The 115,343-nt window shown below is 62.0% G+C and carries 103 protein-coding genes and 4 tRNA genes (2 of these 107 cut by a window edge); 37 read left to right on the top strand and 70 right to left on the bottom strand.

Going from position 1 to position 115,343, the window contains the following annotated elements:
• The 3 genes from U0029_RS04600 to U0029_RS04590 form a co-directional block, all read left to right on the top strand.
• Positions 1–529: the 3' portion of an RNA methyltransferase gene (locus tag U0029_RS04600; protein ID WP_114852324.1), read on the top strand. The gene continues 275 nt to the left of window position 1, outside the view; only the last 529 of its 804 coding nucleotides appear in the window; the start codon falls outside the window, past its left edge; the stop codon is at positions 527–529.
• Between the two features lie 88 nt (positions 530–617).
• On the top strand, positions 618–1,028 hold the full coding sequence (locus U0029_RS04595; RefSeq protein ID WP_114852323.1) for a DUF1330 domain-containing protein: 411 nt from the start codon (positions 618–620) through the stop codon (positions 1,026–1,028).
• 4 nt (positions 1,029–1,032) lie between these two features.
• A complete protein-coding gene (locus U0029_RS04590; protein WP_114852322.1) occupies positions 1,033–1,878 on the top strand; it encodes an alpha/beta fold hydrolase in 846 nt (281 codons plus the stop codon).
• Here the strand turns inward: U0029_RS04590 and U0029_RS04585 are convergent.
• Positions 1,875–2,867, bottom strand: coding sequence for a Bug family tripartite tricarboxylate transporter substrate binding protein (locus U0029_RS04585; RefSeq protein ID WP_114852321.1), 993 nt, complete (start codon positions 2,865–2,867; stop codon positions 1,875–1,877). The two genes, U0029_RS04590 and U0029_RS04585, sit on opposite strands and share 4 nt — an antisense overlap.
• Positions 2,868–3,042: 175 nt before the next feature.
• Between U0029_RS04585 and U0029_RS04580 the strand changes: the two genes are divergently transcribed.
• Positions 3,043–3,798, top strand: coding sequence for an IclR family transcriptional regulator (locus U0029_RS04580; RefSeq protein WP_012418224.1), 756 nt, complete (start codon positions 3,043–3,045; stop codon positions 3,796–3,798).
• Positions 3,799–3,808: 10 nt separating this feature from the next.
• Here U0029_RS04580 and U0029_RS04575 read toward each other — a convergent pair whose 3' ends face one another.
• From U0029_RS04575 to U0029_RS04555, 5 genes are read right to left on the bottom strand one after another with little or no spacing between them, the layout of a single operon-like run.
• Positions 3,809–4,642 carry a mechanosensitive ion channel family protein gene (locus tag U0029_RS04575; RefSeq protein WP_012418225.1) on the bottom strand — a complete coding sequence of 278 codons (834 nt, stop codon included), beginning with the start codon at positions 4,640–4,642 and terminating at the stop codon, positions 3,809–3,811.
• A 55-nt stretch (positions 4,643–4,697) separates the two neighbouring features.
• Positions 4,698–5,789, bottom strand: coding sequence for a DUF1513 domain-containing protein (locus U0029_RS04570; RefSeq protein WP_114852363.1), 1,092 nt, complete (start codon positions 5,787–5,789; stop codon positions 4,698–4,700).
• The gene (locus U0029_RS04565; RefSeq protein ID WP_114852320.1) at positions 5,779–6,837 is read right to left on the bottom strand and encodes an imelysin family protein; all 1,059 of its coding nucleotides are present in this window, start codon (positions 6,835–6,837) and stop codon (positions 5,779–5,781) included. The genes U0029_RS04570 and U0029_RS04565 overlap by 11 nt, the downstream gene beginning before the upstream one ends.
• The gene (locus U0029_RS04560) at positions 6,834–8,327 is read right to left on the bottom strand and encodes a di-heme oxidoreductase family protein (protein WP_114852319.1); all 1,494 of its coding nucleotides are present in this window, start codon (positions 8,325–8,327) and stop codon (positions 6,834–6,836) included. Before U0029_RS04560 ends, U0029_RS04565 begins: the two co-directional genes overlap by 4 nt.
• A complete protein-coding gene (locus U0029_RS04555) occupies positions 8,324–9,616 on the bottom strand; it encodes an imelysin family protein (protein ID WP_114852318.1) in 1,293 nt (430 codons plus the stop codon). Before U0029_RS04555 ends, U0029_RS04560 begins: the two co-directional genes overlap by 4 nt.
• Before the next feature lie 314 nt (positions 9,617–9,930).
• Between U0029_RS04555 and U0029_RS04550 the strand changes: the two genes are divergently transcribed.
• The 6 genes from U0029_RS04550 to U0029_RS04525 are packed head-to-tail and all read left to right on the top strand — an operon-like array spanning position 9,931 to position 14,795.
• Positions 9,931–10,932, top strand: a complete 1,002-nt coding sequence (locus U0029_RS04550) for an ABC transporter substrate-binding protein (protein WP_012418229.1) — start codon at positions 9,931–9,933, stop codon at positions 10,930–10,932.
• Positions 10,933–10,935: 3 nt separating this feature from the next.
• Positions 10,936–11,712, top strand: a complete 777-nt coding sequence (locus U0029_RS04545) for an ABC transporter permease (RefSeq protein WP_114852316.1) — start codon at positions 10,936–10,938, stop codon at positions 11,710–11,712.
• A complete protein-coding gene (locus U0029_RS04540) occupies positions 11,709–12,530 on the top strand; it encodes an ABC transporter ATP-binding protein (protein ID WP_012418231.1) in 822 nt (273 codons plus the stop codon). The genes U0029_RS04545 and U0029_RS04540 overlap by 4 nt, the downstream gene beginning before the upstream one ends.
• 2 nt (positions 12,531–12,532) lie before the next feature.
• A complete protein-coding gene (locus U0029_RS04535) occupies positions 12,533–12,703 on the top strand; it encodes a DUF4089 domain-containing protein (RefSeq protein WP_231838513.1) in 171 nt (56 codons plus the stop codon).
• Complete coding sequence (locus tag U0029_RS04530) at positions 12,700–14,079, top strand: AtzE family amidohydrolase (protein ID WP_114852315.1); 1,380 nt, start codon at positions 12,700–12,702, stop codon at positions 14,077–14,079. Before U0029_RS04535 ends, U0029_RS04530 begins: the two co-directional genes overlap by 4 nt.
• Positions 14,076–14,795: a GntR family transcriptional regulator gene (locus tag U0029_RS04525; RefSeq protein WP_049794164.1), complete on the top strand. Its 720-nt coding sequence runs from the start codon at positions 14,076–14,078 to the stop codon at positions 14,793–14,795. Before U0029_RS04530 ends, U0029_RS04525 begins: the two co-directional genes overlap by 4 nt.
• Positions 14,796–14,846: 51 nt before the next feature.
• Here U0029_RS04525 and U0029_RS04520 read toward each other — a convergent pair whose 3' ends face one another.
• Positions 14,847–15,413 (bottom strand): antibiotic biosynthesis monooxygenase, encoded by a 567-nt coding sequence (locus U0029_RS04520; RefSeq protein ID WP_114852362.1) that lies wholly within the window; start codon positions 15,411–15,413, stop codon positions 14,847–14,849.
• A 202-nt stretch (positions 15,414–15,615) separates the two neighbouring features.
• Between U0029_RS04520 and hpxZ the strand changes: the two genes are divergently transcribed.
• The 5 genes from hpxZ to U0029_RS04495 all read left to right on the top strand — a co-directional run bounded on the left by hpxZ (position 15,616) and on the right by U0029_RS04495 (position 22,182).
• Positions 15,616–15,996 (top strand): oxalurate catabolism protein HpxZ, encoded by a 381-nt coding sequence (gene hpxZ / locus U0029_RS04515; RefSeq protein WP_114852314.1) that lies wholly within the window; start codon positions 15,616–15,618, stop codon positions 15,994–15,996.
• Positions 15,997–16,064: 68 nt separating this feature from the next.
• Entirely contained in the window at positions 16,065–16,616 is a 552-nt protein-coding gene (locus U0029_RS04510; protein WP_012418237.1) for an NADPH-dependent FMN reductase, read from the top strand.
• Between the two features lie 1,353 nt (positions 16,617–17,969).
• Complete coding sequence (mutS, locus tag U0029_RS04505; RefSeq protein ID WP_407655195.1) at positions 17,970–20,597, top strand: DNA mismatch repair protein MutS; 2,628 nt, start codon at positions 17,970–17,972, stop codon at positions 20,595–20,597.
• Positions 20,594–21,781, top strand: coding sequence for a cupin domain-containing protein (locus U0029_RS04500; RefSeq protein ID WP_114852312.1), 1,188 nt, complete (start codon positions 20,594–20,596; stop codon positions 21,779–21,781). Before mutS ends, U0029_RS04500 begins: the two co-directional genes overlap by 4 nt.
• 176 nt (positions 21,782–21,957) lie before the next feature.
• The gene (locus U0029_RS04495) at positions 21,958–22,182 is read left to right on the top strand and encodes an endopeptidase (protein WP_162790366.1); all 225 of its coding nucleotides are present in this window, start codon (positions 21,958–21,960) and stop codon (positions 22,180–22,182) included.
• Positions 22,183–22,268: 86 nt separating this feature from the next.
• Here U0029_RS04495 and bamC read toward each other — a convergent pair whose 3' ends face one another.
• The 4 genes from bamC to U0029_RS04475 all read right to left on the bottom strand — a co-directional run bounded on the left by bamC (position 22,269) and on the right by U0029_RS04475 (position 25,746).
• Positions 22,269–23,387 carry an outer membrane protein assembly factor BamC gene (gene bamC, locus U0029_RS04490; RefSeq protein WP_012418242.1) on the bottom strand — a complete coding sequence of 373 codons (1,119 nt, stop codon included), beginning with the start codon at positions 23,385–23,387 and terminating at the stop codon, positions 22,269–22,271.
• Between the two features lie 16 nt (positions 23,388–23,403).
• Entirely contained in the window at positions 23,404–24,309 is a 906-nt protein-coding gene (dapA, locus tag U0029_RS04485; protein WP_012418243.1) for a 4-hydroxy-tetrahydrodipicolinate synthase, read from the bottom strand.
• 79 nt (positions 24,310–24,388) lie between these two features.
• Positions 24,389–25,036, bottom strand: coding sequence for a site-2 protease family protein (locus U0029_RS04480; RefSeq protein WP_114852361.1), 648 nt, complete (start codon positions 25,034–25,036; stop codon positions 24,389–24,391).
• Positions 25,037–25,119: 83 nt separating this feature from the next.
• Complete coding sequence (locus tag U0029_RS04475; protein WP_114852311.1) at positions 25,120–25,746, bottom strand: L-threonylcarbamoyladenylate synthase; 627 nt, start codon at positions 25,744–25,746, stop codon at positions 25,120–25,122.
• Between the two features lie 51 nt (positions 25,747–25,797).
• Between U0029_RS04475 and ypfJ the strand changes: the two genes are divergently transcribed.
• The 3 genes from ypfJ (at position 25,798) to U0029_RS04460 (ending at position 28,218) form a co-directional block, all read left to right on the top strand.
• Positions 25,798–26,625, top strand: coding sequence for a KPN_02809 family neutral zinc metallopeptidase (gene ypfJ / locus U0029_RS04470; protein ID WP_162790365.1), 828 nt, complete (start codon positions 25,798–25,800; stop codon positions 26,623–26,625).
• A 274-nt stretch (positions 26,626–26,899) separates the two neighbouring features.
• Positions 26,900–27,457: a hypothetical protein gene (locus tag U0029_RS04465; protein ID WP_039051709.1), complete on the top strand. Its 558-nt coding sequence runs from the start codon at positions 26,900–26,902 to the stop codon at positions 27,455–27,457.
• Positions 27,454–28,218, top strand: a complete 765-nt coding sequence (locus U0029_RS04460; RefSeq protein ID WP_012418247.1) for a DUF1828 domain-containing protein — start codon at positions 27,454–27,456, stop codon at positions 28,216–28,218. Before U0029_RS04465 ends, U0029_RS04460 begins: the two co-directional genes overlap by 4 nt.
• 10 nt (positions 28,219–28,228) lie before the next feature.
• On the opposite strand, the gene U0029_RS04455 is transcribed toward U0029_RS04460, so the two are convergent.
• The 3 genes from U0029_RS04455 to U0029_RS04445 form a co-directional block, all read right to left on the bottom strand.
• On the bottom strand, positions 28,229–28,522 hold the full coding sequence (locus tag U0029_RS04455) for a hypothetical protein (protein WP_012418248.1): 294 nt from the start codon (positions 28,520–28,522) through the stop codon (positions 28,229–28,231).
• Positions 28,523–28,598: 76 nt separating this feature from the next.
• Positions 28,599–29,099 (bottom strand): carbonic anhydrase, encoded by a 501-nt coding sequence (locus U0029_RS04450; RefSeq protein ID WP_162790364.1) that lies wholly within the window; start codon positions 29,097–29,099, stop codon positions 28,599–28,601.
• Positions 29,100–29,543: 444 nt separating this feature from the next.
• Positions 29,544–29,873, bottom strand: coding sequence for a carboxymuconolactone decarboxylase family protein (locus tag U0029_RS04445; protein ID WP_012418249.1), 330 nt, complete (start codon positions 29,871–29,873; stop codon positions 29,544–29,546).
• Positions 29,874–30,017: 144 nt separating this feature from the next.
• Here U0029_RS04445 and U0029_RS04440 point away from each other — a divergent pair, with 144 nt between their 5' ends.
• Complete coding sequence (locus U0029_RS04440; RefSeq protein ID WP_114852309.1) at positions 30,018–30,983, top strand: cupin domain-containing protein; 966 nt, start codon at positions 30,018–30,020, stop codon at positions 30,981–30,983.
• 84 nt (positions 30,984–31,067) lie between these two features.
• Here U0029_RS04440 and U0029_RS04435 read toward each other — a convergent pair.
• Positions 31,068–31,143: transfer RNA gene (locus U0029_RS04435), tRNA-His, on the bottom strand.
• Between the two features lie 138 nt (positions 31,144–31,281).
• Here U0029_RS04435 and U0029_RS04430 point away from each other — a divergent pair.
• Positions 31,282–32,742 (top strand): phospholipase D-like domain-containing protein, encoded by a 1,461-nt coding sequence (locus U0029_RS04430; protein WP_114852308.1) that lies wholly within the window; start codon positions 31,282–31,284, stop codon positions 32,740–32,742.
• A gap of 257 nt (positions 32,743–32,999) precedes the next feature.
• Here U0029_RS04430 and U0029_RS04425 read toward each other — a convergent pair whose 3' ends face one another.
• Positions 33,000–34,139: a S8 family peptidase gene (locus U0029_RS04425; protein ID WP_114852307.1), complete on the bottom strand. Its 1,140-nt coding sequence runs from the start codon at positions 34,137–34,139 to the stop codon at positions 33,000–33,002.
• Positions 34,140–34,566: 427 nt separating this feature from the next.
• Positions 34,567–34,643: transfer RNA gene (locus U0029_RS04420), tRNA-Arg, on the bottom strand.
• Positions 34,644–34,750: 107 nt separating this feature from the next.
• Between U0029_RS04420 and U0029_RS04415 the strand changes: the two genes are divergently transcribed.
• Positions 34,751–36,037: a phospholipase A gene (locus U0029_RS04415; RefSeq protein ID WP_114852306.1), complete on the top strand. Its 1,287-nt coding sequence runs from the start codon at positions 34,751–34,753 to the stop codon at positions 36,035–36,037.
• An 85-nt stretch (positions 36,038–36,122) separates the two neighbouring features.
• A complete protein-coding gene (locus tag U0029_RS04410) occupies positions 36,123–36,686 on the top strand; it encodes a DcrB/PsbP domain-containing protein (RefSeq protein ID WP_114852305.1) in 564 nt (187 codons plus the stop codon).
• Positions 36,687–36,881: 195 nt separating this feature from the next.
• Here the strand turns inward: U0029_RS04410 and U0029_RS04405 are convergent, their stop codons facing one another.
• From U0029_RS04405 to U0029_RS04365, 9 genes are all read right to left on the bottom strand, one after another.
• Complete coding sequence (locus U0029_RS04405; RefSeq protein ID WP_114852304.1) at positions 36,882–38,432, bottom strand: ABC transporter substrate-binding protein; 1,551 nt, start codon at positions 38,430–38,432, stop codon at positions 36,882–36,884.
• Between the two features lie 114 nt (positions 38,433–38,546).
• Entirely contained in the window at positions 38,547–39,167 is a 621-nt protein-coding gene (locus U0029_RS04400; RefSeq protein WP_039051708.1) for a GntR family transcriptional regulator, read from the bottom strand.
• Between the two features lie 76 nt (positions 39,168–39,243).
• Positions 39,244–40,899 carry an ABC transporter ATP-binding protein gene (locus tag U0029_RS04395; protein WP_114852303.1) on the bottom strand — a complete coding sequence of 552 codons (1,656 nt, stop codon included), beginning with the start codon at positions 40,897–40,899 and terminating at the stop codon, positions 39,244–39,246.
• Positions 40,896–41,717 carry an ABC transporter permease gene (locus U0029_RS04390; protein ID WP_012418259.1) on the bottom strand — a complete coding sequence of 274 codons (822 nt, stop codon included), beginning with the start codon at positions 41,715–41,717 and terminating at the stop codon, positions 40,896–40,898. The genes U0029_RS04395 and U0029_RS04390 overlap by 4 nt, the downstream gene beginning before the upstream one ends.
• Positions 41,714–42,658 carry an ABC transporter permease gene (locus U0029_RS04385; protein ID WP_012418260.1) on the bottom strand — a complete coding sequence of 315 codons (945 nt, stop codon included), beginning with the start codon at positions 42,656–42,658 and terminating at the stop codon, positions 41,714–41,716. The genes U0029_RS04390 and U0029_RS04385 overlap by 4 nt, the downstream gene beginning before the upstream one ends.
• Positions 42,659–42,692: 34 nt before the next feature.
• A complete protein-coding gene (locus U0029_RS04380) occupies positions 42,693–43,559 on the bottom strand; it encodes a hydrolase (protein ID WP_012418261.1) in 867 nt (288 codons plus the stop codon).
• A 171-nt stretch (positions 43,560–43,730) separates the two neighbouring features.
• Positions 43,731–44,153, bottom strand: coding sequence for an Lrp/AsnC family transcriptional regulator (locus U0029_RS04375; RefSeq protein ID WP_114852302.1), 423 nt, complete (start codon positions 44,151–44,153; stop codon positions 43,731–43,733).
• A gap of 107 nt (positions 44,154–44,260) precedes the next feature.
• Positions 44,261–45,628: a hypothetical protein gene (locus tag U0029_RS04370; RefSeq protein WP_119653235.1), complete on the bottom strand. Its 1,368-nt coding sequence runs from the start codon at positions 45,626–45,628 to the stop codon at positions 44,261–44,263.
• 150 nt (positions 45,629–45,778) lie between these two features.
• The gene (locus U0029_RS04365) at positions 45,779–46,540 is read right to left on the bottom strand and encodes an amino acid permease (protein WP_206611634.1); all 762 of its coding nucleotides are present in this window, start codon (positions 46,538–46,540) and stop codon (positions 45,779–45,781) included.
• 498 nt (positions 46,541–47,038) lie between these two features.
• On the opposite strand from U0029_RS04365, the gene hdeA reads away from it, so the two are divergent.
• Both hdeA and U0029_RS04355 read left to right on the top strand, forming a co-directional pair.
• The gene (gene hdeA / locus U0029_RS04360; protein WP_114852300.1) at positions 47,039–47,335 is read left to right on the top strand and encodes an acid-activated periplasmic chaperone HdeA; all 297 of its coding nucleotides are present in this window, start codon (positions 47,039–47,041) and stop codon (positions 47,333–47,335) included.
• Positions 47,336–47,402: 67 nt separating this feature from the next.
• Complete coding sequence (locus tag U0029_RS04355; RefSeq protein WP_114852299.1) at positions 47,403–48,803, top strand: glutamate decarboxylase; 1,401 nt, start codon at positions 47,403–47,405, stop codon at positions 48,801–48,803.
• A 59-nt stretch (positions 48,804–48,862) separates the two neighbouring features.
• On the opposite strand, the gene U0029_RS04350 is transcribed toward U0029_RS04355, so the two are convergent.
• The 14 genes from U0029_RS04350 to bcsD form a co-directional block, all read right to left on the bottom strand.
• On the bottom strand, positions 48,863–50,032 hold the full coding sequence (locus U0029_RS04350; RefSeq protein WP_012418265.1) for an alginate O-acetyltransferase AlgX-related protein: 1,170 nt from the start codon (positions 50,030–50,032) through the stop codon (positions 48,863–48,865).
• Between the two features lie 11 nt (positions 50,033–50,043).
• Positions 50,044–51,453, bottom strand: a complete 1,410-nt coding sequence (locus U0029_RS04345; protein ID WP_012418266.1) for an MBOAT family O-acyltransferase — start codon at positions 51,451–51,453, stop codon at positions 50,044–50,046.
• A gap of 75 nt (positions 51,454–51,528) precedes the next feature.
• The gene (locus U0029_RS04340; protein WP_012418267.1) at positions 51,529–52,197 is read right to left on the bottom strand and encodes an alginate O-acetyltransferase AlgF; all 669 of its coding nucleotides are present in this window, start codon (positions 52,195–52,197) and stop codon (positions 51,529–51,531) included.
• Between the two features lie 15 nt (positions 52,198–52,212).
• Entirely contained in the window at positions 52,213–52,878 is a 666-nt protein-coding gene (locus U0029_RS04335) for an SGNH/GDSL hydrolase family protein (RefSeq protein ID WP_012418268.1), read from the bottom strand.
• Between the two features lie 30 nt (positions 52,879–52,908).
• Positions 52,909–54,771, bottom strand: coding sequence for a cellulose synthase subunit BcsC-related outer membrane protein (locus tag U0029_RS04330; protein WP_249037543.1), 1,863 nt, complete (start codon positions 54,769–54,771; stop codon positions 52,909–52,911).
• Positions 54,772–55,004: 233 nt separating this feature from the next.
• A complete protein-coding gene (locus U0029_RS04325) occupies positions 55,005–56,069 on the bottom strand; it encodes a tetratricopeptide repeat protein (protein ID WP_119677054.1) in 1,065 nt (354 codons plus the stop codon).
• Positions 56,070–56,088: 19 nt separating this feature from the next.
• Positions 56,089–56,928 (bottom strand): tetratricopeptide repeat protein, encoded by an 840-nt coding sequence (locus tag U0029_RS04320; protein ID WP_114852296.1) that lies wholly within the window; start codon positions 56,926–56,928, stop codon positions 56,089–56,091.
• Complete coding sequence (gene bcsZ / locus U0029_RS04315; protein WP_114852295.1) at positions 56,919–58,097, bottom strand: cellulose synthase complex periplasmic endoglucanase BcsZ; 1,179 nt, start codon at positions 58,095–58,097, stop codon at positions 56,919–56,921. The genes U0029_RS04320 and bcsZ overlap by 10 nt, the downstream gene beginning before the upstream one ends.
• Positions 58,097–60,391, bottom strand: coding sequence for a cellulose biosynthesis cyclic di-GMP-binding regulatory protein BcsB (gene bcsB, locus U0029_RS04310; RefSeq protein ID WP_114852294.1), 2,295 nt, complete (start codon positions 60,389–60,391; stop codon positions 58,097–58,099). Before bcsB (U0029_RS04310) ends, bcsZ begins: the two co-directional genes overlap by 1 nt.
• Positions 60,392–60,393: 2 nt before the next feature.
• Entirely contained in the window at positions 60,394–62,637 is a 2,244-nt protein-coding gene (bcsB, locus tag U0029_RS04305; RefSeq protein ID WP_236824167.1) for a cellulose biosynthesis cyclic di-GMP-binding regulatory protein BcsB, read from the bottom strand.
• Positions 62,638–62,651: 14 nt separating this feature from the next.
• Positions 62,652–64,853 carry a UDP-forming cellulose synthase catalytic subunit gene (bcsA, locus tag U0029_RS04300; protein ID WP_114852292.1) on the bottom strand — a complete coding sequence of 734 codons (2,202 nt, stop codon included), beginning with the start codon at positions 64,851–64,853 and terminating at the stop codon, positions 62,652–62,654.
• A complete protein-coding gene (gene bcsQ / locus U0029_RS04295; RefSeq protein ID WP_114852291.1) occupies positions 64,850–65,617 on the bottom strand; it encodes a cellulose biosynthesis protein BcsQ in 768 nt (255 codons plus the stop codon). Before bcsQ ends, bcsA begins: the two co-directional genes overlap by 4 nt.
• Complete coding sequence (bcsP, locus tag U0029_RS04290) at positions 65,614–66,330, bottom strand: cellulose biosynthesis protein BcsP (RefSeq protein WP_114852290.1); 717 nt, start codon at positions 66,328–66,330, stop codon at positions 65,614–65,616. Before bcsP ends, bcsQ begins: the two co-directional genes overlap by 4 nt.
• 39 nt (positions 66,331–66,369) lie before the next feature.
• Positions 66,370–66,831: a cellulose biosynthesis protein BcsD gene (gene bcsD / locus U0029_RS04285; RefSeq protein ID WP_236824168.1), complete on the bottom strand. Its 462-nt coding sequence runs from the start codon at positions 66,829–66,831 to the stop codon at positions 66,370–66,372.
• A gap of 595 nt (positions 66,832–67,426) precedes the next feature.
• On the opposite strand from bcsD, the gene U0029_RS04280 reads away from it, so the two are divergent.
• Both U0029_RS04280 and U0029_RS04275 read left to right on the top strand, forming a co-directional pair.
• Complete coding sequence (locus tag U0029_RS04280) at positions 67,427–68,845, top strand: mannose-1-phosphate guanylyltransferase/mannose-6-phosphate isomerase (RefSeq protein ID WP_114852289.1); 1,419 nt, start codon at positions 67,427–67,429, stop codon at positions 68,843–68,845.
• Between the two features lie 7 nt (positions 68,846–68,852).
• On the top strand, positions 68,853–70,268 hold the full coding sequence (locus tag U0029_RS04275) for an undecaprenyl-phosphate glucose phosphotransferase (protein ID WP_012418278.1): 1,416 nt from the start codon (positions 68,853–68,855) through the stop codon (positions 70,266–70,268).
• A 10-nt stretch (positions 70,269–70,278) separates the two neighbouring features.
• On the opposite strand, the gene U0029_RS04270 is transcribed toward U0029_RS04275, so the two are convergent.
• Both U0029_RS04270 and U0029_RS04265 read right to left on the bottom strand, forming a co-directional pair.
• The gene (locus U0029_RS04270) at positions 70,279–71,550 is read right to left on the bottom strand and encodes a hypothetical protein (protein ID WP_147294790.1); all 1,272 of its coding nucleotides are present in this window, start codon (positions 71,548–71,550) and stop codon (positions 70,279–70,281) included.
• A 5-nt stretch (positions 71,551–71,555) separates the two neighbouring features.
• Positions 71,556–72,371, bottom strand: coding sequence for a WecB/TagA/CpsF family glycosyltransferase (locus tag U0029_RS04265; RefSeq protein ID WP_114852287.1), 816 nt, complete (start codon positions 72,369–72,371; stop codon positions 71,556–71,558).
• A 187-nt stretch (positions 72,372–72,558) separates the two neighbouring features.
• Between U0029_RS04265 and U0029_RS04260 the strand changes: the two genes are divergently transcribed.
• From U0029_RS04260 to U0029_RS04240, 5 genes are read left to right on the top strand one after another with little or no spacing between them, the layout of a single operon-like run.
• Positions 72,559–73,653: an SLBB domain-containing protein gene (locus U0029_RS04260; RefSeq protein WP_162790363.1), complete on the top strand. Its 1,095-nt coding sequence runs from the start codon at positions 72,559–72,561 to the stop codon at positions 73,651–73,653.
• A gap of 41 nt (positions 73,654–73,694) precedes the next feature.
• Positions 73,695–74,456 (top strand): SGNH/GDSL hydrolase family protein, encoded by a 762-nt coding sequence (locus U0029_RS04255; RefSeq protein WP_114852285.1) that lies wholly within the window; start codon positions 73,695–73,697, stop codon positions 74,454–74,456.
• 15 nt (positions 74,457–74,471) lie between these two features.
• Entirely contained in the window at positions 74,472–76,145 is a 1,674-nt protein-coding gene (locus U0029_RS04250) for an FAD-dependent oxidoreductase (RefSeq protein ID WP_114852284.1), read from the top strand.
• A complete protein-coding gene (locus tag U0029_RS04245; RefSeq protein WP_012418284.1) occupies positions 76,142–77,080 on the top strand; it encodes an NAD-dependent epimerase/dehydratase family protein in 939 nt (312 codons plus the stop codon). The genes U0029_RS04250 and U0029_RS04245 overlap by 4 nt, the downstream gene beginning before the upstream one ends.
• A 17-nt stretch (positions 77,081–77,097) precedes the next feature.
• Positions 77,098–78,114, top strand: a complete 1,017-nt coding sequence (locus U0029_RS04240; protein WP_039051699.1) for a hypothetical protein — start codon at positions 77,098–77,100, stop codon at positions 78,112–78,114.
• Here U0029_RS04240 and U0029_RS04235 read toward each other — a convergent pair.
• The 17 genes from U0029_RS04235 to U0029_RS04155 all read right to left on the bottom strand — a co-directional run bounded on the left by U0029_RS04235 (position 78,086) and on the right by U0029_RS04155 (position 97,317).
• Positions 78,086–79,150 carry an acyltransferase family protein gene (locus tag U0029_RS04235; RefSeq protein ID WP_114852283.1) on the bottom strand — a complete coding sequence of 355 codons (1,065 nt, stop codon included), beginning with the start codon at positions 79,148–79,150 and terminating at the stop codon, positions 78,086–78,088. The two genes, U0029_RS04240 and U0029_RS04235, sit on opposite strands and share 29 nt — an antisense overlap.
• Before the next feature lie 21 nt (positions 79,151–79,171).
• On the bottom strand, positions 79,172–80,428 hold the full coding sequence (locus tag U0029_RS04230) for a lipopolysaccharide biosynthesis protein (RefSeq protein WP_114852282.1): 1,257 nt from the start codon (positions 80,426–80,428) through the stop codon (positions 79,172–79,174).
• Positions 80,425–81,618 (bottom strand): glycosyltransferase family 2 protein, encoded by a 1,194-nt coding sequence (locus U0029_RS04225; protein WP_114852281.1) that lies wholly within the window; start codon positions 81,616–81,618, stop codon positions 80,425–80,427. The genes U0029_RS04230 and U0029_RS04225 overlap by 4 nt, the downstream gene beginning before the upstream one ends.
• 7 nt (positions 81,619–81,625) lie before the next feature.
• Positions 81,626–82,558 (bottom strand): glycosyltransferase family 2 protein, encoded by a 933-nt coding sequence (locus U0029_RS04220; RefSeq protein ID WP_114852280.1) that lies wholly within the window; start codon positions 82,556–82,558, stop codon positions 81,626–81,628.
• Entirely contained in the window at positions 82,555–84,828 is a 2,274-nt protein-coding gene (locus tag U0029_RS04215; RefSeq protein ID WP_114852279.1) for a capsular biosynthesis protein, read from the bottom strand. Before U0029_RS04215 ends, U0029_RS04220 begins: the two co-directional genes overlap by 4 nt.
• Entirely contained in the window at positions 84,825–86,123 is a 1,299-nt protein-coding gene (locus tag U0029_RS04210; RefSeq protein ID WP_119651386.1) for an O-antigen ligase family protein, read from the bottom strand. The genes U0029_RS04215 and U0029_RS04210 overlap by 4 nt, the downstream gene beginning before the upstream one ends.
• Positions 86,120–87,196 carry a polysaccharide biosynthesis tyrosine autokinase gene (locus tag U0029_RS04205; protein WP_114852278.1) on the bottom strand — a complete coding sequence of 359 codons (1,077 nt, stop codon included), beginning with the start codon at positions 87,194–87,196 and terminating at the stop codon, positions 86,120–86,122. The genes U0029_RS04210 and U0029_RS04205 overlap by 4 nt, the downstream gene beginning before the upstream one ends.
• Positions 87,193–88,578, bottom strand: a complete 1,386-nt coding sequence (locus U0029_RS04200) for a GumC family protein (RefSeq protein WP_119536879.1) — start codon at positions 88,576–88,578, stop codon at positions 87,193–87,195. The genes U0029_RS04205 and U0029_RS04200 overlap by 4 nt, the downstream gene beginning before the upstream one ends.
• Before the next feature lie 335 nt (positions 88,579–88,913).
• Positions 88,914–89,984: an acyltransferase family protein gene (locus U0029_RS04195; protein ID WP_169507440.1), complete on the bottom strand. Its 1,071-nt coding sequence runs from the start codon at positions 89,982–89,984 to the stop codon at positions 88,914–88,916.
• A 940-nt stretch (positions 89,985–90,924) separates the two neighbouring features.
• A tRNA-Leu gene (locus U0029_RS04190) sits at positions 90,925–91,009 on the bottom strand.
• 139 nt (positions 91,010–91,148) lie between these two features.
• Positions 91,149–91,907, bottom strand: a complete 759-nt coding sequence (locus tag U0029_RS04185) for an iron ABC transporter ATP-binding protein (protein ID WP_012418296.1) — start codon at positions 91,905–91,907, stop codon at positions 91,149–91,151.
• Entirely contained in the window at positions 91,904–92,788 is an 885-nt protein-coding gene (locus U0029_RS04180; RefSeq protein WP_049794171.1) for an iron chelate uptake ABC transporter family permease subunit, read from the bottom strand. The genes U0029_RS04185 and U0029_RS04180 overlap by 4 nt, the downstream gene beginning before the upstream one ends.
• A gap of 64 nt (positions 92,789–92,852) precedes the next feature.
• Positions 92,853–93,848 carry an ABC transporter permease gene (locus tag U0029_RS04175; RefSeq protein ID WP_049794172.1) on the bottom strand — a complete coding sequence of 332 codons (996 nt, stop codon included), beginning with the start codon at positions 93,846–93,848 and terminating at the stop codon, positions 92,853–92,855.
• Positions 93,849–93,851: 3 nt separating this feature from the next.
• Positions 93,852–94,769, bottom strand: coding sequence for a siderophore ABC transporter substrate-binding protein (locus tag U0029_RS04170; RefSeq protein ID WP_012418299.1), 918 nt, complete (start codon positions 94,767–94,769; stop codon positions 93,852–93,854).
• Positions 94,770–95,009: 240 nt separating this feature from the next.
• Positions 95,010–95,438, bottom strand: coding sequence for a preprotein translocase subunit SecG (gene secG / locus U0029_RS04165; protein ID WP_012418300.1), 429 nt, complete (start codon positions 95,436–95,438; stop codon positions 95,010–95,012).
• A 21-nt stretch (positions 95,439–95,459) separates the two neighbouring features.
• Positions 95,460–96,209, bottom strand: a complete 750-nt coding sequence (tpiA, locus tag U0029_RS04160; RefSeq protein ID WP_012418301.1) for a triose-phosphate isomerase — start codon at positions 96,207–96,209, stop codon at positions 95,460–95,462.
• Between the two features lie 133 nt (positions 96,210–96,342).
• Positions 96,343–97,317 carry an NAD(P)H-quinone oxidoreductase gene (locus U0029_RS04155; RefSeq protein WP_114852274.1) on the bottom strand — a complete coding sequence of 325 codons (975 nt, stop codon included), beginning with the start codon at positions 97,315–97,317 and terminating at the stop codon, positions 96,343–96,345.
• Between the two features lie 120 nt (positions 97,318–97,437).
• Here U0029_RS04155 and U0029_RS04150 point away from each other — a divergent pair.
• Positions 97,438–97,527 (top strand) — tRNA-Ser (locus U0029_RS04150).
• A gap of 606 nt (positions 97,528–98,133) precedes the next feature.
• Complete coding sequence (locus tag U0029_RS04145; protein ID WP_119529812.1) at positions 98,134–98,823, top strand: fimbrial protein; 690 nt, start codon at positions 98,134–98,136, stop codon at positions 98,821–98,823.
• A 243-nt stretch (positions 98,824–99,066) separates the two neighbouring features.
• Here the strand turns inward: U0029_RS04145 and U0029_RS04140 are convergent, their stop codons facing one another.
• Positions 99,067–99,396, bottom strand: coding sequence for a hypothetical protein (locus U0029_RS04140; RefSeq protein WP_127812557.1), 330 nt, complete (start codon positions 99,394–99,396; stop codon positions 99,067–99,069).
• Positions 99,397–99,617: 221 nt separating this feature from the next.
• Between U0029_RS04140 and U0029_RS04135 the strand changes: the two genes are divergently transcribed.
• The gene (locus U0029_RS04135) at positions 99,618–100,157 is read left to right on the top strand and encodes a PIN domain-containing protein (protein ID WP_236824169.1); all 540 of its coding nucleotides are present in this window, start codon (positions 99,618–99,620) and stop codon (positions 100,155–100,157) included.
• Here U0029_RS04135 and U0029_RS04130 read toward each other — a convergent pair.
• A complete protein-coding gene (locus U0029_RS04130) occupies positions 100,151–101,368 on the bottom strand; it encodes a threonine ammonia-lyase (protein WP_012418307.1) in 1,218 nt (405 codons plus the stop codon). The two genes, U0029_RS04135 and U0029_RS04130, sit on opposite strands and share 7 nt — an antisense overlap.
• Positions 101,369–101,379: 11 nt before the next feature.
• Positions 101,380–102,093 (bottom strand): hypothetical protein, encoded by a 714-nt coding sequence (locus U0029_RS04125; RefSeq protein ID WP_114852270.1) that lies wholly within the window; start codon positions 102,091–102,093, stop codon positions 101,380–101,382.
• 420 nt (positions 102,094–102,513) lie between these two features.
• Here U0029_RS04125 and U0029_RS04120 point away from each other — a divergent pair, with 420 nt between their 5' ends.
• Complete coding sequence (locus U0029_RS04120; protein ID WP_114852269.1) at positions 102,514–103,842, top strand: amidase; 1,329 nt, start codon at positions 102,514–102,516, stop codon at positions 103,840–103,842.
• 139 nt (positions 103,843–103,981) lie between these two features.
• Here U0029_RS04120 and pnp read toward each other — a convergent pair whose 3' ends face one another.
• Positions 103,982–106,138: a polyribonucleotide nucleotidyltransferase gene (gene pnp / locus U0029_RS04115; protein WP_114852268.1), complete on the bottom strand. Its 2,157-nt coding sequence runs from the start codon at positions 106,136–106,138 to the stop codon at positions 103,982–103,984.
• Between the two features lie 89 nt (positions 106,139–106,227).
• Positions 106,228–106,497 (bottom strand): 30S ribosomal protein S15, encoded by a 270-nt coding sequence (gene rpsO, locus U0029_RS04110; RefSeq protein ID WP_012418311.1) that lies wholly within the window; start codon positions 106,495–106,497, stop codon positions 106,228–106,230.
• A gap of 245 nt (positions 106,498–106,742) precedes the next feature.
• Here rpsO and U0029_RS04105 point away from each other — a divergent pair, with 245 nt between their 5' ends.
• Entirely contained in the window at positions 106,743–107,261 is a 519-nt protein-coding gene (locus tag U0029_RS04105) for a hypothetical protein (protein ID WP_114852267.1), read from the top strand.
• 48 nt (positions 107,262–107,309) lie between these two features.
• Here the strand turns inward: U0029_RS04105 and pssA are convergent, their stop codons facing one another.
• The 4 genes from pssA to U0029_RS04085 all read right to left on the bottom strand — a co-directional run bounded on the left by pssA (position 107,310) and on the right by U0029_RS04085 (position 111,545).
• Positions 107,310–108,077, bottom strand: a complete 768-nt coding sequence (gene pssA, locus U0029_RS04100) for a CDP-diacylglycerol--serine O-phosphatidyltransferase (RefSeq protein WP_012418313.1) — start codon at positions 108,075–108,077, stop codon at positions 107,310–107,312.
• A gap of 169 nt (positions 108,078–108,246) precedes the next feature.
• Positions 108,247–109,263 (bottom strand): ketol-acid reductoisomerase, encoded by a 1,017-nt coding sequence (gene ilvC, locus U0029_RS04095; RefSeq protein ID WP_012418314.1) that lies wholly within the window; start codon positions 109,261–109,263, stop codon positions 108,247–108,249.
• 64 nt (positions 109,264–109,327) lie between these two features.
• Positions 109,328–109,819 carry an acetolactate synthase small subunit gene (ilvN, locus tag U0029_RS04090; RefSeq protein ID WP_012418315.1) on the bottom strand — a complete coding sequence of 164 codons (492 nt, stop codon included), beginning with the start codon at positions 109,817–109,819 and terminating at the stop codon, positions 109,328–109,330.
• 10 nt (positions 109,820–109,829) lie between these two features.
• On the bottom strand, positions 109,830–111,545 hold the full coding sequence (locus U0029_RS04085) for an acetolactate synthase 3 catalytic subunit (RefSeq protein WP_012418316.1): 1,716 nt from the start codon (positions 111,543–111,545) through the stop codon (positions 109,830–109,832).
• Positions 111,546–112,038: 493 nt separating this feature from the next.
• Here U0029_RS04085 and U0029_RS04080 point away from each other — a divergent pair, with 493 nt between their 5' ends.
• A complete protein-coding gene (locus U0029_RS04080; protein ID WP_114852266.1) occupies positions 112,039–114,246 on the top strand; it encodes an FUSC family protein in 2,208 nt (735 codons plus the stop codon).
• Positions 114,247–114,439: 193 nt separating this feature from the next.
• Here U0029_RS04080 and yaaA read toward each other — a convergent pair whose 3' ends face one another.
• A complete protein-coding gene (yaaA, locus tag U0029_RS04075; protein WP_114852265.1) occupies positions 114,440–115,213 on the bottom strand; it encodes a peroxide stress protein YaaA in 774 nt (257 codons plus the stop codon).
• Between the two features lie 19 nt (positions 115,214–115,232).
• Positions 115,233–115,343: the 3' portion of a 3-hydroxybutyrate dehydrogenase gene (locus U0029_RS04070; protein WP_114852264.1), read on the bottom strand. 672 nt of this gene lie beyond the right edge of the window; the window shows 111 of its 783 coding nt (coding positions 673–783); the start codon falls outside the window, past its right edge; it ends in the stop codon at positions 115,233–115,235.

Here is a 115,343-nt window from a genome sequence, read left to right as displayed (position 1 = left end):
GGGCCCCCCGCCTTGCGATATCCGCCAAGCCGCCACCCTGAGCCGCGAGCATCTGGACCAGAAGCCGGACGGATGCGTCGCCATCGTGCTGGGGACGGAGCGCTCTGGGCTGACCAATGAGCAGATCGGGCTGTGCCAGCGTATCTGCCATATCCCGGCCAATCCCGAATACAGCTCGCTCAATGTGGCGCAGGCGCTGCAACTGGCGGCCTGGGAATTGCGCTACGCCCTGCTTGAAGCCGCTGGCGCGACGCTGCTGCCGCCCTCCAAGGCGCATCAGCCTGATCCGGGAGCCCAGCCCGCCAGCAGCGAGGCCGTGCAGGCCATGCTTGCACACTGGGAGCAGGCTTTGGTGGCCGTGGAGTTTCTCAACCCGGCCCACCCCAAAAAGCTTATGCCTCGCATGCGGCATCTGTTCACCCGCGCCGAACTGAGCCGCGACGAAATCGACATGATGCGTGGCGTCTGTACCGCCATGCTGGATATCGCTGGCCGCGCCGGCCCCCGTCAGCGCAAAAACAACAACTAGCCGATTGCTTAAAAATATATCCGGGTAAAATTGATAAATTAATTTTACCCGGGTATATTGCTGCTTTCCGTCCTGACGGAGGCACCCCATGCCCGCCTACCTCGAACCGACCCAGGCCGCCGGCCGCGATTTCATTGCGCGCGCAAGCAAGGGCCCGTTGATGATGCTCAACCTGCTGCGCTTGCGGGAAGTGGCCGATTATTCGGCCCATCCCGAGCTGGCGCCGCCCCATGCAATCAGCGGCGCCCAGGCGCTGGACCGCTATATCGCCCATACCCTGCCGCGCGCCAGCGGCGGCGATCTGTCGTTTCATGGCAGCGCCAGCGCCTGGCTGATCGGTCCCGATGAGGAACGCTGGGACCGCGTCATGCTGGTGCGGCAACACAGTACAGCCGTCTTTCTGGACTTTGCCAGCAATCCGGCCTATCTGGCAGGCCTAGGCCACCGACTGGCCGCCATCGAAGACTCCCGCCTGCTAGCCATCACGATGAAGGCCTGAAGCCATGCCACTTGTTCATACCGGAAACATCGATTTGGAATACGACGAGTTCGGTCAGGGCGAAGCCATCCTGCTGATTGCTGGCCTGGACGCACAACGCACTCGCTGGTCGGACGCCTGGTGCCACATGCTGGCCGATCAGGGCTACCGCGTGATCCGCTACGACAACCGAGATGCAGGCGGCTCCAGCCATCTGACTCATTTGCCCACACCGGATTTCGCGACGCTGGCGCTAGGCGCCCCCCCTGCTTACACCCTGCAAGACATGGCCCTGGACGCGATCGGTCTGCTTGACGCCCTTGGCATCGAGCGCGCACACCTCGTCGGCCGCTCAATGGGCGGCATGATGGCCCAATGGCTAGCCGCCAACGAAGCGGCCCGCGTGACCACGCTGGTGTCCATCATGTCGAGCACAGGCAATCCTGCCCTGCCGGGCGCTGCGCCGGAGGTGATGGCCATGCTGACCCACCCCGTCCAGGACCTGGCCTTCCGCCTGGCCTTCGCGCGCCGCTTGGCAGGCAGCGGATTTCCCTTCGACGAGGCCCGGGAGCGCCGCTTTATCGAGCAAGAAAAGCCGGCATCCCCTGGCGGCTTCATGCGGCAGCTGGCAGCCTTGGTCAGCGCAGGTGACCTGCGCCCCCAATTGGCCCGCATCAGCGCACCTACGCTCGTGATTCACGGCAGCGAGGACCCGCTCATCCTGCCAGCCTGCGGCCAAGACACTGCGGCGTCCATTCCCGGCGCGCAGTGGCCCGATATGCCGGGCATGGGACACGATATCCCCGCAGCGGCCTATGCAAGGCTGGGCCGCGCGATCACGGCCCATGCCCGTCGGCACAGCGTGGCTTAATCGACCCGGGCGCCCGAGGTCTTGACCACCGGCGCCCAACCTTCGACTTCTGACTTGATAAAGGCGCCAAACTCTTGCGGCGTGGTCTTCTCGCCCACCGCGCCCAGGTTCTCGAAGGCGTTTTGCACCCCAGGTTTGTCGAGCGCCTGATTCATGGCCTTGTTCAAGGTCTCGACCACGTCGGGTGGCGTGCCGGCCGGCGCAATCAAACCAAACCATGACGTGACATCGAAGTTGTCAAAGCCTGCTTCCTTCATGGTGGGCAGATCGGGGGCGCTTTGGGAGCGTTCGCCGCTGGTCACGGCCAGGGCGCGCAGCTTGCCCGCTTGCACATGCGGCCACGACGACGGCATGTTGTCGAACATGAACTGCACCTGTCCGCCGATCAGATCGCTCACGGCCGGGGCGCTGCCCTTGTAAGGCACATGCAGCACATCAATACCGCTGCGCTGCTTGAATAGTTCGCCCGCCATATGAATCGATGTGCCACTGCCCGAGGACGAAAACGCCAGCTTGCCGGGATGGGCCTTGGCGTAATCGACCAGTTCCTGCACCGACTTCACAGGAACCTGCGGATTGACCACCAGAATATTGGGGACTTTTGCGCCCAGCGCGACCGGCGCGAAATCTTTCACCAGATCGAATTTGGCGTTGCTGTACAGCGTTTGATTGATGGCGCTGGTGACGGCCACGAAGAGCAGGGTGTAGCCATCCGGCGTGGCGCGAGCGACATAGTCGGTGGCGATATTGCTGCCGCCGCCGGGTTTGTTTTCGATCAGAAACGTCTGACCGAGCGACTCGGTCAGCTCTTTGGCCATAATGCGGGCGATCACGTCAGTCGTGCCGCCTGCCGAGAAACCCACCACAATGCGCACCGGTTTATCCGGGTAAGGCGCGGCCTGAGCGGAGGCAAGGACCAGGGCGCCGAGGGTGGCGGCGATCGTGCCGCCCAGGGAGCGCACTAGGCGGGTTTTTTTGGCCAGGGTCATACTCTGTCTCCAAACTGATGTGTCCATTGTGTGGACGTATAAGAATTTTAGGTGGGCCGATATTGCGCTATACAGCGTCGATCAGGCAAGGTAGAGTCCACCCTACGGACGCTGGTTTACCCGTGGCACGGGCCCCTGACGAGCCGAATATTTACCTTAATAATCAGAGACATACATGCAAGAAAGCGAGACCACGGCCGCCGGACCGCGCACCTTGAGGCGGGGCCTGGCGGTATTGGCGACCTTGCGCGATCAGGGGCCCCACGGTCTGAGCGTGACGGATATCGCCCGCCAGACTGGCATTCAACGCCCCACTATTTATCGCCTGCTGGCCGCTTTGCGCGAGGCGGGCCTGGTGTCAACCGTCCATGGCACCAAGAAATACCGCGCCGAGCTCGGCGGCGAACCCGACGCCGTATCGACCGATCCGCGTGTGCGCCAAATGCTGCCCACCCTCAAGCGGCTGGCCGACCGTACCGGCGATGCCGTGTTCCTGGTGGTACGCGACGGCGATGACTCGGTCAGTCTGCACCGGGAAATCGGCAGCTATCCCGTGCAGATTCTGGCTACCTATGCTGGCAAGCGCCAGCCGCTGGGCGTGGGTTCGGGGGGTATGGCCGTGCTGGCCGCCCTGCCGGACGACATCGCGCACGGCATCGTCGCGCGCAACTCAGGGCGTCTGGATGAGTATGGCGGCATGACGCCGCATGAAATGCTGCGTCTTATCGAAAACACCCGGTCCCGGGGCTATTCCGTGGTGGGCAATCATGCCGTGCGCGGCGCGCTGGGCGTGGGCTGCGCCCTGCTGGATGCGCAGGGCATGCCCCTGTTGGCCGTGAGTGTGACGGCCATCATTGACCGCATGCCGGCGCAGCGCCAGCGCGAAATCGCCGGCTGGATCAAGACGGAACTGGCCAGGCTCAAATACTGAGCCCGGCGCCTCAGGCGCCGTCCTTGGACGGCGGCGCCTGAATTTCACGCACCGGCACGGGCGCACGGAAACCGGCTGCGCTCATCTGCGTACGGAGCTGCTGAAACAGGTCCCAACGCATATCCCAGTAGTTGGCGGCCGTGGCCCAGACCCGCACGTTCACGACCGTGCCAGTGTCACGGTACTCGATGGCGCGCACGCTGGGCGCCGGCTCCTGCAATACCAGGGCATGCGCCTTGACCACCGCTTTCAGACGCGCGACCGCCTCATCGAGGTTGTCACCGTAATGAATGATCACCGGAATATCGCAACGGCGGTTGACGTTGCGGCTGTAGTTAATAATGGTTGCGGTCCAGACCGTGCTGTTGGGCAATGACACATTGATGCCATCGGCCTGCACCAGCCGCGTCAGAAAAAGCCCAACCTCTTCGACCGTGCCCTCATAGCCGTTGCTCAAGCCCACGTATTCGCCCGCGCGGATAGGCCGCAACACCAGCAGCATGATGCCTGCGGCAATGTTTTGCAGCGTGCCCTGCAAGGCCAGACCCACAGCCAGGCCGGCCGCGCCAAGCACGGCGATCAGGCTGGCGGTCTGCACGCCAAACCGCGCCAGTACCGCAATAACCGTGAAAATGCGCACAGACCAGACCACGGTGGTCTGGAACATGGGCACGATGGTGGGGTCCACCCGGGGGGATTGCTGCGCCACGCGGCGCACCCACCGCCCTAGCATCGATGACACCCACCAGCCGATAATCAGAATCAGCAGCGCCACGACCAGATTCAGGCCCATATCCAGGATTTGGGGCATGAGCTCGCTCATACCATTCAGCCACTCTTTCATGCGATCTCCCGCCTATGCTTGCAAATGACTTGCCGACTCTAGCAGAAGACCCTGATCAGCCCAAGTCTGGCGCCCGGCGAAAATGGTTATCCCAGGAAAACTCGCGCCCGGCCGGCATCAGCTCGACCGGCATGCGTGACGGACCCGCGTGCAACAGGGCGCCCAGTCCGCTGGAGACGAAAAAACCACCGCCCTTGGCGGGAGCGACGCCGCAGCCATCCGGCAAGGCAGTCGCCCCCAACTGCCGGCCGCTGGCCGCGTCCCAGTAGAGCACCTGCCCGCCAAGCGGACTGGATGTCGCGATAACCGTGCCGCTGGCGTCCGCCGCCACCGACCCGATATAGTTGCGCATCCCCCGCAGCCGCTCCGGGTCGCCTTCGAAACACTCGGCCGCTTGTCCGCGCCGGTGCCGGCCCACCAGCGCAGGACGTTCGGGTCCCATATGCTGACAGCCAAACCACACCGAGCCATCGGCGGCCAAGGCCAGATGGCGGATGGACAAACGGTGCCAGCGCGCATCCAGTTCGACTTTCTCGAGCATGTCGCCATTGGCCGCATCGAGATAGACCAGCGAAGGCTTCATGGTGTCCAGATTAAGTTCGAGCTTGCCGTAATCCGGATGGGTGAGAATGCCGCCGTTGGCCACGCAGAGCGTCTTGCCGTCAGGCATCAGAATGACTTCGTGCGGACCGATGCCGCCGGTGGAAAACTCGCCGATCCGTCGCGGCCTGGCGCTGACGTCGTAAATGCCCAGCACGCCCTGCCCGGCCTCGTAATCATTTTCGGTAGCCAGCATCAGACGGCCGCCTGGCAGATACACCCCATGGCCAAAGAAATGCCGCCCTTCAGCGGCCTCGATCACTTGCGGCGCATGCCCCCCCCGCAAATCGAAACTCACCGCAAAAAAACCGGGCTGGCGGCCAAACACGGTCACACGCTCGCCATCGATGGCAAAACTATGCCCCCGATCCGGCATGGGCACGACCAGCCTGTCGCGCCCGCGCTCATCGAGCACCACGGCCTCATGAACGGCGCCGCGCTGCCTTGCCGTCACGAACAGAGCCTGATCGGCGACGGTCTGGGCGAAGAGGCGTCCCGGCAGCATCAGGGCCGAGGCCGCTAGAAAAGTACGGCGGTCAATCCCCATCGAGCGCATTGAATCCAATCGTGACCCCCAGGGCGGGGGCAATATCCTGATCGACGAGGTCCTTGGCGTTCTTGACGATCATGGCCGTCAGCAACAGCGAGGCGCGCGGCGCTGCCTGCGTGAACGCCTGCGCGGGGTCGGCCGGCGCTTGCGCGGCCAGCACCGCCGCCTGCCCAAGCTCATGGTTCAGCGTATCGGCTAGGCCCTGCGAGCCGGGCGCAAAGGTATAGCCGCCCGCCTGGTAAAAAGCCAGCAGGCCGCGCAGGCTGGCGGCCAGCGTGGCTGAAGATTGCTCGCTGCGCCAGAACGCAGCGCGCTTGGGACGCGCCGCTTGCGCGTCGGGGCCCAGCACGGGCAAGAGGTTGATGTCGCGCACGAATTGCAAGCCGGCGGACAGGGCCTTCATCGCCTCGGCGGCGACCTCCTGCTGATTGCGGTAAAGATCGTTGTCGCGAGCCGGTGCAGTGAACTGCCGGCCAAACCCGCCTTGAGCACTCCAGGCCTGCGCAAGCTCGCTGCTCAAGGCCTGGATATTTCCCGCCACCGCCACGGCATAATCGCAAACATAGGGAGACGCCGCCGAACCGCGCAACAGGCCCGGCTCTCCATACAGCAGATATTCCAACGCAGGCAGCCCCTGCACTGCCACGCTGCGCCCAGCCAGCGCCCCTTCGGCCAACAAGGCCGGATCAGCCGCCGCCAGCAGACTCTGTATCTGTTTGGGCATGACCCCGCGCGTGTCAGGCCAGAAAGCCAAACGCTCGAATCGGTTGCCCTGCACCAGCGGGCCGAATCGCAGGAAGGCCACGCCAGCCCAGGCCTGCGCCAGCGCACCAAAAGCGGCGTCGACCTTGGCCGCGCCGGCCGGGTCAGCGGCCTGACACCAGGCGCTAAGATCTTGCTGCATGGTACGCGCGCGCGCTTGCAAGGCGGCCGTTACAGGCCGCGCATAGCCATCGGCCAAACGCAGGCCCAGATCGGGCGGCGGCGCGGCCCAGGCCGGCGCGGCGAGCAATGCAGCCGTAGCCAGAACACACAGGGACTTCATAATGACTCCAGGAAGCGGATCAGATCCGCCCGTTCGGCCGGTGTCATGGCGACCACCCGATCGCGCGCGGCCTGCGCCTCACCGCCGTGCCACAGTATGGCCTCCAACAAGGTACGCGCCCGGCCGTCATGCAAATACGTAGCATTGGGATTGACCACCTTGGTCAGCCCGATGCCCCACAAGGGCGGCGTGCGCCATTCGCGGCCATTGGCCTGCCCTTCGCTGACGCCGTCTGCCAGACCATCACCCATATCGTGCAGCAACAGATCGGTATAGGGCCAGATAAGTTGAAACTGATGCTCGGGCTGTTTGGCATCCCGGCGCGTCACGTACTTGGGCACATGGCAGCCGACGCAATTGGCCTCGTAAAACAACTTCTTGCCCGCCAACACCCGCGCATCGTCGCTATCCCGCCGCTGCGGCACGCCCAAATTGGTGGAGTAGAGGGTCACGAAATCCATCAGGCGTGCGGGCACCTCGTGCTCGCCCAAATGCGGCTGGGCGCCATGCGGCATATCGAAACAGGCTTTTTGAGCGGGCGTGCAATCGCCATAGTGGCTGGGAAACAGGGGGGTGGACAAACCCATGTCGTTCGAGAAGGCCGCCGCGCTTTGCTGCTCGACCGTGGGCTGGCCGGCCTTCCAGTTGAAGCGGCCCAGCGACATCTCGCCCGTGCGGACATCGCGCACCCAATTGGGCTTGCCGCTGATGCCATCTCCCTTATCCGCTTGCGCATGAGCCAGGATGTCATCCTCATGAATGGCTTCCAGCAAACCCAAGCCGATCATGGGCGGCGCCAGCCGGGGGGAAATCTGGGTGTCTGCGCGCATCGGGCCATAGCCCAGATCTTCGATGCGGTAGACGGGTTGCATCAGCGTAGCCACTTCGCCGCCCGCCAATTGCACCGTGAGCGGCGTGTAGTCGATCTCCATGCGCCCTTCGCTGGGCAGGCCTGCGACGGCAAAGTTCTGCAACTGCGTGCCGTACAGGGGTTCGGGAAACGCCGCGAGATCGCCTTTGGCGAGCGCCTCGCGCTCGCCCTCGGTCACGGGAGGCACCGACAAACGCAGCAACAGGGCCACCGCGTCGCCGCGCTCGAGCGGATCGAAGCCAGGCACCGTGCCGCGCCCATCCTTGACATGGCAGGCCTGGCAGGAGCGCGCATTGAACAACGGCCCCAGGCCATCGGAGGCCTGGGTGGAGGCCGGCGCCGAGACCCAGTTTTTGCGAAACAGGCCATTGCCCACCAGAAATTGCTGACGCCCCTCGAATTTCATATTGCCCGAGGGGTGCGAGAAGATATCCGCGTTGATCAGCTTCTTGACCGTGGCCGCGCCGGCCTGCATGGCCTCGAAAGACTCGGAGGCCGAGAAATCGGTGGCGGGCGCGGTAATGGCCTCGACCCGCTTGCGATCCTCGACGCTCAGATCACTGCGCGCCTGGGCGCTGGCTGTCGCCAGCGCCGCCAACAACAGAACCAGGGGCTTCACTTGAATACGGGCTTGTCGAGACTGTCCGAACCCTCGATCGTGACATCGCTCAGATCAAGCAGGGCGATGACGCGCTCGAAACTGCGCGTCTGGTCGATCAGGCGGTCGATCGCCGCCTGCACGATCGCATTCCCTTCCTTGTTGCCCTCGGCAATCATCTGATCGTAGGTTTCGACCTTTTCGGCGCGGTCGCGCATGGCCTGCATGGCCGCCACGGTGGCATTCAGCTTGGCGCGCACCTCAGTGTCGAGCTTGGGGTCTTTTTCCTTGACCAGATCCGAGAGGCTGGCGCCGCTCACCTGCTTGCCGTCAGGGCGGGTGTAGGCGCCCAGATAGACATTGCGAATGCCGATCTGGTTGTAATAGTGCGAATTATGAGTATTGTCGGAGAAGCAATCATGCTCTTCTTCGGGATCATGGAGCATGAGCCCGAGCTTCATGCGCTCACCGGCCAACTCGCCATAGGACAGGCTGCCCATGCCTGTCAGCATGGCCACCAGGCCGGCTTTCGGATCTTCCTGCACGACCTTGCGAGCGTCGCCATCATCCTGCCATTGCCCGGCCATTTCCTTCAGATCATCGACCAGCAGCTGCGTCACGACCTTGAGATACGCCACGCGGCGCTCGCAATTGCCACCCGTGCAATGCTTGGGATCGAAGTCCGTATGCGGACGGTTGCCAGCATGGCGTTCTTGCGGCGTGCCCTTGCGGTCTTTCGGCGCTGGCCCGGTGCCGTTCAGGTCCTGGCCCCAGAGCAAGAATTCGATGGCGTGATAGCCGGTGGCGACATTGGCCTCATTGCCGTCTGCCTCGTGTAACACCTCAGCGAGCAGTTCTGGCGTGAGCTTACCTGCGTCGATGGTCTTGCCGCCGACCGAAATCTTCGAGTTGGCAATCACATTGACAGCATAGAAAGCATTGTCATCGCTTTCAGTGCCGTAGCCGGCATCGACATAGTCGATCAAACCCTCGTCCAGAGGCCAGGCGTTCACGCGGCCTTCCCAGTCATCGACGACGGGATTGCCAAAACGAAACACTTCGGTCTGCTGATAGGGCGCGCGGGCGACGATCCAGGCCTCTCGGGCGGCCTTAAGGGTGGCCTCGCTCGGCTGGGCGATCAAGGCGCCGATGGCTTGCTGCAGCGTCTTGGCGCTCGTAAGCGCATCCTGATAACCCGCCGCCGCGATATCCGAATAGGTTTTCACCACGGCCTTGGGCTCGACAGCGGCCTGGGCCCCTCCCGCAACCACGGCAGCCACCAGCAACATGCCTTGCAGCAACTTGCGCATCCACACTCTCCCTAGTTTCGGGTTGCCCCGCTGGCCAACCCATATTGACGACTTTTTCAGGCGGCTGTAAGTGTAAACAATTTTCGTTCAACATTCAGAAAGCCGTCAGTGTGCACATAAACCGCGCCACGATGCCCCAGCCCGCGCACTCGAACAGTGCATGGACGGCCCTACCCCCCCCCTGTTTTTCTCGGCAGAGAGCGACCACGACACCCTGATCGCTCGACAACAAGCAAAAAAGCGGAAGCTGGCACGCGGTTTGCTCATCGGTATACAAGCTTGTCCTCAAGGCAAGCGCCAACTGGAGCGCCTTTATGAGCCAACGACCCTCGTCCATCAATGTTTTCCGCCGCCGCCTGCTGCAATCGGCCGCACTCGGCGCCGCCACGCTAGGCATGCCCGCCCTGGCTCGCGCCCAGACCGGCCCCACCATCCGCATCGGATACTGGCCCGTGGCTGCCGGCCTGCCCTTTTATGCCGCAGTAGAAAAAGGCTATTTCAAGGAGGCTGGCCTGAATGTGGAGGCGCAAAAATTCGCTGGCGCCCAGCAGGTCATCGAAGCCATGCTGGCCGGCCGCTCGGACGGCAGCGCCAACGGCATCGGGTCGGCCAATCTGGCCATCGGCGAAATCGCCTCTCCCGGTCTGTTCAAAATCTTCGCGTCCAATCCCAGTAACGCCAAATACGTGCTGGATGAATTCATCGTCGCCAAGGACAGCCCCATCCGCTCAATTGCCGATCTCAAGGGGAAGAAAGTCGGTTCGGGTCCCGGCATCCAGAACAGCACGCTGGCCCGCACCGTGCTGGAACGCGCCGGCGCCACCGGCGCCACCGTGGTGGAGCTGGCCATCAGCCAGCATGTCGCGGCCGTGGCTGCCGGCCAGCTCGATGCCTGCTACACCCTGGAACCCACCGGCACGGTAGGGCGAGCCAACGGCACCACCCGAGTGCTGGAAGCGGGTGTCATCGCTAAATACGTGCTGGGCGATCCGATGGCCCCCTGGTTCGGCGGCTCGGCCTCGCTCACGACGGCCTTCCTGAAGAAACATCCGGACGAGGCCAAGCGTTTTATCGCCGCCTATGCACGGGGCATCGAGCTGGTGCGCACGCAGCCGGAAGAAGCGCGCCAGTATCTCAAGGGCTACACGGCGATCGAAGGCGCCATGACCCAGGAAGTGCCGCTGGCCGCCTATACCCTGTACAACGAATTCACTCCCGCCGATGTGCAGCATTTCCAGAAGTTCTTCGACCTGTTCTCCGAGAAAGGCGTGTTCGCCCGCAAACTCGATGTCGACAGCATGCTTTACAAGGGTTGACCCATGAACACGCCTTCCATCGCCAAACGGGATTTCGGCCGCTGGCTGCCCCTGATCGGCCCCCTGGTGTTATTCGTGGTCTGGGATCTGACCGTACGCCTGGCCCTGGTCAGCCCGGTATTGCTGCCCACTCCCGTGGCGACCATCACGGCGCTCTTGCAAGGCATGGCGGGCGGTCCGCTGTTGGGCGATTTCGCCGCCTCGGTGAGTCGCACCCTGCAAGCCTTTGTCCTCGCGGCCGTGATCGGCGTGCCGCTGGGGGTATTGCTCGGCAGCAATGAAAGGCTTTACCGCAGCGTGGAATTTCTCATCGACTTTTTCCGCTCGACGCCCTCGTCCGCCCTGATCCCGCTGTTTCTGATGATCTTTGGCGTCACCGACATGAACAAGGTCGCCATCGCCGCCTTCGCCGCCTTGCTCGTCATCCTGTTCAACAGCGCCTATGGCGTGATCAACGCACGTAAACAGCGGGTCATGGCCGCCCGGGTCATGGGCGCCTCGCGCTGGCGCATTTTCAAGGATGTGCTGCTCTGGGAAAGCCTGCAATACACCTTTGTAGGCCTGCGCGGCGGGATCTCCATGGCTTTAGTGATCGTGATCGTGGCCGAGATGTTCATCGGCGCCGAAAACGGGCTGGGCAACCGCATCATCAACGCCCAGCAAGTCCTGAATGTGCGCGACATGTATGCCGCCATTCTCGCGGCCGGCGCGCTGGGCTATGCCCTGAACATTCTGTTCCTCGTCATCGAAAAAAGCATTGTGCACTGGAGTGGCCGATGAGCACCGTCATTAATCCCGTCATCTGGCCGGAACCCCCGGCCGCGCCCTTCGTACCGGGACCGGCCGGCACCCACATCACCATCCGGGGGCTGACCAAATACTTTGCCGGCGCGCCGCTCTACGAGAACTTCGACCTGAACATCCCCAAGGGCAAGATCGTATCGGTTTTCGGCCCCAACGGCTGCGGCAAGTCCACCCTGATCAATATGATCGCCGGCCTGATTCCGATCGATCGGGGCGAGATTCTGTTCGATGGCAAGTCGCTGGCGCAAACCAAGATCGGCTACGTGTTTCAGAACTATCGGGAAGCGCTGTTTCCCTGGTTGCGCACCATTGACAACATCGCCTATCCCTTAAGGCTAGAAGGACGCAGCAAAACCGAGGTGCAGCGCCGGGTCGAAGAACTCGTCGCCTCCTTCGACGTCAAGTTCGATCTCAACCGCTACCCCTACGAGCTGTCGGGCGGGCAACAGCAGACGGCATCGATCATGCGCGCGCTGGCCCCCGGTCCCGAAGTGCTGTTCCTGGATGAACCTTTCTCGGCGCTGGATTTCGAGATGACCCTCTTCATCCGCGAAAAATTGCAGGAGGTCTACATGCAGACCGGCACCACCATGTTGCTGGTCTCGCACGATCTGGAAGAGGCGGTCTACCTGGCCGATGAAATTCTGCTGCTGACCAAGCGCCCCACTCAGGTCGCCGACATACTGCGCTATGAGGACCCGCGCCCGCGCACCGTCGAAACCTTGAGCGAACCGTCCTTCATCGCCGCCAAGAAACTCAGCCTCGAAATCTTTCAACGCGAAGTGAGGAAATGACCATGGACACCATCGAACGCTACGTCCGCAGCGCATTGATTCTGCAAGGCTATGAGCTGCCGGAAACGGCAATCCAGGAGGTGGCGGCACAGTTCGAGCGCATCGCAGCCATTGCCGCCACTTTCACCGGCGAGGCATTGAGCGCCGAGCCCGCTCCGGTGTTCCGCGCATGAGCAGTCTCCTCGACATCGCCGGGCAGATCCGCTCGGGCCAGCGCAGCGCCGCCGACGTACTGGAAGACTGTCTGGCTCGCGTGCGTGCCGACAGCAGCAATGCCTTCACCGCCATCACCGAGGCGCGCGCGCGCCGCGAAGCGGCCAGCATCGACGCCCGGCGGGCCAGCGGCGAGCCGCTGCCGCCGCTGGCCGGTGTGCCCTATGCCGTCAAAAATCTGTTCGACGTGGCAGGGCTTGTCACACTGGCGGGGGGCCATGTCAATGCGGGCAATGCCCCCGCGCAGCACGACGGCCCCTTGATCGCCCGGCTGCAAGCGGCCGGCGCCGTGCTGGTCGGCACGCTCAATATGGACGAACACGCCTACGGCTTCACGACCGAAAACAGCCATTACGGCGCCTGCCGCAATCCTCACGATACGCAACGCATTGCGGGCGGTTCTTCAGGCGGCAGCGCCGCGGCTGTCGCGGCCGGCCTGGTTCCGCTGACATTGGGCTCGGACACCAATGGGTCGATCCGGGTGCCCGCGTCGCTGTGCGGGATATTCGGCCTCAAGCCGACCTATGGGCGCCTGCCGCGCTCAGGCAGTTTTCCCTTCGTGTACAGCCTGGACCATCTCGGCCCCCTCGCCAGCTCGGCTCAGGACCTGGCCGCCGCCTATGACGTTTTGCAAGGTCCCTGGCACGAAGATCCCGTCTGCGCCCAGCGTGCGCCCGAAGCCGTGTTTCCCCTGGGCACACCCCGCCCCTTGCGTGTCGGCATCCTGGGCGGTTACTTCCATGACTGGTCCGGCCCGCAGGCGCGGCGTTCGGTGGCGATGGCGGCCGAGGTCTTGGGCGCGCGCGACGTGGTCGAACTGCCGGATGTCGAGGCTGCCCGCGCCGCCGCCTTCATCATCACAGGCGCCGAAGGCGGCGCGCTGCACCAAAAGCGCCTGATCGACCATTACGCGCATTACGAACCCTATTCCCGCGACCGCCTGGTCGCAGGCAGCCTGATTCCCGCTACCTGGGTCACGCAGGCGCAAGGCGTGCGGCGCCGCTTCCAGCAAGCCGTGCTGCCGCTGTTCGAGCGTTTTGATGTGCTGATCAGCGCGGCCACACCCGTACCGGCCACAATGATCGGCACGGAAACCCTCACACTGAACGGGCAGTCGCTGCCGGCCCGCGCCAGCATGGGTTTGTTGACGCAGCCCATCTCCTGCATCGGCCTCCCGGCAGCCGTCGCGCCGCTCTGGCAGGGCGAGGGCAGCTCGGCCCATCTGCCCCTGGGCGTGCAGTTGATCGCGCCGCCCTGGCGTGAAGACCTGTGCCTGGCCGCGGCGCAGGCACTGGAAGTCGCCGGGCTGGCAGTCTGCCGGAGGCCGAAAACGTGACAGGCACCGGGCCACGCTCTCGCGCCGACGCGGTCTATGAGGCAGTCAAACAGGACATCCTGGACTACCGCCTGGCTCCCGGCGATCGCTTCACCGAAACCGAGATCGCCGACCGGCTGTGCGTGAGTCGCACACCGGTGCGCGAAGCGCTGTTCCGGCTGCAACGCGAGGGATATCTGGACGTGCGCCATCGCAACGGCTGGCTGGTGCGGCCGCTGGACTTCGACACGCTGGATCATGTTTACGATTTGCGTCTGGTGCTGGAGCAGGCAGCCGTCCAAAGGCTATGCGCGGGCAATGGCGAGGCAGCGGCCCCTCTGCGGCAACTGGCCGCCATCTGGCTGATTCCGCAAACGCAGCGGCTCGCCGAAGGCGAGCCGCTCGCCCGCCTGGACGAGGCGTTTCATATGATGCTCGTAGCGGCTGCCGGCAACCCCGAGATGGCCCGTATCCATCGCGAAGCCAGCGAACGCATCCGCGTCGTGCGCCGCCTGGATTTCACTCAGGCAGACCGCATCGTCAAAACCTACGAAGAACATGGTTTGATTCTGCAGGCCATCCTGGCCAGAGACAGTAGCCAGGCGGTAGCCCTGCTCCAAGCGCATATTGCAGCCAGCCAGGCCGAAGTACGAAAAATCACCTTGCATCGTCTGTACTCGGCCCGTCACGCCGAAGCAAAAAGCCTAGGCGATCCGGGCCACGCCGAGCTGGCCTAGCCGCGCATGAACTTCATCGCGGCGTTCAAACCGGGGGCGGGTGCCCCGCTTTCACTGCACGGCGCCTTGTCCGGCCTGGCGCCGCGCCGCCGGCGTCGCATGCAACCAGCGGTGCAAGAGACGCGTGATCACCGGAATGCAAACAAAAGACAGCACCGGCGTCATGCTGGCGGTGGTCACGAGCACACGCCAGAACAGCGGCAAGGCGCTCAATTGCTCGTTAAGCAAGGTCGAGAACAGCAACAGCATCGGAAAATACGCGATCCAGGTACTGATGGCCTGTTTCCAGCGCGGCGGCGTGATCTTGCGCTCGCCGAACCAGCTTTCGATGCCGCTGACACGATGAATCGCGCTCTCGCGCACCAAGGAGGCGCCGCGCTCGAGCCACATCCGGCGCGGCAGCGAATTCTCCCAACGCTTGAGGTTGGCCTCATCAGTGAAACGCAACACGATCTGATAAAGATCGCCGCCCTCGGGCGGCTGCAACACGCCGCAGCCGAGAAAACCGGGAAACCCGGCGGCGAGAATATTGCCCTGGCGTATCCAGGCCAGAAAATCACCATAGCGCTCCGGAGCAATCCGGCGGGAGATCAACATCGTGACAGGGGCGGCGGACATTTCAAACTCCTTGATGGTCAGCGATCGAATACCGACCTCAATGCTTACCCTAGCAATCGGCATGCCAGCATTGCAGCGCAGCATGCTCCCTCTGGGAGGAAGGCATTCCCGCCCCGGTCAACCCGGTTTCTGCACCGCACCCTACACCACCCTGGTGAAAACCCGCAGTTCATGCACCATTACGGTGCCTTCTGGAGCTTTCATGTCAACCGTCATCAACCTGCCCCATGTCCTGGCTGAAGTGCATCTCGCCTTTTCCCGCTACGAGGCCGCTCTGGTCAGCAACGACATTGCCGTCCTGGACGAATTGTTCTGGAACAGTCCTCATACCCTGCGCTACGGCGCGACCGAGAATCTCTATGGTTACGACGAGATCAAAGCCTTTCGCGCGCAGCGGCCCGCCGCCGGCTTATCGCGTGAGGTCTTGCGCACTCAAGTCACCAGTTACGGAGAGGATTACGCCACCACCCATATCGAATTCCGCCGGGCGGGCGATCCCCGTATCGGCCGCCAAAGCCAGACCTGGCTGCGCACCCCCGAAGGCTGGCGCGTGGTGGCGGCGCACGTGAGCCTGATGGCCTGAGTCGCATTGAGGCAGGGCCAGGACAGGTCTACACTGAGTCCTCCTCTCACACGCAGGAGCACGGACTCATGACGACCCACAACATTGCGGTATTTGTCGGCAGCCTTCGCAAGGCCTCATTGAATCTGCGTTTGGCCCAGGCCCTGGAAAAATTGCTTCCCTCGCATTTGAAGTTTCACTACGCGGATCTGGACCTGCCTCTGTATAACCAGGATCTCGAAAGCGAGCTGCCCGCCAGCGTGGCCAGGGTCAAACAACTGATCAAGGACGCCGACGGCGTGCTCTTCGTTTCCCCCGAGCACAACCGCTCCATCCCTGCCGCCCTGAAAAATGCCATTGACTGGGGCACCCGGCCGCCAGGTCAAAACGTCTGGATCGGCAAACCCGCTGGCGTGATCGGCACCTCGCCCGGTTCGACAGGTACCGCTATGGCTCAACAGCATTTGCGTAATGTTCTGGCCGCCGAGGGCATCAATGTGCTGACCACGCCCGAGGTTTTTCTGCAAATGAAGGAAGGCCTGATCGATGAGCACTACCAGATCACCAACGAAGACACCCGAAAATTCCTGCAAGCTTGGGTGGATCGCTATGTCAGCTGGGTTGAGCGCTTTGCCAGCTGATTAGCCGGGCGGACATCGGGCAATGGCTTATCCCCGCCCGATGTGGAAAAGCTTGAGGACAGACTGCGGGCAGTGTGAAATTCTCATTTCATATCAATGACTTGAAATAACTGCTCAAGAATTGATCAAGAAGCGACTTTAGGCATGGAGTTGTCCCCGCATTGTGTGGATAAGCATGAGGACAGCTTGCCCGCATTTAAAAAAAACCCTTATAAATCAAACCTATCAAGTCCTTCGTGCGAAAAAAGAGCAGCACAGGGTAAACCCGGAAACCATAAGCGCCGTCAAGCGGACCCCAATTTTCTACCCAAGGCTTATCCCCCGATTTTGTGGACAAAACGCTTGATAGCTCAGGCACAAAGCAAAAAACTTGCGCTGTATCAATCACTTATCCATCACGATCACTTTTTGCGCAGCGGCTCACCTCTCCGAGAAAGAAAGATCAGGCCGACACTTATCCCCACGCAATGTGGATAAAGACCGGGATAGCTTGCTGGGAAACAAGAAAAAGTCTTACCGGGCAAGCGATTACGCTTGCTGATCAAACAATGATCAGCAAGAGCGATGAAACAACCACGCCGCCATCCGCGGCTAGGCAATCTTATCCACGCTGAGTGTGGACAAGGCGCTTGATAGCGGGCGCATAAGACCTAAAACATGATGTCGCTCAATGCTTTGCGCGCCATGCCCAAAAACTGACCCGCACCGGAATGCCGCCAGGAAACGGACGTAGGGCGAGGTCGGCGACTATTTATCCCCGTCCCGTGTGGACAAAGCACTGAACAGATTCGGGGCAAACGGAAAAACTGCCGATCAGCCTTAGACTTACGCCGCATGAGCAATCATTGACCAACGCACTCAGGGCGTCTGCTGCCGCAGGCCCCGGATATTTATCCCAGACAAATGTGGATAAACACATGAATAGCCTAGGCACAAGCCAAAAAACCACCGATAAAACAAACACCTGCGAACAGTGCGCAAACAATGCGCACAAAAACAGAGAACGTGGACCCTCGGGACGCAGATGTCGCGATCGACGGGCCGGCGCTTGCTGCGCAGCAAGTCTTGACGGCCACTGAAGCGCCCTGCACAGGGCACGAGCCCCCTGCGGCACTTCCCTCAAAGATTCGAGTACGCCACGACGAGCGTGGCCGCTTGCAGGCCGCCTCCCTTGCTACACTGGCCGCCTACCGCAAAACAGCGCGCTCCCGAATCGGCGCAGATGTCACGGCGATGAAATACCGGCTAAGCCTCGGGCATCGGCCCCCGTCTTGTTGGCGCAGGTGGACCATCCGCTCTGACATCCCGCCACACACAGCCCCTGCGACGAAAGCTATTAAGTGATTGAATTGAATGAGTACAGTTGATTCGTCTTCGCACACCCCCATGATGCAGCAATACCTCCGGCTCAAAGCCGAGGCAGGTCCCTTGCTGCTGTTTTATCGCATGGGAGACTTCTATGAGATGTTCTACGAAGACGCCGAGAAAGCGGCGCGCCTGCTGAATGTCACGCTGACCAAGCGCGGCACCTCCAACGGCGCTCCCATTCCGATGGCTGGCGTGCCGGTCCACGCCATGGAGCAATACCTCGCCCGCCTCGTCGCACTGGGCGAATCGGTGGCCATCTGCGAACAGATCGGCGATCCGGCCGCCGCCAAAGGCCCGGTGGAGCGCCGTATCGTACGCATCGTCACGCCCGGCACGCTGACCGACGATGCGCTGCTGCCGGCCAAGGCAGACCGTGCGCTGGCGGCTGTCTGCCTGTCCGGCAAGCGCGATCCGCGCGCCGGCATCGCCTGGCTCAATCTGGCCAGCGGCGAATTCCATGTCACGGAATGCGCTCCCGCCCAACTGGACTCCGAACTGCATCGCATCGGCCCCGCCGAACTCGTTTATGCAGACAGCACCGAACTCGACATCACCTACTCCGGCGCACGTTCGCGGGTGCCGGATTGGCACTTCGAGGCGGATGGCGCGCGCTCGCATCTACTGACGCACTTCCAGACCGATTCGCTGGCCGGCTTTGACATTGAAGACATGCCCGTCGCCGTGTGCGCGGCGGGCGCCTTGCTGCGCTATGCCGCCCGAACGCAATCCCAGGCACTGGCCCATGTGCAGACCATTAGCGCCGAGCGCGCCGGCATGTATGTCCTGATGGACCCCGTCACCCGGCGCAATCTGGAACTGACGCAGACATTATCCGGCGAAGAGGCCCCCACGCTATTTTCCTTGCTGGATGACTGCCGCACGCCCATGGGCAGCCGCCTGCTGCGCCGTTGGCTGCATCACCCCCTACGCGAGAATGCGCCGGTCGCGGCGCGTCAGCAGGCCATCGCCACGCTGCTCTCGGCGCGGCTGGACATGGCGCAAACTTTCGGCGCAGCCGGTCTGCTGGAAACCTTGCGATCGGCACTCGGCCTGTTCCCGGATATCGAACGCATCGCCGCGCGGCTGGCCCTGCGTTCCGTGCGTCCGCGAGAACTCGCCAGCCTGCGCGATGCGCTGGCCACGCTGCCCCAGCTACAGACGCTGGTCGCGCCTTTGAGCGCTTCGCCACGCCTGGCCGAGCTGGCCACGCAACTTACCCTGGACCCGGCCATCGCAGACCTGCTCGGCCGCGCCATTGCCCAGGAGCCGGCGCTGGCCATCCGCGACGGCGGTGTCATCGCCAGCGGTTTTGATGCAGACCTCGACGAATTGCGGCTACTGGCCGCTGACAGCGGCGAGTTTCTGGTGCAGCTCGAAGCACGAGAACGCGAGCGCACGGGCATTTCCAATCTGCGCGTTGAATTCAACCGCGTGCATGGGTTTTATATCGAAGTCAGCAAGGGTCAGACAGACAAGGTGCCTGAGGACTACCGCCGCCGTCAGACCCTGAAAAACGCCGAACGCTACATCACACCCGAACTCAAGAGCTGGGAGGACAAGGTGCTGTCGGCCCAGGACCGTGCGCTGGCCCGCGAGAAGTGGCTGTTCGAACAGGTGCTGGACGCACTGTCTGCCTATGTGCGCCCGCTCTCCGACGCCGCTGCGGCACTGGCCGAACTCGACGCGCTGGGCAGCCTCGCCGAACACGCACGCCGCCACGAATGGGTGGCCCCGGATCTGCTCGAAAGCGCCGAGATCGATATCGACGCGGGTCGTCATCCGGTTGTCGAACACGCCATCGAACGCTTCACGCCGAACCACTGCCGGCTCGACACCACCCGCCGCATGTTGTTGATCACGGGCCCGAATATGGGCGGTAAATCGACCTATATGCGTCAAGTCGCCTTGATTGCGCTACTGGCGCGCACCGGCAGCTTCGTGCCGGCCCGCCGCGCCCGAGTGGGAAAAATCGACCGCATTTTCACCCGCATCGGCGCGGCGGATGACCTGGCTGGCGGCCGCTCCACCTTCATGATGGAAATGACCGAAGCCGCTGCGATTCTGGCCGCGAGCACAAGCAACAGCCTCGTTCTGATGGATGAAATCGGCCGAGGCACCTCGACCTACGATGGCCTGGCGCTGGCCTGGGCCATCGCGCAACGCCTGATTACGCATAACCGCGCGCTTACCCTGTTCGCCACGCACTACTTTGAACTGACTCGCCTGCCCTCCGAACAAGCCACCGCCGCTAACGTGCACCTGGCCGCGGCCGAATCGGCAGGCGGCATCGTCTTTCTGCATGAGGTGCGCGAAGGCCCCGCCAGCCGCAGCTACGGTATCCAGGTGGCCCAACGCGCCGGCATTCCGGCAGCGGTCATCCGCCACGCCACGCGTGAACTCGAACGCCTTGAAGCCCAGGGGGCGCCCACGCCTCAACTCGGGCTGTTCGCCGCCGCACTGGATGCCGAGGCCCAGACTCAGGCTCAGGCCGACCACGACGCAGAAAATGCTGCCCTGCTGGCCTTGCATGAGGCCCTGAGCGGCATCGATCCCGACAGCCTCACTCCGCGCGAAGCGCTGGAAGCCCTTTACCGCCTGAAGGCCCTGCAATGAATCTCGAACAAGCCCTCCCTCTGCTCGGCGGCATCTCGCCCGATGAATTCATGCGCCGCTACTGGCAGCGCAAACCCCTGCTCATACGGCAGGCCATCCCCAATTTCAAACCGCCCGAGACCATGGCCGCGCTCAAGAAAATGGCGCGCCGCGACGATGTCGAATCGCGCCTGATCTGGCGCGAAGCCGGGCAATGGCAAATGGAGGCCGGCCCCTTCGCCCGCTTGCCCAAGGTCAATGAACCCGATTGGACGCTGTTGGTGCAAAGCGTGGATCTCCACAGCGATGCCGCCGCCGAACTGATGCAGCGCTTCCGTTTCATACCGGACGCCCGGCTTGATGACCTGATGATCAGCATTGCCTCCGATGGCGGCGGTGTCGGTCCGCACTTCGACAGCTATGACGTGTTTCTCCTGCAAGCTGCAGGCAAGCGCCGCTGGCGCTATGGACGCCAGAAAGACCTGTCTCTGGAGCCTGACCTGCCCTTGAAGATTCTGAGCCGCTTCGAGCCCGAGCACGAAGCCGTTCTGGAGCCGGGCGATATGCTCTATCTGCCCCCCCAGGCCGCGCACGATGGCGTGGCGCTGGGCGATGATTGCATGACTATCTCCATCGGGTTTCGGGCCCCGACGCAGGCGGCGCTGGCGCGAGGCCTGCTGGAAGCCGCTGCGGATCAAGCCATGGCCCGCCTGGGTCTGCTGGGAGGCCCTTATGGCGAACCCGCCCTGCCCGGCCCGAGGCTGGACGGCCTTTATCGTGATCCGGGTCAAGCGGCCACCCGCCATCCGGCCGCATTGCCCGACACCCTGGTCCAGGCCACGCTCGACACGCTGGCCAAGCTGCGCTTTGATGACGCGCTGGCCAGCCGCTTTCTGGGCTGCTGGCTGACCGAGCCCAGCCAACTAGCCGTTTTCGACAGCCCGCAAGACCCTATCGATCTTGAAGACGACTGGCCGAAAAGCGGGCGCCTGGTCCTGGATCGCCGCAGCCGCATGCTCTATCGGGGTAAGCAGCTCTTTATCAACGGAGAGACCGCAATGGTGCCCGCCGACGCCGCGCTCAAGGCCCTGGCCGATGGCCGCTCCCTGGACTGCGCCGCCCCCCTCTGTAGAAAACTCTCGGACGAAGCTCGCAGCTGCCTGGCCGATTGGCTGGACTCGGGCTGGCTGCACTATCGGGCCTAAAACGCATGATGGCGGACACATCCCAACAGACAACACACATTGCGGCAATCACTGTTGCAGTTGGGATGCCACCGCTTTAATTTTCACACCCAAGCATCAGACAGATTCCTGTAGCCTGAATACTGGTTTCCCCTAATACCCATGGGATCGCCCTCATTCAAAACAGGAGCCTTCATATGATGAGCAAAACCCTGATTGTCGCTGCGGTGCTGGCCGTGGCCCTGTCCGCCTGCAACAACGAAACCGCCGCACCGGCCAACACCCCGTCGCAAACGGCGCCCGCTCCCGCAGCGGCCCCCACGCCCGACACGGCCCCCACGCCAGCGCCCACTCCGGCGCCGGAAACGGCTCCGGCCGATAGCGCGCCCGCAAGCGGCGGTACGACAACGCCGGCATCCTGATCCGCCAGCGCTAAAAGCAAACGGCCCTGACGGGCCGTTTGCTTTGGAGAGCACCGGCCCTGCGGCCGGTGTTTTTTCTTGCTGAATTACATCTTGTCTTTCAAGACGCTCAGCAGACGTTGCGCCGTAGCGCTGTTGTCGCGCTGACCGTTGGGGTCCAGCACAGTCACCTGAGTCTGATCGCCCGTACCCGACAGATGGATGCGGTACTGTGCCGCCGCTGCCTTCTTGTCACCACCGAAAAGGCGGCTGAAGAAACCAGGCTCATCATTTTTCAGGCCGGTATCGCTATCGACGTAGCGCACGAAGTAATCCCCAGCGCTGCGGTCGCGGTCATCCACGGAGAAGCCACCGGAATCCAGCGCCACACCCACGCGCCGCCAAGCCCGGTCAAAGGACTCCGACACCGTCAACATGGCGCCTTCTGCGCGCACGGTCTGCTCGACAGCAGGGCGTTGCGGTGCGGCCTCGGCCTGCGCCACCAGCTTGCGGGCCGCATCGACGTCAGTACCCAGGTAGACCATCAGGCGCGCCAGCATGGCGGCATTCAGGCCCGGATCTTCCTTGCCATTGGTCCATTGGACCTGAGCGCCATCAGGACCCGTGCGCTTTTCCAGCATCTGCGAGTGGCTGATGAAGATTTCGGTATGACCGTTGACGCGCTCGACCCGTGTGCGGAATTTCTCACGCTCGCCGCTATCCCAGGCGCTTTCCAGCACGGCGCCCAGCAACTGACGCAGCCAGCTTTCGGGGATCTTGGCGCGGTTTTCGGCCCACTCGGTTTCGATCAAACCCGAACGCGGATCATTGACCGCAACAGTAAAGCCGGTGTCGGTCCAGAAATCCACGACCTTGGGAAAGACCTGTTCCGGCGGACGGTTAACCACCAGCCAACGCAGATTGCCATCGCGCTCGACCTTCATGTCGTCGCGTTGCGGCAGCACATTACTACGCTGCGGCGCGGCGACAGCCTGCTGGCCTTGCGCCTGATACTGCGAAAACGTCGTCGAACCCGAAGCGGGCGCCTTGTATCGCGGATCGGCGTTGGCCTGGGTCAGATCGGGGGGGATGGAGAGCGGCTCGCCGCGGCGGGTGCTCTTGTAGTCAATCGATTCATCATTGCCCATGAACTGGTTGATTTCACTGCAACCAGACAACAACACCAGGGCCATCAATGCCGATATGCCGGCATGACGAGTATTCATACGCGTCCTCACGATATTAAAGCAGACCCACTTCCTGAAGCGCTCGACGCACGGTTTCATGATGCGCGGCACTCAGTTCGACCAGCGGCAGGCGATAGCCCAGCGCACTGCGGCCCATCTGAGCCAGCGCCCATTTGACGGGAATAGGATTGGCTTCGACGAACAAAGCCTTGTTCAGGCGAGCCAGTTGCGCGTTGAGTTCGCGCACTCGGGGCACATCACCGGCGGCAGCGGCCGCGCAAAGCTGACTCATCAGCTTGGGCGCCACGTTGGCGGTCACCGAGATATTGCCGCGCGCGCCCAGCAAAATCAGGGCTGCGGCGGTCGGGTCATCGCCGCTGAAAACCTGAAACGACGCCGGCGCTTCGCGCAAAAGCAAGGCGCCCCGGGCGATATCGCCCGTCGCGTCCTTGATGCCGATCACGCCAGGCACCTGAGCAAGGCGCAACACGGTTTCGAGAGAAATATCAGCCACCGTGCGGCCAGGCACGTTGTACAGAATCGTGGGCAGGCCCACGGCGTCCTGAATGGCGAGGAAATGGCGGTAAATGCCTTCCTGGGTGGGCTTGTTGTAATACGGGGCGACGGACAGACCAGCCTGAGCGCCCACGGACTTCGCATGGCGCGCCAGGTGAATGGCTTCCTGGGTGGAATTGGCGCCCACACCGGCGATCACCGGAATGCGGCCGGCGGCGTGCTCAACCGCAACCCGGATCAGCTCCGCATGTTCGTCCATGGAGACCGTGGGCGATTCGCCCGTGGTGCCCACCACGACCAGCGCATTCGTGCCTTGCTGCACGTGCCAATCGATCAGCGCCCGGTAAGCCGGGTAGTCCAGACTGCCATCGGGCTGCATGGGGGTGACCAAAGCCACCAGGCTGCCATTAAAAGTAATGTCCACAGTCGAAGCAGAGGATGCCATAGTGTAGTGAGGCTCCGGACCCGGAACGCCGGGCATCAATCTGTTAAAGCGGCGAGTTTACCGGATATTGTGCAAATTCCTAGAGGAACCAATTAACAATCACGGCTCCCAGCGCAAAGATTGGCTGTATCAAAACCCACAATACGTCCGTCACTAACAATAACAAGACGATAATCAGGCCATAGGGCTCAATGCGTGAATACTGCCAGGCCAAACGGTGGGGCAACAAACTAAACAGCACGCGGCCGCCATCGAGCGGCAGGATGGGCAGCAGGTTAAGCGCCATCAGCACCAGATTCACGCTAATGCCGGCCTGCGCCATTTCATACCAGAAACTCTCCTGCAGGCCCATACTCTGGTACCCACGGATGCACAGCACCCAGAGGATGGCCATCAGCAGATTAGAGCCCGGCCCCGCCAGCGCCACCCATAGCATGTCGCGCTTGGGCCGGCGCAGACGTCCGAAATCCACCGGCACCGGTTTGGCCCAGCCAAACAACAGGCCGCCGCCACCCAGCAGTTTCGACGCCAGCAAAATAGCCACCGGCACGAGCAGGGTGCCAACCGGATCAATGTGCTTGATGGGGTTGAGCGTCACACGGCCTGCCTGCTGCGCGGTGGGATCGCCGAAAAGGCGGGCGACGTAACCGTGCGCGGCCTCATGCAGAGTAATGGCGAAAATGACGGGAATCGCGTAGATGGCGAGGGTCTGAATGATGTCGTTCATAGCGACACCATTGTAGAGGCAGGCCGCCGTCATGAAACGGCCTGCCTCGAAGGAATTTGAGATATCAGCCTAGTAGGCTGGATTCAGACCAATCCTAGTCCAGCCGGATCACCACGCCCGCGCCGCAACACCACAGGCTCATCGCCGGTCAGATCGATGACGGTGGTCGGGTGCTGGGGACAAGCGCCCGCATCTATCACGGCAGCCAGATCGTGGGCAAAACGCAAGCTGATTGCTTCGGCATCATTGAGCGCATCGTCCTCGCCTTTGGGAATCAGGGTGGTGGACAGCAAGGGGGCCCCCACCTGTTCCAACAGGGCCAACGCCACGGCATGGTCGGGTACGCGTATGCCTATGGTTTTGCGCGACGGGTGCGACACGCGCCGTGGCACTTCGCGCGTGGCCTCCAGGATAAAAGTCCAGGGGCCCGGCGTCGCCAGCTTAAGCAAGCGGTACTGTCGATTGTCCACCTTGGCAAACTGGCCAATCTCGGCCAGATCGCGGCACAGCAGCGTCAGATGATGCCGCTCGTCCAGTCCGCGCAGGCGCCGCAGGCGGTCTGCCGCGTCTTTATCGTCCAGCCGGGCGGCCACGGCGTAGCTGGAATCCGTCGGCACGGCGATGAGGCCGCCATCGCCGATCCATTGAGCGGCCTGCTTGAGCAGACGCGGCTGCGGATTGTCGGGATGGATAGAAAGATGCAAAGCCATGAATTTATCCTAAGATTACCCCCGGCCATGTGGCCATCCCAGGAAATAGCCATGCGCATGGATGATTCACGCGAGAGTAGCAATATTGAAGACCGTCGTGGCCGAGGCGTACGCCGCGGCAGTATCGGGTTGGGGGCGATCGTGCTCGCTCTGGTCGCCGTGTATTTTGGAATCGATCCTTCAGTTGTACTGCAAATGGCAGATAGTCCGCCAGCACGACAGGCGCCCCAGACTCAAGACGGCGAAAGCCGCTTCGTGGCCCGCGTACTGGGCGAAACCGAAGACACCTGGGACAGCATTTTCAAACAAAATTTAAACCGCAAATACGAAGCGCCCAAACTGGTGCTGTTCAGCGGCGCCACGCCCACAGCCTGCGGCACCGGCCAATCTGCGATGGGCCCTTTCTATTGTCCGCTCGACAGCAAGGTCTACCTGGATCTCAGTTTCTTTGAGGACATGAAGCGCAAACTCAACGCCCCCGGCGATTTCGCACGGGCCTATGTCATCGCCCACGAAGTGGGCCATCATGTCCAGAATCTCCTGGGCATCGCCGAACAGGTGGGCGAAGCCCGCCGGCGCAATCCCGCGCTGGCCAACTCGCTGTCGGTCCGCCTGGAATTGCAGGCCGATTGTTTCGCCGGTCTGTGGGCGCGCCGCGCCGATCAGGCCCGGCACATACTGGAAGCAGGTGATATCGAATCGGGCATAAACGCCGCCAGCGCCATCGGCGATGACACCCTGCAACGCAAAAGCCAGGGCTATGTCGTACCCGACGCCTTCACCCATGGCTCATCCGCCCAAAGGGTGCGCTGGTTCAAGCGCGGCCTGGATTCCGGCGACCTGCGCCAATGCAATACCTTCGCCACACAGGAGCTTTGACACTTGTCGCCTGCGCACAAAACGAGCATACTTTCACGTTTGCCTACTGAAACGCACAGGCGTGGGGCAAGTGGCTGGCAGGCTTGGCGCTGGTGGCGGGGTTGGACGGCGGGACTGGATTGCGGGACTGGGCTGTGGAAACTGATCGGCAACGCGGATCAGGGCCGGCCTCCCGGGACGGATAAGACTGCCCAGGCCTGCGCCTTAGGCCACGTCGCCCCAGGATGCTCATTGCCCAGTGTGCCCCACGGCAGGCGCATTTATTTTTTTGCCCATGGCTAACAAAGTCGAACCCCTGATCACGCCGGATGAGGTCCAGGAAATCCTGGCCGAACCGAAGGAAACCGTCAAACCGATTTCCTGGGTTCACAAGCCTGGGCCCAGCACAACCGCTCCTGGCGTGGCAGCCTCCTTGTGGATGGAGTTCAGCACCGCCTGTCAGATCAAGGGCGAAATCCGCGAAGACATCATTTTCCGGGCCCTTTACCGCGGTGCGCGCACCGTGGTGCGCGGCCAGGCTGCCATCATGATCGGCGAGGCCTTCAGCGCCAGCCTGTTCGTCGGTCCGCACCGCGTTTTGGGCGTGGATACCGGCGACAGCTTTCACAGCAGCCTCGTGGGCAACGGCCTGCCCAATTATCGGCGCGTGCTGCCCGACCGCAGCCACCAGCATATCTGGGTGGCGGAAGGGGAAGGCTATGCCGAACCCGTCACCCCGGCGCTTGGCAGCATCACTGCGCTCATGGACTATTTCCTGCCGCGCGCGAACCTGACGCTGGCCGGCGGCTTTGCCCACCCGCTGAAAGGCCGCCAAATCGAACTGATTCTATGAGTAATTTTCTCGAAGCTTCAGGCTGGACGGTGTTGCCGGCCGGCGAACGCGCCATTCGTGCGGTCGCCCCCATGACGCTGGGACTCGACGGCCAGCATGTCTCTTTCTTCATCGCCTATCAGGACGACGAAAATTTTTACCTGACCGATGCCGGCGAAACCGCCATGCATGCGGCGGTGTATGGCATCGAACTGGCTGCCAAACGCCTGGAAGCCCTGAACCAAACCCCCGGCGTCACGCTGGCCTGTTTCGACGACGATGGCGCGATTGTGGCCAGCGGCCCGCGGTCACAACTGCAGGAAGCCCTGTGGGATGCGGTCAAGCTCGCGATGGCGCTGTCGTTTCAGTGCGCCAAATGGATGCCGAAGTTCAGCCGCCTGCGCTTTCGCGCACAGGTCGGCCGCGCACTAACGGATGCGCTCGGCGCCAACCGGCTGGTCAAGGGGGCTCGCGCCAAGGGCAGCAGCGGTCATGCCGCCGATTTCGCTTTCGCCGTACGTGCCGAACTGAATAACTCGCTGACCTATATCGAACCCATCGCCCTCAAAGCCGGGAAAAAAGTCGATTGGACGCAGGTTTATCAAACCCACGGCAAGATGTCGGATGTGAAAATGGCCGATGCGCGCAACGCGCGCATGGTCATCCTAGAAGATGGCGCATCGAGCGAAGAATTCAAGAAAGCCACCGCGATTCTTGAACAATCGGCCCTGGTACGCACTCTGAACAAAACGCGCAACTGGCGGGAATTGTTTAGCGGTTGAGCCTACCGGCTCAACCGGCGCGAGGCGACGTCATCAGCCCGTCAACGATTTCGCGCCCGTGCGCGACGGCTGCGTGAACAGCCTCTCGCGGACTATAGACGCTGGCCCCTTCAGCAAAGTAGGGAACTGGATACTCGTCACCTTCGTCGTGAATGGAATCCGCCTGCACCACAACAATCGTGGCGGTAAACAAAGGCCCACTGGCGACTGGACTGACCTCGCGCACCACCTTGGCCCTCAAGCGATATCCCTTGTAAACCGAGTTATTTTCTAGCACTGGAACACCCTCTCTGACTACGAGCATACCGCGTATCTTTTGTCCCGTAGAGATATATTTCTTTACTTTGGGCTCGATACCCCGGCCGAGAGGGTATTCCCGGTCAGGCGGGATGCACGTCAAACTCCATGTTTCCGGAGCCAACAGCATAGACCCCCGAGATGACAGCCAATGCGCCCGCCTTCTGACGCGCACTGATAAGCGATGAGTTGCGCACCAGGATGTCGCGCTGGACATGAGCGTTGCGGGTGACGCTGGCGGCCTGATTGCCGGCCACCAGCCCTGGCTCGATATAGGGGAACAAGGCATTTTCATCGACGCTCTTGGCCTTTAGGGCCGCAGCGATGGCGCCGCAACCGGTATGACCGAGCACCATGATGGCCTTGATGCCCAGATGCTGCACCGCGTACTCCAGACTGGCCTGTATGGCAGGCGTGACGATATTGCCTGCTACGCGCGCCACGAAAAGCTCGCCGAGAGGCTGATCAAACAAATACTCCACCGGCACCCTTGAATCAGCGCAGGCCAGGACGGCGGCAAAGGGCGCCTGCGCGGCAGCCGTACGCTGCAGAATGGCCCCGATATCCGCCTGACACTTATGCATAGCGTGCGCTTGAAAACGCGCGTGCCCCTCTTTCAGGGCCTGTAGGGCGGCCTCAGGACTTCGCCTAGCCTTCGCGCCCGCGACGGAAGCCGCGGGCCCGGCCAACGATGTGCGCGGCATGAACCATGACGCGCCAGCAGCCAACCCGAGAGCCAGAAAACCCCGCCGGGGATGGCAGGCACATGTTTGATCAAGGGGTACGGAAGAGGATTGCACGGTGTGGCTCCATAAGTCGATGCACCGCCGCCATCACAGCATTACCGCCCATAATCGTCGTGCACCCTCTCAAAAAAACAGACAGACATGCGCCCGCGCCATGGCTACACGATCATGCGCGGACATGCCTGCCGATCGGACCTCAGGGAAGCGGCCTGAAGGCCCTAAAAGCTCTAGAGGCCCTAGAGGTCCTAAAGGCTTGAGTCCATCAAGCCTCGGCCGCCTTGTTTATTCCGGCAGCGCGTCGAGCACCCGCGCCGAGTACACCATGGCCGCACCGGCATTCATGGCCACGGCCACGCCCAGGGCTTCCGCCACTTCTTCCTTGGTGGCGCCTTCCTTGGCAGCCTGGGCGGCATGCACCGCAATGCAGCCGTCGCAGCGGGTCGTCACGGCCACGGCCAATGCGATCAGTTCGCGCGTTTTGGCATCCAAGTGCTTGGTCTTGCTTCCGGCAGCCGACAGCGCCTGATAACCGCTCAGCGTGCCAGGCGACAAAACGCCCAACTCTCCGATGCGGGCTTTCAATTCAGAGCGATAGTTGTTCCAGTCCAACATGGCGAATCCTTTTAAACGGGATGGATAAACGCGGGATTGCGTTTGTTTGATTGCGTGTGACCGCAAAACGATTGTGCTCCCGGATAACGATCCGATGTATAGAATATTGACTCAATTTATAGCGGTATCGTCTCATTCCTCATCATGGACACGCTCAGCCAACTCCTGTCTCTGGGCCGCATCGAACTGCGCCCGGACGTCCGCTGCCTGCTGCAAGGCGCTTTCGCCATGCGGCATGAGGCCGCGCAACCCGGCGAAGCCGCTTTCCACCTGCTTCTGGCCGGCCAATGCCGCCTACAGGCCAGGCAAGGCCCGGCGTTGATCTTGAATGAAGGCGACTTTGTGCTGCTGCCTCACGGCAGCGCCCATGACCTGTTGGATATCGAAGCCACCACGGCCAGGCGGCCAGTGCCCGCCGTCGTCAAGGAAGCCGGGCGGCTGCCTTTGAGGCGCAATACTGCGCCGGAACAGCAAGCCGATGTAGACCTGCTCTGCGGGCGCTTTTCCTATGACAGGGGCGCGGGCGACCTGTTCGCACGCAGTCTGCCTGGCGTGCTGCACGTCCCTCTGGCCCACCACCTGCCACAGTTGCAGCCGCTAATCGCCATGCTGCGTGTCGAGGCGGCCTCGCCGCTGCCCGGCGCCGCGGCCGTGATCAATGCGCTGGGCCAGGCCTTGCTGGCGCTGGCGCTACGCGCCTACGGGCAGCGCGAGGAGGTACCGGCGAATATGCTCGCGCTGGCGGCCGACAGCCGCATCGGCCCTTCGGTCCGGGCCATGATCCAGGACCCAGGACAGGCCTGGACGATCGAAACCCTGGGCAACAAGGCCGCCATGTCGCGCGCCACCTATGCGCGCCACTTCCGCTCACGCGCCGGCATGACGGTCGGCGAATTTCTGCTGCGAATACGCATGATGCATGCCAGCGCCCTCTTGAACCACAGCCAACGCAGCCAGCGCGACATCGCAGAACAGGTCGGCTACCAATCCGAAGCGGCGTTTGGCAAAGCATTTCGCGAGATCATGGGGCAAACACCGGGACAATGGCGCCGCCTACACCGCAACGCTCGCCCAGTCGACACAGCCCGGCGCAGTGATCCGGCGCAGTGATCCGAAACAATGACCCGGCACAGCCGCCCGAACAACAAAAAAAGGCACTTGGGCTTTCGCCCAAGTGCCTTTTTTAAAATTCGGTGGGGTGGCTGATGGGGCTCGAACCCACGACAACCGGAATCACAATCCGGGACTCTACCAACTGAGCTACAGCCACCGCTGCAAAGAAGAAGAATTCTAGCACACTTTTTAAAAGTTGTGCGAGCGCTGTATTTGACGAGAACGGCAAGGTTGCTATGCTTGCCCGGACAGCAGGTCAGCAAAGGGTCTGACCGATGAGTTCAACAGGACAAGCATGGACCGTATCGACGACCTTCTGAGCCATTATTGGCCGCATCTGGTTTTTGCATTCAGCATCGTCGCCGGCGCAGGCGCGGCAATTCATGCCGCGATGACCAAGCAAGATGTGCGTGCCGCGATCGGCTGGGTAGGCGTGGCGCTGTTTTCCCCGATTTTTGGGGCCCTGCTCTATTTCGTTGCAGGCATCAACCGCATCCGCCGCACCATGGTGTCGCAGCAGCGCGATGAGGCTGTCCTCACCAATGTGGATACGCTGGGCACGGCGACCCTGGGCGATGTGGTGCCGTATAGCGCGCCACAGTTCGCCTCGATGCGTACGCTGGGCGACAAGCTCAACTATTTTCAGTTGCTGGGCGGCAACCGGGTACGGCCCTTGAATGGCGGCGATGAAACCTATCCGGCCATGCTGGCGGCGATTCGTGGCGCGCAGCATTGCATCGCCATGCAGAGCTATATCTTCGACAACGACCCCATAGGGCGTGAAATCGCCGAGGCCTTGATCGAGGCCCATGCGCGGGGCGTTCAGGTGCGCGTGCTCATCGACGCCGTGGGCAGCCGCTATTCGCATCCGCCCATTGTTCGCACCCTGACCAAGGGCGGCGTTCCGACCGCACGCTTTATGACCAACCCGCTGGGTGTGCTGCGCATGCCCTATGCCAATCTGCGCAGCCACCGCAAGGTCTTGGTGGTCGATGGCCGTCATGGCCTGTCGGGCGGCATGAATGTGCGCGCAGCCTTCGTGAGCGCCTTGTCGGGCGCCGCTACCAATCTCGATACTCACTTCGAGTTCCACGGCCCGATCGTGGGGCAATTGATGTCGGTTTTCGCGCACGACTGGAGCTTCACCACCCATGAAACGCTGGCGGGCGACCCCTGGTTTCCCGCCGAAGCCAATGAACCCGTCGGTTCGGTGCCAGTGCGCTGCGTGGCCTCGGGACCAGACCGCGCCATGGGTACAAACCACAATATGCTGCTGGGCGCGCTGGCAGTGGCCCAGCACCATGTGCGCATTCAATCCCCCTACTTTCTGCCGGACCAAACCCTGATCGGCGCGCTGGCTACGGCGGCGCGGCGAGGCATCATCGTCGATGTGGTGATCCCTGAGCACAACAATCTGCGCCTGGTCGATTACGCCATGCAGGCGCAGATTGACCAGATCGTACTCACAGGCTGCCGCGTCTGGCGTGCCGGCGGCTCCTTTGACCATTCCAAGCTGATGACCGTCGATGGTGTGTGGTCATACGTGGGCTCATCCAATCTGGACCCGCGCAGCCTGCGCCTGAATTTCGAGCTGGACACCGAAATCTATGATGCGGAATTGGCGGCCTGGGTGGCCAAGCGCATCGATGGCCGGATTGCACAGGCGCACGCCTTGACGCTCGATCAGTTGCGCGATCAGCCTTTCCTCTACCGCCTGCGCAATAAACTGATCTGGCTGGCCAGCCCGTATCTGTAAGCGATGGCGGCCCCGACATCACACCGGCAGCGATAGGGGGTGCTGCAAACCGCGGAGGCGTCAGCTCGAATACTCGTTAGAGCGGGCCTTGCCTTGGTTCTTGCCCGATTGATCGACACGCTGCGATTCGATTCGGCTTGCCGCGAATCCGGGCATGACCTGTCCAGACTGCACAGAATGATGATGCAGAAAAAAGCGGGCGGCGAAAAAATCCCAAGCCCTTAAGACTTGGAAGCAAGGCTTGGGATTTGAGGTTTCTAGGTTGGCGCCGTCACCAAACCCAGCCCGACATCTGCGGAGTCCGTACCCTCCACGAACACACCGTTACGCGCCGAGGCCTTCAATCTGGCCATGACATTGGCCGCCGAGGGCTGGCTCTTGGCTTGCACCAAAAACTCATGCCAGAGCGCTGCGACACCGGACACATGAGGGCAGGCCATACTGGTGCCGCTCAGTGTCGCCAGCCCGGTGCTGCCCGCACGGGCGGAAGTGATATCCACGCCCGGCGCACTCAAGGTGGCCATCTCATTAGAAAACGGCGCGACGCCAAACAGCTTGCCCTGACGGCCGACGGCTGCCACAGACAATACCGAATTGGCTGCCGCAGGCAGAGAAACGCCGATGCGGTAGTTGCGGTTGATCTGGCGCCTGCTCTCGTTGCCCGCCGCAGCGACCACCAGTGGCGTTCCCTCAAAAGGGCCCTGTGCTTGCAATAGGCCCATCATGGCGTCGAACAGACGCATATTGCTGCGATAGGCGATCAGCGCCTCCGACGTGGCAAGATCGACCGGCCACCCCTGCTGCGTCAGCCGGGCGACCAGACCGGGGAAATCCAATCCCAGGGAGAGGGACACGATGCTGGCCTGATTGCGCAGCGCCCATAGCACACCGTCGAAAATCATTCCGGAACCGCCCGTACCATCATCACCGAGCACTTTGCCAATCAGCGCCTGCGATACCCCGCGCGCCACGCCGATGCGGGTGCCGTCGACATCGCGGCCGAATATCGTGCCGGCCGCATGCGTGCCATGTCCGTTACGGTCGCCGTTGCCCGAGCCCGAGAAATCCTGCTCAGTCAGGTCAATACCCTTAAAGGCAGGATGCTTGCTGTCAATGCCGGTGTCCAGCACCGCAACCTTGACCCCTTGCCCGGTAAAGGGCGAGACATCCGCCATCACTGCGGAAATCCCCCAGTCCATGTCTGTCTCGGCCTTACTTGCGGGCAGCGGTGCGATCAAACGGGTAGGCATGATAATGGCCATGGCGGCAACCTCAGGATCTTCTGCCAAACTGACCAAGGCATGATCGGGAAGCCGCTCTGTCGCGAGTGACATGACATCCCCCATGGCATAGTCCTTTGCGACCACCGCTTTCTTGAGAATGGCGTATTGCTTCATATGATCTCCACGCCGCCGAATGGCGGTAGTATCACTGTGATTCAACTCACCATCGGACAGGGATGCGCCGACAAAAAAAGGATGAAATCTGCAGGAACAGGACTGCAAATAGATGTGTATCAACTCGCATACTCGGGGAGCTGGCGCTTGGCCAAGCACGCTATGAGCCCCAGCCACCGTGATGGCCTCAGATAAGGCTGGCGTCTTACGCTTGCAAATAACGGCGACACCGCCCCTCCCTATGTTCAGCTTGGCGGGGGCGGGTAATACACATTTCCCTGACAGATCAATAGGCCCGCCGCCAGCCGATACAGTGCGCCAAGCCAGCAATAAGGCGAGAACCCCAAAGCCATCGGACAAAAACCCCAAGCCATGGAAACACTGGCTTGGGGTTTTCAGATTTTTGCTGCGTGCTTTGGAAAATACATGGCCCGCCCTACACGATTCGAACGTGTGACCGCTCGCTTAGAAGGCGAGTGCTCTATCCGACTGAGCTAAGGGCGGTGCGGGCCGCATTGTAACCCATCGCAGACCGCTGGGGATGATCGTCTGGGTGGGAGCGGTCCATCAGACATGCTAGATTATTTACCCTGTCCTATTTTTCTCCCGCCATGTCCAATCCGACTTGCTCCCTCGCGCTGCGCGCATTGGGACTGGCTGGCCTGCTGGCCTCTGCCTCGCCTGCTGTCTCTGGTGTCACCTATCAATTGGATCGGCCCTCGGCCGCGCCCGGTGAAACGGTTCGCATCGATGCGGTCTACTTCAACGACGGCACGGCGCAGGCGCGCTGGGAGCCGCAGGCCCGCCTGGTGCTGCAATGGCGCGATCCGCAAGGCCAGGTCTTGCGCACCCTGGCACAACGAGAGGGCGACCCTTCGCCGCTGAATGTGCCGGTGAACAATTTCGCCCGGCTGTCCTGGACGGCCGTGGTGCCCATGTCGGCACAGGGCCTACAGGCCGTCAGCATCGAGGGCGAACCCGCGATGATGGCGCTAGATGCCACCGGACGCGAAAGCGGCACCGTCGCCAGCCGGCCGGCTGCTGTACCCGTCACCGATGCCCGCAGCGGACAACCCCTGCCTGAGGCGGCGGTGGGAGCGATGGGCGCGTCGCCGACAGGCGGCCCGACGCCTGATCGGGTGGTGTTGGAGCAGGCCCGCACACAAAACTCCGGCTTCGACAGTTTTCGCACCGCCCTGTCTTCGTATGAGCCCATGTATTTCGACATCGGCTGGCGCGGGCGTACGACGGCGCGCTTTCAACTCAGCGCCAAGTACCGCTTATTCAGCCCGGCCGATGGACGCGAACCGCTCTGGTACGAGAACCTTTATCTGGGCTACACGCAAAGCTCGCTCTGGGATTTGCAGGGCGATTCGATGCCTTTCGTCGACACAAGCTTCAATCCCAGTGTGTTCTGGAAGTCGGATCAGCTTTGGTCTTCGAGCGACGCCCACTGGCGCCTAGGCCTCAATACCGGCGTGGAGCATCGCTCTAATGGCAAGGACGGCGAGGACTCGCGTTCGGTCAACGATGTATATGCCGAACCCGGCCTGTATTACCGCCTCGGCAGCGGCAGCACACTGAGTTTTTCGCCACGGGTGCGGGCCTATTTTGCCGTGGCGGGCGAGAACCGCGATTACGCCGACTATGCCGGCCACGTGGACTGGAAACTGCGCTGGGAGCAGGACGGCGGCGCCATCGTGTCGGCCTTGTACCGACAGGGCGACAAACAACGACGCACCACCCAACTGGACTTCAACTGGCCGCTCAAACGCACTTTCCTGAACATGAACGGCTATCTGCACCTACAGTATTTCAACGGCTATGGTGAAACGCTGCTGGGCTACAACCAGCGCAATGAATCCCAGTTCCGTATCGGTCTGTCCATCGTGCCCTAAGCCCTTACATAGGACAAATCCTGTCACACGTGGCGGCGCAACGGCCGTGTAGGATGAATTCTCGTTCCATCCTCTGGAGACTGTCATGCGCCGTCTGCTACCCAGCCTGGCCCTCAGCCTGTTCGCGCTGAACGCGCATAGCGCCCCGCCTTCACAGAACGCCCCCGGCCAGCCCGCCGCCATGCAGGCCACGCTGCTGCAAGGCAAATTGACGTTTAATTTGCCGGAAGGTTTCAACGCGAGGGCGCTGCCGGCCGGCCGAACCGAAGAAGGCACGGCCGGAACCTCGGGCAATATCTACGCCAATCCGCAGACACGCCAGATCGTCGTCGTGGCCGAAGCGCCGGTCAGCGATGATGCGACCGACGATGACAAGCGCTTTCTATCTCATGCCGCTCAAGGCTATGTGCGGCAGCAAAAGCAGGCGGCGCCGGATTATCGCGTCACCAAGGAAGAGACGATTCAGATCAAGGGGATGAACGTGCATCGCATCGACGCGACAGGAACGTTCGCCGGTTCGCTTAGTCAGAACACGAGCTTTCTGACGCGCTCGGGTCCGCGCCTAGGCGTCGTGCAAGTGGTATCGCGCGAGAGTGATGCACAAGGCCATGCAGACCTAGTGCAGCGCGTGCTGCGCGGCAGCCGCTGACCCGCAGGTCAACGCGGAAAAAAGTGCCCTGAAAGCCAGGGCTTTCAGGGCCAACTCGAGGTTCCTATTGCGAATTGCCGCGCCGGGTTCGGGACCAACGCGACAAGCCCATCGTAGTCAGGATGGGCTTTTTCAGTCTTGATAAAGGTCAAGCCCGGCGCGCAGGCCGGGCCGTATTCCAACTGACAGACTGGCTTACTTAACGGCCGTCTCCCAGGCCAGCGGCTTGCCTTCCCAGGCATTGAACGTGGTCAGGCGCTTGCTGGAGGCCCAGGCATCGGCGCCATTAAAGAACACGATCAGCGGGACTTGTTCAAGCATCAGGGTTTGCAACTCGTCAAAAATGGCCTGACGCTTGGCGGGATCGGACTCCAAGAAGCTGGCGTCGATCAGCGCCAGGGCTTTAGGATCTTCCCAGACTTTGCGAGCCTGCTTGTCCTTGTCGCCCGCGAATTGCTCAAAGCTCAGCGCGGGGTCCAGACGGGAAGAATAGCTAAAGGAGCTGACCTGGTATTTACCCGAGTTGTAGCGATCGAGCTGCGTGGCCCATTCGATTACTTCGATCTGGGCGTTGATGCCGGCGGCCTGCAACATGGCCTGGGCCATCACGGCAATCTGGTAGCTCGGAACGTGGGCGCGCTTGTTTGCATAGATAACGATGGGTTCGCCCTTGTAACCGGCCTCCTTGAGCAATTGCTGCACGCGGGCCGGGTCATACTTGAAGCGGCGCTTCTGCGCATCGGTGTAATAGGCCGAACCGGCTGGCACCGCCGAGTTGTTCAACTGGCCCAGGCCCTCCGAAGCGGCCTGCACGATTTGCGGAATATCCAGCGCGGCGGCCATGGCCTGGCGCAGCTTCACATTCTTGAGCAATGGGTCGCGCGTCTGCAAGAGCAGCACATGCTTGGTGGCGTCGTGCGGCACGAATACGCTCAGCTTGGCGTTCTTGCTCAGCTCGCCCGCATCGCTATTGGTGATCTGGCTGGCGTCGATCGCACCGGACAGCAGACCCGCCTTGGCGGTGGAGGGGTCCGGCACCACCAGAAACTTGACCTCGTCAACCAGCGGACGCTTGCTGCCGACATAGCCGTCCGGCTTGTCTCCGGGGGGCGATTGGTATTCTTTGAAGGCCTCGACCAGGGTGTATTCGCCGCGCTTCCATTCACGGAACTTGAACGGGCCGGTCCCAATGGGCTTGTCCCAGCTCCCATCCGCCTTTACCGAGTCCTTGTGCACGATGGCCGTCATGCCGCAATCCGTGCGGGCCAGCGAATCGAGGAAAACCGCTGACTTGTGGTTGATTTTCATGACCACGGTCATGGGATCGGGTGCGGAGACTTCGGTCACCTTCAGATCGTTGCGGCCGTCAAAATCGCTGCGGCAGCGCCAATCGGTTTTAGGGTCCATATAGCGTTGCCAGTTCCACAGCACGTCGGCCGCCGTCAGTGGCGCGCCATTATGGAATTTCACGCCCTCACGCAGTTTGAAGGTGTAGGTCAGACCGTCATCGGAAACATCGACCGACTTGGCCAACAAAGGCGCTACCGTACCGTTGTCACGATATCCAACCAGACCTTCGACCATATTCAACACCACGCCGTCGGTAGTGTTGTCGCGATTGACACCAGGATTGGTGGACCGGATGTCGGCCGGCTCGGCAATGGTCAGCATGGTGGCCGCCTGGGCAGCACCGGCCAGAGCCAGCGCCGCGGCGATCGTGGCCAGACGGATCGGGGTGTTCATCATGAAAAGCTCCTGTATACACCAGTGGCATCAATATTGGCGCCAATAATAGCGGCTATTGAGCCTGGCGGGCGCCAGGGAATACTAGGGGTATCCCTGGGACAGCCGGATAGAAAATCAAGAAAAATCTTGAAGGATGTGTTCTCTGATGATCTGTTGCAGGCCTGTCACATCGCGCGCCTCGACGGCCGCGACGATGTCGAAGTGCTCGCGGGCGGACTGTTCAATGCGCGAGCGGGTCACCCATTCGGCGCTGGGGGCCGAGGGCGAACGGCCGCGCATCTCGTGAATGAGCGCCACCAATTCGCGGTTGGCGCACATATCGTAGAGCGCGGCGTGGAAAGCCAGATTGACCTCGTACTGCTCCATCAGCGTGCCGTCGTCGATCATGTTGGCGAAACGCTCTGCCAACACCCGCAAGGCTTGCACCTTGGCCGGCGTAGTACGGGACAAGAGATCGGGAACCGCGCCCGCCTCCAGGATGACGCGGGTTTCGCGGACCTGTTTTTGCAAATCCGGATTCAAGTGATAGACGTGATACCCACGATTGGGGATATGCGTCAGCACCCGCTTGCCGGCCAGATGATCGAGTGCGCGCCGAACGTCCAGACGCTTGGCGCTATAACGTTCCTGCAAATCGATCTGTTTCAACCAAGCCCCCGGACTGAACGCCCCCGACTGGATATCGCGGACAATCCGGTCAGCCAGACTCGGCTGCGTGGCTGCCACTTTGGGCATGTGAGTGCTCCCTGCCAGTGCTAATCCGAGCATTTTATGCAAAAAACCCGCCCTGACTGCGGAGCGGGCTTCGGCATCAGGCCCGCTGTGCCCTGGAAATTTCACCATCCAGGCGCCAGCGCAGGCGCACGCCCCCCGTCTCGACAGGGTCCAGCGCCGGAATGGCGCGCAGCAGCGTGCGGGTGTACTCATCCTTGGGATGATCGAACACCTCGTCGCGCCGCCCCTGCTCCACAATCGCCCCGTCACGCATGACGATAACGCGATCGGCCACCTGCTCAACCACCCCCAGATCGTGGCTGATGAACAGGCAGGAAAAACCATGTTTTTCCTGGAGGTCGGCAAACAGATCTAGCACCTGGGCACGCACGGTCACGTCCAGCGCCGACACCGGCTCATCGGCAATCACGAAGGATGGACGGCGAACCACGGCACGGGCGATGGCCGCGCGCTGACGCTGGCCACCCGACAATTCATGCGGGTAGCGCGCAGCGTATTCCGAACCCAGACCGACCTCAGTCAACACTTCATCGACGCGGCGGCGTTTGTCGGTGTCGCTCATGCCTTGCACCAGGCGCAGGCCTTCGCCCACCAACTGACCGATGGTCATGCGCGGATTAAGCGAGGAATACGGGTCCTGAAACACCATCTGGCAGTTCAGGCGATAGTCGTTCCAGCTTGCCGAACGCCGGTTCAGCGCCTGTCCACGGAACAGAATGTCGCCCGAGGTCGGCTGCAACAGACCGGCAATAGCGCGGCCCAGCGTGGTTTTGCCGGAACCCGACCCCCCCACCACGGCCACGACTTCACGCGGCCGCACCTGCAGATCGATGCCGGTCAAGGCCCGCTTGCCGACGGTGCGCGAGAACAGCCGCTGATGGCCGCGGTAATCGACCACCAGTTTCTTCACCTCGACAATGGGTTCAGTAACGATGGGCGGGCGGGCCGGCAGACGGCGCGGCATGGCGTCGAGCAGTTTACGCGTGTAGGCCTCGCGCGGACGCGCCAGGATTTCCTCAGTACCGCCCGCTTCCACCACGCGGCCATGGCGCATGACCACCATGCGCTCGGTGTAGCGCGCCACCATGGGTAAATCGTGGCTGATCATCAGCACGGCAGTATTGTGTTCGCGCGTCAGATCGACCATCAGCTCCAGCACGTCGCGCTGCACCACGGCATCCAGCGCCGTGGTGGGTTCGTCGGCCAGCAGCAAGGCGGGTTCCAGCAACATGACCGAGGCCAACATCATGCGCTGACGCATGCCACCGGAAAATTCATGCGGCCAAGCCGTCATCGCGCCCTTGGGATCGCGAATGCCCACCCGGCGCAGCATTTCAAGAATGCGTTCGCGCCGCGCCTCGGGGCTGAGGTCTTTGCGGTGCAGGGCCAGACCCTCGTCCAGTTGACGGCCGATGGACATCGACGGATTGAGCGAGGTCATGGGTTCCTGGAAGACCATGCCGATACGCGCGCCGCGCAGCTTGCGCAGCGTGGCCTGACTGGCCTTGATCACGTCCTGACCTTCGAACAGAATCTGCCCTCCCGACACCACCAGAGGTTGTGGCGTGAGGCCCATGATGGCGCGGGCCGCCTGCGTTTTACCGCTGCCCGATTCACCGACGATGCCGACCATTTCGCCCGGCGCCACCTCAAAGGAAACGTCACTGACGATCTCGCGGCCACCGCGGCCGACGGTCAGGGAAAGATGGGAAACCGATACCAACGCGTTCATCGAGATCCCCTCATGCGCGGGTCCAGGCGGTCACGGATGGCGTCGCCCAGCAAGTTGATGCCCAGCAGCGCCATGGCAATGCACAGCCCGGGGAAGATAGAAAGATAGCTTGCCTGCGCCATAAAAGGACGCGCGGCAGCCAGCATATTGCCCCAGGTGGGCGCCGGCGGCGGAACCCCCAAGCCCAGGAAGGACAGCGCGCTTTCAGCCAGAACGACCCAGCCGAACATGGACGTTGCCAACACCGTCAGCGGCGCGACGCAATTGGGCAGCACATGGCGGAACATGGTGTACAGCTCGGAATTGCCCAGCACGCGCGAGGATTCAATGAATTCCTTCTCGCGCAGCGACAGCACCGTGCCGCGCACGATACGCGTCACCGAGGGCGTGTAGGCCAGACCCAGCGCCAGAATGATGCCGTATTTATTGGCGCCCACCACGGCCAGCAGCCCCAGAGCGAGCAACAAGCCAGGGAAAGCCAGCAGCGCATTGTTGAAGGCCATGATGATGCGGTCGGTCCAACCGCGCACATAGCCCGTCACGATACCGATGGCCGTACCGGCGACGATTGCCAGCGTCACAGTCAGCAAGCTGATCCAGACGCTGCTCGACGCGCCTGCAAGCAAGCGGGAAAGCACATCGCGGCCGAATTCATCGGTGCCCAGCAGGTATTCGCCACCGGGCGGCCGCAGACGGGCCATGAAGTTGATTTTTAGGGGGTCATAGGGTGTCCAAACAACACCCAGGATGGCGGCCAGCACCATGATGGCCACGATAATTCCACCGACCCACGCATTGGCGGCTACTGATTTCTTCATTCTGCGGTCACTCTGGGATCAAAGAGCGGATAGCACAGATCCACCACGAGGTTGACGATCACATAGGTCACTGCCACAAACAGCAGGCAACCCTGGATCACGGGATAGTCGCGGGCGAAAATGGCGTCCACCAATAAGCGGCCAAGACCGGGAATAGTGAACACGGTTTCGACCACCGCGATGCCGCCCAACAGATTGCCCAGCACCAGACCGATGAGGGTCCAGGTCGGGCCGAAGGCATTGCGGAACGCGTGATGAATCAGCACGGCCGATTCGGACAGGCCTTTGGCGCGCGCGTGAGTGATGTAATCCAGACGCAGCACTTCCAGCGTGCTGGCGCGGGCCATGCGCATCAGGACACCGATTTCGTGCAAAAACAACGTCAGGACCGGCATGACCAAATACAGCAGGCCAGCCTTGAGGTCGGTGCTGAGCGACACATAGCCCACCACCGGCAGCCATTGCAGCTTGAGGCCGAAGAACAGCAGCAGCAGCAGACCCAGCCAAAACGTTGGAATCGACACCAGCAGGGTCGCAGCGCTGACCAGGAACAGATCCGGCGCCTTGTTTTGCTTCCAGGCGGCGATCATGCCCGCGGGCACGGCGACCAGGGTGGCAAAGAGCACCGCGGCGAGCACAACGCGCGCGCTAACCAAGAAGCGATCCCAGACCAGGCCCAGCACCGGTTGTCCTGTATTGATGGACTGCCCCAGGTCGCCATGCAGCATATTGTTGAACCAGATGCCGAATTGAACCGGCCAGCTCTGATCCAACCCCAGGCGGCCGCGCAGATCGGCCAGCGCCGCCGGCGTGGCCAGGTCACCCAGCAAAAGCTGAGCCGGATCACCTGGGATCAAGCGGATGAGAACGAACACAGCCACCGCCACGATAAGCAGCGTAGGGATGGCCATGACGATACGTGATAGCGCGAAGCGCAGCATATGCGGTCTCCTTGAGTGCGGGGCCGCCTGAAAATCAGGACTTGTCTGCGCGCTTCTCGCGCAGGGCTTCTGCCAGGAAATCCTGGACTTGACCCACGCACTTCAGGCCATCGTGAGGCACATTGTCGATCAGATCGAACTTGACGCGCACACCAGCGGCCTCGAAGGTGCGCTTGAGCGTTTGCAGACGCTCCGGGCGAGTCCGGCCCGCGTCATTGGCGCCCGGCATATAGAACTTGCCGCCTTCTTTGTGTGTGATTTCCCAGGTTTCGAGATCAGCCTTGCCCACCACCATGTGCACGGCAAGCTTGCGCAGAGCGTCGAGATCCAGTTCGCGGCCAAAACGTTCTTTGATGTCACGCACGCCGACCCACCAGTTCTGTTCCGTATCCAGCAGCGTGACCGATCCCGGAGCGCCGATGGACGCCGCCCACAGACGCTCGGGGTGCAGCAGGGCGAAGCGATTGACGAACTGGCCGCCGCCCGAATAGCCGAACAACGCAAAGCGCGAGAAGTCCAGGCTGAACTTCTCGCCCACTTCAGCCACGATGTCCAGCAGCACCTGGTCGTAGCGGATCTCGCCTTCGGCAAGATGTTTGAAGCCATCACGGTTGCCGTCGCCGCGCACACCCACCGGGAACAGGGGGCAAAGCACGATGCAGTCGTTCCAGCGCGCGAATTCGGCGAAGGCATCTCGGTATTCCACAAAGGAGCGCCCCGTGCCGTGCACGATCACCACGAGCTCCATCGGACGGGTCGCCGTGTCCAGATGCGGCGGCACATACATGCAGTAAGCGAAACGCGGATCGGTGCGGGCCGCGAAAATGGTGCTGTGGCCCAGCTCGTAGATGGCGCGGGCCAGCGCATTCGCGGCAGCGCCGTTGGCGATAACTTCAGACATAGATTCCTCGGGAACATAGCTGCCCGCGCATTCAGAGCGCGGACAGGCGGCGCGTAAAAATAAGCACTTAAATTGGCGCCAATTTTAGAAGCAGAGAACTATCGCTAACAACCGGGGGTTTCCCCTTACAAAAATCCGGGCTTTCCTGACGCGCTATTTCCGCCTGCCGGCTCAACCCACGAGCTTGTAACTTTTGAGATGAATACTGGTTTCCGTGGCGGCAATGCCCTTGATCTGCCGGATACGATCCAGCACCGATGACATTTGGCCGAGGTCTGGCACGCGCAGCTCGGCCATCAGATCCCAGCGGCCATTGGTGTCGTGCAAGGCCACGACAGCCGGCTCCCCCATGAGCTGGGTAACAATGCGGCGGGTTTCATGGCCATCCACGGCAATGCTCATCCAGGCGGTAATGTCCTCTCCCCTGGGTGCCGTGCGAACGGTGTAGCCAACGATAACGCCCGTGTCTTCCAGACGGGCCAAGCGGTTATTGACGGTGCCGCGCGACACGCCGAGCCGCTTGGCCAAGGTGGCGACTGGCGCACGGACATCTTGCCGCAACAAGCCGAGTAGGCTTTGATCGAGCGCATCCATAATAGGCTTCACAGATAAATTGGCGCCAATTTTGCTTGAAAGTTGAGAATGGGCGCAATCAGGCAATGCCTGATGCCGCGCCCCCAGGCTGTTTCAGTCAGCCATTGCTAGCGAACGGCGGGCATCATCTGCCAAAAGCTGTCAAACACAGGGTAAACCAGGCTCTGCGCTCGGATCATCGCGTCAAACAAGCCGGTGGCGAAGCCTTGCGATTGCAACCAGGCCCGATACGCCGGCTGGGCCGCTTCTTCGAGCGGCAGGCTTCGGGCCAACTGGCAGAGCAAAAACACGGCCAGCGATAGCGCCACCAGCTCAACGCCAGGATGGCGAAATCGCCAACCGCTCACCGCCTGCGCAAGCAAGAGTCCCGCGCGGCACAGGTGCAGAAAAATGCCTAATATAGACAGGCTCAATCCCAGCACGGAGACGGCCATCAGCGTAAAAGCTTGGCGTCCCTGAGCGTCGCGTTCGGCGCCATTGGCATAGGCTGCGGGCACATGCCCATAATCACGCGCAGGCAATTGCCGCCGGGCATCGTCGAGCGGTCGGAAATAGCGGACAGCGAAAGTGTCCCGGCCAATCGGCTCCAGCGACAAGGCCGGTGTGGTGTCGGGATAGTCCAGCAAGGCGCGCCACGACGCCTGAACGTTCGGGTGCGCGGCAAATTCGCCCAGACGCAGATTCGGCGGCACCCCCTCGATGCCCGCCTGACGGCGCAACGCCACCTCGGTACGCAACAGATAGGTCTCGCGCCCTTCACGCCCCGCCTTCCCTTGATGCAAGGCCGCTTGCCGCAAGGCCTGAGGATTGCGATAGGCCTCGAAACGCTGCTGCATGGCAAGCTGGCTGCGCACAAAGCGGCTATATGCCTCATCCAAGCCATCCGGCCTGCCGCCCTCCTCGCGAAAAGGCGCGCACAAAAAGGCCGTAATCGCAGCAAAGGCTTTGCCCGGCAGAGACTGCACCTGCCCCGTATCCCCAAGGCCTTCGAACGCTTGCGGATCAACAGTATGCGCCGCCCGACTGTGCCCCAGTTGCAGGGCGGCTGCGGAAGCTGCGCGGGCCTGCGGGCTGGAATACCGCGCGACATGATCCAGAACCATGCCTTCGCCATCAAGCGCAGCCCAGGCCATCATGGCCGTCAGCGATAGAGCAAGCAGCCGTTTTGCGCCGCGACGGCCCAATCTCAAGAGCAGGGGCGACAGCAACAGCCCGACTGCGCAAGCGCTGAGCCAGCGCCGGTGCTGCGCTGCCCACATCAGCTCATCAGCCCCGGCATCCGTGGCCAAGCTGTGTATCAGCCAGGCACTAAAGACAAACTCGGCCAACAGATACGCCAAGCTGGCGGCAAGCAGCAAGCGCAGTCCGGCGCCCGCCTGCTCGCGGATGAATAGCCAATCCCGGCAGCGGAAGTGCCAGCTTGCCTTTCTTTTTTCGTAGCGATGCAAGCGCATCGCGCCGGAGAGTCTGCTCATCGACGTTATTAAGGGTCAAACCAGGATCGCCGAGCGAGCTTACTTGAATGCCCGAAGCGCGCCAAGCGCCAGGCCAAGACACCTGGCGGACCGCGTCGCGGCATTCCAAATCCGTTGCTGGACTGGCTGGCCTGCACTGCCGGCCATCATTCAGTGTTGAGCCGTAACACAGCTGGGAATGACAGCCATCTCGAGCTCGCTGTCCTCCCAGGTGAAGAGGGCAACACTATCCTGAGTACACCAGTCATCCTGCTTAAAGGCGTAAATGAGAAAAGGGCAAGCCAGGAAAAATAGCGCCAACGCAACCAGGATGCTGACATAAGCCTCCGGGCTGCCGACAGTGATCTGATCCTGAGGAATGAAGCTGAGCACAAAGGCCAGCAGAGAACCCAGAAAACCCAGTCCGGCCAACACCCAGATACCGGTACTGCCGTCAGGGATAGGGTGGGGCTGCTCGCGCCCAAGCTGGCGGTAGCGCAAACGGATCGCCGAGGCCAACCCCAGCAGACACATGATCAGATAAAGGATGACCGTCAGCTGGCTAAAGATGTGATAGGCGGCCTGCACCGAAGGCGACACGGCGGCAAAGTTTAGTGCAGCCGGGAGCCAGACCGTCACGTCGGCCCAGAGCATGAAAATGGCAAGAAAGGCCATACGTGGGCCGAACACTTCGCCCACCCAGCGGAACACGCCACCTCTTTCAGGCCGGCCTGTGGCCAGCTCAAAGGCCACCAGGGATACCGGCAGCAGCAGGGCAGCGAAGAGGTAATAGAAGATCGAACTCAGGCCGTACTCGGCCTCGGCAGGCAAGCCTCGAAAGCTGAGCAAGGCAACGATATTCATCATTACCAGCGCAGCCATTGTCAGTTTCTTGACCGAAGGCTTATTCACGGCCAACGCGGACGCAGACATTTTTTCCTCTCGATGACGCTGAAATAAGGAAGACCAGAAAAACTTCTTAGGAATTCTTTATATGTCTATAACCGAGCCGAGACTGCCATCAGCAGGGACGCCAAGCCTCCAGCGGCCGCGCAATACCTTGCCTTTTATCCACAAGGCAGCATCGGTTTTCGCTACCTGGACATTCTTACATCCAGGTAATCCAAGGCATCAATCACCGGGGGCGGATTATATGTGCCTGTAATAGTGCAAGCACTCACTATCATCATTTTCGAACTAATACGAAAGATATAGCCCAATCTTTCGATCACAGTCGGAGTACTGCAGAATTAGCCGCAACTATGATGAACGGCAAACATTGAGTTGTTTTTCTTGCATTAGAAACAGTGCTAGCGGTAATAATTACCGAATAATCTGCTCGTAGATATCAGCGCCGGGCCGTAGTTGCTCCATACGGCCAGGTTTATGTGGATGGAGCAAAACGCGTAAAGCGCAAGCGAGGAATGTCAAATGAAAAAAGCAATGCTGGCGGTCACCATGTTGGGCCTGGCCTCTCTCGCAGGGGTAGCACACGCTGACACCAAGAAACCTGTGCAGCTGTGGCTCTGCAGCGACTATCTCGAAGTCAACGAAACCTACCGCCCCACCGCCCTGGGCTTTGCCGAAGCCGTGAACAAGAAGGGCAAGGTTGAAGACGCCGTGGTGGATCTGGAAGGCATCGAAAAGATCAAGCCCTCCCTGCTGACCTACTGCAAGGAAAATCCCAAGATCGCGCTGCGCGACGCGCTGGACAACGTCCGCAAATAAGCTTGTTGACGCGGGGCACTCAGTGCCCCGCGTGCTTTTTGCAGCACGACTTTGATTAGGATTTACGATGCCCTTGCATAGCAGAGATGCCATCCGTGAAGACCTGCTCGATGACGTCTATGCATCGGACGACATCTCGGTTGCGCTGCGCAAGTACACATTTCCAAAAAACGAGCACGATCCGCGTCGTACCTATCAAGCGGTGCACGATGAACTCATGCTGGATGGCAATTCGCGCCAAAACCTCGCGACGTTTTGCCAGACATGGGTAGACGAAGAGACCCATAAGTTGATGGATGCATCCATCGACAAGAACATGATCGACAAGGACGAGTACCCGCAGACTGCGGAGCTCGAGGCCCGCTGCGTGCACATGCTGGCGGATCTCTGGCGCTCGCCCGATGCGGAGAACACCCTCGGCTGCTCGACCACAGGATCTTCCGAGGCCGCCATGCTGGGCGGCCTGGCCATGAAATGGACCTGGCGCAAAAAGCGCAAGGCCGCCGGGCTATCGACAGACAAACCCAATCTGATTTGCGGCCCGGTGCAGATTTGCTGGCACAAATTCGCGCGCTACTTCGATGTCGAACTGCGCGAAATCCCGATGGAGCACGGCCGGCTCATCATGAGCCCCGAAGAAGTCATCAAACGCGCCGACGAAAACACCATCGGTGTAGTGTCCACCCTGGGTGTGACCTTTACTTGCGAGTACGAGCCCGTCCAGGCTGTGCACGACGCGCTGGACAGACTGCAAAAAGAAAAAGGCCTAGACGTCCCGATTCACGTCGACGGTGCCAGCGGCGGGTTTCTTGCCCCCTTCTGCTCCCCGGACCTTCCCTGGGATTTCCGTTTGCCTCGCGTCGTTTCGATCAATGCATCCGGCCACAAATTCGGCCTCGCCCCCCTGGGCGTGGGCTGGGTGGTGTGGCGTGATGCGAAGCACCTGCCCGAAGAACTGATCTTTAAAGTGAATTATCTGGGTGGCGAAATGCCCACTTTTGCGCTGAATTTTTCGCGTCCAGGCGGCCAGATCGTGGCGCAGTACTACAACTTTCTGCGTCTGGGCCGCGAAGGCTATGCGCGCGTACAGAACACCTGCTACGCCACGGCGCGCTACCTGGCCGAAGAAATCAACCGCTTCGGTCTCTTCGACATCCTGTACGACGGCAACCGGGACAAGGGCATTCCGGCCTTGTGCTGGAAGATCAGGGATGACCAGAAAAACCTAGGGTTCAACCTCTATGATCTGGCCGACCGCCTGCGCTCGCGCGGCTGGCAGGTGCCGGCCTATTCGATGCCGGCCAACCGCGAGGATCTAGTCGTGCAACGCATTCTGGTGCGCCACGGCTTCAGCCGTGATCTGGCCTCCCTGCTGATCGACGACTTCCGGCGCGCCATCGATTATTTCGCTACCCATCCTGTTTCTGTCAAAGGCTCGCAGGAGTACTCCGGCGCTTTCCACCACTGAGCGCGGCATCAAAGCACGGCGAATCGCCACGGAAATCCCGGTTTCCGTGGCTTCACCCGCTATCGTGATGCAGGTTTCCCGACAGCGTCCGGGCTGACGGAGCGGTCTTCGTCCGTCAGCGGCGTTTGCAAATCACGTTCGTCGATTTCCCAGATCACCAGCTTGGGCGGTGTCTGCTTCCAGGCCTGGCTTTGGAAATAGTGTTTGGCGGCACCACCAAACTTGGCGCCATCCCGCGCGAAGTTCCCGACCTGCGCACCCAGGGCCTGCTCCAACTGCGGCACAAAACCCGAGGTACGCGAATAAGACGTGCCAATCAAGGCCAGCGTCGGCAAGGCCGTATCACCGAAAAGATCATCACTCTTACTGGCCTCTGGGGTATAGACGTGCGAACTCACGATTTCCATGGGCGGCTGCAATACCGTTGCAAGCCAATCCACGCCGGCAAGACGCGGCAAATCGCCCGGCCGCGGCGCTGCGGGCTGTGGGGTGGCGCGCAGGGTTCGCGGCGGTTGCAGCGGCACGCCGCTGGCGCGTATGGCATCCGCCACGGCACGCGCAGCGACGCCCGCCCCGGCCTCATTCCAGTGCGTATCGTTACGGTAATAGGCGTCTTTCCCCAGCGTTTGCAGCGGCGAAGTGAGATCGATAGCCGTCACACCCTTAGCACGCAGATCATCGATCCAACGCGTCACGCGATCTTGCAACACCGCCGGCCGGCGCAGACCGCAAAGATGCTCGGCCTCGATACGGCTTTTGTCAGGCACGACCGCCACCAGCAACCCTACCCCCTGCGCGGCTAAAGCCTCACGGACCTGAGCCACAAGATGGGCTCGGGCCTGCGCATTGGCATCCGCGCCACGATGCAGCTCCAGCTCATCGCTAAGAAACAACCATCCGGGGCAGCCCTGGCGCACGCGGGCGCCCAGATCCCCCAGGGTCAACCAACCCAGGCCACGCTGCAAACGCGCCGCCTCGCTGCTAAAAGGCATGTCGGCCAGGCGCTCAGACAGGTCATGGGTCACGCCACCGTCCAAGACCCGGGACAGAGAAACATCCTCCGGCAACACGGCATGATCTTCGCCCCAGGTCCACCAGGCATTGCTTGCCACGCCCACGATCATGAAAATCAGCAGAACCAGGCCGGCCAACAGGCTGGCGCGCTGATTCAAGACCGTGGCGTGCGAGGTCGGCGGCGGCGCCGGCAAGTCAGGAGATTGCTCGCTCATCGTGTCCGCTCTCAGAACTGAAAGTAAAGAAAAGGCACTGCGCCGCGTGAGGCGATCAGCGCATAGGCCAGCAAAAAGCCCACCACCGGCCACAAGCCGCTCCAGATCACCCGTAGACGGCTAACAGGCTGCGCGGCCCACCACGACTGCCACACAGGCAGCACAATGCACACCACCCCAAGCGCCGCAGCCAAAGCGTGCGCCGGCCGCAGCGTGACATGCATCACATCGCCCAAAGCCAGCCCGTTCAAGCCAAACTGTCCGCGATACATGGCCAGCGCGCCGTGGAAGTCAGCGGCACGAAAGAGGGTCCAAGCCAGCATGACAAACAACAGCGTCAGCAAGCGCGAGAGCACGGCGGGCACCGCAGGCAGACCGTTGGCATTCCAGGCCCGCGCCACAGCCAGCGCAACGCCATGCGCCAGCCCCCACAGCAAAAAATTCCAGCTCTCGCCGCCATGCCACAGGCCGGCGATCCCCATGGTCAGCAACAGATTGCGATAGGTTTTCCAAACCCCCCGGCGGTTGCCGCCCATTGGGATGTAAAGATAGTCGCGTATCCAACTCGACAATGACAGATGCCAGCGGCGCCAGAAATCCTGGATGCTGCGCGCAAGATAGGGGTTATTGAAGTTCTCGGGCAGGTGAAAGCCCATCATCAGGCCCAGGCCGATGGCCATGGCGCTATAGCCCGCAAAATCGAAAAACAGTTGCAAAGAGTAGGCGGCGCAACCTATCCAGGCATCGGCCAGCGTCGGTTCATGCAGGGCAAAAGCCGCATCGGCCACCGGCGCCAAGGTGTCGGCGATCAAGACCTTCATGCTCATGCCTATCATGAAGCGGCGCGCACCCAGACAGAAGTTCTGCCAGTCCATCGTGCGCCGCGCCATCTCCTTGTCCACCCACGACCAGCGGATGATGGGCCCGGCGATCAACTGGCCAAACATGGCCTTATAGGCGGCAAAATCGATGAAATTGCGCTCAGCCCGCACTTCTCGGCGATAGACGTCCACCAGATAGGAGATGGCCTGCAGCACGAAAAACGACAGTCCGGCGGGCAGCGCCACGCGCTCCCAGGTCTGCGGCAAAGCGCCGGTCATCTCGGCGATATCGCTGATCGTGCTGGCCAGAATATTGGAGTACTTGAACCAGCACAGGGTGGCGACGTTGAGCACAAGCGCGGCCGTCAACAGCACGCGCCGGTAACGTCCCTGCCGCAAAGGCTCGATGGCCAGCGCGCCAGCCCAGGCAAGCACGGTAATACCTACCAGGAGCAGCAGATAAACCGGCTTGAGCCAGCTATAGAACACCCAACTGCCAAGCAACAACACCAGATTGCGCGCACGCTGCGGCGTCAGAGCGTAGACAGCCAGAAAGAGCGGCAGAAACAGCGTCAAAAATTCGAGAGACGCAAAGACCATGACGGCAGGCCGGGGAGACCGGTAGAGCGTTGATCAAAGGCCGGGCATGCCCGGCCAGACAGCGGTTTCCCGACGTCAGAACGAGGTTTTGTCCGGCGCATGCAGCAGGCGCGGCCCCTTGGCCGAGGGCAGCAGCAGCACGGTGTGACGGTCGCCGGCCTGCAACACGCCGAGATCCAGGGCCTTCCCGCTCGGCTGGCCACCGCATGAGGCCACGACTTGCAGCGCCACCGGATTGACCTGCCGCCGCGCCGCACCGCCCTGGGCCACCTGCTCGAAGATCGCCACATTGCGGCCAGCGGCCAGCAAGCCCGCGTCAGCGCAGGAGGGATCGAGGTTGTAAAAACCAAGGGAAACCTTCAGGGCATTGAAATCATCGGGCTGCTCGCGCACCAGCTTGGCCCCATCCGGCAAACCGACAACGGTGAGAAATTCACCGGGCTGCACGGCGACATCCACATTGGCCTGCTTGCCGCCGCTCGACAAGGTTCCCTGCACGTTGGTCTTGGCGCGTACCGGCATGAAGTCGGAAGCGGGATGCGCGGCGTCCAGCGTCAAGCGCGCCTTTGAACCTTTGGCGCTGACATCCATCACCGCATCGCCGCCATTGACGAAGCGCAGAAAGGCGGCATCTTCAGCCGGCCCCGACTCATACAACTGGATCTGGGCAGCACCGGCAGCCTGGACGCCGCCAGCCAGCAGCAAGGCCAGCAAGGGGCGCAGGAAAAAAGGGGATCGCGTCATGGGGATGCTCCGGCCTCAAGGTTTTTTTTGCAAAGCCTGAACCACCGGCAGGGTTGTCAATTGTTTAGCAATGGCATCGCCCCAGGCCTTGTAACCTGCGGCGGTGTAATGCTGGCCATCGGTCGTGGCCCATGCTCCGGGTTTGGAAAACTGCGTCGAATCGATATAGGCGCAGGGCGCCACATTACTCGCCAGGAAAGCCGACATCTGTTTGACCCGAGCGAAGTTCTTGTTGTATTTGCCGCCTTCGGTCCCCCAGCCCGGACCGACCCATACGCAAGCCGTGCCGGTGCCAGCAATAGCCTTGGTCAGCGCCGTGGTTTGTTGCCAGGCCCAGGTTTTCGGGAAAGAAGCATTGGAATAGCCCGCCATCGTATCGCCCAGCACGATAACGACCAACTGCGGTTTTTGCTTGGCGATCAGCTCGGTGATGGGCGTGGTTTGCGCATCCTTGCCTTTGAGTTGGACCGGTCCGGCGTTCGTACGCACCGCGCCGCCGCAATTGCCGGGCGTGGTCTTGAGCCAGTCGCCCGCGTTGCTGCCGCAGACCCCGATGGTCTGCACCTGCGCGCCCTGTTTGACGAGGTCATCTTGCAACGTAGTGATGAGGTAATCCGGCGCAGCCAGATGGCTGTCGCCGACGAGCAAAATACTCAACCCGGTAAACAAAGATGCCAGCATGACAAAACTCCTTGCTGAAAACTGCCCGCCTCAGCGGGCATAAGGCGACTGATAAGGATTGACCGGCAGATCAAGAGGCCGTGTCATCGGATAGAAGGTGTAACGCAGATACAAACCTCCGGCGTATTGGCGGTAGTCCGTGGCATTGTCCATCCCCAGCGTTCCCCCCAGGAACCAGCGCGGATTGAGCTGGTATTCGGCCGCGGCCGCCAGGCTGTAACCCAAACCGGTATGCGATTGCCCGTCATACACCGCGCGGCTGCCCGGATTGCGCAGGCCTGCGGCAGTATTGGCGGCCTGCTGAGCAAGGCCACTGGTCGGGAAGTAATCCGCGCCGTCTTCCTTGAAATGCTGCAAGCCGATGGAGCCTTGCAGCTTGTAGGTAAAGCGGCCGGAGCGCTGCGCCCAGGTCACGGGTACGCTCAGGGCGTAATACTGCTGCGGGCTGAAGTAACCGCCGTTGCCATAGGTGAAGTAGCGCTGGTTGTTATCGTAGAAAATCGCGCCCAGATTCAGGCCAGCCGTCAGCAGGCGGTTTTCCTGGCGTTCCAGGTTCCAGTAAATGCCGGTGCCGACCTCGGCGCGCGAATTGGACCGCACGTTATGGCCCAACAGCTTATGCCAGCCACCGTAGGCATAGACGCCATAATCATTGTTATCCGCGCCGATCTGGCCTTTCAGGCCATTGGCGGTCACCGCGCCCCAGCTCTCGCCGATGCGGTCATCGCGCGCGCCTGCAAATGAGACCAGGCTATCGGTCACAGCGCGGCGCGACAGCTCCAGGTTGTACGAGGTATTGGCGCTGAGCGGGCCATTGACACGCAGGCCGCCCACGACATTGGTGTACTCGAAGCCCATGGGCGTAGTACCGATATCGGCGCTAAAACCGCGCATCTGATAGCCTGCGGACAGGCCGACCCCGCTGTCGCGCTGCTTGCCGGCCGAGCCGACCAAACCGCGCTCCTGAGCCAGCGCCGCAACAGGCCCTCCGCCGAAACGGCTGTTGCTCGAATAGTCGTCGCCCAGACGTCCGGCATCGAGCTGGACCGGCGTGACGCGTAAGGACACCTTGCCGTCTCCGGCAGGCAGCAAGACCTCGACCGGCGCGCTGACTTCTGTCAGCTTGCTCAAGCCCGACTCGCCATTATTACTGCGCACGAACAGCCCGGCCTTCGCCTCGCCGCTGCGCTCTTGCTGAACCTCGTCCAGCTCATCGCGCAGCGAGCGCGGCGCGGCGGCGACCTGATAGCCAGGCGCCGGGCGCGGCGGCTCATCAGCGGCGCGCGGCGTCACAGCTGTGGGATAAACCGGCGTCGCGGCATAGCTCGACGCATCCGCCGGCACGACAAGCGTCGCGCCAGAGGCCGTGGCGCCGTAGGCAGGCGCACTGTTCTGCGCGACCGCTGCGCCCTGCCAGGGCTGCGTGCTGTCTTCGTTCAGCACGTCGCCCAATACCTGGGCCACGCGAGCCGACTCTGCCCGCTGTCCGGGCAGACCGGCAAAGGGGTTGCTCTGGACTGCGCCGGCCGGAGCCTGCGCCAGCAGCCCCGTGCGCTGATCCTGTAGGGCAATCGCGGCCTGATACAACTCGGCTGCCCGGCCCGTATAGCCGCGCGCGCGATACAAGCGCGCAGCGCCCGCCAAAACATCGGGATCTTTCGGTGCAAGCGCTAGCGCCCGGTCTACGGCCTTTTCGGCGGTACGCCAGTCATTCATCTCGGCGGAAATTCCCGCGAAGGCCAGTTGCAGCGTGGCATTGTCAGGATCATTGGCCAGCAGCTTGCGGTAGATCTCCACCGCCTTGTCGCGGTCGCCTGCCGCCGCATACATGCGGGCCAGCGCCCCCTGCGCCAGGGCGTCATCAGGACGACGCTTAAGCACCGGTTGCAACATATCGTAGGCAGCGACCAGATCACCCCGCTGACGCATGGCCTCGGCCTGGCGAATCGTATAGAGACTGACCAGATCCTGGAAGCTGCGATGCTGATCGGGATCGAGCTTCTGTTTCTGCACTTGTCGCAGCACGTCGGCGACCCGCGCATCGTCGCCCTGCTTGAGCAGTACCGACGCATAGGGCAGCAACACGTCGGGGCTATTGCCTCGCGGGCCGTTCAGCAGGGGCTGCATCAAGGCGTTGGCCCGCGCCGGATCACCGGCATCGACATAGGCCTGCGCAACGGCGGCCAGCAGTTCCGGATCATTGCCGGCATCCAGACCGGCGAGCTGCTGGCGAGCCAGATCGGCATTGCCGGCCTGGGCCAAGCGAGCTGCTGGCGAGCCAGATCGGCATTGCCGGCCTGGGCCAAGCGAGCTGCCTGCGCCGCCTGCTCATGCACCCAAAGCCGGCGCTGGAACTGCGCCATTTCGGGCGTGATGCTGCTGGCGGGAATCCGCGCCATCGTGTCATAGGCTGCGCCCCACTCACTGCGTTCCGACGCCAACAGGGCGCTGGCGAACAGGGCATCCGGTGTATCGGGGTGGGCGCGTTCGAAATCATCCACCAGGCGCTGCGCCTGCCCAGCCTTGCCCTCGCGCAGCATGAGACGCGCCAGCTCGTAATTGAGCCAAGGATTGGCCGGGTCCGCAGCACGGGCGCGCTCCAGCACCTCACGAGCCGCTGCGGCGTCACCATCACGTGCCACAGCCCGCGCCCGACTGGCGGCAACCGTAGCACGCAAGCGGGCGGCATTGCCGGCTCGCGCGGCCTGCTCTGGCGGCAAACTGTCGATCAACCTTAAGGCCTCTTCAGCGCGGCCGTCCTGAGCCAGCACATCGGCCAGCCCGACAATGGCCTCGGCATCATTTTTATGACGCGCCAACACATAGCGGTAGGTTTTCTCGGCATTGGCCGTGTCACCGGCACTGCTGAACACGCGGCCCATCGCATTAAAGGCGCTCGCCTGCGAGCCATCCAGACGAATGGCCTGCTCCAACAGCTTGCGCGCCTCGGCCGTCTCGCCACGCTTGCGCGCCGATTCCGCCTGGTCGATCAGGCTCCAGTAGCGCGCACTGCTCAGCGCGCGGCTCCAGTTGCGTCCGGCATTGGGCGCAGCCGCGGCGCGCTTGAGAAAATCCTCGGCCTCGGTCGCGCGTCCCTGCTGCATGCGCACCAGGCCCATGCCGCCCAGAGCATCCGGATCATTCGGTTTGGCGCGCAGCATTTCCTGAAAGGCCGATTCGGCCGCCAGCAAATCACTTTGCTTGAGCGCCTCAAATCCCCTTGCCAGACGCGCATCCTGACGCCAGGCGGGAGCGGCCGCAGGGCGCGCGCGGCGTATTCAAGGCGGCCCGCACTTCGGCGTCGTCGGGATACTGCTTCAGATAGGCATCGAACAAAGGCCGCTCCGCCGCGCTGGGCGCACCGCCCCAGAGCAGGCCGGCACGCCAACTGTCCTTCGCATCGGCGCCGACGTCTTTGCGCTGCGCCAGTTTTTCCAGCAAACGCAGGCCTTCCAAGCGGCGTTTTTCATCGCGGATCAAATGCTTGGCCAAGGCGAGCTGAATCTGCGCATTGCCGGGGTTCTCGCGCGAGAGGCGCTGCAAACCCTCGATGGCGCGCCCCAGGCCTTTAGGCGTATAGCCCAGAAAGCTGTAGTACTCCAAGGCCACATCGCCTTGAGGCTCGCGGCCTTGCAAAGCCTTGTCATAGGCCTGCACGGCATCTTCAACCTGCCCAGAGGCCGCCAGCATCCGCGCCTGTTCGAGGTTGGACGCATTGTTACCGCCGGCCAACGTGATGTCCTGCTGCAAACGCTTGACGAAAACGCTGTTGCCATCGACCCGAGTCAGGCGATCGAGAAAGCCGCGCGCCTCCGACACGCGCTTCTCACGCAGAGCAGCCAGGCCCAAGCCATATAAAGCCTCGGGCTGGTTGGGGTCGGCAAGCAACAGTTTTTCCCACGCCGCCATGGCGCGCCGGGTATCACCCTGGCTCTGCCAATAACGGCCCTGCTCCAACAAAGAGGCAGTCGCGTCCGGCTGCGCCCAGACACTCTGGTGCAACAACGTGGCCAGCAGCCCGGCGACGATCTTGTGGCGGCTCAAGGACATTTCTTTTCCCACTCCAGTGACAGGCGGCCGGTGGTGCCAAACCGGTAACGCTGTTCGTACCAACCCGTGCCGAACAGGCTCAGAACATAATCGTAATAAGAAGGCTGGCGCAACGCGAGATTGCCAGGCTCAAGGCTTTGCGTCCAAGCTGCCCTGACCCGGGCAAGCTGGGTCCGCAACTCGGCGTCGCGGCCCTCCGCTTCCAGATAGGGCAAAAGCGCTGCGGAAAAACCGAAGGGACCGCTGCCCTGCACCACGCCCGTGTCCGTCTGCACCGACTCTGGCGGCACGCCAGCCGCAAGCGTTGCCGCCGCCATGCCATAGAGTGCAGCACGCAAGGGCTGAGCCGCGGGATCGGCGGCCGGCGTCATGCCCGCCCACATATAAGTGCGTATGGCGTCGTAGCTGCCTCGGTAGCCATGGACAGGGTCGGCCACAAACTGCCCCGCGATCTGTGCCGTGCTTTGGTAAGCCACCCAGTCCGCTGCAAAACCTTTGGGCGTCGTGGCCTGGATCAAACGGACCGTGTTCGCCGCAATCTTTGTCCAGGGCCCACCGGGCGCAGCCAGGGCCAGCCGGCGCAACACCGGAATAGGCAGATAGCTCGGATTGAGCCGCCAGATTCCGTCGGGCTGCACGAAACCAAATGGCGCAGGAAGCAGCATGGGGCCGAAGTCCGGCAGGTCGGCGAGCTCCTGGTTCTGAATCAAGTTCAGTAAGGCGAGGCCTTCGCGGGTGTAATCGGGCCGCCGCCAAAGCCGGCCAGCTTCGAGCAAGGCGTAGGTAAACCAGAGATCCGCATCCGAAGCCGCATTGCGGTCCAGCACCCCCCAACTGCCATCATCGCGCTTGCCCCAGGCCCAGGCGGGCAGGTTACGCGTGGCATCGGCGTCGGCCAGATTGGCCACGCTCCAACGCCACAGACGCTCGAAGGCAGCACGATCGTTAGCCACCAAGGCAAAAAACATGGCATACGACTGCCCCTCGGAGGTGCTGATCTGACGCGGCGTGCTGGCGTCGAGCACCCGGCCATCCGCCTGCACGAAATGCTGGGCGAAGGTTTGCCATTGCGGCCAGCTTGCCGCCTGACAGACGGCAGCCGCCGACGCTGGCGCGGCGATCAGAGCCAGCACCAGCGACATCAGGCGCAGAGCAGCCAGGCGCAGCATCAAGACTTACGGCGCCGCAATGCGCGCAGCAAGGCGATCAGCACAGCCAGACCGAGCAAGCACACCAGCCCCGTCACCAGCAGCTTAACCAGGGTATAGCCGGGCAGCACCGAAGAGATCCACCAGTCGATGCGCTTGAGCCAGGGCAAATCGCCGACGTAGTACTGATGGTCTCCCACCAGCGACTCGACTTGTTTGCCTCGGATCACGGCCAGACTGCCGCGCACGGACTGCTCATAGCCCTCACCGCCTTGCAGTGCCGCCACGGCGTCATGCAAGCCTTCGGGTTTATTGCTGGCGAGCAGCACCGCGCTGCGCTTGGCCGTCAGCGGTGACTCAAAACCCGCGACGATAGCGCTCACGCCATCACTGTTATAGGCCACCGTGCTGCGGGCGGGCTCGCGATCCTGGCGCGGATCAGGCGTGAACCAGCCTTTCACGCGGTAAAGCAGATCCGACAACCCAAAGTGGGCTCCCGCCTCATAGCTGCCCGGCAGATACTTGGCCCAGCGCTTGAGCAGGGGTTGATCGGGTCCGGCCGCAATAATCAGCAGATCTTTGTCGGCCTGGCTGGCCACCTGGGCGTCGCGCACCACCGTGACCCCCACGGCCGGATAGCCCGTCGCTTCGCCCATGCGGCCCATTACGTCCAGATAGGTGCCGTACTCGGCGGGGCCGGCGCGCTCGCCCATCACCACGGCCGTCTCCGAGAGGTCGGCCATGCGGGTGAACGGAAAACCTGCCTGCGTAAAGGCACGCAGATCGGGCATGGCCATGAAGTGCGGATAACCGGAAATATCGATGGTCGATTCCGGTTCAATGGCCCCGCGCACATTGTCCACGATGATGTCGCGGCACTCGCCCTGCTTGAGGTAGTCGTAGAGATAGCGGAACTGCAATTGACCGCGCGACTTCAGGAGGTCCAAAGGCACTTCGAGTTGCGCGCGCATCGGCAGACTTTCATCGGGCAGGACCTGGGCGCGCAGCGCATCTCCGCCTTCGATGCGCTCCAGCGCAAACAAAGGCACCGACTTGACGAACTGATCATTCACACCGAACAGCAGCGAAGAATTCAAGGATGTCGGCTGCGGCGTGTAGCGGTAGCGCAGATCGATCGGCACCTTCTTTTCCTGCCAGCCGAACAGATCGGGCGGCACGCGCACATCGACGCGGATGACATCGGGGCTGAAGCCCGAGACGTTCATGCGCTTGGGATCGACCAATTCGCCGAAACTGACGGGCCGATCGCTGCGCAACCAACGCGGCGCATCATAGGGTTTGCGCGGTTCAAGATCGGCGCGCCGCGTGATCTGCGCCGTCTGCCCGGTCAGGGTCTGACCTCCCAGGGCCAGCCCGGCGGCCGCCTGCTTGAGCTCCTTGCTATTGCGGCCCAGCACGAGCAACAGCTTGCCATCCGGGTCCTCCGGATTGTCGATGATGCTCACGGTCGGGCCATTGACGGTCTCGCGCGCCAATTCATTGGCGGCGGCGCCATAGGCCAGCACGATGGCATTGCCTTGCTTGGGCAATTGCGACACCGAGGCCGGAAAAGCCGCGCCACGGTAGCCGGCCAGGGCACCGAACCAGGACGACAAGGTACCCGCCGCCTCGAGCGCCGCATCATCCGGTGTGCCTTCGAACACGAAGGGCAGCACCAACTTGTGCATATCGCGCTTGTCGAAAAAAGGCAGGGGCAGAATGTTAAGGTCGTTGGGCAGCGCCAAAGGCTTGGTCGCCAGTTCCAGCTTGCTCTGGTTGCTGATATTGGCCCACAGGCTGGAATGCAAAGGATCTTCGCAGTCCAGGGTGTAGTGGCCGATCAATTGCAGGCGTAAATCGTTGTAAGGCGTGATCAGGTAAGGAGGAATCTCCACCGTCTGGCGCAAATTTTTGCCAGCCGAATCACGCGGCACCGGCAAGGTCGCCGCCACCTCATCATTGACCAACACATTGATGTGAGAAAGATCGCTCAAGAGCGCGGGGGAATAGGCATAACGCAGATCCAACTGCGCGCCAGTCACCACCCGGTCATTGCGCACACTGAAATTGAGCGTATTGCTGCCGTCTATCCCCCGCAGGCTCAAGGGATATTGAGCGCCCAACTCTTTGAACGTGTGCGTTTCATCAGCCTTGAACGGCTCGGCGGGGACCGGCGGCGTCTGCGTCGCCTGCGCGGTCAGGGCAAAACAGGTCAGCAAGGCTACCGGCAACCGGGCCAGCGAGGGCCGACGACGGGACTTCATTGCGGAAACGGATGAAGACACGATCGATTTGTTGGATGGACTGGTGTTCATGTTCACGATTCCAGACGGCGGCGCGCGCGGGCACGCAGCGATAGATAGACCAGCACGGCAATGACTAGCGCGCTCAGAAACAGCGCTACGACGAGGACCAGCGGATGACCGGCGAAAAACCATTGCAGGCCCAGCCAGGGCGGCAACGATCCGACGTAATAGGTCGGGTCATCCTGCGCAGTGAAGATCTGTGCGCCGTTGATCAGGGTGAGATTGCCGCCGATGCGCTGTTGCCGCTCATCAGGAGCGGCTGCGGCGCGCGTCGTCAGCGCCGAGACAGCGGCGGCCAGGCCGTCAGGGTTGGCGCCCGCCACGACCACGGCGCTACGGCCGCTGCGTAAAGGCGATTGCAGGCCGGCCAGGCTGCCGACCGCCCCGCCACCGGCATAGGCCAGATCGAACTCGGCCTGACGCTCCCGGCGGCGCGGGTCAGCGCCGAACCAGGCGGCCACGCCGGAGAACCAATCCGCCACGCCGACATGCCCCTTGCCGCCGCCAAAACCATCCGGCAGGTCGGCGCGCCATTGCGACAACAGCGGCTGATTCTCGCCCGAGGCCAACACCAGCAAATCCTTGTCGCGCAGCGACTGAGCCTTTGCGGCCTGGGCCACGGTCACCCCCGTCACGGGGTAGCCGGTCGCCTTGCCCATCAGCCCCATCAGATCAAGATAGGCGTCGATATCGCCACCATCAGCCTGATCGGGCATGATCACCGCCGTCTCCGACAGATCGGCCAAGCGCGTGAAGGGAAAGCCCGCTTCGGCGAACAGCGAGAGATCCGGCATGGCCGCATACTTGGGTAAGCCAGAGATATCGATGGTGGAGGCCGGATCGATGGCGCTGCGGATATTGTTCAGAATCGAGTTCTGACACTCGCCCTGCTTGAGATACTCATAGGCGTAACGGAATTGCAGCGTGCTCATGGGCGGCAGGAGATAAGTCGGCACCATTACCTGCGCCTGCCCTTCCGACACCGGAATGCCGGTCAAACGGCTATACAGTCCCAGGCCGTCATTGAGCGAAAAACTCTGCACCAACTGGCCTCCCGCCATCATCTCCAGCACCGATTGCTGGCTGCCAGGACGCGGCGAATAGCGGTACTTCAGATCAACGGGCACGCCAGGGCTGTGCCAGCCGAACAGGCCCGGCGGCATGCGCAGATCGAGTTGAATCACAGGAGGCCGATGGCCATCGACATTAAGGGATGAGACGGGAACCAGCTCGCCAAATTGCACGGGCCGATCGCTGGGCAGCCAGTTCGGCGCATCAAAGGGCTTGCGCGGCTGGGGGGCTTTCCAGTCGGTAATGCGCGCAAACTGGCCAGACAAGGCCTGAGCGCCCAGGGCCAGAGCCGTGGCAGCCTGCTTGAGTTCGGCGGCATTGCGCCCCATGACCAGCAGCAATTTGCCATGCGGGTCTTGAGGATGAGCGACCATCGCCAGCGACGGTCCGGCGATGTCCTGCTTAGGCAGGCCCGGCACGCTGTCGCCCTGCTGCAAGAACACAACCGCATTGCCTTTTTCCGGCAGCGCCTGCACTCGCGACGAGAAGCGGGCGCCGCGATAACCTGCATGGGCGCCAAACCACGACGCCACGATGCCGGCGCTTTCCAGACGCGCCCCATCGGGCGCCTGTCCCAGCACGAGCGGCAGATTCAACTGCCGCACATCGCGGCTGTCGAAAAAAGGCACAGGCAATAAGGCCAGATCGTCAGGCAGATCGGCCGGCACCACGGTCAGTTCCAGCATGCTGCGGCCCGCCACGTTGGCCCACAAGCTGGAATGCAGCGGGTCCTCGCATCCCATCGTGTAATGACCGATGAGCTGCATATCCAGGCGGTTGAAGGCTTTCAAGGCCTGCACCGGCAAGTCGACCGTGCGCTGCGTCGGCCGGGCCGAGGCTTCCTTGGGCAAGGCGATCGTATCGGCCACCTCACCGTTGAGACTCACCTTCAGATGCGACAGGTCGGGCAACAACGCAGGCGAATAGGTGTAATCGAGCAAGACGCGCGCACCGATGACCTTCTGATCACGGCGCGGGCTGAAGCCCAGTCCTGTGGCGCCCTCTACACCAAACATGGGCAAAGCGGCCTGACCACTCAGGCTGGATAGCGGAATGGCATCCACATAAGCGCCCGGCGGCAACGCGGGCGGCGTATCGGCACGAGCGCTGACAACGCAGAGCGACAAGAGCGCGGCCAGTAGCGCAGGCGCACGGCGGCGCGGAACACGCGTTTCGGACATCATCAATCTATCGTCCTTCATGGCTTGTTGGGCGCGGAGCGAGACCGGCGCAGGCTGGCGCGCAACTGATGGCGCAATTCCCGAAGCAAAATCGTGAACCCCCGAAAACCGATAGTGGAAACATGGCGCAATGCGATCAGAGGCGAATCCGTTGAATTGCTACCCCAGATCGTAGCCCAGGTATCCGCACGACCGAAGGTCACGCGCGCCAGGTCACGCTCTTGCTCCATGGTCAGGTGCTGAAAGCGTACCCCCAGGCGACCATCGCGACTGAATGTCACGGTGGCCGGGAACAGCGCTTCCTCGTCATTGCGAAACACCGAAACATTCAATTCGGTGCCCACCGGGATGGACACCCCTTGAGGCAGCACCAGGCCCAGGCCGCCCTGCGAGTAATCGTTGCTCTGGCAGGCGACGGTACGGCCATCGTGCAAGCGCAGCATTGCCGGCAATACGGTGGCAACGCGCGGGGTGGTGCGCAATTGACGAGCCTCGCCGGCGACGGCCACGCTGGCACTGGTCATCATGATGTTGTAGAACGTCCAGATCAGATTCAGCAGCAAGGTCGTGGTGACGCCGACCTGTATGCCCTCTCCCTTGAGCAGCGCCATCACACCCAGAGTCAAACCCAAGAGGTTCAAGCCCATGATGATGACGTAGGGCCGTGCCAGCGCCCAGTCGAAATACGAATCCTCGATGATGCCGCCCTTGGCCGTCACGTTGAATTGCGCCCCCTTGGGGTTGATCAAGGCCTGCAGGGCAGAACGCATGACGTACCAGGCCAGCACAGACTCATAGACCTCATTCCAGAAGGAATGGCGGAACTTGCCCTGTATGCGAGAGCCGGTCAGGCTGGACATGACAATATGCGGCAACACATAGGCGGCCACCATGATGGCCGACGCCTCGAACACGCGAGCGCCAAAAAACAGATAGGCCAGCGGCGCTGTCAAAAACACCACCCGAGGCAAGCCGAAGAAAAAGTGCAGCATCGCGCTCAGATAGCACAAGCGCTGCCCCAGCTTCAGCCCCTTGCCCAGCAAAGGATTGTTGACCCGGAGAATCTGCGCCATGCCACGGGCCCAGCGCGTGCGCTGGCCGATATGCCGCGACAGGTTTTCCGTCGCCAGACCGGCGGCCTGAGGCAAAGCCAGATAGGCGGTGTTATAGCCGAGACGGTTCATCTTGAGCGCCGTCAGGGCATCTTCGGTAACGCTCTCCGTCGCCATGCCGCCGATGGCAGTCAGCGCCGTCCGGCGGATCACCGCGCAGGAACCACAGAAAAAGGTGGCATTCCAGAGGTCATTGCCGTCCTGGACCACGCCATAGAACAATTCGCCTTCGTTGGGCACGTTGCGAAAGGTGCCCAGGTTGCGCTCGAACGGGTCTGGAGAAAAGAACACGTGCGGCGTTTGCAACATGGCCAGCTTGGGGTCCTTCAGAAACCAGCCCATGCAAATTTGCAGGAAAGAGCGTACCGGCACGTGATCGCAGTCGAAGATCGCCACGTACTCACCCTGCGTGCGGGCGAGCGCCGCATTGATGTTACCTGCCTTGGCGTGTTTGTTGTCCGAGCGCGTCAGATAACCGATGCCGATCTGCTCGCAGAACGCCTGAAACTCGGGGCGTCGGCCGTCATCCAGCACATAGACATTGAGACGATCCGCAGGCCAATCCAGCGCCTGCGCGGCCAGCACGGTCTGCCGCACCACATCCAGAGGCTCGTTATAGGTGGGTACGTACACATCAACGGACGGCCACAGGCTGGTGTCGGCCGGCAAAGGCAGCGGCTTGCGCCGCAAGGGCCAGGCTGTCTGGAAGTAACTCAGCAGCATCATGACCAAGGCATAGATTTCCGCCAGAAGCAGGCCATAGCCAAAAAAAGCGTCCGTCCAGGTCTCAAAGCCCAGTGTGCTGGTGATACGCCAATACATATAGCGCAGCGAACTGATGATGGACAGCATCACCATTGTCAGCGTGGCCAGGCGCCCGGCGACCCGATGCAGCAGCAGCGCGGCGCCTATGCAGGTAAGGCCGAACAGCAATTGCTGTACGAGGCCCATTTCGACGGCCACCGCAAGCACGAAGAGCACGGCTGCGAGCACGGAAGCCAGCACGCGCACCCAAGCCATGCGCCATAAACGCCAGGACAGCAGATCATTACCCGCGCGCGACATGCGCTCGCTGTGCGGCCTCGGTTCCCGATTCATCGTTTTCATTGACCGGTCCCAAACTGTTGCATCACCCAAGCCGCGCCATTGGCGAAATCCTGGCTGGGCTGGCTGTACGGCGCATGCTCGATCACGGTTTTGCCGAAGGCGAGCGCATCCGCCACCGACACATCGCGCTGCACCACGCCGATGACGCGGTTGCCCAAAGCACCGCGCAACACCTGCGCAGTATCCTTGGCCAGCGCTTGCGCGCTATCTACCTGATTCACCAAATAGGCATGTCCCAGATAACCCGGCCTGCCCTCGCAATACTGGGCGACCAGGCTCTCGATCGAAGGCAGCGTCGCAAACGAAGCTGCATCCGCCAGCGTGACAACCAGCACCAAATCGGCACACTCCAGCGCCTGACGCAGATAGGCCGACGGACCGGGTGGCGTATCCACCAGCACCACCGCCTCCGGCCCCAGATCCAGCGCGGCCAGATGGCGCGTCAGCCATTTCGGGTCGGCATTCATTTGCTGCTCCAGCCGCAAACGATCCTCTTCATTGAGCGCGCCAAACGGCAGCAGATGCACGCCTGACACCCCCTGCACACAAATGCTGCGCCAATCCTGACCGGCAAGACTGGCACGGGCAAGACCTTCAATCCCCGTCAACTCATCCGCGCCCAGATGGAAGCGCAAAGCATTCTGAGGGTCCAGGTCCACCATCAGCGTTGCGGCGCCGGACTGCTCGAGCGCAACACTCAGATTCGCGGCGACGGTGGTTTTTCCCACTCCGCCCTTGGCAGAAACAATGGCTAGAATCTTCATGATCGTGATGGGTTACGAGCCCGGGCAAGGCGAGCAAACACAGTTTGCAGCGGGGAAACCGCGTCAGGCGTCTCGCCCGGCGCTGGCGCCGACTCCGCTTCGGACTGCGGGTCGGCAAGCGGCGCGCTGACGGCGTCGGCCACGGGTTTGCCAGAGTCAAGCGCTTGGAAATCCAGGTCGTAGACGACCGCAGACGGGGTGGGAACGGCCTCGGGCACTACCGGCTTGGCCGCAGACGGCGCAGCCTCGAGCACCTCCGGCATGGCCGCAGACGGCGCAGCCTCGGGCGCCTCCGGCATGAGTGCAGACGGCGCAGCCTCGGGCGCTGCCGACGCGCCAGCTAAGGCCACGGGTGGAATATCGGCATAAAGCGTGTCGATGGCAGGGCGGGTGACACGGGCCTGGCGTATCCAGCCCGCGACGGCCGATGGCGTAATCGAGGGCAATATCTCCATCGGGTCGGCAGGCGCCAGCGCAGGCAGTTTTCTGAGGGCCTTCCCCGGGCGAGGCGGCCAATGCGCCGGCACGGCAGCTTGCTGGGCCAGCGCTTGGACAGCGGGCGCAATGACGGCCTCGCCAGGATGAACGCGGCCGAGCAAAGGCCAGCGGCCTCTTGCCGCTTCGGCTTTCGCTTCTCGGCCAATCTCCTGGTAGTCACGGGAATCACCCCCAAACTTCCGGTAAAGATTGCCAATATCACTAAAATCGCGCATTTATCCGTCTCCGCCTGCCCATGACGCGCCCTGCCCTATTCAGGCGCTGGCACGCCCGAAGCGATAAACCACGACTTGCGCATCGGCCGGCTGTGGCTGTGTGACATGCAATTCGGTATCGGCGCCCAACTGACGCATCCACAACTCGTAGACCCCTTCCAGAAAGCCGGTGCTCCATGTGAGATGCTTGACGCCGAACGCCGCACTCAAGGGGGCGCAGAAATGCCGCAAGGTGAGATGGTCATCCGACTCGGAGATGTCTACCCAGCCCCAATCCAGCCCGCGCCACAGGGTATTGATGGCTTGCTGCAACTCTTCCACGCTGGCTGCTGCCGGCAAGGCATGGATAGTGGCGAACTGATGCCCGGCACGACGCATAAAGGTGCGCAAGCGCTGCGTGGTCAAGTCCTGGGCAAGCTCGTCGGCGAAGGCGGCAAGCACATCACGCCATTGAGCCGAGCACAGCCGCTCATTAAGATGGGAGAAAACTGCGTTTTCCACAATATTCCTTCATCACAGCACTAGCCTGCAGGGCGAGAGCACGCCCAGAAGCCTGCGCACAGATGGGCCAGTTTCGTATCGAAAAGGTGACAGACGCGAACAGCCGCCGCCACGCATTAAGGCTGGGCTGTTGACGGAAATGCCGACAAGAGTCCGCTGGCACTGGGCCAGCGTCATACACAAGCAACTCGCCCGCGAAACCGGGCGCGCCATCTCTAGTTTTATGGCCCTGCATAGGCCGCATCCGCAGTTGGCAAGGCGGAGCTGCGATTCGTCAAACCGCATTCTTGGAGCATAACCTTGCTTCTTAGTGCGCAATGCGCGACAGAGATTATCGAGAATCACTAGCCTTAGCTGATTACCATCTATCGCAAATAACCGAAATAAAATTCCCGGTATTATCAATATGCAATGCGAAGCTGCATTCTAGTATATTCGCGGCACGAATTAAAACATTGGCGCACAGCATGTGTCGGGATCGAGGCATTCCCTGTCTGCCCAAGGTGGCGCACTGTGGCCCCCCCTTGACCAGACCTTGCCGCGCGCTCATGTCCCTGCCACATTCACTCACGCTGCTGTTCGCCAGAGAGTCCCGATGCCGCATGCTTCCCTGAATCTGCGCCCTGTTTTACTCGTTGGCGGCTCTGGCACGCGGCTGTGGCCGCTCTCGCGGGGCGCCTACCCCAAGCAATTCCTGCCCTTGCTGGATGAGCTGTCTCCCTTGCAGGCCACCTGTCAGCGCGTTGCCGGCCTGAATGGCCTGGCTCCGCTTTTCGTGGCCAACGAAGAACACCGCTATCTGGTGGCAGAGCAACTGCGCCAGATTGATCTGCGCGACCCGACTATCCTGCTTGAACCGGCAGGCCGCAACACGGCACCCGCCATTGCGCTGGCCGCCCTGCAGGCGCTGGCCGAGGGTGACGACAGCCTGATGCTGGTGCTGCCTTCCGACCACGCCGTCAACGATGTTGCGCGCTTCCAACAAGCCGTACGCACCGCCCTGCCCGCCGCATCGGCCGGCAAACTGGTGACCTTTGGTGTACAGCCCACCTACCCCGAAACGGGCTATGGCTATCTGCGCGCCGGCGTAGCGCTAGAGGGGGTGGCCCCCGTCGAAGCCTTCGTCGAGAAGCCCGATGCCGAGACGGCGGCCGGCTACCTTGCCAGCGGCCGCTATTTCTGGAACAGCGGCATGTTTCTGTTCCGGGCCTCGCGTTACCTGGACGCTTTGGCCGCCCATCGACCCGACATTCTGGCGGCATGCCGCGCCGCCATGGACGCTTCGCGCCGCGATGGCGACTTCCTGCGCCCGGACCCGGCGGCCTTCATCGCCTGCCCGGCGGACTCCATCGATTACGCCATTATGGAGCGCGAAACCGATGTGGTGATGGTCGCGCTGGACGCGGGCTGGAGCGACATCGGGTCGTTCGCCACCTTATGGCAGCTTGCGCAGAAAGATGAGGCAGGCAATGCCTTGCGCGGCGACGTGATTGCGCACGACTGCCGCAATGTTTATGCCCGCGCCGACCATCGGCTGGTAGCCCTGTTGGGTATCGAAGATGCCGTGGTGGTGGAAACCGCCGATGCCGTGCTGGTCGCTGCGCGCGAGCGGCTGCAGGAGGTACGCCAAATCGTCGCCCGATTGAATGAGGCCGGCCGCAACGAGGCCCTTGCCCACCGGTTGGTTTACCGGCCCTGGGGCAGCTACGACGCCATCGATGCCGGCGAACGCTTCCAGGTCAAGCGTATCCGAGTCGCGCCGGGCGCCCGGCTCTCCCTGCAAATGCACCACCATCGCGCCGAACACTGGGTCATCGTCTCTGGCACGGCCCGCGTGACACGCGGCGATGAAGTGTTTCTGCTGACGGAAAACCAATCCACCTATATCCCGCTGGGCGTAAAGCACCGACTGGAGAATCCCGGGTCAATCGACCTCGAACTGATCGAGGTGCAGTCCGGCCCCTATCTGGGCGAAGACGATATCGTGCGCTTTGACGACGTCTACGGCCGTTGATTCAGTCATGTCCACCTCTATTCCACTTAGCCATCCTCAGCGCTCTCTCATGGCGCTGGTCGGCCTGGTGTGCGCACTGATCAATAGCGGCAGTTTTCTGATCCTGGCGGGCCTGCACGGCATCCACGCACCGCTTTACATGCGCTGGATACCTGCCCTGATCGGCGTGGTCACCTTCATTACCTACACGCGTTTCGGCCTGCTGGTCAGCGCCCGCTCGATGTGGTGGATGCTGGGGCGTGGTCTATTGCGCTGGTTCAATATTCTGTTCCTGACCGTCCTGGCGCTGTTCTTTCTGCCCCACAGCTCGACCGACACCGAATGGCTGCGCCTGCTGCTGCTGCATTGGGCCGCTGTCGCACTCCCCCTGACGGCAGCCGGCCTCTACGGCCTGCGGCACACCGCCTACCGCCTGAACAATATGCCTGCCAGCCGCCGGGCAGCGGTTTTCTTTGGCATGGGTCCCGAAGCCCGCAAGCTGGCCATGCGCCTGGAGCGTTCGCCCATTCTTGGCATCTACACGGCAGGCTATTACGCGGAACAGCCGGTCAACGAGGCCAAGGACGAAAATATTCCGCCCTACCTGGGACGGTATCAGGACGCCCTGGCGCGCATCGGCGCGGGCGAATACAACATGGCCTTCGTCACGCTGGAAGACGACAAGCAAAGCAAGGCCATGCTGGAGTTGATGAGCCATCTCTACGACTCAACGGCCGAGATCTACCTCATGCCCGAATCGCCACTGCTCAGCGAGCTGGCCATCAGCAGCGCCGATATCGCCGGCGTGCCGCTGCTCTCCCTGCACGAAACACGCATGGTCGGGCTGGCGCGCAGCATCAAGCGGCTGACCGATCTGCTGCTGGGCGGGCTGATGCTGCTGGTGCTGTCCCCCCTTATGCTGCTGATCGCCATCGCGATCAAACTCGATTCTCGCGGCCCGGTGATTTTTCGCCAGCAACGCTATGGCGAACGCGGCATGCCGATCACGGTATTGAAATTCCGGTCCATGCGCACGGACGCCGGGCTGGAGGCCGACGGGACGCTGCGTCAGGCGCAGGTCGGCGATAAACGCGTCACGCGGGTAGGCCGTTTTCTGCGCAAAAGCTCGCTGGACGAACTGCCCCAACTCTTCAATGTGCTGGGCGGCAGCATGAGCCTGGTCGGACCACGCCCCCACGCTTCAGAACACAACGAATTCTACCGGCGCCAGATACGCGGCTATATGCTGCGCCACAGCGTCAAGCCGGGTATTACCGGCTGGGCCCAGATCCACGGATTGCGCGGCGAGACGGAAACACCGGAAAAAATGCGCTTGCGCGTGCGCTACGACCGCTATTACATCACCAACTGGTCGCTAATGCTGGACTTGCGCATCATGGTGCGCACCGTGCTCGTGCTGTTCTGGGATCGCAACGCCTACTGAAGCGCGATCATCACGGTTCTTCGCGGATCGGATCGCACAGGGGCACCTCAGGCCTGCGCCACAGACAATCGGTAGGCTGCATCATGCGGCGCAAGGAGTCTTTGCTGCCGCTGCCAAAGGTGTATTCGATGCCGATGCGCACGAAATTCTGCGAATAGCTGTCCTGCTGATTGGCGCCGCGCTGACGATCGCGATACAGATCCATCACCCAGCGCAGATTGTCATCGCTTAGCCATTGCACGCGCGCGCCCAGACGCTGAATTTGCAGGGTTTCTTCATTCGCGCCGACCAAGGCCGTATTGCGTTGCCGGCTATGCTCGAGGCCCAGGCTGAAAGCGGTCTTGACGGTAGGTTGCCAGGTCAGGGAGACCCCCCCGCCCGTGCGCACCCCATACAGCACCTGAGGATCATCATCATAGGCATAGGGACGGTGCCAGAGTTGCAGATCCACCCGCGTTTTAGGTGAGTAGTCCCAGGTTGCACGGCCATCGAAGGTGAGCAAATGCGTGTCGCGCTCGCTCAAATGTTCATAGCTGCGGGCGAGCAGCCCCACTCGGCCCTGGAACAGGGTCTTGGGGCTATAGTCCCAGCGGGCGGCCACAAACGCCTCGTTATCGGCATATCGGTCATCGATCGTCGCGGTCAGGGCTGGCGTGCGCTTGTAATAATCCACATGCGTCTGGCGCCAGCCCGCCTGTGCGAAGGATCGCCCAAAGCCCGCATAGCGAGCGGCTGCCTGCCAGCCGCGCTCCTCGCGGTTATACAGCGTCTGATTGATGTCCTGGTCATAGCCCGTGGCATTGCTGAACACGCTCACCGCCGGCAAGGTCAGGCGGTCCGTGATGCGCAAACCTATCTCGGCGGATCGGTTCTGACGCGTCTGCTGATCGCGTTCGGGCCAGGAGCGGTTCAGATCACTATTTAACTGTTTGCTATAACCGTAATCGAAACGGCCCGCAAAGAGCGGGCCTGCACGCCAATACAGCGTGGATTGCAGATTGCGGGGCTGGTGATCGAGCTGGCGCTGATTGCTATAGCGCACGTCGCTCAGCGTGCCGCCCGCATCCAGGCGGGTATCCTCGGACAGCAGGGGCAGGCGCAGGCCCAAGCCTGCCGATTTGACCCAGGCCCCGGTTCCCTGGATATCTGACGCGGAATCGGGCCGCCGCGCAGGATTGCTTTGATACTGATATGAACTGCCCATCTGGACGGCGTAATCGGCAGGCGCGGCAAGTGCCTGAGCACCGCACAATGCCAAGCCAGCAGCTGCCAGAATCCGCACAGACGTCACGACGCCGTATCGCGCCGGCGCCGCCATTGACGCCAGCACAGGGCGAGAAAACGGGTGTCATCCACCAGATAGCGGCGCCACAGACGACGCGGATTGCTCGCCAGACGCCATACCCACTCCAGGCCTATGCGCTGCATCCATTGCGGCGCACGGCGCTGCAAGCCGATCGCGAACTCCATGGCCGCCCCCACGCACAGCACGATGCCGCCGGGCAGCGTCGGCGCATAGTGCAGGGCCCAGTTTTCCTGCTTGGGCATGCCGACACAAAGAAACACCACGTCCGGAGCCTGGGCCCGCACCTGTTCAGCGAAAGCTTCTCCTTGGGGCCCCAAGGGATCAAGCCCCATAGGCGGAGCGACCACCTCGATATTCAGGCCGGGATAGAACTGCTCGAACCGTTCGTGTAGCGCGGCTTCGCTACCGGGCATGCCGCCCAGCAGCAACACACGCCAGCGGCGCGCCTGCGCCTGGCGGCACAAGGCGACGAAGAGATCGGCCCCCGTGACACGTTCCGGCAAGGGCTTGCCCAACCATCGGCTCGCCCAAACGACTGGCATGCCATCGGCAAAAATGAAGGCTGCCTTGCCATAGCGTTCGCGAAAGGCCGGCGCGGCATCCAGGCGGACGACATGATCGACGTTGGGGGTCACAACAACCCGAGCGTGGCCGTCGCGGCGCTCGGCGGCCTGCGAAAGAGACTCAAGCGCCTGATCGAAGGTCACGGCCGCAATGTCCAGCCCGAACAGCCGGACGCTGGGCAAGGACGGCAGATCACCCGTTGCTGCTGGAGAACCCTGCTGAGAGCTATGCAAAGTGTGGTCTCGATATGAATGAAGGCCGCTTTCTGAAAAAATGCAGGCCCTCGCACCCAAACAATGCGGGTTTGCATGTCAGAAAAACCCATATGCTCGCATTGTATTTAAAATGCCTACAGTGCGACAGTTCGCGTCGGCTACTATTAGCCGCGCGCAAACCGTAGTGGCAAATTGGAGAATCATTGTGGCGGGACTGACAGCGAATATTTGCCGAACGGCGCTGCTGGCGCTGTTGGTGTCTGCCGCCCATGCCCAGGACCTGCCGATTCCTGACCCTGTCGCGCCGGCGCGCGCAACCCGCGATGACGCCAGCCGCTATAACGCGCCTGCGCCCATCAGCCCGATTAGCCCCATCCGCGCACCGGCGAGCGCGCCAAGCCGGATCGAACCTGTCAACACCCAGATCCGACCCATCGCGCCCATCAGCACGGATCTCGATATCCCAGCGCCGGTCACCCAAAGCGGCAGCCGTCCCCAGGCCCGCAGCCACCTGCCTGACACCGCCGCGCCTGCCCCGGCCGCGCCGCCAGCGGCCCAGGCTTCGATCGATGGCGCCATCGCCGCGGTGGGCCCGGGCGACACACTCAATATCACCATTCTGGGTCCCAACGGTTCAGAAACCCGCGTGACGGTCGATGCCGAAGGGCAGATTGTGGCGCCCCTGATCGGGGACTTGCGGGTTTCGGGCCTCACACCCTCGGCCATCGGCAAGCGCATCGCCCAAGACCTGCGCAACAAAGGCTATATGACCGATCCTCAGGTAACGGTCGAAGTCGTGGCATTTCGCAGCCGCATCGTGTCGGTGCTTGGTCAGGTGCAGCGGCCAGGCCGCTACCCTATCGAGGGCCGAATGTCGGTGCTGGAGCTTCTGGCGATGGCGGGCGGCGCCACCGACGGCGCAGGCGAGGTGGCCACGCTGGTGCGGCGCGCCGATGGCGGCAACGAACGCCTCAACCTTTACGTCAACAACGGCCAGGCTCCCTCGCGTCCCCTGCAAGACACCGAGCTGGAGCCCGGTGACGTGGTGTTCGTCCCCGAGGCACCGCGCTTTTACGTCTATGGCGAAGTCGGTAAGCCAGGCGCCTACCCCATCGAAAAAGGCCTGAATGTCATGCGGGCGCTGTCGGTCGCAGGCGGCCTGACGCCGCGCGCCTCCGATAGCCGCATCGACATTCATCGCACCGACCCCCTGACGGGCGCCACGACCGACAAGCGGGTCAGCCTGACCGATACGGTGCAGCCGGGCGATGTCATTCACGTCAACGAACGCTTTTTCTAATAACGGAACCCGCACGCCCACCGGGCGCGCAAGCTGCCGCCATGCCAAACCGCCGCACCACTCTGACCGCCATGCTATTGCTGGCGCTCGGCCATGCCCTGCCCGCCCTGGCCAACCCCGCGCCCTATGCCGTCGTGACAGGGGACTCCATCGCCGAGGGTGAAATTCAGCGCAAGGGCAGGCTCAATGTGCAAGGCAGATTTGTTCCTGACTACCCTTCGCAGCCGGGCCAACTCTCTTACGACCTGGCGCAGTATTCAGGGGTGTTTCATTACAACCAGGGCATAGGCGGCCAGACTTCGACGCAGCTACGAGCGCGCTGGCCTCGCGATGTTCTAGCCCAGACCCATGATCCGGCGGATGGCCGGGGTGCACGCACCCTACCCGAAGGCACGCAGCCCGCGCTGGTCTATCTGCATGTCGGCATTAACGACATTGCCGCTGCGGGACTGCCGCTGCAAGAGATGCAAAACAACTTCGTCTATTTCGCCGACACCACGGCGCAGCGAGGCATTCCGCTGGTCATCGACAACATCGGCGCCTATCTGGGCATGACCGACTCCATGATCGAGCAAACCCGGGCTTTCAACACCTGGCTGAAAGACGATCTGGCGCGCCGCTATCCGCATGTGCGCATCGTCGACTATCTCGACTGGTCCAGCGGCGGCAGCGGCAATTACCGCGTGCTGGCGCCAGGCAAGTTTGCCGACGGGGTGCACCCCTCCGCAGCGGGCTACCAGGACTTCGCGCGCTACATCCACGACACGCTCAAACTGCCGGCGGGTTCTGCCGTGCGTTACTGATAACAGGCCGCGCTCATGATCCAGGACGCCAACGACATCCCGAATGGCTCCGTGCTGGAGGCCGACCTCTGCATCGTGGGCGGCGGCGCAGCCGGTATCTCGATGGCCCTGGCGCTGATGGACAGCGGCCTGAACATCGTGCTGCTCGAAAGCGGCGGCAGCGGCGAAGAGCCAGCCAGCCAGGCGCTTTACCAGGGCAGTGTCGCCGATACCCGATTGCACAGCGAGCCTGACCGCTACCGTCAGCGCCGCATGGGTGGCTCGACGACCATCTGGGGTGGACGCTGCATGCCCTTTGACGCCATCGACTTCGAGGCGCGCGAGTACATGCCCCATAGCGGCTGGCCGATCGGGCTGGACGATTTGCGGCCCTACTACCCCGAGGCCAACCGTCTGTGCGAAGCCGGCGATTTCGCCTACACCGCAGCGACGGCTTTTCATCATCCTTTGCAACCGATGATCGCCGGCTTCGATGGGCCGTCGTTCTCGACCGACACCCTGGAGCGCTTCAGTTGCCCGACCGATTTCGGTCAACGCTACGGAGAACGCCTGCGGCGCGGGCCGATACGCGTATTGCAGCACGCGAACTTATGCCGTCTGGACGGCGACAAGGCGCAAGCGCCTGTCGGCCCCACGCATGTCCGCACCCTGTCCGGTATTGCGTTCACCGTCCGGGCGCGCGCCTATGTATTGGCCACCGGCGGCCTGGAAACGGCACGACTGCTACTGAGCAGTCCGGGGGCCAGCGGCCTGGGACTGGGCAATGCGCATGATGTGGTCGGGCGCTACTACATGTGCCATCTGGCAGGCACCATAGGCAGCGTCGACCTCTCTAGAGCCGCCTCGGTGTGGCACGGCTACGATATCAGCGACGAAGGCGTTTATTGCCGCCGCCGTCTGGCGCTGCGGCCATCGGCGCAGCGGCGTTTGCAAGCCGGCAATTTCGTGGCCAGGCTGCATCATCCGCGCATCCCCGACCCCGGACACGGCAACGGCATTCTGTCGGCGCTCTATCTCGCCCGGCCCATCGTGCCCTATGAGTACGCCCGCCGTTTGTATGGCGACACGCCGGCCTCGGCCGGTTTATGGCTCGCCCATCTGCGCAATGCGATAGTGGGCGCGCCCGCCGCAGCGGGTTTTCTGTGGCACTGGTTGAACCGGCGCACGCTAGCGGCGCGCAAATTCCCGTCCGTCATCGTCCACCCGCACAACGAACGTTACAGCCTGGACTTCCATGCCGAACAGGCGCCTAACCCCGATAGCCGGGTCACGCTAGGCCCGCAGACCGACGCGCTGGGCATGCCGCGCCTGCATATTGACTGGCGCTACACCCCGGAAGATGTGGTAACCGTGCAGCGCGCTCTGGCCGCCCTCGCTCAGGACCTCGATCGCAGCGGTGTCGGGCGCTTTGAGTACGACCCCGAACAGGTGGAGGCCGAAATGACGCGCTATGGCGCCTATGGCGGCCACCATATCGGTACGGCCCGCATGGGCAGCGACCCACGCAACAGCGTGGTGGACGCGAACTGCCGCGTTCACGAAACCTCAAATCTCTACATCGCCAGCTCGGCCGTCTTTCCGACATCCAGCCAGGCCAACCCCACTCTCACCATCGTCGCCCTGGCCCTGCGCCTGGCCGGCCATCTGCGGCGCGCTTGCGCCACTCGCCACGGAGACATGCAAGCATGACTCAACGTATTCTGGTATTGGGCGCCAACGGCTATGTCGGCCGGCGCATCGTCGCCGCGCTGGCGGCCAGCGACTGGGCAGAACCCATCGCCGGCCTACGCCGCCCCGCCCCTGCGCTTACCGTCAACCAGGAAATCTTCGATGCGACCGACAGCGCAGCGCTCCAGCGTGTGCTCGCGCAGGCGGACGGCGTCGTAAATTGCGTGGCCGGTGCCCCGGGCGTCATGGTGCAAGGCGCCATTGCGCTACGCGATGCCCTGGCCGCGCTGCCCTCCCTGCCCCTGGTGCACTTCAGCTCGATGAGTGTTTACGGCCCTGCGCAAGGCGCGATCGATGAAAGCCAACCGCTGGCGCAAGGCCTCAGCGGTTACGGCGGCGCCAAAGTCGAGGCAGAACGTGTGCTGGCCGAACATGCCGTCATGCTGCGCCCCGGCTGCATCTACGGACCCGGCAGTCCGCAATGGAGTCTGCGCATCGCCAGCCTCTTGCAGGCCGGGCGCATCGGCGATCTGGGCGCTGCTGGCGACGGATGCAGCAACCTGGTGTATATCGACGATGTAGTGGCGGCGGTGCTCGCAGCCCTGCGCCTGCCGGAGGTCAAACCGGGACAAGCCTTCAATCTGGCGATGGCCCAGGCACCCGACTGGAACGCCTACTTTCTCGCTTACGCCCGCGCCCTGGGCGCGGTGCCGCTGCGCCGTATCGGCGCGCGGCGCCTGAAAATTGAAACCCGTCTGCTCGCCCCGGCCCTGAAAATCGCCGAAATCGGTTTGCGCCGCATCGGCCTGACTGTACCGCCCCCCATCCCCCCCTCGCTCTTACGCCTATGGGGGCAGGACATCCGCCTGATCTCGGCCCAAGCCGAAAAAACGCTGGGACTGTCCTGGACAGCTCTGGAACAAGGCCTGGCCGCCACCGTGGCGCAACGCGCATGATCCCCAGGCCTGCGCTCATGAACTCCCCTTGTCGCGTCGCCGCGCAGATCAGCATGTACCCCATGGACTACCCCCATGCGGCCCTGCTGTTGCCCCACCAGATCCGCGTCTGGTCACCGATGGTCGATCGTATTGTCGTCACGCTGGACACCCATCGCAGCCGCTCCGGACGCTATCGCGGCAGGCATTTCGACGAATACCGTAGCAAACTTCTGCAACTGGCGCGCGAACTACAGCGCGACACGCCCAAGCTGGAAGTCATCGAAGTGGACTATGCGCCCGAAGCGCGGCGTGAAGTGGCGCAAGCGTTTTTCGGCCTGGATGACATTCCGGTCAAGGCCTGGGATGGCGGCCCGTTTTATGCCTATTTTTACGGCATGCACCACAGCCGCGCACGGCATATCGTGCACTTCGATGGCGACATGCTGTTTGGCGGCGGCAGCCAGCACTGGGTTGAAGAAGCCATCGCCTATACCGACCAGAACCCCTCTGTCCTGCTGACCGGCCCTTTCCCTGGGCCGCCGGCCGCCGATGCCGCGATATTCGGCCACGGCGAGCCCCCACCCGAACGCATCGACGTGGCGGGAGCGCCAGCCTACCGCTTCCAGACCGCGAGCACGCGGATCTTCATGCTGGACATGGAGCGTCTGCGCAGCGCCCTGGGCGTATTGCCGCTATTGCCGCCAAGCCGCGTGCAAAGCCTGAAGTCGCATCTTTTGGGCAATCCGCCCTTGGCTCGTGAAGCCGAAGTCATTCTGGGAGAAGTGCTGCGCGCACGCGGGCTATACCGCGTCGATCTGCTCGGCTCGGCGCCTGGGCTATGGTCGCTGCATCCGCCCTACCGGGGCGCCGATTTTTATGAAAAACTGCCCCAACTGATCGCGGCCGTCGAGTCAGGGCAGCTCCCCGATGCGCAACGCGGCCACTACGATGTGCACGACAGCGTGATCGACTGGTCGTCGCAACGGGCGCTGAACCAGCGTCACAAACGCTGGCTGCGCCTGCTCAAAGACCGGCTACGGATCGGCGGGTAGCCGCTTTGGACGCGGCCTGCTCGCTGGGGCGCTTGAACAGGCTGATCAAGGGCCGCTCCAGCCAGGCATAGACCAGCATCCCCGCGACCGTGCAGGCCAGAAGGCCAGCCAAGCCAAAACCCACCCATCCGCCGGGCAGCGTATCCAGATGCAGCTTGCGCCAAGCCTGGCTGAGCGCCGACAGCACGAAAGCATGCGATAAATAGAGCGAATAGGAAGCATCGCCCAGCTTGTGCAGCCAGGCCATACGGGGTAAGGCCTGAAAACGCTCCAGCAAAATAGCGCCCGCCACGATGACTGCGGCCGGCACCCCTCGCACCAGCGGCCGCGAGACTTCCGGCGCCAGCACGGACAGCAGCGCAATCACGACAAAGCCTCCCACTACCATCGCTGCGCCCAGCAGCGCGGAACCGCCCCTGTGCGGGTGAGAGAACCACACGCCCACCCCCATGCCGAGCAAAAACTCCAGCACGATGTCCGAGGTATAGACCTGCAAAATCGGTGTGCTGGCATCTGCGACGAACCAGCCCACCATGCTCAGGCCCAGCAGAACAAGGGTGACGGCCGAAAATCGCCAGGACGCGGGCAACAACAGCGCCAGACCGAAGATGACGTAAAAAAGCATCTCGTAGTTGAGCGTCCACCCCACCGTCAGCACCGGCTCGATCAAGCCTGCCGGATTGGGTGTCATGATGAAAAAGTAAGAGGCCACCACATGGGAGAGGCCAAAGCGCGCGGTCTGCAACAACTGCGGCGCAATCAACATGACTGCCACCGCCACCGAGGTCAGTAACCAGTAGAGCGGCACGATACGCGCCGCGCGGCGGCCATAAAACTGCCAGACACCGACCTTCTTGCCCCGCGTGGTGATCCACATCAAAAAGCCGCTGAGAACGAAAAAAATATCGACCCCGGCGGCCAGCCAGTGTGGCCAATAACCCTGGTAACCCATGCGTTCAAGCTGCGGATACAGATGCACCGCCACCACCATCATGGCTGCGACTCCGCGCAGGTACTGTATCGAGAGAATATCCATCACATTTCCTTTGCAGCCTGCTCAAGCATTCTGCGCGCCATGCGTCTCACGCCACACCAGCATGCCCACGGCCGCGCAGAAGCAGGCCTCGCCAACGAGAATACCGATTGCCGCGCCCATCGGGCCCCACAGCCTCATGCCGACATAACTGATCGCGAGCGCCAACAAGGCGCAGGCTAGCGTCGCCCCGCTCAGCGCCCGGAACCGCTGCCGCAAGACGGCGATCATCATCACCGGCTCGCGCATCACCATCAGAATGAATAGCCCGCACCAAAGCAGCAGCAAGACGTCGCGCTGCGCGAAATCCTTGCGCATCAAATCCAGAAAAATCCAGTCACGCAACAACCAGAGCACCACGCCATAAGCCAGCGTGAACAAACCCAGCGCCAGCGAGAACAGCATCAGGCGGCGCAGGGTACGGCGCGCGCCCCATCGATGCATCCAGTCTGATGCCAGCGGCGCCAGCTGCTTTTGCATTCCAGCCAGCAAAAGATTGATGGGCATCAGCGTCAGCCGGGTCGCCGCCAGCGCCGCTACCGCCGCCAGATCCAGGGTGGCCGCCGTCAGGAAGTTGTACCCCTGATTGAACAGCCAATAAATAACGCCGCCTGAGGCCGCCCAAAAACCCATCCGGGCGATATCCCGCAAACGGCCCGGCGCCGCGCTGCGGTCGATGTCATCCACCAGATGACGCCGCAACAGGCGGGCGCACACCAAGGCGGCCAGCGTAGCGCCAAGCAGAGTGCCTGCCGCGGCCGCCGACACCTGAGCGGCCAGAGCGCAGCCGCCCAACAGCAATACGGCATACACCACATCGGCCGCCAACACCTGCTGCGGCCGGTGATACATCAGCAAAATACCCCGCAGATACTCGCGATACAGCGCCGCCAACACCAACATCGTGGCGGCCGCAGCCACCAGCGCCGTGGCGCTGCCGAATAGCCCGGCCGCCCAGCCGCCTAAAACAAGCAGCAGAGCCAGCGCGCCGCCCCATGCGCCCAAACGCCATTGGTCGCGCAACAGACTGCCCATCCACTGCCTACGTTCGCCCGCATCCATCGCGGGCAGACGGATCACCAGAGGCGTACCGATAAACGTCCCTTGCAGCGTGGTCAGCAGCATCATGGTGTTGAAAGCCAGGATGTAATAGCCGTACTGCGCCTCGGCGGCATAGCGGATCAAGATCAGGCCCACCCCCAGATTGGCGGCCGACAGCAGCGCCTGATCGATGATCGAGCTACCGAACAGTCGGGCAAAGCCGGGCTTGGACAGGGTCATTCTCGTTCGTCCCGGTCGGTCTTGATCCACTGCCGGTTGCCGCGATTGCGCAACAGAATATAAAGCTTCCACAACACGAAAAACGGCGCCCGCAGCAAATCCAGCAGCGCGCGCGGCCCCAACGGTGACAACTGCCAGCCGCGCAGCACATGGGCCGCGATCACCACAAGCAGCAAGGCCGCGAGAACAGGCCAAATCCACAGACCCGCGCCCGGTAGGGCCAGGCTGGCGATCGCGCCCAACACCAGCAGGGCACCGATCTGCAACACCACGTAACCCAGGGGCAGGGTCAGCAGATCGGCGGCCAACTCCAGGCACACGCTGCTGCGCCGGATCAAAGCCTGGCGCAAGAGACGGCCTGTGTACGCCCTCACCACCGCCAGGCGCCCACCCTCCCAACGCTGGCGCTGGCTGCGCGACCCCCGCTCAGAGGCAATCAGCTCGGCATCGGCGCTGGCCTCATCGACATACACCACGCGATGGCCTTTCAGGCCCAGCACAATGCCGTATTCCAGGTCCTCGGTCATCGAGTGGATATTGAAGGGCACCTCACGCAGCAAGGCATGGGTCAGGCACATGCCATTGCCGCGCAGGCCGCAGGAAGCGCGCAGGCGCTCGCGGCCGCGGCCGCGCACGGCATGAAACGCGCCATAGGCCAGCGTCACCATGCGGGTGCGCCAGGACTCCTCGGGATTCAACACGCCATAATGCACCTGCATGGCCATTGCGCCCTGCTCGATGCGCGCTGCGTAGGCAGCCAGCAAATTCGGCGTGACCTCGGTGTCGGCATCGATCACGGCCACCGCCTGGGCGAACCCGTCGGCGGCGCTGCGGGCGATGCCGAACTCCAGCGCATAACCCTTGCCCCGCAAGAGAGCGTCCTGGCGCTCGATCACCTCGGCGCCGGCCGCCCTTGCCCGCGCGGCGGTATCGTCGCTGCAATTATCGGCAATGACCAGCACGCGGAAATGCTCACGTGGCCAATCGACCGCCAAAAGGCTGCGCACGGTTCGCGCAATAACCGCTTTTTCATTGTGTGCGGGCACAAGAATATCGAAACGCAGCGCGCGTTCCTGCGGCTGTGGACGGGGCAAACGCGCCGACAGCAGCGTCAGCAGCCCCAAATAAGCGGTCGCCAGCGTTACCGGCAAGGCCACGACAGCCAGAAGAAAATGGAGAAAATAGGCCATGATGGGCTCAAGCGTATTCGTGGTGGCGGGCGCCCCACAAGAGGGAAAGCTTGCCGTAATTGGCATAGGCGCGCGCCAGCCAATGCACTGCATGATGCCTGCCCAGCGGCCACAGCATCAGGGCCAGCGCACCAGCCACCACCATCTGCAACACGGCACGGCCGTAAAACCCCAGAATGCGCACCGCACCGGGCGGGCCATTCAGTTTGCCGCGTAAAAAATGCAGGGCGAAATCCTGGCCGCCGCGTAAGGCGCGGCGCAGCAGCCAGCCCACGCGCATGCGCTCATCGGTCACCGGCTCCGTCACGGCCGCCTCATCACACCAGATCAAACGGGCGCCCGTCTGTCTGAGCCGCAGCAGCATATCGCCATCCTCGCCGCCAGTCAGCCCATAGACCGGGTCAAACAGGGGTCGCAAGCGGTTCAGACAGGCCATCGATAACAAGGCATTGCCCAGACGCAGGGCATTGCCCGGCAATTCCGTGCCGGTCGGAAACCGCGCCCATTCATAAAAATGGCCGCGCCGCAGCCAGGCAGGTGCGTGCGGCGGCAATACGGGTAGTACGGGAGCGAGCACACCATCGGCGCCAAAGCGGTGCGCGCTGTCGCTCAGCAGAGCCAGCCATTGCGGCGGCGCGCGCTCATCATCGTCGATAAAGGCCAGCCACGCAGAGCGCGCGCGCTGCACCGTCATATTGCGTGTGAGAGAAATACTTTTTTCCGGCTGCACAGCGTAATCCAGCGCAATGCCGCGCGCCTGTAAGGCCGCCCGATGGGCCTCGACCACCGGCCGGGCGCTCGCGGCCGCGTCATTGTCCACCACGACGATCTGCCGGGGAGGCAGCGTTTGCGCCGCCAGATCCGCCAACAGCAGCTCTAACTGCGGCAACCGTCGGTAGGTCGCCATGCATACGGTGATATCCAGGGCAGGCGCGTTCATGGCTTATCCTCGAAAACCAGCTCATACCAGGGCGACGACAAGGCCGTATCCTGCTGCACGCGAATGCGCGCGCCCGCAGCATCCTGCATCACCTCTGCGGCCGGGAGCGCCGCGCGGCGGCGGCCCTCTCCATCCAGAGGATAGACGATCAAGCGGCCGCCTCGCGGTGCAAGCCCCAATTCGGCGGGCTGACGGCGCAACCAGGCCGGGGCACGCGTCGCCATATCCCCCGAGGGACCATCAGCGCCGGGATCAGGATTCAGGGTCATCCAGCCGGACTGCCCTCGGTACGGCACCAGCGTTTTAGGGCGTGGCGGCGTTGCACCGGGCTGGCTACCCATCGTGGGATTGCCCAGGGCCAAAAGCAAATGGCGGGAGGCGCTGATCGGCAGCCCATCCAGCGGCGTCAACATGACGCTGGCCAGCTCGGGCGGCGCAAACTGTATCCAGACTGCATCATTGCCGATGCGACTTTTACCGGTCGAGCCGAATAGGGCCCAGACACCCGGCGCATCGATGAGCAGGCGATCGGGCTCCTGGCGCAGCAAGGCCGTGGCCGCCGCCGGATCAGCCGGCGGGACGGCAGCCTGAGGAGGCGGCGCCAGCAGCAAGGCCACCTGCCCCATCAAAGCCAGTTGCGGCTTAATGCCGAAGCTATCCGCCAAGCCATGCGTGATCGCGTCAAAGCGACGGTCTGCGCCCAATTCACGGCGCAACGACGGCCCCACGGGAATATCGATGAGCACCGGCAACGGCGCCAGCAAGGGCTGGCGGAACAGTTTGGCGCTTTGCCCCACCAAGGCCATGCGCCCCCAATCGCCACTCAATGCGAAACGGGAAGGCGCTTGCGGCAAGCGCTGGGCATCGCTGTAATCAAAATAAAACAGCCCATCCCAATCTTGCAGGGCGGCGACCGCGCTCATCAAAGGCAATATTTCTGTGCCGCGCGGGTTGGGGAAGGGCTGGCTGAATTCGCTGACAACAAAAGGCCGCGCCCGGTCACGGCGCAGCGACAAGGCCAGTAGGCGGTCAAACTCATTGCCGCTGGCGCTCCGCGCCGGAATACGCCAATCATGGGTGGAACGGATATCGGGATGGCCAATGTAGAAATGCTCATCGATGTAGTCCATGCCGGATTGCGAATCGAAATTCAGCAGACCGCCATAGCCCATCTGGGTGCCTGTCACCGGAACCTGAGCCCCAGCGCTTTCATGGACCGCACGGCGCAAACGATCGAAATAACGACGATCTACCGATACCAGAAACGTCATGAAGTCCCGCTCGCGGGGATTGCCCTGCGGGCCCTCGGCGCTGCCCAACCATGTGCCGACCCGACGCGCCAGCCCGGCGCGCAATTGCCCAAAAGCCGTGTCATGCACCTGCTGCTGCCCCGGTTCTGGTAATTCCGCAGCATTATCATCGCCGCCCACGCAGCCCGACCAGGCGGCGCAGGCCTGCGCCAGTGAACCGTAGTGTTGCAACAACCATTCCCGCCATTGGCGCTGCAAGGCGGGCGCATACGCCGAGGGAATGGCCGAACGCCAATCATTGCCGAGCCAAGCCGCCAACAACGACGACTCGTTGTTGAGCTCCACCATCGCCAAGGCAGGATTGTCTTTCAAACCCAGGCGCTGAATCAGCTCACGCGCATATAGCTCCTGTTTTTCAATCAGGCGGGGTTCATACACATGGATGGGCGCCGTGATCGGCGGACGCTGCGCCCCGCCATCGAGCGCAGGCAGGTCATCCACGGCAGGCCGGAAGCGATAACCGACATGAAGATTCAAATTGACGTAGATACCCTCTAGCGCCAACGCCTCGATCAAACCCCGCAGGCGCTGGACGGCGCTGCTGCTAAAACTCGGGAAGGGTCCGCTGGTGAGAATACTGACCGGGGCATCCGGATAATCGGAGGGCTGCGAATCCAAATGATGCAAACGCACGGCATTGAAACCCAGCTTGCGCAGTTGCAAGGCCAGTTGCCGCGCCTCCTGCGCGTCAGGGAAGTTGGCGCCGAATGTCAGATTGACACCAAAGAAACGCACCCGTTGGCCGTCAGGGCCGGCACGATAGAAATGCCCACCGCGCGCGACGATGCGCGCAGCGCTGTCCAGCGGACGGTTCAAGGCCGCCATATCGGGCGCGCCAGTCAGCGCGGCCGGATGCATCTCGAAAACAAAATCGGCGGCAGGCGGGGCGGCGACTGCGGTGCTGGCCAATGACAGGGCCAGCGCCGCCCGCGTCAGCGCACGCGGGATCAGCCGGCTCATGACAGCCGTGCCCGGCGGGCCTGCACCAGGCGTCCGCTGATGGCCAGCGAAGAGTAGATAAACATGATGTTCTGAAAAGAAGTGTCTCGCAGGATCTGGCTTTCAGAAAAATTACTGATGAGAATCGTCACGCAAATGCCCAAATGCATCGCGGCGTCTTCGCGGTCGATACGAAACAGCCTCATCAGGCTGCCGGCATGCCAGACCAGACAGGCCAGAAACAGGCCCATGCCGACCTCGCCCATATCGACCAGGATATCGAGAAAACCATTGTGCGCATGTCCGGGCATCCAGCCGATCCGGTTCGCAATGTATTGCGCCGGCCCCCCTTCGCCCACCCAGAAAGCGCTATACCCTATGCCCCAGACCCGGTGCTGGTCGATCGCGACTTCGACCAGATCCCAAATGATTCCGCGCCCGGTCAGGTCAGAGCTTTTATTGAACAGCGCGGTCACCGGCCCAACGACATCACTCACATTTGGCATGCGGCCCGCCGCCACATAAAAAAACAAGAGCGCGTACAGGCAGCCCAGCAAGGCGGACAGCAATACCATCACCCCCGCATGGCGTCCGCCCATGAGGCGGTGGCGGGTCAGCAGGTAGACACCGGTACCCAACCCAGTCACGAGAATGGCCGTGGCACTCTTGGCCATGACCAGCATGAACAGGCTGAATAACAGGGCCGCGGCGACCGATTTGCGAGGCCTAATCAGAAACTCGCGCAGCCAAAGCATGGCCGCAAACCCCGAGATCGAGCCCAGCATATTTTTTTGCCAGGTGATGCCGCGCCAGGCATTACCCAGCTGCGTATCGACGCCCACGCTCGGCGCCAGCAGCGCCACAAAAAAAGAAACCACCATGATGGCCGTATAGCTGATCATCACCGCGCGCAGAAACTGACGCGGCGCGCCGACTGGCGGCGCCACCGCCACCCCGATCAGCACCAAGCCGATCATGATGATCGACCGCTTGATGGTGATATCCGGATAGGGCGACCAGAGGGCGGTCATCAGGCAATACGCCACCACCAGCAGCAGAAAAGGATTGGCCGCGCGCAACGTCGATAAGGTCACACTCAGATGACGCCAGGCCAGAAAAGCCGCCCACAGAAACAGCGACCCATACTGGATCTGCCGCAAGCCCGAGCCCTGCATGATGGTGTGGTTGGCATCTATCCCGACCGTGCCCAAGGAAAAATTGTCGGGCACAATGGCGAACACCAGGCTCAGGCCGACCAACAGCCAGACCGCCCTGCGATCGCTTCGCGAGGGCTCAAACGGCGCGGCCGTGCTCACCGGCGTATCCACGCCCGCACGCGCTCGCGCCAGCTACGCCCGAGCGCAGCCTGCGAATCATACTCGTTGTAAACCACGCCCAGCACCCGAGCGCCAGCCGTATCGAGCAGTTGCGCGGCGCGGTCAAGATCGGCGAGCAGGGTGATATCCTTGCGCGCCACCAGCAAACAGGCATCGACTTGCCGGGCGATGCTCTGGGCATCTGAGGAATGATTGGTGGGCGGCGTATTCACGATAAAAATCTCGTACTCGCCCGCATAGCTTTCGAGCACTTTCCTCAACGCGGGCTCGCGCAGCAACTCGGCCGGATTAGGCGGCTGAGGGCCTGCATCGAGCACCGCCAGGCTGGGAAACCCCGCCACGGCGCGGGCCCGCTGTGCGCCAGCCCGGCCCGCCAGCACCGTGGACAAACCCATGCCGCCGCCACGTCCCAGCAGATCGTGCTGGCCGCTGGCGCGAAGATCGGCATTCACCAACAGGGTCCGCCGGCCGGTTTGGGCAAAAGCGATGGCCAGACTGGCCGCCAGATAAGAGCAGCCTTCATGCTCCTCGGTGCCGATCACCGCCAATGCGAAACGGGGTAGCCCTCCCAGACGGATGGACAGCTCGCCGCGCACCTGCCGGATGGCTTCGGCCTCCTGGCTAAAGGGCATGGCCGCGATAGGCAAAGACAAATCGGCGTTCTGCTGACGGTTGCTGGCGTAGTCGTAGTGGTATTGCTCGGCCAGCACGGCCTGCACGCGCTCCTCCGAGACAAAGCCCAGCCGCACCGCCGCCTGGCCAAAGCGCAGCCGTTCGGTATGCTGCAAACGCACCACATGCTGAACCTGCTCTTCGGTCAGCAAACCCAAGCGCACGAAGCGCTCACCCATCCGTTCGGCTGCCTGGCCTGCGGCCACGGCGGGCGCCTGCGAAACGGGATCGGGCGCAGGCTCGATCGGCGCTCGTGCAGGCGGCTCGGCCGCAGACGGCGCGGGCGGCTGCGCCGCAGACTCAGAAGCCGTCTCGGCAGGCGTACTCGACGCAACCTGGGCAAGGCGGTCAAACAGCGGGCGGAAAGAAGAATCGCTCATGGCTTCACCGGAGTAAGCGAGCGGCGGCCAATACGGCCCATTACGGGAAGGCGGGTATTGCGCAGCAAATCATCGGTGCAGCGAATGCGCCGGCGGCTCAATTCAAGCAGCAGGGCCAGCGCCAGACCTGCCAGCACTCCGACCACCAAGGCCAGCGCCAGACTGCGCGTGACTTTCGGGCTAGAGGGCGAGGTCGGCGCATCGGCAGCGCGCAGCACTGCCAGATTGGGCAAGGAAATATTGCTCGCCATCAGGATGCCGTCATATTTCTGCAAGGCGGTGTTATACACCTGCTCCACCCCGGCGAACTGGCGTTGATAGGCGGCAATGCGGTCGCGCTTGGCCATCTGATCCAGCACCTTGTCGCGTTGAGCCTTGATGTCGGCCTGCAACGAGGCTTTCTGCGCCTGCAAACGATCCAGTTCGCTGCGTTGCGAAGCCAGCACGGCGGCCGCCTGCCGCTCCACCTCCGCCTGCATGGTGGCGCGCTGCGCCTGCAGCCCCGCGACGCTGGGATGCTTAGGCCCCAGCGAACCGCGCAACTGCCCCAGTTGCTGATCGACGATGGTCACGCCATTGCGCAAATCATTGACGGGCGCAGACTGCCCCACTTCGGGCAGATCCTCCACCTTCACGCCACTCTTGAGCAAGCGCTCATTGGCCTCGTTACGCGCACGGGCGGCCTGCTCCTGCGACTCCAACGCCAGCAGCGCCGTCGTCATATCGTTCAAGCGGCGCAAATCGATATCGCCCCCCTGGGGCGTGTCGACAATGCCGGTTTCCTGCTGATAACGTGTCAGCTTATCCTGAAGCGTGTCGAGCTCGTTGCGCAACTGTTCCAATTGCGCGGTGTACTGTTCGCGGCGCGCTCGCGCCGCCCCCGAGGAAATATTCTGGCTGACCGCCAGATAGGCATTGACGATGGCATTGGCATACTCCCGCGCCTTTTGCGGCGTATCGGCCGAGAACGACACCGTCAGCACACGGCTGTTCTGTTGCTTGGCAACCTCCAGACTGCGGCGAATCTCAGCCACCAGCGCAGTGTGCGCGCGCGAGCCGTTCAGTGCATCCTCTCCCGACAGCAAACCGAGCGTCTGAATCATCTGGTCAGCAACCGCCTGACTGCGTATCAGGTCGATCTGCGTCTGCATATAGCTTTCATCGAGCAGGGCCGAGAACGAGCGCCCATTGATGGGATCATTTTCACGGTAGTCGATGAAAACATCGGCCGTGGCAGTCCAGACGCGGGGCAGCAGCAGCAACAGCAAGCCGGTCAGCAATACCGTCGCTATCGCGACCTGCGCAATCAGGCGCGAGCGCGCGGCCACCATGGCCCACACTTGATGCAAGGACAGCAAACCGGATTCGGTAGACGGACTCACGAGGGACCTTGAATCGGTATGGACGAAAGATTGGTCTCATTTTACCGGAGTCTCCTCCGCCCAGGGTATCGCGCAGGCCCCAACTATCGAGGGGATGCGAACCATGGGCTGGAGCGAGAGCAGCGCGACCTTCGTCCGGCTCGGCTCAGCGCCTGGGCTATGGCCGCTGCACCCGCCCTGCGGGAGTTCGACGTTTCATGAAAAACTGCCCCCAGGCATCGCGGCCGTCGAGTCAGGGCAGCGCCCCCAGGCGCAACACCGCTACTGCCACGCGCATGACCACGTGGGGCGTCGCAAGGGGCGCAAACCCGCGCACAAGCGCTGGCCGCGCCTGCTCAAAGACCCGCCGCGGATCGGGCATTGACCAGCTGAGGAACAAGCGGCTTGGAAGGACGCTTGAAAAAACGGATCAAAGGCCGCTCCAGCCAGTGATAAACCAAAATACCTACGACAGTCGACATCAACATACCGACCACGCAAAAACCCACCCAACCGCCAGGCAAGGCATCCAGATGCAGCTTGCGCCAGACTTGGCTCAAGGCTGACAGCACGAAGGCATGCGAAAGATAAATCGAATAAGAGGCATCGCCCAACTTGTGCAGCCAGGACACACGCGGCAGCACATTAAAACGATCGAGCAAGATCGCTCCCATCACAATGGCCGCCGCAGGCACACCCTGCACTAACAGGCGCGACGTTCCAGGTGGCGCAATCACTGACAGCAAGGCGATCACGCTCAAGCCGCCGATGATCAACATCCAACCTAGCCTGGCCGATCCGCGCTTATCCGACCGGGTAAACCACACACCAATCCCCATACCCAATACGAACTCCAGCACGATATCCGAGGTATAGGAAGCCAAAACGGACGGGGCGCTGGTATCCACAAAAAACCAACCCACCATGCTCATGCTAAGAAACACGACCGTGACGGTGGCAAACCGCCAGGTAGTCGGCATCAATAAAGCGATACCAAAGATGACGTAAAACATCATCTCGTAGTTGAGCGTCCACCCCACCGTCAACACAGGTTCGACCAGACCTTGCGGATTGGGCGTCATAAAGAAAAAGTACGAGGAAACAACATTGAGTAGGTCGAAACTCTTGCTCTGCAACAACTGCGGCGCGATCAGCATGACCGCAACCGCCACCGAGGTCAGCACCCAATAAAGCGGCACGATGCGCACAATGCGGCGGCGATAAAAATCCCACACGCCGATGTTTTTATTGCACGTGGTGACCCACATCAGAAAGCCGCTGAGAACAAAGAAAATATCTACGCCGGACGCCAGCCATTGCAACCAATAACCGTTATAGCCCATGCGTTCGAGCTGCGGATACAGATGGACAGCCACGACCCGCATAGCTGCCATACTGCGTAAATACTGTATTGTAAAAATATCCATCAACCCGTCCTTTCGGCGAGCCAGTTGAAACCACTGGCACTCTGGTTGCGCGCTTAACCAGTTAGACAACGGCAGCGCAAAAAAGTGCTTCTCCGACCCATACGCCTATCGCCGCGCCGACGGGGCACAGCTCGCACATAGCAACATCATTCAAGGCAAGCGCCTGCTTGGCACACATGAATGTGGCAGCGGAAAACACGGCCGCAGCACCATGACCATCATGGTCGGCTCCCTCATGGTCGGCTCCCATAAGGCCGTCATGACGAACAAGCCACAGCCAGGCGTAGGAAATCCTTTCGCAACCGGTCAAGGAAGAACCGGTCGGGCAGCAAGCAAGTACTGCCCCATAGGCCAGGATCAGCAGAACAAGAGTCAGTGAAACAGCAGTGAACGTGCGGGGTATGCCGCAGCCCCAGGACATGCTTCCAAGTCAACAGGCGTCAATCGTGGCGGCTGGCAAGAAATGAGTGGGGTGGCCGCGTCGCGGCTAAAGCAGCTACTGCGGCCAGACAAAACATGGCTGCAGGGGCGCCATTATAGCACTGGCTGAATAGCCAGTAAAAAAGCACCCCCACGAGCGGCCTCAAAGTCCATGCTCGATAGGGAATCCCACCGATAAAGCAGTGAAGTCAGAAGCAGCATTTTCTCGTTGATGCGTTCTAAAGCATAAAGAAGCCGCGGCTCAACCAGATCATCGAGGCGATCGAGCGGTTTGAGGTCGGTTCTTGACAGCTAGGCCGGTCCATCCCATTCAGCCTCGGCACTATCAAGCTCAGCATTGCCCGTCTCGAGTAAGTGTTCAAAAACACATTCAAAGCCCTATTCAAACGCAATGGGTGCTGGCGGTCGAACCAAGACGCCAGGCAACAAAAAACCCGCATCTTCATAAGAAGAATGCGGGTTTTTTTATCGGCTCAGGGGCAAACCTGGAACAAATTCTTGGTGCCGACGGCGAGACTCGAACTCGCACAGCTTTCGCCACTACCCCCTCAAGATAGCGTGTCTACCAATTTCACCACGTCGGCTTGACGCTTCCAGGCATATGCACCCTGGAAAGTCGAGCATTCTATCACGCTTATTTCAGAAGTGCCACCAGGCTGTCAAAAGTCGTTTGAAACGCCTCTGCAGCAGCGTTTCAGCCGAGTCCGCAGAACCCGTGCTGGGCTAACGGTAATACACACAGATGCGCTGCCCGTCGAGTTCGTGCACGGCAATGGGCAGCGCATAAAGCTCGCTCAAGACCTCACTACGGATAATGGCCGAGGGCGGCCCTTGGTAGGCCACCCGCCCTTGCCGCATGGCCACAATGTGGTCAGCATAGGCCGACGCAAAATTGAGGTCGTGCAACACGATGACCACGGTCTTGCCCAACTCGTCGGCCGCACGCCGCAAAATACGCATCATTGCGACCGCGTGCTTCATGTCCAGACTATTGAGCGGCTCATCGAGCAGCACATAACGCGTATCCTGACACAAGACCATGGCCACAAAGGCGCGCTGGCGCTGTCCGCCCGACATCTCATCCAAAAAGCGTTCAGCCAGATGCCCCAGATCCAGATAGCCGATCGCACGCTCGATATGGGCGCTATCCTCTTCGGTCAGGCGTCCGCCGCTATGCGGATAACGGCCAAAAGCCACCAGGTCGCGCAAAGTCAGGCGCAGCGGCAAATGATTGTCCTGGCGCAAAATCGCCAAGCGCCGGGCCAACTCGCGGCTATCGGTGCGCGTCACGTCCAAGCCATCGATCAGCACCTGCCCGCTCGACATCGGCAACAAACGGCTCACCATAGACAGCAAGGTGGACTTGCCCGCGCCATTGGGCCCCACGATGGCGGTGATGCCACCATCGGGCAAACTCAGGCTCACGTCATCAACCACCACATCCTGGCTGTAGCGCTTGCTAAGGGATTGGACTTCTATCATTGACGCCCTTTGCGCAAGATCAGAATAAGAAACAGCAGACCGCCCACAAACTCGATCACCACGCTGACGGTCGTACCCAGGCCCAGAACGCGCTCCAGCAGGGTCTGCCCGCCCACCAGAAAGATCACCCCCCACAGCACGGCGGCAGGCACGGTCTGAGCATGGCGATCGCTGGCCATGCTCTGGTAAGCCAGATTGCTGACCAGCAAACCCAGAAAGGTGACCGGCCCGACCAGCGCCGTCGCCACCGCCACCAGCACCGCCACCCCGCTCAGGGTCGCCAGCAGCGTCGCGCGGTAGTTCACGCCCAGGCTGATGGCCACCTCCCGCCCGAGGGCAATCACGTCATAGCGGCGGCGCATCCGCCAAAACACGACCGTAACCAACAACACCGTCGTCGCCGCCAAGGGCAAAAGGCCTGTGCGCACACTATTGAAACTGGCGAACATCCGGTCCTGCAGAACCAAAAACTCATTGGGGTCGATCAAGCGCACCGCGAAGCTCGACAGACTGCGAAACAGCAGGCCAAAGATGATGCCCACCAACATCATCAGATGCAGGCTTTGCGCAGCCCCGGTAAACAACCAGCGAAACAGCAGGCAAGCGAAACCCGCCATCAGTCCCGCCTCTAGCAGGAACTGCCATACCGGCTGCTGGGCATTGAGTGCCGTCAACCCGAAACCAAACACGATGGCAGCCTGGATTGCGATGTACAGCGCATCCAGACCCATGATCGACGGCGTGAGAATCCGGTTATGCGTGAGGGTCTGAAACAACACCGAGGACAAGGCAACGCAATAGGCCACCAACAGCATCGCCAACAGCTTGCCGCCACGAAAGGGAATGACAAAAGACCATTGCCCATTCGCGCCCAAGACCATGTAAGCAACACAGCATGACAACGCCAGCAAGGCCAGCAGCCCGAGGCGCAGCGAAGGAGACAGACTAGGCAAGACGCCCCCTTCGGCTCAGGATCAGCCACAAAAAGAGCAGACTTCCCACGACACCGACCACCGTGCCGATCGGCACCTCGTAGGGATAGAGCAGAAGGCGGCCCACGATATCGCAGGCCAGCACGAAAATACCGCCCAGCAGCGCCACCCAAGGGATGGCGCGGCGCATGTTGTCGCCCAAAATAAGACTGACCGCATTGGGCACGATCAGCCCGAGAAAAGGAATGCTGCCGGCGGTCACGACCACGACCGCAGAAATCGCCGACACGATCAATAGACCCACAAGAGCGAGACGGGCGTAGTTCAAGCCCAGATTGGATGCGAACTCCCGGCCCATGCCCGCCAGTGTGTAGCGGTCTGCCGTGAGATAGGCTGCGCAGGTCAGCGCAAACCCTATCCACAGCAACTCGTAACGGCCGCGCAGCACACCGGAAAAATCGCCTGTGGTCCAGGCCTGCAAGGATTGCAGCAGATCATGCTGTAGGGCCACATAAGTGGTTACCGCATGAATCACGCCTCCGAGGATGAGGCCGATCAGGGGCACCAGAAACGGGCTGCGCAAGGGCACACGGCGCAGCAAAGCCAGAAACAGCAGGCTGCCCGCCAGGCCAAAACCCGTGGCCGTGAGCATCTTCACCAAGACCGGGGCGCCCGGCGCCAGCAGCGTCACGACCAGAATGCCCAGGGTCGCGGATTCAATCGTGCCGGCCGTGGAAGGTTCCACGTAGCGATTACGCACCAGCATCTGCATCAGCAAGCCGGCCACGGCCAGCGACATCCCCGCCAGCAAGAGTGCCAGCGTGCGCGGCACGCGGCTCACCATCAACAATTGCCAGGCGCGCTCGGCCCCGCCGAACAACTCTGCATACGAAAACTGCCCTGCGCCCAATCCGATACTGATCAGGCACAAGGCAAGTAAGAGCACGCCGGCGGCGGCCAGCCCCAAGGGGCCGGTCCACCGCGCCTGGCGCGGCACAGCACCCGTCATCACTTACTTCGCAAGGACAGCGCCGACCTCATCCGCGCCCTGCTGCAACGCCGTCAAGCCGGCGGCGCCCAGGGAATACCAATTCGCGGCATTCAAATAGACTACGTGTTGGTTTTTCCAGGCCTTGGTGCTGCGCATCAACTCATTGTCCAGCAGCTGACGCGCCGACGAACCCTCGCGGCCGATGGCGGCGTCACGGTCAATCACGAACAACCAATCCGGATTGAGCTGGGAAATAAACTCGAAAGACACCGCCTGACCGTGGTTAGACTGTTTCAAATCCGGCGCCGCGGCCTTCACGCCAAAAGCATCATGAAGCACGCCAAAGCGCGAACCTGGGCCGTAGGCGCTCATCTTGCCACCCGTGGTCAGAATGATGAGCCCAGTGCCTGCCTTAGCAGCGCGCTCCTGCACAGAGGCGATCGATGCCTTGAGCTGCTTGATCTTGTCATCGGCCTGGGCTTCACGGCCATAGATAGCCGCCACCAGGCGGGCATTACGCTCGACGCTGCCCACCAAATCCTTGGCGTCCACCGTCAGATCCACCGTCGGCGCCAGACGCGACAGATCGCCGTACTTGGGCGCCGAACGGCCAGCCACAAAAATCACCTGTGGCGCCAGCTGGTTGATGGCTTCATAGTTCGGCTCGAACATCGAACCCACTTTGACATAACGCTTGTCCGCGAACTGCGCCAGATGCTCCGGCCAAGCCGTGGCAGCAGGCACGCCCGCCACATCCACGCCCAGCGTATGCAAGGTATCGAGCACCGCCAGATCCATCACAACGGTTTTGGCAGGCTTGTCAGGCACCTGCGTGCTGCCCTGCGCATGTTTGACTTCGGTGGCGGCCTGGCCAAGCATTGGGGTCAAGGCCAGCAGCGCACCCGCCACCCAGTGGCGCATTCCTCTCTGTTGCAACATTCCGCGTCCTTTTTCACTGCAGAGCTATCAATAGCCACAGCATCAAATACGAATCATTCCTGATGTTATCAATATTTTCAGACAAATGGCAGGCGCTCAACCGAAGAAATCACGAAAGCCGCAGGAAAGATGTTTCGTGGCATTACAAGCAGCCAGCCAAAAAACGGCACGAACCCCGCCTGTCCGCACTGGCGACAGACAAAAAAACGGCGCTTCGAAAAGCGCCGTTTTGTGATCTGCTTACTTGTTTTCAGCGGGAGGGCTCTGGGGAGCGGCGGGCACCTGCGGCACCGCCGAAGCACCACCCGGCGCTTGCGGCACAGCAGGAACCGAAGCCTCGCCACCCGTGGCGGGCGTACCCGGCGCCTGAGGCACCGAACGGTCCTGGAAGTTCTGCATCACGCCGCTCTCAATCGCCGGGCTGCTATTACCTTTATGCGAGGCATAGGCGAGAAAGGCCGTGGAGGCGAAAAACACCACCGCTGCCCACTTGGTGCTGCGCGACAGAAAATTCGCGGCGCCCGAAGCGCCAAACAGACTGCCGGCCGAACCGGAGCCAAAAGAAGACCCCATATCGGCGCCCTTGCCCTGCTGCAACAGCACCAGAACGACGATGGTCAGTGCCGAGATCACCTGGACGACCAACAGGATGGTAAGCATCAAAGACATTACAGACTCCGGACGGAAACTTTAGTTTGCGGCGATGCGCAAGAATTCTTCGGCCACCAGCGAAGCGCCGCCAACCAGCGCGCCGTCAATATCGGCCATGGCAAAAAGACTGGCCGCATTGGCGGCCTTCACGCTGCCGCCATACAGCACTTGAACCTGCGTGGCGCCCAGCCCGGCCAGCGCAGCGCGAATGGCGGCATGAACTTCCTGCGCCTGCTCGGGCGTTGCCGACAAACCGGTGCCAATCGCCCACACCGGCTCATAAGCGAGCACCATGCCCGCCACCGCCTCGCGGCCCAAGGCCAGCACGGGAGCCAGTTGACGCTCGATGATGGCCAGGGTCTGGCCCGCCTCGCGCTCGGCCAGCGACTCGCCCACGCAAACCACAGGACGCAAACCCGCTGCCAATGCAGCACGCGCCTTGTCGGCCACCTCTTGATCCGTCTCGCCGTGCAGCGTGCGGCGCTCGGAGTGTCCGGCCAAAGCCCAACGGCTGCCGAAGTCTTTCAGCATCGAGGCGGATACTTCGCCCGTGAATGCACCCTTGGCCTGGGCGCTGACGTCCTGGGCACCCCAGGAAATGGCGCTGCCCGACAACGCGGCGCTGGCCTGCGCCAGATAAGGGAACGGCACGCACACACCGATCTCGCAGTGCAAGGCGGGGTCGGCGGCGCGCAAGGCGGCGAGCAGGCTGGCGTTTTCGGCCAGGCTGCCATGCATCTTCCAGTTGCCCAGCACCAGGCGGGAACGACGATTGGCGGTTTCGGTCATGCGGCGAAATGGGTTAGAGGCTGGTCCGCCGGGCGAAGCCCCCGCGAACAACCGGCGCACGCAAAAAAATCATGCACCGGGTCAAATCCATGATTGTATCCTGTTGGGGCGGTTTTCGCCGCCCCTTTCCGCGTTACACGGTCAGGATGATTTTTCCGACCTGCTCGCCAGCCTCCATCATGGCATGGCCGTCGGCGGCCTGCTCCAGGGGCAAGGTGGCGTGAACGATAGGCTTGATGGCCCCCTGCTCCAGCAAAGGCCACACCCTTTCACGCAGTGCGCGGGCGATCGCGCCCTTGAACGCCACAGGACGGGGACGCAGCGTCGAACCCGTGATCGTCAGACGACGGCGCATGACTTCGGCGCTATTGATCGTAGACTTGTTACCGCCCAGTTGCGCGATGATCACAATGCGCCCATCGTCCGCCAGGCAGCTCAGGTCGCGGTCGATGTAATCGCCAGCCACCATATCCAGCACCACATCCACGCCCTTGCCGCCAGTCAAAGCCTTGATTTCCTGGACGAAATCCTGCGTTTTATAGTTGATGCCCTTGCCGCCCAGACGCTCGACGGCGGCCACTCGCTCATCGCTGCCCACCGTGGCGTAAACCGTGTGGCCCAGCGCCCGGGCAATCTGGATCGCCGTCGTGCCGATGCCGCTCGCACCGCCGTGGACCAGCAAGGTTTCGCCTTGCGCCAACGCGCCACGGTCGAACACATTGCTCCAGACCGTGAAATAGGTTTCGGGCAGGCCTGCCGCCTCGATATCCGACAAGCCCTTGGGGATGGGCAGACATTGGACCGCCGGCGCGACACAGTACTCGGCATAACCGCCGCCCGCCACCAGCGCACACACCTTATCGCCGCTCTTGAAACCGCCAGCCGCCGCATCGCCGCCCACGATTTCGCCTGCAACCTCCAGACCCGGCAAATCCGATGCCCCTGGAGGCGGGGCGTAATTGCCTTTGCGCTGGAAGACATCAGGACGGTTGATCCCCGCAGCCGACACCTTGATCAAGACCTCGCCCGCCCCAGGCTCGGGAGTCGGCCGCTCGGTCGGAACCAGGACTTCCGGACCACCGGGATGAATAATTTCTACTGCGCGCATGACTTGTCTCCGTCCTTCACTGAGCAAATAGATTATTATGACGCCCTTTACGGCAAACCCATGCTACGCCCAGACAGGCGTCAGGGTTACCATATAGGATGCTCTGGCATCGAAAATCAAGGAAGCGTGGCCGAGCGGTTGAAGGCACCGGTCTTGAAAACCGGCAAGGGTTTATACCCTTCGTGGGTTCGAATCCCACCGCTTCCGCCAATATCCGGCCGGACCGTAGCGCAGCCAGGCGGCAATCGCTTGCTGGCTCCGCTGCCGGCAAGGCGGAATTTACAGCGCATTGCGCCCGAGTGGTGAAATCGGTAGACACAAGGGACTTGAAAATTTGAGCCTTCGGGGGGAAACGCCCGAAGTGAAGCCCGTCAAATTCGGCGAACGCCCTGGTTGCCTAGGCAACCGAGCCAACGCCGAGCCAAGCCCAGGCAAAAACCCGGGAAGGTGTAGAGAGCAGACGGCGGGCACCTAAAGCCGCAAGGCTATGGTGAAGGCGTGCTCCAGACCACGAACGTCCTCTGCAAAGGGCGGCGGCGAAAGCCGAAGTGGTAAGAAAATCCCTCGCCGAAAGGCGTGCCGGTTCGATTCCGGCCTCGGGCACCAAATCAAAGCCGCTCCTGCGCATGCAGGGGCGGCTTTTTGTTTGGCTGCTTCCCTCAATCTGTGCCATGAGCACCTGCCGGCATAGGTTTGCGCTTAACGGTTAAATAATCTGGTTCGTTTTCGGGCTACCCACAGGTTGAGGACATTGCTTACAGGATGTTCAGCTCCCGAGCCGCCGAAAAACAATCATGATCCCCAGGCTTATGAATTATGAACAAAGAACCTCATTGCCATCATGCCGCAAACCGCAAACCGCAAACCGCAAACCGCAAACCGCAAACCGCAAACCGCAAACCGCAACTTGGCGCGGTGTTGGGCGTCCTGGCGCTGCTCGGGCCGCCCGCCCATGCTGCTGACGGCCTGATCACGATCACCGGCGAAATCACCGATACCACTTGCAAGATCGAAGGCAAGGAGCCGCCGCATAACCTGCTGGTCACATTGCCCAAGATTTCCACCTCGGCGCTGAAAACAGCCGGGCAAACCGCAGGCAGCACGCTGTTCACCATCAAGCTCACCGACTGCCCCGCCTCGCTGAGCGGCAAGGTTTCCGCCTATTTCGAACACGGTTCGACGACCGATTTCGATACCGACAATCTGATCGCCTACACACCGAGCGCAGACGTTACCGCCGCCGCCGCAACCCTGCCCGCAAGCCCCGGAACCGTTGCCCAGAATGTGCAGATACAGATCGCCAACACAGACGGCACGCAAGTCAAACTGGGCCACCCCTTCGCCGAGCAGAATTCGGCCACGTTCACACTCGTGAACACCAGCTCAAGCGACACCCATAAAACCGCCACGCTCCGCTACCTCGCCCGCTATGTCAAAACCGGAGATAGTGCGATTTCGGCGAGTAAGGTTGTGAGCTACGTGCAATACAGCATTGCCTATCCCTGAGCGCTCAAAGCTGCCCCCAAAGCTGCCATGCCGCGCGCCAATGCGCGCGCGCCCGACGACGTTGCAGATGAAGGGTTTCACGTTGAAGGCAGCAACACCTTAGCGCATAGGCACAAGGCTCGCTTCAAGCGCCTGGCGGCCAGCATCGTCAAGCTCGCGGACACCGGGCAAAGCCCCGCTGCATCAAGCTGCCAAAAACGCCTTTCCCGTTCTCGAGGTTGAAGGCCGTGCAGCCTGTTGCGATCATTGCGCCCCCATGAGGTGCTGCAAGGCGTCTTGAAGGTGCTGCGCCCCGGACTCGCCAGCGCGGCTCCTGAGTTGCTCGGGATCGGCAACGAGGAAGGGCACGGGCGAGGTGACTCGAACGATATCGGTGGCCCAACTGCATAAAGCGGGCGGAACGTCCTTCGCAGCCAGGATCTCCGTAGCCAACTTGAGATAGTCGCGCTGAATCTCGCGCTCTTTCCAGTCCGCCTGGAACACCCATCCCAAAATGGCCACGATTACAGGGACCGTCACAGCGGCAGCGATATGCGCCCAGTCGCGAAATGCGGCGCGTTGATCTGGTGTCATGGTCATGGATCTCCTTAGGAGAGACCATAATCGTCGATAAAATATCGCATTCTGTGAAGCGAAAGCAGGCCTTATCAGACCCCTTCCCCGAAACAAGAGACGCCCTATACCGTTCGCGGCCGAAAGCTATACTCCTCGCCAGCAATCCCGCCCCGCTCCCTACCCTCACCCGACTCTTGTCTCAATCTGCCCCTTTTATCGTTATCGACGCCTGCGTGCTTATGTCTAGTATCGTCAGGCGGCTGATGCTGCGTCTTGCGGATGCAGGCATCTTCCACCCCGTCTGGAGCGAACGCATCGGCGAAGAGTGGCGGCGCAACGCCGCCCGGCTATGGGAGGTAGATCCGGCATTTCTAGCGCAACAATGGGCAGACATGAACACGCGCTTTCCGTCGGCTATGGAGCACGACACGCAGGCCTATGAGGCCGTGCTGCGCTACAGCGACCCCAAGGATTTTCATGTCATCGCCGCCGGCCTGGCCCGGCGTGCGCGCTGCAGCCTGCAACAGCCGCCAGTCGTGCAAGTCGCCACCTGGAATCTAAAGGACTTCAATCGTTCGGAGCTACGCCGCCAAGGGCTGGACGCCTTCAATCCAGACATCCTGATTTCGCGCTGGCATGGGGCGCACCCAGGCCTGGTCGCCGAAGCCGTCGCACAGGTGCCGCAGGATTATGTCTCCCTGGGCCGGGACCCCGAACCGCTGGCCATGACCCTGCAACGGGAGCGCCTGTATCGCGTCAAGAGCCTGACGGCTCAGTGATCGTGATTGCTGGCGGCGAAACCGGCGCGGTTGAGGATGTCGATCACTTCCTCGATATGCTCAGGACCCCGCGTCTGCAACACGAAATCCACCTCGACATTGCGCACCGGCAAGGAGGTGAAGGCCCGCTGATGATGTACCTCGGTGATATTGGCATGCGCGTCGGCAATCAGGCGGGTGGCCTGTGCCAAGGCGCCCGGCAGATCACGCAGATCCACCCGGATACGGGCCAGGCGACCTGCACGCACCATGCCACGCTCGATCAGCTCGCCCAGCATCAGCGGATCGATGTTACCGCCAGTCAGGATCAGACCGATACGCTTGCCCTTGAACTCATGGGTGCCACGGGATTTTTCCAACAGCAGCGCCGCCAAACCGGCCGCCCCCGCGCCTTCGACCACGGTTTTTTCGATCTCGAGCAACACCACGATGGCGTGCTCGATATCCGCCTCGCTGACCAGCTCGATGCGGTCCACCAGACGGCTTACGATTTCCTGCGTCAGGGAGCCGGGCGACTTGACCGCAATGCCTTCGGCAATGGTGTAGTGGCCGCTTTCCATGGGCACGCCACGCATGGCGGCATACATGGACGGAAAGCGCTCAGTCTGCACGCCAACGATTTCGATACCCGGCTTGATGGCCTTGGCCGCAGTCGCCACCCCTGAAATCAAGCCACCGCCGCCAATGGCGACGACCATCATATCGAGATCGGGCTGCACTTCCAGCATTTCCATGCCGACAGTGCCTTGCCCAGCGATGACGGCCTCATCGTCATAAGGGTGGATCATGGTCAGCCCACGCGCCTGGGCCAACGCGTAACCGTGGGTCTTGGCGTCATCGAAGGTATCTCCGGCCAGCACCACTTCGGCGCCAAAGCGCCGCGTGTTGGCGACCTTGACCGTAGGCGTAAAGCGCGGCATCACGATGACCGCAGGCACCTGCATGCGTTGCGCATGATAGGCCACGCCCTGCGCATGGTTGCCGGCCGACACGGCAATCACCCCCTTGGCGCGCTCTTCGGGCGAGAGATTCAGCATGCGGTTTAGCGCGCCGCGCTCCTTGAACGAGGCCGTGAATTGCAGGTTCTCGAATTTGAGCCAGATTTCAGCGCCCAGAATATCCGAGAGCGTACGCGATAGCGTGAACGGCGTTTTTTGCACCTGCCCGAGCAGGTGCTCCCGGGCGGCTTGGATGGCGGCGAAATCGATCATGACAAATCCGGTCAGCGAACCGGCAGAAAATTAAAAAACATCAGGCCCTGAGCATAGTTGATGCCTATGCGCCGGGAATTTTCGCCCAGAAGATTAGCGATAAGATCCAGCCGGCCGATGATAGCGCCGAACTCCCGCTCGAAACTCAAATTGGTGACCGTGGGCGAGATTTCATTGGCCAGCAGCAGGGGCTCGCCATTAGGCCCTCTGCGAGACGACAGCAGCCAGGCCGCCGCTTCGACATTACGCGCCGCATTGAAGATGCGTTGCCCATCCAGCACGTCCGATAGATAGAAGCGGGCTTTGTCGTTGTGCGCCGCCAGGATGGTGTCGGCCATGCCGTAGATGAAAGCAGCCACCCGGTCCCCCTGATAGTTGGGGTCCAGCGCAACCGCCAGCACCTGGATGTCGCGCAGACCCGCCAAACCTGCCGGCGCGCGCCGCTCCTCGATGAGTCGCTTGACATAGGCCACGGCTGTCGCCTGATCGGCGACGCCAGACTTGCGCCATTCGCGGGGGTTACGCCGGTAAAGCTTGTCCAGCAACAGATAAAGACTGTTGAAGTTGTCCCGCATCGCCAGCGTTGTCGTGCGGTTGAAGTCCGTCTGGGCAAGCTGATCGGCAGACATCGCCTCGCTATTGGGCCCGCCGCCTGCAGCAGGCGCGCTCATACAGCCCGTCAGTACGGCCATCAGCATCGCGGCAAGCAGCAGCCATCCCCTCATGCTTTACCTGTTTTCCTGTTTGTTTTCGGTAACCGGCTCCCGACCTTCTGCTGAAACTTTACCGGATTTACCCGCTTTCGCCATCGTGCGCACTCAGCTCTTGCAGCATGGGAAGCACCAAACAGGATATTGCCCACCCCGAGCTGCCAGAATACGCGGCGCCCCGCGCCGCAAAGGTCGCCCCCTGATGCCATACAGGCAAACCTGTTCGATACGCGGGGCTTGACCATGATATTTTTGCCGCGATGCGTCTCTTTTTGATGACGAGAGCTTCAAGGCAAAGCCCATTAACGTCCCGCCATTAGCCGCCAAGCTTGAGTGAGACCATGGCGCATATTGCGAACCGGGCTTATCAATCCGCAACCCTTGCAGCCTGCACCACAATGACTCCGTGCACAGCCTGCCCCTCGACGAGTAACCATGAATACGATCAAGGCATTGAACGCGGCGCTTGCCGCAGGCCAGACCACAAGCTTGCAACTGGTCGAGAACGCGCTGCAACGTATCGCCGACTACCGCCAACAGGGCGGCGCAGCCTACACACAGGTTGACGCCGAGTCCGCCCTACAGGCTGCCCACGCCAGCGATCTGGCCCGACGCGCCGGTTATGTGCCCAGCGCCTTGGCCGGCTTGCCCATCTCCATCAAAGACTTGTTCGATGTGCAGGGCCAGGTTTCGACGGCAGGCTCGCGCGCGCTCGACGGCGCCGCGCCCGCCGTTCAGGATGCGCCCGTCGTGGCCCGCCTGCGCCAGGCGGGCGCCATTCTGCTGGGCCGCACCAATATGAGCGAATTCGCATTTTCCGGCCTGGGCCTGAATCCGCACTACGGCACGCCCCGCGCGCCCCATGACGAAAACCGCATCGCGGGCGGCTCGACTTCGGGCGGCGCCGTCACTGTCGCGCGCGGCATGGCCGTGGCGGCGCTAGGCACCGACACGGGTGGATCTATCCGCATTCCCTCCGCCTTCTGCGGCCTGACCGGCTTCAAGCCGACGGCCAGCCGCGTGCCACGGACCGGCGCCGTCCCGCTGTCTAGCTCACTGGATTCGATCGGCCCTTTGGCAGCATCGGTAGGCTGCTGCGCCACCTTCGATGCCATCATCCGTGGCCGGCTCGACGGCAGCGCCCCCGAAGCGGCCTCGCTAAAAGGCTTGCGCCTGTACATCACCCGCGACTTTGTCTTTGACAACATCGACCCGGAGGTCGAGCAGGCTTTCCAGACTTATGTCCAAAACCTCGCCCGCCATGGCGCCATCCTCGTGCCCTTCGATTTTCCCGAATTGCGCGAGCTGCCGGACATCAATGCGGCCGGCGGTCTGACGGCTGCGGAAGCCTGGGCCTGGCACCGCAGGCTGCTGGCATCCGAGGGCGACCGTTACGATCCGCGCGTGGCCGTCCGCATCCGCCGGGGCGCGGCCATCAGCGCCGCCGACTACCTGGATGTTCAGGCTGCCCGCGCCCGTATCCAAGCTATCGCCCGCCATCGCCTGCGCGACGCGGACGGCTGGCTGATGCCGACCGTGGCCGTGCAGCCGCCTTTGCTTGCCCCGCTGGAGCGCGACGACGACACCTTCTTTGCCACCAACGGACTGGTGCTGCGCAACCCAAGCACCATCAATTTCCTGGATGGCTGCGCGCTGTCTTTGCCGACCGGCCAAGCCGGTATCGGCCTGTCGGTGTGCGGTCTGCACGGCCAGGACGCTCGCGTGCTGAGCGTTGCCGCCGCGCTCGAAGCCACGCGCGCTTGATGCTGCAACCGCCGAGGCCACAGCCGCGGCGGTAGACCTGTCATCGGGTATGCCACCGGCCCCGACAACATCCTGCACGACAAGCGTAAAAAAACGGCGCCTCAAGCGAGGCGCCGTTTCTACTTACCGCAGACCGGAATTACTCGGCCGGCGTTTCGGCTTGAGCCGGCGCATCGGCGGCAGCTTGCTGCTGCTCAATGCCACCGATAGCCTTGACGGACAGGCGCAGGCGGCCTTTTTCGTCGGCCTCGATGACCTTGACACGGACTTGTTGACCGACCTTCAACACATCATTGATGTTGGCGATGCGGTAGTTGGCGATCTCCGAGATGTGCAACAGACCATCACGGCCCGGCAGCACCTGAACGATGGCGCCGAAGTCCAAGAGGCGCAGCACGGAGCCGTCATAGACCTGGCCGACTTCGACATCAGCGGTCAGTTCGACGATACGGCGTTGCGCTTCCTTGGCCTGACCCTCATCCACGCTGGCGATCACGATCGTGCCGTCATCGGAGATGTCGATCTGGGTGCCGGTTTCTTCGGTCAGGGCGCGAATGGTGGCGCCGCCCTTGCCGATCACGTCACGGATCTTTTCGGGATTGATCTTGATGGTCAGCATGCGCGGAGCAAACGCCGACAGCTCGGTGCGCGAACCGTCGAGCGACTCACGCATCTTGCCGAGGATGTGCAGACGGCCTTCGCGGGCCTGGGCCAGCGCAACCTGCATGATTTCCTTGGTGATGCCCTGGATCTTGATGTCCATCTGGAGAGCGGTAATACCGTTTTCGGTCCCCGCAACCTTGAAGTCCATGTCGCCCAGGTGATCTTCGTCACCCAGAATATCGGTCAGCACGGCGAACTTGCCGTTCTCGAGGATCAAGCCCATGGCGACGCCAGCGACGTGATCCGTGATCGGCACACCCGCATCCATCATGGCCAGCGAACCGCCGCAGACCGAAGCCATCGAGGAAGAACCGTTGGACTCGGTGATTTCCGACACGATGCGAATGGTGTACTGGAAGTCTTCGGGCTTGGGCAGCACCGGCACCAGCGAACGCTTGGCCAGACGACCGTGGCCGATTTCGCGGCGCTTGGGCACACCGATACGACCCGTTTCGCCGGTGGCGAAGGGAGGCATGTTGTAGTGCAGCATGAAGCGGTCGCGGTACTCGCCCATCAGCGCGTCGATGATCTGCTCATCTTGCTTGGTGCCCAGCGTCGCCACCACCAGCGCCTGCGTTTCACCACGGGTGAACAAGGCGCTGCCGTGAGCGCGCGGCAGCACGCCCAGACGGACACTGATCGGACGCACGGTGCGGGTGTCGCGACCGTCGATACGCGGCTCGCCATTCAGGATCTGGCTGCGCACGAGGCGGGCTTCCAGATCGAAGAGGATGTTGTCAACGGTCACGCCATCGGGCGCATCCTGACCGGCGGCAGCGGCCTGCTCGGCCAGCTTGGCCGACACCTCAGCGTAGACCTCACGCAACTTGGTGGTGCGGGCCTGCTTTTCACGGATCTGATAGGCGGCGCTCAAGCCTTCCTGAGCGGCAGCCGTCACAGCGGCGATCAGGGCTTCGTTCTTGGCTGCGGGCGACCAGGTCCACTCGGGCTTGCCAGCGTCGCGCACCAGATCATGGATGGCGTTGATGGCGGCCTGCATTTGTTCGTGGCCGAACACCACGCCACCCAGCATGATCTCTTCCGACAGTTGCTGAGCTTCGGATTCCACCATCAGAACGGCGTTTTCCGTGCCGGCAACCACCAAATCCATCTTCGAGGACTTGAGCTGCGAAGCCGTCGGGTTCAACAGGTATTGACCCTCGACATAAGCCACGCGGGCAGCACCAATGGGGCCGTTGAACGGAATGCCCGAGATGGCCAGCGCGGCCGAGGCGCCGATCATGGCGGGGATGTCGGGATCGATTTCCGGGTTGACCGACAGCGTGTGGATCACCACCTGGACTTCGTTGTAGAAGCCTTCGGGGAAGAGCGGACGCAGAGGACGGTCGATCAGGCGGGAAGTCAGCGTTTCCTTCTCGGAGGGCTTACCCTCGCGCTTGAAGAAACCACCGGGGATGCGGCCTGCCGCATAGGTTTTTTCGATGTAATCAACCGTCAGGGGGAAAAAATCCTGACCGGGTTTGGCCTTCTTGGCCGCGACAACCGTGGCCAACACGACGGTGTCCTCAACGGACACAAGCACAGCGCCGGAGGCCTGGCGAGCGATCTCGCCGGTTTCCAACACGACCGTATGCTGGCCGTACTGGAAAGTCTTAGTGACTTTATTGAACATGACGATGGTTCCTTGCAAATGAAAAACCGTGGCCGTCGCGACATCGTCGCAGCGACCACGGTTGCGTCATGGGGAGCCAGCCCCGTCGATCACTTGCGCAGACCGAGTTTTTCGATCAGAGCGCGGTACGAATCGGGATTGCGGCCCTTGAGGTAGTCGAGCAGTTTGCGACGACGGCTAACCATGCGCAGCAAACCGCGGCGCGAGTGGTGGTCCTTCGCGTGTTCCTTGAAGTGACCAGTCAGCTCGTTGATACGAGCGGTGAGCAGAGCCACCTGGACTTCGGGGGAACCGGTATCGCCTTGCGCGCGTTGGAATTGCGAAACGATTTCGGCTTTTTTGATGTCAGCAACAGACATTTTGACCTCTACGGACATGCGTCAGGGCCGAGGTGCCCGGACGTGGGTTGAAAAACACTTCTTTAGCAGTGGCAATTGTCACGCTGCGGCCTTGACGGCTTCAGCGCCCGCCTGCCTGGTTACACACGAACCACGACAAGCAGGCCCGATTATAGCCGATTCGCTACAATCACTCTCGGGATTTGTCCTACTCTAGCTCGGGGTAGACAATTAATCGGGGCCTGACCCCACTCAGGAGAACCTGCATGCCCAGCCTAAGCCACCTGAAGCGCGTCCTGGCGCTGACTGCGATCGCGGCCACCCTGTCGGCCTGCGCCCCCATGACTCAGCTACCGCCAGGCACGCCCTACACCAGCGTCGTGGATCAATACGGCAAACCCAACTTCACTTGCCGCCTACCCGACGGGCAGGAGCGCGTGATCTGGACGCAACAGCCGATGGGCCAGTATGCCTGGGGCAGCGACCTGAGCGCCGACGGCCGCGTCGAAAAAGTCGAGGCTTTGCTCACCGATGCCCATTTCAAACGCCTGGGCGAAGGCGTGTGGTCGGCAGAACGGGTGCGCTGCGAGTTCGGCCCGCCCGCCGAAATCCGCGAAGCTGGCCTGCCTAGCGTGCGCCAGGTCGTCTGGGCCTACCGCTATCGCGAATCCGGTGTCTGGAATTCGCTCATGTACGTCTATATGGGTCGCGATGGCAAGCAGGTGACGCGTTTCCATCCAGGGCCGGACCCGATGTACGAAGAGCGCAACCAAGGCTGGTGGTGATGCCCCCACCGCCAATGAATAAGCCGCTCGAAAGAGCGGCTTATTCATTTAGTGAGCGCGGCGTTCCTGCTGGAGCCGGCGGGCGCGGTTCCAACGCCAGATCATGACGACCCAGCCGGACAGGCCATAAAGCACGAACAGGCCGAACAGCACCACCGGAGGATCGCTGGAAACAAAGACAAAAACCGCAACCACGACCAGAATCCCCCAAAACGGCACGCTGCGGCCAAGCGCAAAGCTCTTACCGCTGTAGAAGGGCGCGTTGGAGACCATGGCCACCCCTGCGTACATGGTCAGCGCGAAGGCAACCCAGGCCATGATGCTGTCGTGGATAGGCAGTTTGTTATCGATAGCCAGCCACACAAACCCCGCCACCAGCGCCGCCGCAGCCGGACTTGGCAGCCCCTGGAAGAAACGCTTATCGACCACGGCCACATTGGTGTTGAAACGCGCCAGACGCAAAGCGGCGCCCGCGACATAAACAAAGGCCGCCAGCCAGCCCCAGCGGCCGAGGTCCTGCAATATCCACTCATAGGCGACCAGGGCCGGCGCGACCCCGAAGGAGGTCATATCGGAAAGCGAATCATATTGTTCGCCAAACGCCGACTGCGTATTGGTCAGGCGGGCGACACGGCCATCCATGCCGTCCAGCACCATGGCCACGAATATGGCGATGGCCGCGATTTCGAAGCGGTCGTTCATGGCCTGCACCACGGCGTAAAACCCCGCAAAAAGGGCGGCTGTCGTGAAGGCATTGGGCAACAGATAAATGCTGCGATGACGATTCTCGGAATCGCGCATGGAGAAATTGGGCATGGCGTGTCGGGACTTCCGCAAGCTTTGTAAGGTGAAAGGTTAACCCATCTAGCACTACTTGGGCTGACCGGCAATCACAGCCGGCCTGAAGCGGCCGCAGGCTTGGCAAGAAAAAACCGCCCGAAGGCGGTTTTTTCCGATGCAGCAAGAACTTCGCCCGGGGCAAAAATTAGTTCTTGGACTTATCCACCAGCTTGTTAGCCGCGATCCAGGGCATCATGGCGCGCAGCTTGGCGCCGACCACTTCGATCTGCGATTCGGCGTTGATGCGGCGGCGCGAGGTCAGGGTCGGAGCGCCTGCGGCATTTTCCAGGATGAAACGCTTAGCGTATTCACCGGTCTGGATGTCCGTCAGGCACTGGCGCATGGCCTTACGGGTTTCGTCGGTCACGACCTTCGGGCCAGTCTCGTACTCGCCGAACTCAGCGTTGTTCGAGATCGAGTAGTTCATGTTGGCGATACCGCCTTCGTAGATCAGATCAACGATCAGCTTGAGTTCGTGCAAGCACTCGAAATAGGCCATTTCGGGCGCGTAGCCGGCTTCCACCAGCGTGTCGAAACCCGCCTTGATCAGTTCGACGGTGCCACCGCACAGCACGGCCTGTTCGCCGAACAGATCGGTTTCGGTCTCTTCGCGGAAGTTGGTTTCGATGATGCCGGCACGGCCGCCGCCATTGGCGCTGGCGTACGACAGCGCCACGTCACGGGCAGCGCCCGACTTGTCCTGATAAACGGCGACCAGGTGAGGCACGCCGCCGCCTTGCGAGTAGGTGGAGCGCACGGTATGGCCGGGAGCCTTAGGGGCCACCATGATCACGTCGATATCTTCACGCGGCACGACTTGGCCGTAGTGAACGTTAAAGCCGTGAGCGAAAGCCAGGGCGGCGCCCGGCTTGATATTGGCGTGCACTTCGTCGCGGTAGACCGCAGCGATGTTTTCGTCGGGCAACAACATCATCACGACGTCGGCGCGCTTGACGGCCTCGGCGACTTCAGCGACTTCCAGACCGGCGTTGGCAGCCTTGTTCCAGGAAGCGCCGCCCTTGCGCAGACCGACCACGACCTTGACGCCCGACTCATGCAGGTTCAGGGCGTGAGCGTGGCCTTGCGAACCGTAGCCGATGATGGCAACGGTTTTGCCCTTGACGAGGGAGAGATCGCAGTCTTTGTCGTAGAAAACTTTCATGGTTGCTCCAGATACTTAATTTTAAAAATCGTTGAATGCAGAGTATGGGGTACTGCGGTGCTGGTCAGAGCTTGAGGATACGCTCGCCGCGGCCGATGCCGGAAACGCCGGTACGGACGGTTTCCAGGATGGCGCTGCGGTCCAGGGCCTCGATAAAGGCCTGCACCTTGCCCTGGTCTCCAGTCAACTCGATCGTGTAGGACTTGTCCGTAACGTCGATGATGCGGCCGCGGAAGATATCCGCCATCCGCTTGACTTCTTCACGCTCCTTGCCGACCGCGCGCACCTTGATCAGCATGAGCTCGCGCTCAATGTGAGCGCCTTCGGTGAGATCGACCACCTTGACCACATCCACCAGACGGTTCAGATGCTTGGTGATCTGTTCGATGACCTCATCGGACCCCACGGTGACCACCGTCAGACGCGACAGGGTCGCATCTTCCGTGGGCGCGACAGTCAGTGTCTCGATGTTATAGCCGCGTGCGGAAAACAGCCCCACCACGCGCGACAGCGCGCCGGGCTCGTTCTCCATGAGCACAGAAATCACGTGTTTCATGGTGGCTTCCTTACAGATCCTCGGAACCAAGCAGCATCTCGGTCAGCCCGCGGCCTGCCTTGACCATCGGCCACACGTTTTCGGTGCGGTCGGTGATGAAGTCAAGAAAGACCAGGCGATCCTTGTGCTTCTTGAATGCCTCGCGCAGCGCCGGCTCGACATCCGCCGGGCGGTCAATGCGCAGGCCCACATGGCCGTAAGCCTCGGCAACCTTGACGAAGTCCGGCAGCGAATCCATATAGGACTCGGAATAGCGCGAACCGTAGTCAATCTGCTGCCACTGACGCACCATGCCCAGGAAGCGGTTATTCAGGCAAACGATTTTGGGCGTGAGATGGTATTGCTGGCAGGTCGACAGTTCCTGGATGTTCATCTGGATCGACGCTTCGCCCGTAATCACGGCAATGTCCGAACCCGGATTGGCCATCTGCACACCCATGGCGTAGGGCAGGCCCACGCCCATGGTGCCCAGGCCGCCGGAGTTGATCCAGCGACGCGGTTTGTTGAACTTGTAGTACTGCGCAGCCCACATCTGATGCTGGCCCACATCCGAGGTCACGAAGGCGTCGCCACCCGTGACTTCCCAGAGCTTTTCGACCACGAACTGCGGCTTGATAAGCTCGTCGGAAAGGGCGTACTTCAGGCACTCGCGCCCGCGCCAGGCCTGGATCTGCTGCCACCACTTGTCCTGCGACGCCGGCTTGGTTTCCTGGCGAGCCTGCTGGTATTGATCAATCAATTCGACCAGCACGTCCTTGACGTTGCCGACGATGGGCACATCGACCCGCACCCGCTTGGAAATCGATGAAGGATCGATGTCGATATGGATGATTTTGCGGGCATTCTGCGCAAAATGCTTGGGATTGCCAATGACACGGTCATCAAAGCGCGCGCCGATCGCGAGCAGCACATCGCAGTGCTGCATGGCCATATTGGCTTCATAGGTGCCGTGCATGCCCGGCATGCCGACAAAATGACGGTCGCTGGCCGGCAAGGAACCCAAACCCATCAAGGTATTGGTGCACGGCGCGTCGACCAAGTCCACCAGCCGGCGCAGCTCATCCGCCGCGTCGGACAGCACCACACCGCCACCCGTGTAAATCATGGGGCGCTCGGCGGCCAGCAGCATCTGCACGGCCTTCTTGATCTGGCCTTGATGCCCCTTGGTGACCGGCGCATACGAGCGCATGGAAATCTCGCCCTTCTTGGGCGTGTATTTGCATTGCGCGACCGTAATGTCCTTGGGGATATCCACCAGCACCGGACCCGGACGACCCGTGCGCGCGATAAAGAAGGCGCGCCGCATCGTTTCGGCGAGATCCTTGACGTCACGCACCAAGAAATTGTGCTTGACGCAGGGACGCGTAATGCCGACGGTGTCGCACTCCTGGAAGGCATCTTCGCCGATGGCAGCCGTGGGCACCTGGCCACTGATGATGACCATAGGGATCGAGTCCATATAGGCCGTGGCAATGCCGGTCACGGCATTGGTCACGCCCGGACCGCTGGTCACGATGCACACGCCCACCTTTTGCGAAGAACGCGAATAGGCATCGGCGGCGTGCACGGCAGCCTGCTCGTGACGCACCAGGATATGCTGGAATTTGTCTTGTTTGAAAATCGCGTCGTAGATGTAAAGCACCGCGCCGCCAGGGTAGCCGAAAACGTGTTCCACGCCTTCTTCGGCCAGGCAGCGCACGACGATATCGGCGCCATTCAGTTCCATGTTGTATTTCCTTTCTGTACCGGCCCTGTTTCTCTGGCTGCCACCTGCCCGGATACGGCGGTAGCGGAACCCATACCGGACGCGGCAACATGATCCGGCGCTTAGCGGCTCACGGAGCCACGCCACCCGGACACCCTGCCGACCCGGCACGCGCTCGTCAGAAACGCAGTGCAAACGCCCAAGAAGGCGTCGGAAGTCGAAATGGAAGCCTTGGCATCTCACGCTTTTGGCGCGGCCAACAGCAAGTCTTACTGGCGCAGCAGGCTACGGAAGATGGCCCAGGCTCTGCTCGCCCGCGCGCCGGATTCGGATAGCAGACCGGCGCAAGAGGGAGCAATTTACCGCGTTGCGGCATCCTCCGCAAATCGAACCGCGCCCGTCAGTCCGCCCAGCGCGTTTTTTTCGCTTCGCAGCAACGCTGCGTAGCGGTTCCGCCCCCAAAAATCAGGGAGGCTCTCTATACTTGACGGGTCTCGGACTTGTGTACAGCCCCATGGAACTGCGCATCGCCAGCATCCGTCGTTTCCTCTACAGCCACTACTTCTTCGGTGGCGTGCGCCAGGCGGTCGGCATGCTGCTGCCCGTGATGGTGCTGGGAGTCGTCTGGGGGCAATACTCCATCGGTCTGGTGGCGACCTTCGGCGCGCAATGCCTGGCCATCATCGACCAGCCGGGTGGCCCGCAGCGCCATCGCACCAATGAAATGCTGGGCGGCGCCTTGCTAGGCACCGTCACTGTCACCATCACGGGAATAGCCTCGACCTATCCCTTCGCTTTATGGCTGGTCGTCATAGGACAGTGTTTTCTGTTCTCGATGTTCTCGGTATTCGGCAAACGCGGCGGGCTGATCGGCTTCGCCGGCCTCCTGCTGATGACCCTGACCATGCACTCCCCCATGCAACCCCATGAGGTCGTCTGGCATGCCTTGGCCACACTGGGCGGCGCGCTGTTTTATCTGCTTTTCAGCTTCGCCTTCCGGCGCCTTTTCTGGCTGCGCGAAGAACGCCAGGCCATGTCGGTCGCCTTATTCGCCACCGCCGATTACATGTTGGCCCGCGCCAGCTTCTACGATGAAAACGCCGATCTGGATGAGGCCTACCGCACCCTGATCCAGCGCCAGTCCGCCATGACCGACAACCACCAGGCCGCACGCGATCTGGTGTTGCGCGCCCTGCCGCGAGGCAAGGGTTTTCGCGAGAGCGAGCGCGTCATGCTGTGGAATATGTTTGTCGATATGCTTGCGCTGCTCGACACGCTGGTCGCAACCCATACCGACTACGCCTCGCTGCGCCGGGTTCTGGCGGGCAACGACACCCTGATTTTCATGCGTGATGCCTTGCTCAAGATGTCGCTGGAGGTCAACCGCATCGCGCTCGATGTCTCCCGTGCGCGGCCGACGCAGTACCGCAGCAGCGCCAAAGCCGAGCTGCGCGCCATCGAATACGAGATCGAGCAGCTCAAGCAGCAAGGCCTGGGCGAACGGGAGCCCGAAATCCTCACGCTGCTGGTTCAGGTGCTGCGCCGCCTGCGCAATGCCGCGCGCATCGTGGACCGCCTGGTTGACCACACGCAAGACCGGCCCGATGCCCTGCCGACGAGCGAGCTACGCATCGACAAATCGCTCACCCGTTTCATGTCGCGCCAGGAAGTGCGTCTGGGCATGATCACCAGCAATTTGCGCCTGGACTCGCCACATTGCCGCTACGCCATACGCGTGACGCTGGCCGCCGCCATCGCATTAGCCCTGATCGGCACTTGGCTGCCCATGAACCTCGCGTCGCACAGCTATTGGGTGCTGCTGACCATCGTCATCATCATGAAACCCGGCTTTGCCCTGACGCGCCAGCGCAATGGCTGGCGCCTGATGGGCACCCTGATCGGCTGCATCCTCGCGCTTACGCTCTTCGCGCTCACCGACAAGCCCACCATTCTGTTCGCCGTCTTGCTGGGCGCCTGCATCATGGGCAACAGCCTGGTGCAGTTGAATTACATGGCCAGCGCCATCTTCAACACCTTGTTCGTAGTGCTGGTGTTCCATTTCGTGGCGCCAGGCAGCGTGTCGCTGGACGTGATCGGCGAGCGCGCCCTCGACACCGTATTGGGTTGCGTGCTTGCCCTGATCTGCAGCTATGTGCTGCCCTGGTGGGAAGCCCGCTATATGAAGCCTCTGGCCCAGGCCGCCTCACGCGCTAATCTCGAATACCTGCGCGCCGGGATGCGCTATCTCGACAGCATGCAAAAGCATGACGGCCAGAAAACGCCCCATGACAACAGCCAGGCGGCCGAGGCCGACCTGGCCTGGCGTCTGGCCCGCAAAGACGTGCATATTGCCTTCAGCAACTACGCCGAGGCCTTCTACCGCATGATGAGCGAGCCCCAGTCGCATCAGATCAACGTGCCCGAGTTCAACAACCTGCTCATCCAGAATCACATCCTGGCCTCGCAGATCACCGCCGCCATGCCCATCCTGGCCGCCATGCCCCAAACGCCCCCCGAAATCCAGCTCGCGCTGGATGACATGGTGCAATTGCTGCAAACCACCGGCCCGGAACCCACCGACCTGCCCACACAGTTCGACACCACAGGCGACGCTGCGGCGCTGGCCTATCCGGTCAAGCAAATGCTGCGCGCGGCCACCATGATCCGCCAGGAACTGGCTGCCGTCGCAGAACCCAGCGAGCCCCAACTCATCGGGGCCTGAGCCCGAACGCCCTCCGCGCGCCTATCCTCCAGACGCGCTTGACGGGCTGGCCCGAGACAAGCCCGCTGATGGCGCGCAAGCTATCCTCGGGCGTCTCGGCCATGCCGACATCGCGGGCCGCAGCGTTCGATGTCTCTGTTTCAGCAACGCCATAAAAAAGGCGGCTTTCGCCGCCTTCAGAGCAAAGACCGCATCAATCCAGCCTGCGGCGAAACACCAGCTTGTCGGCGCTAGAGGCCGACGCATCAAAGACATAACCTTCGCGATCGAAAGCTTGCAGAGCTTCGGGGGTCTTGGCCCGGTGTTCAATGGCATAGCGGACCATCAAGCCGCGTGCCCGCTTGGCATGAAAACTGATGATTTTCCAAGCCCCGCCCTTCCAATCCTGGAACACGCACTGCACAACACGCGCCTTCAAGGTCTTCAGATCCACCGCCTTGAAATACTCTTCCGAGGCGAGGTTGATAATGCAGGGCGCGCCTTCGCCTTCCTGCCGCTCATTCAAGTAAGCAGCGATCGTGCTGCCCCAATACTCGTACAGATTCTTGCCCTTGGGGGTTTCCAGACGCGTACCCATTTCGAGGCGATAAGGCTGCATCAAATCCAAGGGCCGCAGTGCGCCATACAGGCCGCTCAGGATCACCACATGCTCTTGAGCCCAATCCAACTGCGACGCTGAGAGGCTGGTCGCCTCCAAACCCTCATAGACATCACCATTGAAGGCCAGTACGGCCTGCCGGGCGTTATCCAGCGTGAAGGTCTTTTTCCACGCTGCATAACGGCCCACGTTCAACTCGGCCAAAGCCTGGCTCAAACTCATCAGCCCCGCAATCTCGTCGGCCGACTTGGTTTTCAACACCTTGATAAGCGCGGCAGCCTGCTCCACGAACAGCGGTTGCGTATGGGTCTGCACCTGGACCGGCGTGTCGTAATCCAGCTTTTTGGCGGGGGAAAGCAAAAACAGCATAAGAACAAAATCCTTGTTATCAGCGAGCGGTCCAGCCGCCATCGACCGAGATGGTCGTACCGGTGATCTGCGCGGCCGCTTCCGACGCCAGGAAAACGGCCGCCCCCCCCAACTGCTCGGGGCTCACGAA

It is taken from the genome of Bordetella avium (assembly GCF_034424645.1).
GTDB classification, from domain to species: Bacteria; Pseudomonadota; Gammaproteobacteria; order Burkholderiales; family Burkholderiaceae_B; genus Bordetella; species Bordetella avium.
This window is presented reverse-complemented; position numbering and strand designations above follow the sequence as displayed.

Coding starts and splice junctions, on each gene's coding strand:
- U0029_RS04595 (WP_114852323.1), top strand. CDS start 618: ATGCCCGCCTACCTCGAACCGACCCAGGCCGCCGGCCGCGATTTCATT.
- U0029_RS04590 (WP_114852322.1), top strand. CDS start 1,033: ATGCCACTTGTTCATACCGGAAACATCGATTTGGAATACGACGAGTTC.
- U0029_RS04585 (WP_114852321.1), bottom strand. CDS start 2,867: ATGACCCTGGCCAAAAAAACCCGCCTAGTGCGCTCCCTGGGCGGCACG.
- U0029_RS04580 (WP_012418224.1), top strand. CDS start 3,043: ATGCAAGAAAGCGAGACCACGGCCGCCGGACCGCGCACCTTGAGGCGG.
- U0029_RS04575 (WP_012418225.1), bottom strand. CDS start 4,642: ATGAAAGAGTGGCTGAATGGTATGAGCGAGCTCATGCCCCAAATCCTG.
- U0029_RS04570 (WP_114852363.1), bottom strand. CDS start 5,789: ATGGGGATTGACCGCCGTACTTTTCTAGCGGCCTCGGCCCTGATGCTG.
- U0029_RS04565 (WP_114852320.1), bottom strand. CDS start 6,837: ATGAAGTCCCTGTGTGTTCTGGCTACGGCTGCATTGCTCGCCGCGCCG.
- U0029_RS04555 (WP_114852318.1), bottom strand. CDS start 9,616: ATGCGCAAGTTGCTGCAAGGCATGTTGCTGGTGGCTGCCGTGGTTGCG.
- U0029_RS04550 (WP_012418229.1), top strand. CDS start 9,931: ATGAGCCAACGACCCTCGTCCATCAATGTTTTCCGCCGCCGCCTGCTG.
- U0029_RS04545 (WP_114852316.1), top strand. CDS start 10,936: ATGAACACGCCTTCCATCGCCAAACGGGATTTCGGCCGCTGGCTGCCC.
- U0029_RS04540 (WP_012418231.1), top strand. CDS start 11,709: ATGAGCACCGTCATTAATCCCGTCATCTGGCCGGAACCCCCGGCCGCG.
- U0029_RS04535 (WP_231838513.1), top strand. CDS start 12,533: ATGGACACCATCGAACGCTACGTCCGCAGCGCATTGATTCTGCAAGGC.
- U0029_RS04530 (WP_114852315.1), top strand. CDS start 12,700: ATGAGCAGTCTCCTCGACATCGCCGGGCAGATCCGCTCGGGCCAGCGC.
- U0029_RS04520 (WP_114852362.1), bottom strand. CDS start 15,413: ATGTCCGCCGCCCCTGTCACGATGTTGATCTCCCGCCGGATTGCTCCG.
- hpxZ (WP_114852314.1), top strand. CDS start 15,616: ATGTCAACCGTCATCAACCTGCCCCATGTCCTGGCTGAAGTGCATCTC.
- U0029_RS04510 (WP_012418237.1), top strand. CDS start 16,065: ATGACGACCCACAACATTGCGGTATTTGTCGGCAGCCTTCGCAAGGCC.
- mutS (WP_407655195.1), top strand. CDS start 17,970: ATGAGTACAGTTGATTCGTCTTCGCACACCCCCATGATGCAGCAATAC.
- U0029_RS04500 (WP_114852312.1), top strand. CDS start 20,594: ATGAATCTCGAACAAGCCCTCCCTCTGCTCGGCGGCATCTCGCCCGAT.
- U0029_RS04495 (WP_162790366.1), top strand. CDS start 21,958: ATGATGAGCAAAACCCTGATTGTCGCTGCGGTGCTGGCCGTGGCCCTG.
- bamC (WP_012418242.1), bottom strand. CDS start 23,387: ATGAATACTCGTCATGCCGGCATATCGGCATTGATGGCCCTGGTGTTG.
- dapA (WP_012418243.1), bottom strand. CDS start 24,309: ATGGCATCCTCTGCTTCGACTGTGGACATTACTTTTAATGGCAGCCTG.
- U0029_RS04480 (WP_114852361.1), bottom strand. CDS start 25,036: ATGAACGACATCATTCAGACCCTCGCCATCTACGCGATTCCCGTCATT.
- U0029_RS04475 (WP_114852311.1), bottom strand. CDS start 25,746: ATGGCTTTGCATCTTTCTATCCATCCCGACAATCCGCAGCCGCGTCTG.
- ypfJ (WP_162790365.1), top strand. CDS start 25,798: ATGCGCATGGATGATTCACGCGAGAGTAGCAATATTGAAGACCGTCGT.
- U0029_RS04465 (WP_039051709.1), top strand. CDS start 26,900: ATGGCTAACAAAGTCGAACCCCTGATCACGCCGGATGAGGTCCAGGAA.
- U0029_RS04460 (WP_012418247.1), top strand. CDS start 27,454: ATGAGTAATTTTCTCGAAGCTTCAGGCTGGACGGTGTTGCCGGCCGGC.
- U0029_RS04455 (WP_012418248.1), bottom strand. CDS start 28,522: ATGCTCGTAGTCAGAGAGGGTGTTCCAGTGCTAGAAAATAACTCGGTT.
- U0029_RS04450 (WP_162790364.1), bottom strand. CDS start 29,099: ATGCATAAGTGTCAGGCGGATATCGGGGCCATTCTGCAGCGTACGGCT.
- U0029_RS04445 (WP_012418249.1), bottom strand. CDS start 29,873: ATGTTGGACTGGAACAACTATCGCTCTGAATTGAAAGCCCGCATCGGA.
- U0029_RS04440 (WP_114852309.1), top strand. CDS start 30,018: ATGGACACGCTCAGCCAACTCCTGTCTCTGGGCCGCATCGAACTGCGC.
- U0029_RS04430 (WP_114852308.1), top strand. CDS start 31,282: ATGGACCGTATCGACGACCTTCTGAGCCATTATTGGCCGCATCTGGTT.
- U0029_RS04425 (WP_114852307.1), bottom strand. CDS start 34,139: ATGAAGCAATACGCCATTCTCAAGAAAGCGGTGGTCGCAAAGGACTAT.
- U0029_RS04415 (WP_114852306.1), top strand. CDS start 34,751: ATGTCCAATCCGACTTGCTCCCTCGCGCTGCGCGCATTGGGACTGGCT.
- U0029_RS04410 (WP_114852305.1), top strand. CDS start 36,123: ATGCGCCGTCTGCTACCCAGCCTGGCCCTCAGCCTGTTCGCGCTGAAC.
- U0029_RS04405 (WP_114852304.1), bottom strand. CDS start 38,432: ATGATGAACACCCCGATCCGTCTGGCCACGATCGCCGCGGCGCTGGCT.
- U0029_RS04400 (WP_039051708.1), bottom strand. CDS start 39,167: ATGCCCAAAGTGGCAGCCACGCAGCCGAGTCTGGCTGACCGGATTGTC.
- U0029_RS04395 (WP_114852303.1), bottom strand. CDS start 40,899: ATGAACGCGTTGGTATCGGTTTCCCATCTTTCCCTGACCGTCGGCCGC.
- U0029_RS04390 (WP_012418259.1), bottom strand. CDS start 41,717: ATGAAGAAATCAGTAGCCGCCAATGCGTGGGTCGGTGGAATTATCGTG.
- U0029_RS04385 (WP_012418260.1), bottom strand. CDS start 42,658: ATGCTGCGCTTCGCGCTATCACGTATCGTCATGGCCATCCCTACGCTG.
- U0029_RS04380 (WP_012418261.1), bottom strand. CDS start 43,559: ATGTCTGAAGTTATCGCCAACGGCGCTGCCGCGAATGCGCTGGCCCGC.
- U0029_RS04375 (WP_114852302.1), bottom strand. CDS start 44,153: ATGGATGCGCTCGATCAAAGCCTACTCGGCTTGTTGCGGCAAGATGTC.
- U0029_RS04370 (WP_119653235.1), bottom strand. CDS start 45,628: ATGAGCAGACTCTCCGGCGCGATGCGCTTGCATCGCTACGAAAAAAGA.
- U0029_RS04365 (WP_206611634.1), bottom strand. CDS start 46,540: ATGTCTGCGTCCGCGTTGGCCGTGAATAAGCCTTCGGTCAAGAAACTG.
- hdeA (WP_114852300.1), top strand. CDS start 47,039: ATGAAAAAAGCAATGCTGGCGGTCACCATGTTGGGCCTGGCCTCTCTC.
- U0029_RS04355 (WP_114852299.1), top strand. CDS start 47,403: ATGCCCTTGCATAGCAGAGATGCCATCCGTGAAGACCTGCTCGATGAC.
- U0029_RS04350 (WP_012418265.1), bottom strand. CDS start 50,032: ATGAGCGAGCAATCTCCTGACTTGCCGGCGCCGCCGCCGACCTCGCAC.
- U0029_RS04345 (WP_012418266.1), bottom strand. CDS start 51,453: ATGGTCTTTGCGTCTCTCGAATTTTTGACGCTGTTTCTGCCGCTCTTT.
- U0029_RS04340 (WP_012418267.1), bottom strand. CDS start 52,197: ATGACGCGATCCCCTTTTTTCCTGCGCCCCTTGCTGGCCTTGCTGCTG.
- U0029_RS04335 (WP_012418268.1), bottom strand. CDS start 52,878: ATGCTGGCATCTTTGTTTACCGGGTTGAGTATTTTGCTCGTCGGCGAC.
- U0029_RS04330 (WP_249037543.1), bottom strand. CDS start 54,771: ATGTTGCAACCGGTGCTTAAGCGTCGTCCTGATGACGCCCTGGCGCAG.
- U0029_RS04320 (WP_114852296.1), bottom strand. CDS start 56,928: ATGTCCTTGAGCCGCCACAAGATCGTCGCCGGGCTGCTGGCCACGTTG.
- bcsZ (WP_114852295.1), bottom strand. CDS start 58,097: ATGCTGCGCCTGGCTGCTCTGCGCCTGATGTCGCTGGTGCTGGCTCTG.
- bcsB (WP_114852294.1), bottom strand. CDS start 60,391: ATGAACACCAGTCCATCCAACAAATCGATCGTGTCTTCATCCGTTTCC.
- bcsB (WP_236824167.1), bottom strand. CDS start 62,637: ATGATGTCCGAAACGCGTGTTCCGCGCCGCCGTGCGCCTGCGCTACTG.
- bcsA (WP_114852292.1), bottom strand. CDS start 64,853: ATGAAAACGATGAATCGGGAACCGAGGCCGCACAGCGAGCGCATGTCG.
- bcsQ (WP_114852291.1), bottom strand. CDS start 65,617: ATGAAGATTCTAGCCATTGTTTCTGCCAAGGGCGGAGTGGGAAAAACC.
- bcsP (WP_114852290.1), bottom strand. CDS start 66,330: ATGCGCGATTTTAGTGATATTGGCAATCTTTACCGGAAGTTTGGGGGT.
- U0029_RS04280 (WP_114852289.1), top strand. CDS start 67,427: ATGCCGCATGCTTCCCTGAATCTGCGCCCTGTTTTACTCGTTGGCGGC.
- U0029_RS04275 (WP_012418278.1), top strand. CDS start 68,853: ATGTCCACCTCTATTCCACTTAGCCATCCTCAGCGCTCTCTCATGGCG.
- U0029_RS04255 (WP_114852285.1), top strand. CDS start 73,695: ATGCCAAACCGCCGCACCACTCTGACCGCCATGCTATTGCTGGCGCTC.
- U0029_RS04250 (WP_114852284.1), top strand. CDS start 74,472: ATGATCCAGGACGCCAACGACATCCCGAATGGCTCCGTGCTGGAGGCC.
- U0029_RS04245 (WP_012418284.1), top strand. CDS start 76,142: ATGACTCAACGTATTCTGGTATTGGGCGCCAACGGCTATGTCGGCCGG.
- U0029_RS04240 (WP_039051699.1), top strand. CDS start 77,098: ATGAACTCCCCTTGTCGCGTCGCCGCGCAGATCAGCATGTACCCCATG.
- U0029_RS04235 (WP_114852283.1), bottom strand. CDS start 79,150: ATGGATATTCTCTCGATACAGTACCTGCGCGGAGTCGCAGCCATGATG.
- U0029_RS04230 (WP_114852282.1), bottom strand. CDS start 80,428: ATGACCCTGTCCAAGCCCGGCTTTGCCCGACTGTTCGGTAGCTCGATC.
- U0029_RS04225 (WP_114852281.1), bottom strand. CDS start 81,618: ATGGCCTATTTTCTCCATTTTCTTCTGGCTGTCGTGGCCTTGCCGGTA.
- U0029_RS04220 (WP_114852280.1), bottom strand. CDS start 82,558: ATGAACGCGCCTGCCCTGGATATCACCGTATGCATGGCGACCTACCGA.
- U0029_RS04215 (WP_114852279.1), bottom strand. CDS start 84,828: ATGAGCCGGCTGATCCCGCGTGCGCTGACGCGGGCGGCGCTGGCCCTG.
- U0029_RS04205 (WP_114852278.1), bottom strand. CDS start 87,196: ATGAGCGATTCTTCTTTCCGCCCGCTGTTTGACCGCCTTGCCCAGGTT.
- U0029_RS04195 (WP_169507440.1), bottom strand. CDS start 89,984: ATGGATATTTTTACAATACAGTATTTACGCAGTATGGCAGCTATGCGG.
- U0029_RS04185 (WP_012418296.1), bottom strand. CDS start 91,907: ATGATAGAAGTCCAATCCCTTAGCAAGCGCTACAGCCAGGATGTGGTG.
- U0029_RS04180 (WP_049794171.1), bottom strand. CDS start 92,788: ATGGTCTTGGGCGCGAATGGGCAATGGTCTTTTGTCATTCCCTTTCGT.
- U0029_RS04175 (WP_049794172.1), bottom strand. CDS start 93,848: ATGACGGGTGCTGTGCCGCGCCAGGCGCGGTGGACCGGCCCCTTGGGG.
- U0029_RS04170 (WP_012418299.1), bottom strand. CDS start 94,769: ATGTTGCAACAGAGAGGAATGCGCCACTGGGTGGCGGGTGCGCTGCTG.
- secG (WP_012418300.1), bottom strand. CDS start 95,438: ATGTCTTTGATGCTTACCATCCTGTTGGTCGTCCAGGTGATCTCGGCA.
- tpiA (WP_012418301.1), bottom strand. CDS start 96,209: ATGACCGAAACCGCCAATCGTCGTTCCCGCCTGGTGCTGGGCAACTGG.
- U0029_RS04155 (WP_114852274.1), bottom strand. CDS start 97,317: ATGCGCGCAGTAGAAATTATTCATCCCGGTGGTCCGGAAGTCCTGGTT.
- U0029_RS04145 (WP_119529812.1), top strand. CDS start 98,134: ATGAACAAAGAACCTCATTGCCATCATGCCGCAAACCGCAAACCGCAA.
- U0029_RS04140 (WP_127812557.1), bottom strand. CDS start 99,396: ATGACACCAGATCAACGCGCCGCATTTCGCGACTGGGCGCATATCGCT.
- U0029_RS04135 (WP_236824169.1), top strand. CDS start 99,618: ATGTCTAGTATCGTCAGGCGGCTGATGCTGCGTCTTGCGGATGCAGGC.
- U0029_RS04130 (WP_012418307.1), bottom strand. CDS start 101,368: ATGATCGATTTCGCCGCCATCCAAGCCGCCCGGGAGCACCTGCTCGGG.
- U0029_RS04125 (WP_114852270.1), bottom strand. CDS start 102,093: ATGAGGGGATGGCTGCTGCTTGCCGCGATGCTGATGGCCGTACTGACG.
- U0029_RS04120 (WP_114852269.1), top strand. CDS start 102,514: ATGAATACGATCAAGGCATTGAACGCGGCGCTTGCCGCAGGCCAGACC.
- pnp (WP_114852268.1), bottom strand. CDS start 106,138: ATGTTCAATAAAGTCACTAAGACTTTCCAGTACGGCCAGCATACGGTC.
- rpsO (WP_012418311.1), bottom strand. CDS start 106,497: ATGTCTGTTGCTGACATCAAAAAAGCCGAAATCGTTTCGCAATTCCAA.
- U0029_RS04105 (WP_114852267.1), top strand. CDS start 106,743: ATGCCCAGCCTAAGCCACCTGAAGCGCGTCCTGGCGCTGACTGCGATC.
- pssA (WP_012418313.1), bottom strand. CDS start 108,077: ATGCCCAATTTCTCCATGCGCGATTCCGAGAATCGTCATCGCAGCATT.
- ilvC (WP_012418314.1), bottom strand. CDS start 109,263: ATGAAAGTTTTCTACGACAAAGACTGCGATCTCTCCCTCGTCAAGGGC.
- ilvN (WP_012418315.1), bottom strand. CDS start 109,819: ATGAAACACGTGATTTCTGTGCTCATGGAGAACGAGCCCGGCGCGCTG.
- U0029_RS04085 (WP_012418316.1), bottom strand. CDS start 111,545: ATGGAACTGAATGGCGCCGATATCGTCGTGCGCTGCCTGGCCGAAGAA.
- U0029_RS04080 (WP_114852266.1), top strand. CDS start 112,039: ATGGAACTGCGCATCGCCAGCATCCGTCGTTTCCTCTACAGCCACTAC.
- yaaA (WP_114852265.1), bottom strand. CDS start 115,213: ATGCTGTTTTTGCTTTCCCCCGCCAAAAAGCTGGATTACGACACGCCG.